At 68.6% G+C, this 104707-nt stretch carries 136 protein-coding genes and 1 tRNA gene (2 of these 137 running past the window's edge); 85 read left to right on the plus strand and 52 right to left on the minus strand.

Translation table 11 applies throughout. From position 1 onward, the window contains the following. From rpsA to galU, 7 genes are all read left to right on the plus strand, one after another. Positions 1–455: the 3' portion of a 30S ribosomal protein S1 gene (gene rpsA / locus JMO03_RS15580; protein ID WP_202844664.1), read on the plus strand. The gene continues 1234 nt to the left of window position 1, outside the view; the window shows 455 of its 1689 coding nt (coding positions 1235–1689); its start codon lies beyond the left edge, outside the window; it ends in the stop codon at positions 453–455. A gap of 114 nt (positions 456–569) precedes the next feature. Further along, positions 570–872 (plus strand): integration host factor subunit beta, encoded by a 303-nt coding sequence (locus tag JMO03_RS15585; RefSeq protein ID WP_202844665.1) that lies wholly within the window; start codon positions 570–572, stop codon positions 870–872. A gap of 30 nt (positions 873–902) precedes the next feature. Further along, the gene (locus tag JMO03_RS15590; protein ID WP_202844666.1) at positions 903–1172 is read left to right on the plus strand and encodes a lipopolysaccharide assembly protein LapA domain-containing protein; all 270 of its coding nucleotides are present in this window, start codon (positions 903–905) and stop codon (positions 1170–1172) included. Positions 1173–1176: 4 nt separating this feature from the next. Further along, the gene (gene lapB, locus JMO03_RS15595) at positions 1177–2355 is read left to right on the plus strand and encodes a lipopolysaccharide assembly protein LapB (RefSeq protein WP_202844667.1); all 1179 of its coding nucleotides are present in this window, start codon (positions 1177–1179) and stop codon (positions 2353–2355) included. After that, a complete protein-coding gene (locus JMO03_RS15600) occupies positions 2295–3374 on the plus strand; it encodes an MraY family glycosyltransferase (protein WP_238346232.1) in 1080 nt (359 codons plus the stop codon). Before lapB ends, JMO03_RS15600 begins: the two co-directional genes overlap by 61 nt. A gap of 2 nt (positions 3375–3376) precedes the next feature. Next, on the plus strand, positions 3377–5287 hold the full coding sequence (locus tag JMO03_RS15605) for a nucleoside-diphosphate sugar epimerase/dehydratase (protein ID WP_202844668.1): 1911 nt from the start codon (positions 3377–3379) through the stop codon (positions 5285–5287). Further along, complete coding sequence (gene galU / locus JMO03_RS15610; RefSeq protein WP_202844669.1) at positions 5284–6186, plus strand: UTP--glucose-1-phosphate uridylyltransferase GalU; 903 nt, start codon at positions 5284–5286, stop codon at positions 6184–6186. Before JMO03_RS15605 ends, galU begins: the two co-directional genes overlap by 4 nt. A 78-nt stretch (positions 6187–6264) precedes the next feature. On the opposite strand, the gene JMO03_RS15615 is transcribed toward galU, so the two are convergent. The 3 genes from JMO03_RS15615 to JMO03_RS15625 form a co-directional block, all read right to left on the minus strand. Further along, entirely contained in the window at positions 6265–7470 is a 1206-nt protein-coding gene (locus JMO03_RS15615) for an acetyl-CoA C-acyltransferase (RefSeq protein WP_202844670.1), read from the minus strand. 128 nt (positions 7471–7598) lie between these two features. Continuing rightward, a complete protein-coding gene (locus JMO03_RS15620; protein ID WP_202844671.1) occupies positions 7599–9971 on the minus strand; it encodes a 3-hydroxyacyl-CoA dehydrogenase/enoyl-CoA hydratase family protein in 2373 nt (790 codons plus the stop codon). 30 nt (positions 9972–10001) lie between these two features. After that, positions 10002–10622 carry a TetR/AcrR family transcriptional regulator gene (locus tag JMO03_RS15625; protein WP_202844672.1) on the minus strand — a complete coding sequence of 207 codons (621 nt, stop codon included), beginning with the start codon at positions 10620–10622 and terminating at the stop codon, positions 10002–10004. Between the two features lie 197 nt (positions 10623–10819). On the opposite strand from JMO03_RS15625, the gene ndk reads away from it, so the two are divergent. The 11 genes from ndk to JMO03_RS15680 all read left to right on the plus strand — a co-directional run bounded on the left by ndk (position 10820) and on the right by JMO03_RS15680 (position 21886). Further along, on the plus strand, positions 10820–11245 hold the full coding sequence (gene ndk / locus JMO03_RS15630) for a nucleoside-diphosphate kinase (RefSeq protein ID WP_202844673.1): 426 nt from the start codon (positions 10820–10822) through the stop codon (positions 11243–11245). A gap of 10 nt (positions 11246–11255) precedes the next feature. Then, positions 11256–12425, plus strand: coding sequence for a dual-specificity RNA methyltransferase RlmN (rlmN, locus tag JMO03_RS15635; protein WP_425491861.1), 1170 nt, complete (start codon positions 11256–11258; stop codon positions 12423–12425). Continuing rightward, positions 12412–13227 (plus strand): tetratricopeptide repeat protein, encoded by an 816-nt coding sequence (locus JMO03_RS15640; protein WP_238346234.1) that lies wholly within the window; start codon positions 12412–12414, stop codon positions 13225–13227. Before rlmN ends, JMO03_RS15640 begins: the two co-directional genes overlap by 14 nt. Then, entirely contained in the window at positions 13224–14054 is an 831-nt protein-coding gene (locus JMO03_RS15645; protein ID WP_202844675.1) for a helix-turn-helix domain-containing protein, read from the plus strand. The genes JMO03_RS15640 and JMO03_RS15645 overlap by 4 nt, the downstream gene beginning before the upstream one ends. Before the next feature lie 107 nt (positions 14055–14161). Continuing rightward, complete coding sequence (locus JMO03_RS15650) at positions 14162–14794, plus strand: YfgM family protein (RefSeq protein ID WP_202844676.1); 633 nt, start codon at positions 14162–14164, stop codon at positions 14792–14794. Next, positions 14794–16020: an outer membrane protein assembly factor BamB gene (bamB, locus tag JMO03_RS15655; protein ID WP_202844677.1), complete on the plus strand. Its 1227-nt coding sequence runs from the start codon at positions 14794–14796 to the stop codon at positions 16018–16020. The genes JMO03_RS15650 and bamB overlap by 1 nt, the downstream gene beginning before the upstream one ends. 260 nt (positions 16021–16280) lie before the next feature. Next, entirely contained in the window at positions 16281–17681 is a 1401-nt protein-coding gene (gene der, locus JMO03_RS15660; RefSeq protein ID WP_202844678.1) for a ribosome biogenesis GTPase Der, read from the plus strand. 13 nt (positions 17682–17694) lie between these two features. Further along, positions 17695–18288 (plus strand): molybdenum cofactor guanylyltransferase, encoded by a 594-nt coding sequence (mobA, locus tag JMO03_RS15665; RefSeq protein WP_202844679.1) that lies wholly within the window; start codon positions 17695–17697, stop codon positions 18286–18288. Between the two features lie 3 nt (positions 18289–18291). Then, positions 18292–19518: a molybdopterin molybdotransferase MoeA gene (locus tag JMO03_RS15670; RefSeq protein WP_202844680.1), complete on the plus strand. Its 1227-nt coding sequence runs from the start codon at positions 18292–18294 to the stop codon at positions 19516–19518. Positions 19519–19556: 38 nt separating this feature from the next. Then, a complete protein-coding gene (gene moeB, locus JMO03_RS15675; RefSeq protein WP_202844681.1) occupies positions 19557–20684 on the plus strand; it encodes a molybdopterin-synthase adenylyltransferase MoeB in 1128 nt (375 codons plus the stop codon). 152 nt (positions 20685–20836) lie between these two features. Beyond that, positions 20837–21886: a DUF2272 domain-containing protein gene (locus JMO03_RS15680; RefSeq protein WP_202844682.1), complete on the plus strand. Its 1050-nt coding sequence runs from the start codon at positions 20837–20839 to the stop codon at positions 21884–21886. Positions 21887–21977: 91 nt separating this feature from the next. Here the strand turns inward: JMO03_RS15680 and JMO03_RS15685 are convergent, their stop codons facing one another. Beyond that, positions 21978–22745, minus strand: a complete 768-nt coding sequence (locus tag JMO03_RS15685; RefSeq protein ID WP_202844683.1) for an alpha/beta hydrolase — start codon at positions 22743–22745, stop codon at positions 21978–21980. 6 nt (positions 22746–22751) lie between these two features. Next, on the minus strand, positions 22752–23057 hold the full coding sequence (locus tag JMO03_RS15690; protein WP_202844684.1) for a DUF1244 domain-containing protein: 306 nt from the start codon (positions 23055–23057) through the stop codon (positions 22752–22754). A 68-nt stretch (positions 23058–23125) separates the two neighbouring features. Here JMO03_RS15690 and folD point away from each other — a divergent pair, with 68 nt between their 5' ends. From folD to JMO03_RS15715, 5 genes are all read left to right on the plus strand, one after another. After that, the gene (folD, locus tag JMO03_RS15695) at positions 23126–23986 is read left to right on the plus strand and encodes a bifunctional methylenetetrahydrofolate dehydrogenase/methenyltetrahydrofolate cyclohydrolase FolD (RefSeq protein ID WP_202844685.1); all 861 of its coding nucleotides are present in this window, start codon (positions 23126–23128) and stop codon (positions 23984–23986) included. 71 nt (positions 23987–24057) lie between these two features. Then, positions 24058–24822 carry a cytochrome c oxidase subunit II gene (locus JMO03_RS15700; RefSeq protein ID WP_202844686.1) on the plus strand — a complete coding sequence of 255 codons (765 nt, stop codon included), beginning with the start codon at positions 24058–24060 and terminating at the stop codon, positions 24820–24822. Then, a complete protein-coding gene (ctaD, locus tag JMO03_RS15705; protein ID WP_337926432.1) occupies positions 24819–27353 on the plus strand; it encodes a cytochrome c oxidase subunit I in 2535 nt (844 codons plus the stop codon). Before JMO03_RS15700 ends, ctaD begins: the two co-directional genes overlap by 4 nt. Then, a complete protein-coding gene (locus tag JMO03_RS15710) occupies positions 27350–27694 on the plus strand; it encodes a hypothetical protein (RefSeq protein WP_202844687.1) in 345 nt (114 codons plus the stop codon). The genes ctaD and JMO03_RS15710 overlap by 4 nt, the downstream gene beginning before the upstream one ends. 3 nt (positions 27695–27697) lie before the next feature. Then, entirely contained in the window at positions 27698–28228 is a 531-nt protein-coding gene (locus JMO03_RS15715) for a DUF2231 domain-containing protein (protein ID WP_202844688.1), read from the plus strand. Here JMO03_RS15715 and JMO03_RS15720 read toward each other — a convergent pair. Then, positions 28168–28692 carry a CopD family protein gene (locus JMO03_RS15720; protein ID WP_337926433.1) on the minus strand — a complete coding sequence of 175 codons (525 nt, stop codon included), beginning with the start codon at positions 28690–28692 and terminating at the stop codon, positions 28168–28170. The genes JMO03_RS15715 and JMO03_RS15720 overlap by 61 nt on opposite strands. Before the next feature lie 27 nt (positions 28693–28719). On the opposite strand from JMO03_RS15720, the gene JMO03_RS15725 reads away from it, so the two are divergent. Then, positions 28720–29613 (plus strand): cytochrome c oxidase assembly protein, encoded by an 894-nt coding sequence (locus tag JMO03_RS15725; RefSeq protein ID WP_202844690.1) that lies wholly within the window; start codon positions 28720–28722, stop codon positions 29611–29613. A gap of 34 nt (positions 29614–29647) precedes the next feature. Here JMO03_RS15725 and JMO03_RS15730 read toward each other — a convergent pair whose 3' ends face one another. Continuing rightward, positions 29648–30184, minus strand: coding sequence for a hypothetical protein (locus JMO03_RS15730; RefSeq protein ID WP_202844691.1), 537 nt, complete (start codon positions 30182–30184; stop codon positions 29648–29650). A 214-nt stretch (positions 30185–30398) separates the two neighbouring features. Between JMO03_RS15730 and JMO03_RS15735 the strand changes: the two genes are divergently transcribed. The 8 genes from JMO03_RS15735 (at position 30399) to JMO03_RS15770 (ending at position 38666) form a co-directional block, all read left to right on the plus strand. After that, positions 30399–31481 carry a PQQ-dependent sugar dehydrogenase gene (locus JMO03_RS15735; RefSeq protein ID WP_202844692.1) on the plus strand — a complete coding sequence of 361 codons (1083 nt, stop codon included), beginning with the start codon at positions 30399–30401 and terminating at the stop codon, positions 31479–31481. Between the two features lie 68 nt (positions 31482–31549). Further along, complete coding sequence (gene guaB, locus JMO03_RS15740) at positions 31550–33007, plus strand: IMP dehydrogenase (RefSeq protein WP_202844693.1); 1458 nt, start codon at positions 31550–31552, stop codon at positions 33005–33007. Between the two features lie 130 nt (positions 33008–33137). Beyond that, complete coding sequence (locus JMO03_RS15745; protein WP_202844694.1) at positions 33138–33770, plus strand: LysE family translocator; 633 nt, start codon at positions 33138–33140, stop codon at positions 33768–33770. A gap of 37 nt (positions 33771–33807) precedes the next feature. Then, positions 33808–35373, plus strand: coding sequence for a glutamine-hydrolyzing GMP synthase (guaA, locus tag JMO03_RS15750; RefSeq protein WP_202844695.1), 1566 nt, complete (start codon positions 33808–33810; stop codon positions 35371–35373). A 58-nt stretch (positions 35374–35431) separates the two neighbouring features. Then, positions 35432–35932 (plus strand): hypothetical protein, encoded by a 501-nt coding sequence (locus JMO03_RS15755; protein WP_202844696.1) that lies wholly within the window; start codon positions 35432–35434, stop codon positions 35930–35932. Positions 35933–36320: 388 nt separating this feature from the next. After that, positions 36321–37307 (plus strand): aldo/keto reductase, encoded by a 987-nt coding sequence (locus JMO03_RS15760; protein WP_202844697.1) that lies wholly within the window; start codon positions 36321–36323, stop codon positions 37305–37307. Positions 37308–37321: 14 nt separating this feature from the next. Continuing rightward, positions 37322–37837, plus strand: a complete 516-nt coding sequence (tadA, locus tag JMO03_RS15765) for a tRNA adenosine(34) deaminase TadA (protein ID WP_202844698.1) — start codon at positions 37322–37324, stop codon at positions 37835–37837. 340 nt (positions 37838–38177) lie between these two features. Then, positions 38178–38666 (plus strand): NUDIX hydrolase, encoded by a 489-nt coding sequence (locus JMO03_RS15770; protein WP_202844699.1) that lies wholly within the window; start codon positions 38178–38180, stop codon positions 38664–38666. A gap of 17 nt (positions 38667–38683) precedes the next feature. Here the strand turns inward: JMO03_RS15770 and JMO03_RS15775 are convergent, their stop codons facing one another. The 7 genes from JMO03_RS15775 to JMO03_RS15805 form a co-directional block, all read right to left on the minus strand. After that, positions 38684–39781 carry an efflux RND transporter periplasmic adaptor subunit gene (locus tag JMO03_RS15775; protein ID WP_202844700.1) on the minus strand — a complete coding sequence of 366 codons (1098 nt, stop codon included), beginning with the start codon at positions 39779–39781 and terminating at the stop codon, positions 38684–38686. Positions 39782–39802: 21 nt separating this feature from the next. After that, positions 39803–42883: an efflux RND transporter permease subunit gene (locus JMO03_RS15780; protein WP_202844701.1), complete on the minus strand. Its 3081-nt coding sequence runs from the start codon at positions 42881–42883 to the stop codon at positions 39803–39805. 134 nt (positions 42884–43017) lie between these two features. Beyond that, positions 43018–43821: a LytR/AlgR family response regulator transcription factor gene (locus JMO03_RS15785; RefSeq protein ID WP_202844702.1), complete on the minus strand. Its 804-nt coding sequence runs from the start codon at positions 43819–43821 to the stop codon at positions 43018–43020. A 56-nt stretch (positions 43822–43877) separates the two neighbouring features. Then, the gene (locus JMO03_RS15790) at positions 43878–44963 is read right to left on the minus strand and encodes a sensor histidine kinase (RefSeq protein WP_202844703.1); all 1086 of its coding nucleotides are present in this window, start codon (positions 44961–44963) and stop codon (positions 43878–43880) included. A 148-nt stretch (positions 44964–45111) separates the two neighbouring features. Continuing rightward, a complete protein-coding gene (locus tag JMO03_RS15795) occupies positions 45112–45558 on the minus strand; it encodes an NIPSNAP family protein (protein ID WP_202844704.1) in 447 nt (148 codons plus the stop codon). Positions 45559–45705: 147 nt separating this feature from the next. Further along, the gene (locus JMO03_RS15800) at positions 45706–46371 is read right to left on the minus strand and encodes a response regulator (RefSeq protein WP_202844705.1); all 666 of its coding nucleotides are present in this window, start codon (positions 46369–46371) and stop codon (positions 45706–45708) included. Positions 46372–46380: 9 nt separating this feature from the next. Then, complete coding sequence (locus JMO03_RS15805; RefSeq protein WP_202844706.1) at positions 46381–46836, minus strand: GNAT family N-acetyltransferase; 456 nt, start codon at positions 46834–46836, stop codon at positions 46381–46383. Positions 46837–47201: 365 nt separating this feature from the next. Between JMO03_RS15805 and JMO03_RS15810 the strand changes: the two genes are divergently transcribed. The 8 genes from JMO03_RS15810 (at position 47202) to JMO03_RS15845 (ending at position 54461) form a co-directional block, all read left to right on the plus strand. Next, complete coding sequence (locus JMO03_RS15810) at positions 47202–49037, plus strand: 3-hydroxybutyrate oligomer hydrolase family protein (protein ID WP_202844707.1); 1836 nt, start codon at positions 47202–47204, stop codon at positions 49035–49037. Between the two features lie 281 nt (positions 49038–49318). Beyond that, the gene (locus JMO03_RS15815) at positions 49319–49939 is read left to right on the plus strand and encodes a CDP-alcohol phosphatidyltransferase family protein (protein WP_202844708.1); all 621 of its coding nucleotides are present in this window, start codon (positions 49319–49321) and stop codon (positions 49937–49939) included. A 97-nt stretch (positions 49940–50036) separates the two neighbouring features. Continuing rightward, positions 50037–51257, plus strand: a complete 1221-nt coding sequence (gene phaE, locus JMO03_RS15820) for a class III poly(R)-hydroxyalkanoic acid synthase subunit PhaE (RefSeq protein WP_202844709.1) — start codon at positions 50037–50039, stop codon at positions 51255–51257. A gap of 1 nt (position 51258) precedes the next feature. Then, a complete protein-coding gene (locus tag JMO03_RS15825; protein WP_202844710.1) occupies positions 51259–52329 on the plus strand; it encodes a class III poly(R)-hydroxyalkanoic acid synthase subunit PhaC in 1071 nt (356 codons plus the stop codon). Between the two features lie 23 nt (positions 52330–52352). Next, the gene (locus JMO03_RS15830) at positions 52353–52739 is read left to right on the plus strand and encodes a DUF5329 family protein (protein ID WP_337926434.1); all 387 of its coding nucleotides are present in this window, start codon (positions 52353–52355) and stop codon (positions 52737–52739) included. A gap of 29 nt (positions 52740–52768) precedes the next feature. Continuing rightward, a complete protein-coding gene (locus tag JMO03_RS15835; protein ID WP_202844711.1) occupies positions 52769–52981 on the plus strand; it encodes a PspC domain-containing protein in 213 nt (70 codons plus the stop codon). Positions 52982–53028: 47 nt separating this feature from the next. Continuing rightward, positions 53029–53454, plus strand: a complete 426-nt coding sequence (locus JMO03_RS15840) for a hypothetical protein (RefSeq protein WP_202844927.1) — start codon at positions 53029–53031, stop codon at positions 53452–53454. Positions 53455–54020: 566 nt separating this feature from the next. Continuing rightward, on the plus strand, positions 54021–54461 hold the full coding sequence (locus JMO03_RS15845) for a hypothetical protein (protein ID WP_238346235.1): 441 nt from the start codon (positions 54021–54023) through the stop codon (positions 54459–54461). Between the two features lie 12 nt (positions 54462–54473). Here the strand turns inward: JMO03_RS15845 and JMO03_RS15850 are convergent, their stop codons facing one another. The 4 genes from JMO03_RS15850 to xseA form a co-directional block, all read right to left on the minus strand. Beyond that, positions 54474–55277, minus strand: coding sequence for an NRDE family protein (locus JMO03_RS15850; protein ID WP_202844713.1), 804 nt, complete (start codon positions 55275–55277; stop codon positions 54474–54476). A gap of 4 nt (positions 55278–55281) precedes the next feature. Beyond that, positions 55282–56751 carry an aldehyde dehydrogenase family protein gene (locus JMO03_RS15855; protein ID WP_202844714.1) on the minus strand — a complete coding sequence of 490 codons (1470 nt, stop codon included), beginning with the start codon at positions 56749–56751 and terminating at the stop codon, positions 55282–55284. Between the two features lie 49 nt (positions 56752–56800). Further along, complete coding sequence (locus JMO03_RS15860; RefSeq protein WP_202844715.1) at positions 56801–58447, minus strand: acetolactate synthase large subunit; 1647 nt, start codon at positions 58445–58447, stop codon at positions 56801–56803. 154 nt (positions 58448–58601) lie between these two features. Continuing rightward, complete coding sequence (gene xseA, locus JMO03_RS15865) at positions 58602–59969, minus strand: exodeoxyribonuclease VII large subunit (protein WP_202844716.1); 1368 nt, start codon at positions 59967–59969, stop codon at positions 58602–58604. 273 nt (positions 59970–60242) lie between these two features. Between xseA and ispG the strand changes: the two genes are divergently transcribed. From ispG to JMO03_RS15880, 3 genes are all read left to right on the plus strand, one after another. Beyond that, positions 60243–61529 (plus strand): flavodoxin-dependent (E)-4-hydroxy-3-methylbut-2-enyl-diphosphate synthase, encoded by a 1287-nt coding sequence (ispG, locus tag JMO03_RS15870; protein ID WP_425491858.1) that lies wholly within the window; start codon positions 60243–60245, stop codon positions 61527–61529. Continuing rightward, a complete protein-coding gene (locus JMO03_RS15875) occupies positions 61522–62211 on the plus strand; it encodes a phosphatase PAP2 family protein (RefSeq protein WP_202844717.1) in 690 nt (229 codons plus the stop codon). The genes ispG and JMO03_RS15875 overlap by 8 nt, the downstream gene beginning before the upstream one ends. A gap of 282 nt (positions 62212–62493) precedes the next feature. Continuing rightward, positions 62494–65862, plus strand: a complete 3369-nt coding sequence (locus tag JMO03_RS15880) for a S8 family serine peptidase (protein WP_202844718.1) — start codon at positions 62494–62496, stop codon at positions 65860–65862. A gap of 101 nt (positions 65863–65963) precedes the next feature. Here JMO03_RS15880 and JMO03_RS15885 read toward each other — a convergent pair whose 3' ends face one another. Then, positions 65964–66860, minus strand: coding sequence for a GGDEF domain-containing protein (locus JMO03_RS15885; RefSeq protein ID WP_202844719.1), 897 nt, complete (start codon positions 66858–66860; stop codon positions 65964–65966). Between the two features lie 90 nt (positions 66861–66950). On the opposite strand from JMO03_RS15885, the gene JMO03_RS15890 reads away from it, so the two are divergent. Beyond that, on the plus strand, positions 66951–69425 hold the full coding sequence (locus JMO03_RS15890) for a serine/threonine-protein kinase (RefSeq protein WP_202844720.1): 2475 nt from the start codon (positions 66951–66953) through the stop codon (positions 69423–69425). 12 nt (positions 69426–69437) lie between these two features. Here JMO03_RS15890 and JMO03_RS15895 read toward each other — a convergent pair whose 3' ends face one another. From JMO03_RS15895 to JMO03_RS16045, 31 genes are all read right to left on the minus strand, one after another. Further along, complete coding sequence (locus tag JMO03_RS15895) at positions 69438–70304, minus strand: DMT family transporter (RefSeq protein WP_202844929.1); 867 nt, start codon at positions 70302–70304, stop codon at positions 69438–69440. 56 nt (positions 70305–70360) lie between these two features. After that, complete coding sequence (gene murB / locus JMO03_RS15900) at positions 70361–71395, minus strand: UDP-N-acetylmuramate dehydrogenase (RefSeq protein WP_202844721.1); 1035 nt, start codon at positions 71393–71395, stop codon at positions 70361–70363. A gap of 7 nt (positions 71396–71402) precedes the next feature. Beyond that, positions 71403–72458 carry a quinone-dependent dihydroorotate dehydrogenase gene (locus tag JMO03_RS15905; protein ID WP_202844722.1) on the minus strand — a complete coding sequence of 352 codons (1056 nt, stop codon included), beginning with the start codon at positions 72456–72458 and terminating at the stop codon, positions 71403–71405. A 1-nt stretch (position 72459) separates the two neighbouring features. Then, a complete protein-coding gene (locus tag JMO03_RS15910) occupies positions 72460–72741 on the minus strand; it encodes a DUF4190 domain-containing protein (RefSeq protein WP_202844723.1) in 282 nt (93 codons plus the stop codon). Positions 72742–72783: 42 nt separating this feature from the next. Continuing rightward, positions 72784–73521, minus strand: coding sequence for a metallophosphoesterase family protein (locus tag JMO03_RS15915; protein ID WP_202844724.1), 738 nt, complete (start codon positions 73519–73521; stop codon positions 72784–72786). Positions 73522–73540: 19 nt separating this feature from the next. Further along, positions 73541–75076, minus strand: coding sequence for an L-piperidine-6-carboxylate dehydrogenase (gene amaB, locus JMO03_RS15920; RefSeq protein WP_202844725.1), 1536 nt, complete (start codon positions 75074–75076; stop codon positions 73541–73543). A 62-nt stretch (positions 75077–75138) separates the two neighbouring features. After that, positions 75139–75215: transfer RNA gene (locus tag JMO03_RS15925), tRNA-Arg, on the minus strand. 567 nt (positions 75216–75782) lie between these two features. Continuing rightward, complete coding sequence (locus JMO03_RS21540) at positions 75783–76772, minus strand: tyrosine-type recombinase/integrase (RefSeq protein ID WP_337926435.1); 990 nt, start codon at positions 76770–76772, stop codon at positions 75783–75785. 153 nt (positions 76773–76925) lie between these two features. After that, complete coding sequence (locus tag JMO03_RS15935; protein WP_202844726.1) at positions 76926–77162, minus strand: hypothetical protein; 237 nt, start codon at positions 77160–77162, stop codon at positions 76926–76928. Then, on the minus strand, positions 77155–77412 hold the full coding sequence (locus tag JMO03_RS15940) for a hypothetical protein (protein WP_202844727.1): 258 nt from the start codon (positions 77410–77412) through the stop codon (positions 77155–77157). Before JMO03_RS15940 ends, JMO03_RS15935 begins: the two co-directional genes overlap by 8 nt. Continuing rightward, complete coding sequence (locus tag JMO03_RS15945; protein ID WP_202844728.1) at positions 77409–77900, minus strand: hypothetical protein; 492 nt, start codon at positions 77898–77900, stop codon at positions 77409–77411. Before JMO03_RS15945 ends, JMO03_RS15940 begins: the two co-directional genes overlap by 4 nt. Further along, complete coding sequence (locus JMO03_RS15950) at positions 77897–78205, minus strand: hypothetical protein (protein WP_202844729.1); 309 nt, start codon at positions 78203–78205, stop codon at positions 77897–77899. The genes JMO03_RS15945 and JMO03_RS15950 overlap by 4 nt, the downstream gene beginning before the upstream one ends. Beyond that, positions 78202–79371, minus strand: a complete 1170-nt coding sequence (locus JMO03_RS15955; protein ID WP_202844730.1) for a hypothetical protein — start codon at positions 79369–79371, stop codon at positions 78202–78204. The genes JMO03_RS15950 and JMO03_RS15955 overlap by 4 nt, the downstream gene beginning before the upstream one ends. Next, the gene (locus tag JMO03_RS15960; protein WP_202844731.1) at positions 79358–79654 is read right to left on the minus strand and encodes a hypothetical protein; all 297 of its coding nucleotides are present in this window, start codon (positions 79652–79654) and stop codon (positions 79358–79360) included. Before JMO03_RS15960 ends, JMO03_RS15955 begins: the two co-directional genes overlap by 14 nt. Next, positions 79647–80090: a hypothetical protein gene (locus tag JMO03_RS15965; RefSeq protein ID WP_202844732.1), complete on the minus strand. Its 444-nt coding sequence runs from the start codon at positions 80088–80090 to the stop codon at positions 79647–79649. The genes JMO03_RS15960 and JMO03_RS15965 overlap by 8 nt, the downstream gene beginning before the upstream one ends. After that, positions 80087–80815 carry a PD-(D/E)XK nuclease family protein gene (locus JMO03_RS15970; RefSeq protein WP_202844733.1) on the minus strand — a complete coding sequence of 243 codons (729 nt, stop codon included), beginning with the start codon at positions 80813–80815 and terminating at the stop codon, positions 80087–80089. Before JMO03_RS15970 ends, JMO03_RS15965 begins: the two co-directional genes overlap by 4 nt. Further along, on the minus strand, positions 80784–81404 hold the full coding sequence (locus JMO03_RS15975; RefSeq protein WP_202844734.1) for a phage replication initiation protein, NGO0469 family: 621 nt from the start codon (positions 81402–81404) through the stop codon (positions 80784–80786). The genes JMO03_RS15970 and JMO03_RS15975 overlap by 32 nt, the downstream gene beginning before the upstream one ends. A 54-nt stretch (positions 81405–81458) precedes the next feature. After that, the gene (locus JMO03_RS15980) at positions 81459–81776 is read right to left on the minus strand and encodes a hypothetical protein (protein ID WP_202844735.1); all 318 of its coding nucleotides are present in this window, start codon (positions 81774–81776) and stop codon (positions 81459–81461) included. Further along, the gene (locus tag JMO03_RS15985) at positions 81773–82009 is read right to left on the minus strand and encodes a hypothetical protein (protein ID WP_202844736.1); all 237 of its coding nucleotides are present in this window, start codon (positions 82007–82009) and stop codon (positions 81773–81775) included. Before JMO03_RS15985 ends, JMO03_RS15980 begins: the two co-directional genes overlap by 4 nt. Continuing rightward, entirely contained in the window at positions 81996–82181 is a 186-nt protein-coding gene (locus JMO03_RS15990; RefSeq protein ID WP_202844737.1) for a hypothetical protein, read from the minus strand. The genes JMO03_RS15985 and JMO03_RS15990 overlap by 14 nt, the downstream gene beginning before the upstream one ends. After that, positions 82178–82504 carry a hypothetical protein gene (locus JMO03_RS15995; protein WP_202844738.1) on the minus strand — a complete coding sequence of 109 codons (327 nt, stop codon included), beginning with the start codon at positions 82502–82504 and terminating at the stop codon, positions 82178–82180. The genes JMO03_RS15990 and JMO03_RS15995 overlap by 4 nt, the downstream gene beginning before the upstream one ends. Before the next feature lie 138 nt (positions 82505–82642). Next, positions 82643–83008, minus strand: a complete 366-nt coding sequence (locus tag JMO03_RS16000) for a hypothetical protein (RefSeq protein WP_202844739.1) — start codon at positions 83006–83008, stop codon at positions 82643–82645. Next, positions 83001–83276 carry a hypothetical protein gene (locus JMO03_RS16005; RefSeq protein WP_202844740.1) on the minus strand — a complete coding sequence of 92 codons (276 nt, stop codon included), beginning with the start codon at positions 83274–83276 and terminating at the stop codon, positions 83001–83003. The genes JMO03_RS16000 and JMO03_RS16005 overlap by 8 nt, the downstream gene beginning before the upstream one ends. Continuing rightward, the gene (locus JMO03_RS16010; protein WP_202844741.1) at positions 83273–83506 is read right to left on the minus strand and encodes a hypothetical protein; all 234 of its coding nucleotides are present in this window, start codon (positions 83504–83506) and stop codon (positions 83273–83275) included. The genes JMO03_RS16005 and JMO03_RS16010 overlap by 4 nt, the downstream gene beginning before the upstream one ends. Then, on the minus strand, positions 83503–83721 hold the full coding sequence (locus tag JMO03_RS16015; protein ID WP_202844742.1) for a hypothetical protein: 219 nt from the start codon (positions 83719–83721) through the stop codon (positions 83503–83505). The genes JMO03_RS16010 and JMO03_RS16015 overlap by 4 nt, the downstream gene beginning before the upstream one ends. Further along, positions 83718–83990, minus strand: coding sequence for a hypothetical protein (locus JMO03_RS16020; protein WP_202844743.1), 273 nt, complete (start codon positions 83988–83990; stop codon positions 83718–83720). The genes JMO03_RS16015 and JMO03_RS16020 overlap by 4 nt, the downstream gene beginning before the upstream one ends. Then, positions 83987–84139, minus strand: coding sequence for a hypothetical protein (locus tag JMO03_RS16025; protein ID WP_202844744.1), 153 nt, complete (start codon positions 84137–84139; stop codon positions 83987–83989). Before JMO03_RS16025 ends, JMO03_RS16020 begins: the two co-directional genes overlap by 4 nt. Further along, complete coding sequence (locus JMO03_RS16030) at positions 84136–84327, minus strand: hypothetical protein (protein WP_202844745.1); 192 nt, start codon at positions 84325–84327, stop codon at positions 84136–84138. The genes JMO03_RS16025 and JMO03_RS16030 overlap by 4 nt, the downstream gene beginning before the upstream one ends. A 1-nt stretch (position 84328) precedes the next feature. After that, a complete protein-coding gene (locus JMO03_RS16035; protein WP_202844746.1) occupies positions 84329–85051 on the minus strand; it encodes a pentapeptide repeat-containing protein in 723 nt (240 codons plus the stop codon). Positions 85052–85182: 131 nt separating this feature from the next. Continuing rightward, on the minus strand, positions 85183–85710 hold the full coding sequence (locus JMO03_RS16040) for a hypothetical protein (RefSeq protein WP_202844747.1): 528 nt from the start codon (positions 85708–85710) through the stop codon (positions 85183–85185). Beyond that, entirely contained in the window at positions 85686–86336 is a 651-nt protein-coding gene (locus JMO03_RS16045) for an XRE family transcriptional regulator (protein ID WP_202844748.1), read from the minus strand. Before JMO03_RS16045 ends, JMO03_RS16040 begins: the two co-directional genes overlap by 25 nt. Before the next feature lie 70 nt (positions 86337–86406). Between JMO03_RS16045 and JMO03_RS16050 the strand changes: the two genes are divergently transcribed. After that, a complete protein-coding gene (locus JMO03_RS16050; RefSeq protein ID WP_202844749.1) occupies positions 86407–86601 on the plus strand; it encodes a helix-turn-helix domain-containing protein in 195 nt (64 codons plus the stop codon). Here JMO03_RS16050 and JMO03_RS16055 read toward each other — a convergent pair. Next, entirely contained in the window at positions 86598–86861 is a 264-nt protein-coding gene (locus JMO03_RS16055; RefSeq protein WP_238346236.1) for a hypothetical protein, read from the minus strand. The two genes, JMO03_RS16050 and JMO03_RS16055, sit on opposite strands and share 4 nt — an antisense overlap. Before the next feature lie 242 nt (positions 86862–87103). On the opposite strand from JMO03_RS16055, the gene JMO03_RS16060 reads away from it, so the two are divergent. The 32 genes from JMO03_RS16060 to JMO03_RS16215 all read left to right on the plus strand — a co-directional run bounded on the left by JMO03_RS16060 (position 87104) and on the right by JMO03_RS16215 (position 99132). Continuing rightward, the gene (locus tag JMO03_RS16060; protein WP_202844751.1) at positions 87104–87460 is read left to right on the plus strand and encodes a hypothetical protein; all 357 of its coding nucleotides are present in this window, start codon (positions 87104–87106) and stop codon (positions 87458–87460) included. After that, positions 87457–87753, plus strand: coding sequence for a hypothetical protein (locus tag JMO03_RS16065; RefSeq protein ID WP_202844752.1), 297 nt, complete (start codon positions 87457–87459; stop codon positions 87751–87753). Before JMO03_RS16060 ends, JMO03_RS16065 begins: the two co-directional genes overlap by 4 nt. Next, positions 87750–87923: a hypothetical protein gene (locus JMO03_RS16070; RefSeq protein ID WP_202844753.1), complete on the plus strand. Its 174-nt coding sequence runs from the start codon at positions 87750–87752 to the stop codon at positions 87921–87923. The genes JMO03_RS16065 and JMO03_RS16070 overlap by 4 nt, the downstream gene beginning before the upstream one ends. Further along, positions 87920–88255: an HNH endonuclease gene (locus JMO03_RS16075; RefSeq protein ID WP_202844754.1), complete on the plus strand. Its 336-nt coding sequence runs from the start codon at positions 87920–87922 to the stop codon at positions 88253–88255. The genes JMO03_RS16070 and JMO03_RS16075 overlap by 4 nt, the downstream gene beginning before the upstream one ends. Continuing rightward, complete coding sequence (locus tag JMO03_RS16080; RefSeq protein WP_202844755.1) at positions 88245–89132, plus strand: hypothetical protein; 888 nt, start codon at positions 88245–88247, stop codon at positions 89130–89132. The genes JMO03_RS16075 and JMO03_RS16080 overlap by 11 nt, the downstream gene beginning before the upstream one ends. After that, a complete protein-coding gene (locus JMO03_RS16085) occupies positions 89125–89325 on the plus strand; it encodes a hypothetical protein (RefSeq protein ID WP_202844756.1) in 201 nt (66 codons plus the stop codon). The genes JMO03_RS16080 and JMO03_RS16085 overlap by 8 nt, the downstream gene beginning before the upstream one ends. Beyond that, on the plus strand, positions 89322–89501 hold the full coding sequence (locus tag JMO03_RS16090) for a hypothetical protein (RefSeq protein WP_202844757.1): 180 nt from the start codon (positions 89322–89324) through the stop codon (positions 89499–89501). Before JMO03_RS16085 ends, JMO03_RS16090 begins: the two co-directional genes overlap by 4 nt. Continuing rightward, complete coding sequence (locus tag JMO03_RS16095; protein WP_202844758.1) at positions 89488–89955, plus strand: recombination protein NinB; 468 nt, start codon at positions 89488–89490, stop codon at positions 89953–89955. The genes JMO03_RS16090 and JMO03_RS16095 overlap by 14 nt, the downstream gene beginning before the upstream one ends. Then, the gene (locus tag JMO03_RS16100; protein WP_202844759.1) at positions 89952–90308 is read left to right on the plus strand and encodes a Ref family recombination enhancement nuclease; all 357 of its coding nucleotides are present in this window, start codon (positions 89952–89954) and stop codon (positions 90306–90308) included. Before JMO03_RS16095 ends, JMO03_RS16100 begins: the two co-directional genes overlap by 4 nt. Before the next feature lie 8 nt (positions 90309–90316). Next, positions 90317–90466: an SANT/Myb-like DNA-binding domain-containing protein gene (locus tag JMO03_RS16105; RefSeq protein WP_202844760.1), complete on the plus strand. Its 150-nt coding sequence runs from the start codon at positions 90317–90319 to the stop codon at positions 90464–90466. Between the two features lie 138 nt (positions 90467–90604). Next, positions 90605–91006 carry a hypothetical protein gene (locus JMO03_RS16110; RefSeq protein ID WP_202844761.1) on the plus strand — a complete coding sequence of 134 codons (402 nt, stop codon included), beginning with the start codon at positions 90605–90607 and terminating at the stop codon, positions 91004–91006. A 40-nt stretch (positions 91007–91046) separates the two neighbouring features. Next, positions 91047–91241: a hypothetical protein gene (locus JMO03_RS16115; protein ID WP_202844762.1), complete on the plus strand. Its 195-nt coding sequence runs from the start codon at positions 91047–91049 to the stop codon at positions 91239–91241. Continuing rightward, entirely contained in the window at positions 91238–91714 is a 477-nt protein-coding gene (locus tag JMO03_RS16120; protein WP_202844763.1) for a RuvC family protein, read from the plus strand. The genes JMO03_RS16115 and JMO03_RS16120 overlap by 4 nt, the downstream gene beginning before the upstream one ends. Before the next feature lies 1 nt (position 91715). After that, positions 91716–91997 carry a hypothetical protein gene (locus tag JMO03_RS16125; RefSeq protein ID WP_202844764.1) on the plus strand — a complete coding sequence of 94 codons (282 nt, stop codon included), beginning with the start codon at positions 91716–91718 and terminating at the stop codon, positions 91995–91997. A 53-nt stretch (positions 91998–92050) separates the two neighbouring features. Further along, on the plus strand, positions 92051–92242 hold the full coding sequence (locus tag JMO03_RS16130; protein ID WP_202844765.1) for a hypothetical protein: 192 nt from the start codon (positions 92051–92053) through the stop codon (positions 92240–92242). Between the two features lies 1 nt (position 92243). Then, positions 92244–92804 carry a deoxynucleotide monophosphate kinase family protein gene (locus JMO03_RS16135; RefSeq protein WP_202844766.1) on the plus strand — a complete coding sequence of 187 codons (561 nt, stop codon included), beginning with the start codon at positions 92244–92246 and terminating at the stop codon, positions 92802–92804. Beyond that, positions 92801–93550, plus strand: coding sequence for a ribonuclease H-like domain-containing protein (locus tag JMO03_RS16140; protein WP_202844767.1), 750 nt, complete (start codon positions 92801–92803; stop codon positions 93548–93550). The genes JMO03_RS16135 and JMO03_RS16140 overlap by 4 nt, the downstream gene beginning before the upstream one ends. A 182-nt stretch (positions 93551–93732) precedes the next feature. Further along, a complete protein-coding gene (locus JMO03_RS21670; protein ID WP_202844768.1) occupies positions 93733–94023 on the plus strand; it encodes an endonuclease VII domain-containing protein in 291 nt (96 codons plus the stop codon). After that, entirely contained in the window at positions 94020–94595 is a 576-nt protein-coding gene (locus tag JMO03_RS16150) for a hypothetical protein (protein WP_202844769.1), read from the plus strand. Before JMO03_RS21670 ends, JMO03_RS16150 begins: the two co-directional genes overlap by 4 nt. Before the next feature lie 348 nt (positions 94596–94943). Then, a complete protein-coding gene (locus JMO03_RS16155) occupies positions 94944–95183 on the plus strand; it encodes a hypothetical protein (protein ID WP_202844770.1) in 240 nt (79 codons plus the stop codon). Between the two features lie 123 nt (positions 95184–95306). Then, the gene (locus JMO03_RS21400; RefSeq protein ID WP_273544278.1) at positions 95307–95684 is read left to right on the plus strand and encodes an HNH endonuclease signature motif containing protein; all 378 of its coding nucleotides are present in this window, start codon (positions 95307–95309) and stop codon (positions 95682–95684) included. Positions 95685–95710: 26 nt separating this feature from the next. Further along, a complete protein-coding gene (locus tag JMO03_RS16165) occupies positions 95711–95941 on the plus strand; it encodes a holin (RefSeq protein WP_202844772.1) in 231 nt (76 codons plus the stop codon). After that, complete coding sequence (locus JMO03_RS16170; protein WP_202844773.1) at positions 95938–96390, plus strand: glycoside hydrolase family protein; 453 nt, start codon at positions 95938–95940, stop codon at positions 96388–96390. The genes JMO03_RS16165 and JMO03_RS16170 overlap by 4 nt, the downstream gene beginning before the upstream one ends. A gap of 123 nt (positions 96391–96513) precedes the next feature. Next, entirely contained in the window at positions 96514–96660 is a 147-nt protein-coding gene (locus tag JMO03_RS16175; protein WP_202844774.1) for a hypothetical protein, read from the plus strand. A 171-nt stretch (positions 96661–96831) separates the two neighbouring features. Beyond that, the gene (locus JMO03_RS16180; protein ID WP_202844775.1) at positions 96832–96996 is read left to right on the plus strand and encodes a hypothetical protein; all 165 of its coding nucleotides are present in this window, start codon (positions 96832–96834) and stop codon (positions 96994–96996) included. A gap of 25 nt (positions 96997–97021) precedes the next feature. Beyond that, positions 97022–97174: a hypothetical protein gene (locus tag JMO03_RS16185; protein WP_202844776.1), complete on the plus strand. Its 153-nt coding sequence runs from the start codon at positions 97022–97024 to the stop codon at positions 97172–97174. Continuing rightward, entirely contained in the window at positions 97174–97332 is a 159-nt protein-coding gene (locus JMO03_RS16190; RefSeq protein ID WP_202844777.1) for a hypothetical protein, read from the plus strand. Before JMO03_RS16185 ends, JMO03_RS16190 begins: the two co-directional genes overlap by 1 nt. Before the next feature lie 97 nt (positions 97333–97429). After that, on the plus strand, positions 97430–97954 hold the full coding sequence (locus JMO03_RS16195) for a trypsin-like peptidase domain-containing protein (RefSeq protein WP_202844778.1): 525 nt from the start codon (positions 97430–97432) through the stop codon (positions 97952–97954). Next, positions 97951–98421 carry a DUF2514 family protein gene (locus JMO03_RS16200; RefSeq protein ID WP_202844779.1) on the plus strand — a complete coding sequence of 157 codons (471 nt, stop codon included), beginning with the start codon at positions 97951–97953 and terminating at the stop codon, positions 98419–98421. Before JMO03_RS16195 ends, JMO03_RS16200 begins: the two co-directional genes overlap by 4 nt. Then, positions 98418–98729: a hypothetical protein gene (locus tag JMO03_RS16205; protein WP_202844780.1), complete on the plus strand. Its 312-nt coding sequence runs from the start codon at positions 98418–98420 to the stop codon at positions 98727–98729. Before JMO03_RS16200 ends, JMO03_RS16205 begins: the two co-directional genes overlap by 4 nt. Next, the gene (locus JMO03_RS16210; protein ID WP_202844781.1) at positions 98726–98938 is read left to right on the plus strand and encodes a hypothetical protein; all 213 of its coding nucleotides are present in this window, start codon (positions 98726–98728) and stop codon (positions 98936–98938) included. The genes JMO03_RS16205 and JMO03_RS16210 overlap by 4 nt, the downstream gene beginning before the upstream one ends. An 11-nt stretch (positions 98939–98949) precedes the next feature. Next, a complete protein-coding gene (locus tag JMO03_RS16215) occupies positions 98950–99132 on the plus strand; it encodes a hypothetical protein (protein ID WP_202844782.1) in 183 nt (60 codons plus the stop codon). On the opposite strand, the gene JMO03_RS16220 is transcribed toward JMO03_RS16215, so the two are convergent. Next, positions 99129–99542, minus strand: coding sequence for a hypothetical protein (locus JMO03_RS16220; protein WP_202844783.1), 414 nt, complete (start codon positions 99540–99542; stop codon positions 99129–99131). The two genes, JMO03_RS16215 and JMO03_RS16220, sit on opposite strands and share 4 nt — an antisense overlap. A gap of 525 nt (positions 99543–100067) precedes the next feature. Between JMO03_RS16220 and JMO03_RS16225 the strand changes: the two genes are divergently transcribed. The 8 genes from JMO03_RS16225 to JMO03_RS16260 form a co-directional block, all read left to right on the plus strand. Beyond that, the gene (locus JMO03_RS16225) at positions 100068–100325 is read left to right on the plus strand and encodes a hypothetical protein (protein WP_202844784.1); all 258 of its coding nucleotides are present in this window, start codon (positions 100068–100070) and stop codon (positions 100323–100325) included. Further along, a complete protein-coding gene (locus JMO03_RS16230) occupies positions 100318–100485 on the plus strand; it encodes a hypothetical protein (protein ID WP_202844785.1) in 168 nt (55 codons plus the stop codon). The genes JMO03_RS16225 and JMO03_RS16230 overlap by 8 nt, the downstream gene beginning before the upstream one ends. Then, a complete protein-coding gene (locus JMO03_RS16235) occupies positions 100482–100673 on the plus strand; it encodes a hypothetical protein (protein ID WP_202844786.1) in 192 nt (63 codons plus the stop codon). Before JMO03_RS16230 ends, JMO03_RS16235 begins: the two co-directional genes overlap by 4 nt. A 40-nt stretch (positions 100674–100713) precedes the next feature. Next, the gene (locus tag JMO03_RS21675; protein ID WP_202844787.1) at positions 100714–101025 is read left to right on the plus strand and encodes an HNH endonuclease; all 312 of its coding nucleotides are present in this window, start codon (positions 100714–100716) and stop codon (positions 101023–101025) included. A gap of 668 nt (positions 101026–101693) precedes the next feature. Continuing rightward, the gene (locus JMO03_RS21220; protein ID WP_238346266.1) at positions 101694–101942 is read left to right on the plus strand and encodes an HNH endonuclease; all 249 of its coding nucleotides are present in this window, start codon (positions 101694–101696) and stop codon (positions 101940–101942) included. A 92-nt stretch (positions 101943–102034) separates the two neighbouring features. Next, a complete protein-coding gene (locus JMO03_RS16250; RefSeq protein WP_202844788.1) occupies positions 102035–102502 on the plus strand; it encodes a hypothetical protein in 468 nt (155 codons plus the stop codon). Further along, positions 102499–103998: a terminase large subunit gene (locus JMO03_RS16255; protein WP_202844789.1), complete on the plus strand. Its 1500-nt coding sequence runs from the start codon at positions 102499–102501 to the stop codon at positions 103996–103998. Before JMO03_RS16250 ends, JMO03_RS16255 begins: the two co-directional genes overlap by 4 nt. Before the next feature lie 134 nt (positions 103999–104132). Continuing rightward, positions 104133–104707, plus strand: partial view of an HK97 family phage prohead protease gene (locus tag JMO03_RS16260; protein ID WP_202844790.1) — the 5' portion only. 13 nt of this gene lie beyond the right edge of the window; only the first 575 of its 588 coding nucleotides appear in the window; it begins with the start codon at positions 104133–104135; the stop codon falls past the right edge of the window.

A 104707-nucleotide genomic window follows, 5' to 3' on the forward strand; every position in this document is an offset into this window, starting at 1 on the left:
AGGGCGACACGATGGAAGCGGTGGTGCTGGCGGTTGATCCCGAGCGCGAGCGCATCTCGCTGGGCGTCAAGCAGCTCGAGCAGGATCCCTACGGCCAGTTCCTGGCCAACCATCCGCGCGGCTCGAAGGTCACCGGTACGGTCAAGGAAGTGGACGCCAAGGGTGCGGTCATCGACCTGGGCGAGGGCGTGGAGGGTTACGTGGCCGCTCGCGACGTGGCCGACACCCGCGTCGACGACGCCAGCCAGCATCTCAAGGTGGGCGAGACGGTCGAGGCCAAGTACGTCGGCCAGGACCGCAAGAGCCGGACCCTGCAGCTCTCGATCCGCGCCAAGGACGAAGCCGAGGCCGCCGAGAGCCTGGCCGAGTACAACAAGAGCGCGGCGGAAGCCTCGAGCGGCACCACCAAGCTGGGTGCGCTGCTGCGCGAGCAGCTGGAAAACAAGTCCGAATAAGTGGACTCGCGGCGCAAGCCGCAGACGCCCGGCCTTCGCGGCCGGGCGGTTGCAAGACGGATGGCCCGGAGTGAATCCGGGCCGTCCTTCCGGACTTCCACGGGCGCGTCGACGATGACCAAATCGGAACTGATCGAGATCCTGACCCAGCGCCAGGCGCACCTCAAGGCCGACGACGTCGACCTGGCGGTGAAGTCGCTGCTGGAGATGATGGCCGGTTCGCTCGCGCACGGCGAGCGGATCGAGATCCGTGGTTTCGGCAGCTTCTCGTTGCATTTCCGTCCGCCGCGCACCGGGCGCAATCCCAAGACCGGCGATGCCGTGGCGCTGCCCGGCAAGCACGTCCCCCATTTCAAGCCCGGCAAGGAGTTGCGCGAGCGGGTCACCGCCGTCATTCCGCTGCCGTCCGAGGAGTAGGCCGCGCAACCGCGTCAGGCCCCCCGCGCGATGCGACTGCTTCGAATCCTTATCGCTCTCCTGTTCGCCCTGCTCGGCATCGCCGTCGGCGCGCTGAACCCGCAGCGCGTGACCCTGGACCTCGGCTTCGCCGGCCTCGACGCCGGCCTCGGGGTGATGCTGCTGGCGGCGCTGCTGGCGGGTGCGGTGTGCGGTGGACTGGCGCTGGCGTTGGGTGTGATCGTCCCGCTGCGGAGGCGGCTGCAGCGCGATCGCGCGGGCGAGGATCCGGCGCGCCCCCCCTACGACACGGGAGTCTGACCGCATGGCATTCGTCACCGAATGGTTCTGGTTCTTCCTGCTGCTGCCGATCGCCGCGCTCAGCGGCTGGGTCATCGGTCGCCGCGGGGGCGAGCGCCATAGCGACACCCAGGTCAGCCGCCTGTCGACCACCTACTTCCGCGGCCTGAACTACCTGCTCAACGAGCAGCCGGACAAGGCGATCGAGCTGTTCCTGCACATCGCCGAGCTGGACAAGGAAACCTTCGAGACCCAGCTCGCGCTCGGCCACCTGTTCCGCCGCCGCGGCGAGGTCGACCGCGCGATCCGGCTCCACCAGGGGCTGGCGCAACGCCCGGACCTCAGCGATCCGCAGAAGGTCCAGGCGCTGCTGGCGCTGGGCGAGGACTACATGAAGTCGGGCCTGCTCGACCGCGCCGAAGTGGTGTTCACCGACCTGGCCAGGATCGACCAGCGCGCGCCGCAGGCGCTGCGGCACCTGATCGGCATCTACGAGGCCGAGCGCGACTGGGCCAAGGCGATCGAGAACGCCACCCGCTTCGAGGCCGCCACCGGCGAGCCCATGGGCAAGCTGGTGGCGCAGTTCGAGTGCGAGCTCGCCGATCGCCTGCGCCTGGCCGGCGACGCCGACGGGGCGCGGGACGCGGTTGCGCGCGCGTATGCGGCCGATTCGAAATCGGTGCGCGCGGGCATCCTCGAGGGACGGCTGGAAACCGATGCCGGCAACGACGCCGCCGCGATCCGCGCCTACGAGCGCGCGGCGCGGCACGACACCGACTTCCTGCCCGAGGTGCTGCCGGCGCTGCTGGCGGCCTACGACCGGGTGGGCGACGCATCGGGCGCGCGCAAGTTCCTGGCCGAGATGAGCGAACACTACCGCGGCATCGCGCCGGTGCTGGCGCTCACGCGGCTGGTCGAGGTGCAGGACGGCGTCCACGCCGCGCGCGGCTATCTCGCGCAGCAGCTGAAGGATCGTCCCTCGGTGCGGGGCGAGGCCGCCCTGATCGACCTCACGCTGGCCGACAACACCGACCTCGCCGCAACCCTGCAGGACCTGCGACTCATCACCGAGCAGTTGCTGGTGCGCAACCCGAGCTATCGTTGCACCCGCTGCGGGTTTGGCGCCAGGAGCCATCACTGGCAATGCCCGAGCTGCAAGGACTGGGGCACGATCAAGCCATTGCTGAACTACGCCGTCGTCTGATGCCGGCATTCGCCACGGTCGGACTCTGGGTGCTCGGCGGCCTCGTCCTCGGCGCCGCGGCGACCGCGCTGGCGCGTACGTATGCGCTGCGGCGACAGCTGATCGACCACCCGGGCGAGCGCCGGAGCCATACCAGCGCCACGCCGAGGGGGGGCGGCGTCTCGATCGTCGTCGTGCTGCTGGCGGCCCTGGCCGTCAGCATGTCGGCGGTCCCGGGCCACGCCGGCGCCGCGGGTCTGGCGGGCGCCGGGCTGCTGCTGGTGGCGGGCATCGGCTGGGTCGACGATCATCGACCGCTGCCGGCGCTGCCGCGCCTGGGTACGCACGTGCTCGCGGCGGCGCTGCTGGCCTGGGCGCTCCTGATCGCAGGCGGCAGCGGGCTGGATGCCGCCACCGCCTTCTTCGCGGCCGTCGTCCTGACCAATGTCTGGAACTTCATGGACGGCATCGACGGCATCGCCGCCGCTCAGGCGACTGTCGTCGCCCTGGCCTACGCGCTGTTCGCCGGGCAGGGCCCGGTGTTCTGGCTCGGTCTGGCGCTCGTCGCCGCGAGCTGCGGCTTCCTGCCGTTCAATTTTCCCAGGGCCCGGATCTTCCTCGGCGACGTGGGTAGCGGCACGCTCGGATATGCGTTGGCGGGGCTGCTGGCGCTGGGATCGCTGCAGCAGGAGTGGGGAACCCGCATCCTGCTGCTGTTTCCGCTGCTGCCATTCCTTCTTGACACGACCTTGACGTTGCTTGCGCGCATCGTGCGTGGCGAGGCTTGGTGGTTGCCGCATATACAGCACGCCTACCAGGCATGGGCACGCGCGAGAGGCGGGCACGCAGGAGTCACGCTGGCCTATGCCGGCGCGGCGCTGGCCACCGTGCTGGCCATGTTTGCAATGCGTTCATGGAGTTCGACGGTTATCATGGCAACGTACTTGACGTTCCTGTTGGCGGGGGGGCTGGCATGGAAGCGGCTTCGCGGGTTCACCGCGGGGAAAGGACCTAACAGTCTCAGAGACAGGAAGCCCTGAACATGGTCAGTTGGAAGGATCGGGCCACCACCACGGTGCCGAGGATGGCAGTGGTCGCCCACGACCTGTTCATGGTCTGGCTGTGCTGGTCGGGCCTGCATCATTTCCGCTACGCCATGCTGCCGCTGTTGCCGGTACCGCCGCTGTCGTCGACCGAACTCCTGCTGGTCCTGGGCGCGCAGGGGGCGGTGTTCTGGCAGGTGGGCCTGTACCGCGGCGTGTGGCGGTTCGCGAGCCTGCCCGACCTGATCAACATCCTCAAGGCGGCCATGATCGGCCTGCTGGCGATCATGCTGGCGTTGTTCGTCTACAACCGGCTGGACCAGGTCCCGCGCTCGGTCCTGCTGCTCTATCCGTTGCTGCTCACGGCACTGCTCGGCATGCCGCGGCTGCTGTATCGCGCATGGAAGGATCACAGCATCGCGCGCACCGACAAGGCTGCGCTGCGGGTACTGATCCTGGGTGCCGGACAGGCGGGCGAGACCCTGGTGCGCGACCTGCGGCGCGCCGGTGCCTACGTGCCCGTCGGCTTCCTGGATGATGCAGCCAAGTTGCGCGGCAGCCGTCTGCAGGGCGTGCCGGTGCTGGGGCGAGTGGAAGACCTTGCCCGGATCGCCCCGGAGACCGCGGCGCATTTGCTGGTGATCGCGATGCCTTCGGTCGACGCGGCGACCATGCGGCGGATCGTCGCCGCCTGCGAGCGGACCGGCCTGCCGTTCCGGACGGTGCCGCGGCTCGACGACATGCTCGAGGGCCGGTCACTGCCGGGCGAGCTCAAGGAAGTCGCGATCGAGGATCTGCTTGGCCGCAAGCCGGTAACGCCCGACTGGAAGGCGATCCGCGGCTGGCTCGGCGGGCGCAGCGTGCTGATCACCGGCGCCGGCGGATCGATCGGTGGCGAACTCTGCCGCCAGTGCGCGCGTCATGGTGCCGGCAGGATCGCGCTGGTGGAGATCGACGAGCTCGCGCTGATCAAGGCCGAGTCCGAGTTGCGGCGCGATTTCCCGCAGATCCAGTGCATCCCGGTGCTGGGCGACTGCGGCGACCCGGCGGTGATGCGGCATGCGCTGGGCCTGTCCAGTCCCGATGCGGTGTTCCACGCGGCCGCGTACAAGCAGGTGCCCATGCTGGAGGGCCAGTTGCGCGAGGCGGTGCGCAACAACGTGCTCGCAACCGAGGTCGTGGCGCGGGCCGCGGCCGCGGCGAAGGTCGGCACCTTCGTACTGATCTCCACCGACAAGGCGGTCGATCCGGTCAACGTGCTCGGTGCGACCAAGCGGCTGGCGGAGATGGTCTGCCAGTCGCTGGCCGAGCCGGAAGGCACCCATTTCGTGACCGTGCGGTTCGGCAACGTGCTCGACTCGGCAGGCAGCGTGGTGCCGCTGTTCCGCGAGCAGATCCGCAACGGCGGCCCGGTGACCGTCACCGATCCGGAGGTCACGCGCTACTTCATGACGATCCCGGAGGCCTGCCAGCTGATCATGCAGTCCGTCGCGATCGGCTCGCGCCAGGCGATCTATACCCTCGACATGGGCGAGCCGATCCCGATCCGGTTGCTCGCCGAGCAGATGATCCGGCTCGCGGGCAAGCAGCCCGAGCGCGACATCGCGATCGTCTACACCGGCCTGCGCGCCGGCGAGAAGCTGCACGAAACGCTGTTCCACGCGGACGAACGCTACCGTCCGACCGTGCATCCGAAGATCCTGCAGGCCGAGGCGCGCTCCGTGTCCGGGGAGAAGATCCAGCAGGCGCTGGTGCGTCTGCGCGAGGCGGTAGTCGCATTCGACACCCAGGCCCTCGCACTGCTGCTTCGGGACACGCTGCCCGAGTTCCGGCCCGCCATCGGCTCGCCCAGCCGCGAGGGCGAAGGCACGGTCGTCGCATTTCCCGCAAGACAGGCACGCAAGACATGACCCGACGCATTCGCAAGGCCGTGTTCCCGGTCGCCGGCCTGGGGACGCGGTTCCTGCCTGCGACCAAGACCGTTCCCAAGGAGATGCTGCCGATCGTCGATCGGCCGTTGATCCAGTATGCCGTGGACGAGGCGATCGAGGCCGGCTGCGACACGCTGGTGTTCGTGACCAACCGCTACAAGCATGCGGTGGCCGATTACTTCGACAAGGCCTACGAGCTCGAACAGAAACTCGAGAAGGCGGGCAAGCTCGAACAACTCGAGCTGGTCCGCAACGTGCTGCCCAAGGGCGTGCAGGCGGTGTTCGTCACCCAGGCCGAGGCGCTGGGCCTGGGACACGCGGTGCTCTGTGCCAGGCCGGTGGTCGGCAACGAGCCCTTCGCGGTGCTGCTGCCCGACGACCTGATCTGGAACCGCAACGGCGACGGCGCGCTCAAGCAGATGGCCGACCACGCCGCCGCCCACGGCGTCGGCGCGATCGCGGTGCAGGACGTGCCGCGCGAGCAGACCGCCAGCTACGGGATCGTCGAGACCGGGGAATTCCGCGACCGCAGCGGTTCGATCCGGCGCATCGTCGAGAAGCCTTCCCCCGAGGAGGCCCCAAGTACGCTCGCGGTGGTCGGCCGGTACGTGCTACCCGGGGAGATATTCGACCATCTCGAACGCACCGGCCGAGGCGCCGGCGGCGAAATCCAGCTGACCGACGCGATCGCCAGCCTGATCGGCGACAAGCAGATCGACGCCTACCGCTTCCGCGGCACCCGCTTCGACTGCGGCACCCACATCGGCCTGGTCGAGGCCACCATCCGGTTCGCGCTCGATCACGAGAAGATCAGCGATGCAGCACGCGACAGCATGGCGCGCGCGCTGCAGGAGCTGGGGGTCATCGAAACCGCCTGAACCGTTGCGCGGCGGTGCAACGGGCAACGGCGCCGTGAGGCGCCGTTGCCGATCATGGCGGGGTTCGCGACCCGGTGGCTAGAGCGCTTCGAAGATCCCCGCCGCCCCCATGCCGGTGCCGATGCACATCGTCACCATGCCGTACTTCTGCTGGCGCCGGCGCAGGCCATGGACGATGGTCGCGGTGCGCACCGCGCCGGTCGCACCGAGCGGATGGCCCAGCGCGATCGCGCCGCCGAGCGGGTTGACCCTGGACGGATCGAGCTCCGAATCGCGGATCACCGCCAGCGCCTGCGCGGCGAAGGCCTCGTTGAGCTCGATCCAGTCGAGCTGGTCCTTCGACAGGCCCGCCTGCTTCAGCGCCTTCGGGATCGCGGCGATCGGGCCGATGCCCATCACTTCCGGGCGCACGCCCGCGACCGAGAAGCTGACGAAGCGGGCAAGCGGCGTGAGGCCGTAGTCCTTGATCGCCTGTTCCGAGGCCAGCAGCACCGCGCCGGCGCCGTCGCTCATCTGCGAGGAGTTGCCGGCGGTCACCGATCCGCCGAACTGGCCGTTGCGGAACACCGTGCGCAGCTTCGCCAGACCTTCGATCGAGGTATCGGCGCGCGGCCCTTCGTCCTGTTCGATCAGCAGCTTCCTCAGCCGGATCGTGTTGCCCGCCACGTCGGGCTGGTGCGAGACCACTTCGAACGGCGTGATCTCGTCCTTGAATTCGCCCGCCGCCTGCGCCGCCAGCGCTTTCCGGTGCGAGGCGAGGGCGAACGCATCCTGGTCCTCGCGCGAGACCTTCCACTCCTCGGCGACCTTCTCGGCGGTGATGCCCATGCCGTAGGCGATGGCGACATGGTCGTCCTTGAACACGGAGGGCGACAGCGCCACCTTGTTGCCCATCATCGGCACCATCGACATCGATTCGGTGCCGCCGGCCAGCATCAGCTCGGCGTTGCCGAGCCGGATCTGGTCGGCCGCCAGCGCCACCGCCTGCAGGCCGGACGAGCAGAAGCGGTTGATCGTCTGCGCGGCGATGGTGTCGGGCAGGCCGGCCAGCAGCACGCCGATGCGCGCCACGTTCATGCCTTGTTCGCCCTCGGGCATCGCGCAGCCGATGATCGCGTCGTCGATGCGGCCGAGGTCGATGCCCGGCGCCTGGGCGACGACGGCACGGAGCACGTGCGCCAGCATGTCGTCGGGCCGGGTATTGCGGAACACGCCCTTGGGCGCCTTGCCGACAGGGGTGCGGGTGGCGGCGACGATGTAGGCGTCCTGGATCTGTCTGGTCATCTTGCATTCTCCGAATGCGTCATTCGTGATTGGTGATTGGTGATTCGAAACGCGGGGGGTCTGGCAACGACAGTGTTGGCTTTTTCGCCTTTCCAATCACGAATCCCGAATCACGAACCACGGCTCTGTCAGTTGCGCAGAGGCTTGCCGGTCTTGAGCATGTGGCCGATGCGCGCCTGCGTCTTCTCCTGCTGCGCCAGTTCGACGAAGTGCTTGCGCTCCAGGCGAATCAGCCAGTCCTCGTCCACCAGCGCGCCGCGGTCGACCTCGCCGCCGCACAGCACGGTGGCGATGCGGGTGGCGACCTCGTCGTCGTAGGCGCTGATGAACCGGCCTTCGAGCATGTTCACCAGCAGCATGCGGAAGGTGGCGATGCCGACGTCGCCGGCGACGCGGATGTTTCGGGCGGGCAGGGGTGGGCGGTATCCGGTCTCCGCCAGGCCGCGCGCTTCGGCCCTGGCGATATGCAGCAGTTCATGGGCGTTGAAGACGACCTTGTCGCTGGTCCGCATCAGGCCCAGTTCGCGGGCCTCGACCGCCGAACTCGAGACCTTGGCCATGGCGACGGTTTCGAAGGTCTTCTTCAGCTCCGCGAACACGTCGCCGCCCGGACCTGCCGCCTGCGAGGCGCGTACCGCGATCTCCTTCAGCCCGCCCCCGGCCGGCAGCAGGCCGACGCCGGCCTCCACCAGTCCGATGTAGCTCTCGAGGTGCGCAACGGTGCGGGCGCTGTGCATCTGGAACTCGCAGCCTCCGCCGAGCGCCAGGCCACGCACCGCGGCGACCACCGGCACCAGCGAATACTTGATGCGCTGGCTGGTGGCCTGGAAGTTGGCCACCATCGCCTCGAACGCGTCGACCTTGCCGGCCTGCAGCAGGCCCAGCGCGCCGGCGAGGTCGGCGCCTGCCGAGAACGGCTCCTTCGGCTGCCAGATCACCAGGCCGGCGAATCTCCGCTCGGCGATGCCGATCGCCTCCTGCAGGCCGTCGAGCACCTGGTCGGAGACGGTATGCATCTTGGTCTTGAACGAGACCACGCCGATGTCGTCGCCGTCGGTCCACAGGCGCACGCCGTCGTTCTCGAACACCGTCTCGCCCTGCGGGAACGACTCGCCCAGCAGCGGATCGGGGAAGCGCTGGCGCTTGTAGACGGTCAGCGACGAGCGCGGCAGCTTGGCGTCCTGCTTCGGGCTGTAGCTGCCCTCGCCGGCATGCACGCCCTCGCGGCCGTCGAACACCCAGTCGGGCAGGGGGGCGCTGCTCATGGTCTTGCCGGCGACGATGTCGTCGGCGATCCACTGCGCCACCTGCTTCCATCCGGCCGCCTGCCAGGTCTCGAACGGGCCCAGCGACCAGCCGTAGCCCCAGCGGATGGCGAGATCGACATCGCGCGCGGTCTCGGCGATGTCCGCCAGGTGGTAGGCGCTGTAATGGAACAGATCGCGGAACACCGCCCACAGGAACTGCGCCTGCGGGTGCTCGCTTTCGCGCAGCTTCTGGAACTTCTCCGCGGGATTCTTCGTCTTGAGGATCTCGACCACCTCGTCGGCGGCCTTGCGGTCGGCCGGGCGATAGTCCTGCTTTTCCGTATCCAAGACCACGATGTCCTTGCCGACCTTGCGGAAGACGCCGGCACCGGTCTTCTGGCCCAGCGCGCCCTTGGCCACCAGCGCCTCGAGCCATTTCGGCGACCGGAAGTGGTCATGCCAAGGATCGTCCGGCAGGGTGTCGGCCATGGTCTTGATGACATGGGCCATGGTGTCGAGGCCGACCACGTCGGAGGTGCGATAGGTGGCCGACTTCGGCCGGCCGATCAGCGGCCCGGTCAGGGCATCGACCTCGTCGAAGCCCAGCCCGAATTCGGCGGTGTGGTGTGCGGTGGCGAGGATCGAGAACACGCCGATGCGGTTGCCGATGAAGTTCGGCGTGTCCCTGGCGTAGACCACGCCCTTGCCCAGGGTGGTGGTGAGGAACGCCTCGAGTCCTTCCAGCACGGCCTGGTCGGTGGTCCTCGCCGGGATCAGTTCGGCCAGGTGCATGTAGCGGGGCGGATTGAAGAAGTGCACGCCGCAGAACCGGTGGCGAAGTTCCTCGGGAAGAACATCCGCCAAGGCGTTGATTCCCAAGCCGGAGGTATTGCTGGCGAGGACCGCGTGGGCGGGCACGAATGGGACGATCCTGCGGTACAGGTCCTGCTTCCAGTCCATCCGCTCGGCGATCGCCTCGATGATGAGGTCGCAGTCGCGGAGCAGTTCCAGCCCGGTGTCGTAATTGGCCGGCACGATCGCCTCGGCCAGCGACTTGCCGGCGAGCGGGGCCGGGCTGAGCCTGGCCAGGCCGGCGAGCGCCTTGGTGACCACGCCGTTCGGATCGCCCTCCTTGGCGGGGAGGTCGAACAGGACCGTATCGACACCGGCATTGGTGAGATGCGCGGCGATCTGCGCCCCCATCACGCCAGCGCCCAGGACCGCGGCACGCCGTACAAGCAGTTTCTCAGACATGTTGTTCATCCACTTGTTCAAAAAAGAAAATCAAACCTGGAATCCCGCTGCGGCGAAGCGGATCAGCTCCTGTGCCGCGCGCGTCCGATGGGCGGCCTCGCTCGCACCCTGGGGCCGCTTGATCAGCCCGAAATCGGCCATGGCATAGGTCAGCGCGCCGCCCAGGAAGTCGAGTCGCCAGTACAGCTGTTCCTTGCCCAGGGCGGGCAGGCAGCCGGCGATCGCGCGCGCGAACTCGCGCTGCACATGGCCGTACTGGTCGGACAGGAACTTGCGCAGGCTGTCGTTCTTCTCGGCATAGGCACGCGCGATCACGCGGATGAAGGCGCCGCCGTGGCGATCCTGCGCCATGTCCAGCGCCGGTTCGACGAAGGCGGCGAGGATCGGCTCGAGTTCTCCCGGGCGCTCGGCCAGCGCTGCCTGCAGCCGCTCGAGCCGCTGCCCGCTCATCACGTCCATGCGCCGGCGGAAGACCTCGTTGACCAGGTTTTCCTTGCTGCCGAAGTGGTAGTTGACCGCGGCGATGTTGACGGCGGCGCGCGCGGTGACCTGCCGCAACGACGTCCCGGAGAACCCGTGCAGGGCGAACAGCTCCTCTGCGGCACCGAGGATCCGGTCCTTGGTCGAGAACTGCTGCGCGGTCACCGCCATCCTGCCTCCGGTCGCTCAATCAAACGCTTGTTTGATCTTAGGCGGAGTGGCGCGAGGGTGCAAATCCGGGCTGCTGCTTTGCCGCACAATCCGATAGAATTACCGCAGCCATATCGGCTAAACCCGCGTCCACACGCGGGTTTTTCCATGTTAATCTGGCCGTCTCCTGAGCGAGCGGCCCTGCCCGGAGAACGTCCATGGCGCTGGAGCGCACCCTTTCCATCATCAAGCCCGACGCGGTCGCGAAGAACGTGATCGGCGAGATCTATTCCCGTTTCGAGAAGGGCGGCCTGAAGGTCGTCGCCTCGAAGATGAAGCATCTCTCGCGCAAGGAAGCCGAAGGCTTCTACGCGGTGCACCGCGAACGTCCGTTCTTCAACGCGCTGGTCGAGTTCATGATCAGCGGCCCGGTGATGGTCCAGGTGCTCGAGGGCGAGGGCGCGGTGCTGAAGAACCGCGAACTGATGGGCGCGACCAATCCGAAGGAAGCGGCGGCCGGCACGATCCGCGCGGACTTCGCCGACAGCATCGATGCCAATGCTGTGCACGGGTCCGACTCGTCGGAGAACGCCGCGATCGAGATCGCGTACTTCTTCGCCAGTACCGAAGTGTTTCCCCGTTGAATCCCCGTTGATCCGACCCGTTGAAGTGACCGAAGTCGCAGCCAGCACGAAACGCAACCTGCTCGACCTCGATCGCGAGGGACTGGAGCGCTTCTTCGCCGACACCCTCGGCGAGAAGCGTTTCCGCGCCCACCAGGTGATGAAGTGGATCCATCACCGCCACGTCACCGGGTTCGAACAGATGACCGACCTGGGCAAGGCGCTGCGCGCCAAGCTCGAGGCGAACGCCGAGATCCGCGTGCCGCAGGTCCAGTTCGAGAAGCCCTCCGCCGACGGCACCCACAAGTGGCTGCTGGCGATGGACGGCAGCAATGCCATCGAAACCGTCTACATCCCCGACAAGGGGCGCGGAACGCTGTGCGTGTCCTCGCAGGTGGGATGCGCGCTCAACTGCCAGTTCTGCTCCACCGCCACCCAGGGCTTCAACCGCAACCTGTCCACCGCCGAGATCATCGGCCAGGTGTGGGTGGCGGCGCGCCACCTGGGCAATGTGCCGCACAAGCAGCGCAAGCTCACCAACGTGGTGATGATGGGCATGGGCGAGCCGCTCATGAACTTCGACAACGTCGTGCGCGCGATGAGCGTGATGCGTGACGACCTCGGCTACGGCCTGGCCAACAAGCGCGTGACGCTCTCGACCGCCGGCCTGGTGCCCATGATCGACAGGCTCGGCGAGGTGAGCGACGTGTCGCTGGCGGTGTCGCTGCACGCGCCCGACGACGAACTGCGCAGCGAGCTGGTGCCGCTCAACCGGAAGTACCCGATCGGCGAACTGATGGAATCGTGCGTGCGCTACGCGCAGCGCAAGCGCGGCGCATCGGTGACCTTCGAATACACGCTGATGAAGGACGTCAACGACCAGCCGCAGCATGCGCTGGGCTTGATCCGGCTGATGCGCGATTTCGACAACCGGCTGCAGATGAAGGACGCGGCCAAGGTCAACCTGATCCCGTTCAATCCGTTCCCGGGCACGCGTTTCGAGCGCCCGGACGATGCCGCGATCCGCCGCTTCCAGAAGCTGCTCAACGAGGCCGGGCGGATCGCGCCGGTGCGCCGGACCCGTGGCGACGACATCGACGCCGCCTGCGGCCAGCTCAAGGGCCAGGTGATGGACCGCACCCGGCGCCAAGCGGAATTCCGCAAGCGCCTGCAGGCCGGAGGCGTGGATGCGGCCGCTTGAACTGCTGCTGCTGGCGGCGGGCCTCGCCCTGCTGGCGACGGGCTGCTCGCGGCTGACGTTCGTCAAGCCGAGTGCGGAACGCAAGGGCATGGACCAGGTGGCGCCCGAGTACACCTTCCAGGAATCCGCCAGCGGGAAGGCCCGCATGCAGGCGCGTCGGCGGATCTCGGCCGCGGACCAGAAGCTCCGTGCGGGCGACCTGGACGGAGCTGCCGCCGAGGCCCGGGCGGCGCTCAAGGCCGATCCCTCCCTGCCGGAAGCGCACACCATGATGGCGCTGGTGGCCGGCCGCCAGGGCCGGCATGAGCTGGCCGGCCAGCATCACGCGGAGGCTGCGCGCGTGGCGCCCTCCGGGGCCACCTACAACAACTACGGCGCATGGCTGTGCGGCAACGGCCGGCCTGGCGAGGCCCTGCAGTGGTTCGACAATGCCCTGGGCGACCCGCGCTATGGCGACCGCGCCGGCGCGATGGCCAATGCCGGCGCCTGTGCGGCGAAGGCGGGGCAGTTCGATCGGGTCGAGCGCGACCTGCGCGCGGCGCTCGAAGTCGAGCCCACCAACGCGGTGGCGCTGGGCGCGATGGCAGAGGATGCCTTCCGTCGCGGACGCTTCCTCGAAGCCCGCGCGTTTTCCGAGCGCCGGCTCGCGGCGGCACAGGCGACGCCCGCCGCACTCGAATTGGCGTCACGAATCGAGGATAAACTCGGCGACAGCGTCGCCGCGGCCCGTTATGTTCGCCGCCTGAGGATGGAGTTTCCGCAGGCGGGGAACGCGCTTCCAGGGGAAAGCACCACACCATGACGTCTTCCGACCAGATGGCTGGCCTGAACGGCCGTGGCGACGGCGAACGCCTGCGCCTGGCGCGCGAGGCCGCGGGCCTCGAGATCGCGGAGGTGGCACGACGCCTGAAGATGCCGGTCAGGGTGATCGAATCGCTCGAGGCCGATGCCTGGGACCGGCTCGATGCCCCCGTGTTCGTCCGCGGCCAGTTGCGCAGCTATGCGCGCCTGCTGGGCGTGCGGATCGAGCAGGATCTGCCCATTGCGTCGGCGTCGGTGCCGATCGAGCCGGCGCGTCTCGAGCCGCGGACCTATACGCCGCCACTGCGCCGCGTCGCCGACAGGATGATGGGGCGCATGGTCTACATCGTGATCACCGCGCTGATCGCGGTGCCCGTGTGGATGGCCACGCGCTCGCACCTGGATTCGCAGATCAGGGTCGATGCCTCGCTCGACCTGCCCTCCAGTCCGGAGGCGAACGCGCAGCAGGCTCAGCCGGCCCCGGCTGTCGACCGCGGCCCGCGTCCGCTGGTGGCCTCGATGGCTTCGCTGCCGCAGCGGGCGGCGAAGCAGGGCGAACCCGTGCCGGCGCTGTCGTTGCGGTTTTCGGGCGACAGCTGGGTCGAGATCTTCGACGCCGACGGCGACGTGCTCGAACGCGGCCTGCTCAAGGCAGGCGAACGCCGCGATTTCGGCAGGGGCGAAGTCGGTCGCGTGGTGATCGGCAACGCCGATGCGGTGGAGGTGCGGGGCAACGACAGCGTTCAGGATCTGTCTGCCTTCCAGCGAGCGAACGTCGCGCGCTTTACGGTATCCTCTGACGGCTCCATCGCACCGGCCGGCCAGTAGCGCCGCGACCACCCGATGGAATGCGCGCCCGGCCCCGATGCCGGGCGTTCCCGATCGCTCCGCTTGTCCCGCCATCGGCCGCGGGCAGGACACACTGGCACTAGACGATGGCGTTGGATGAACTGCTCGACGAGCACGAACAAGGCGAGAAGGTCCGCGACTGGCTGAAGCAGAACAGCCTCGGCCTGGTGGGTGGGCTCGCGCTGGGACTGGCCCTGATCGGCGGCGGCAAGTGGTGGATGCAGCAGGCGCACCGGGAGCGGGTCGCGACCGGCGAAGCCTACGACGCGGTGCAGAGAACCCTGGAAGCGGGTGAGGTCGAGAAGGCCAGGGCCGACGCAGCATCGCTGGCGGGAACCGCCTATGCCGGGCTGGTCGCGCTCGACCTGGCCAAGGCCCAGCTCGACGCCGGCGATCGCGACGGGGCGATCGCTACGCTTCGCGCCGCCGGCAGCGAGGACCCGGGCCTGGCGGCGGTGATCCGGCAGCGCCTCGCGCGCCTGCTGGTGGACGCTGGGCAGGGCGAGCAAGCGTTGACGCTCCTCGCGGGGGTCGACGATGCCGCTTCGATCGAAACGCGCGGTGACGCGCGCTTCGCGCTCGGACGGTCCGACGAAGCCCGCAAGGATTACGAGGAAGCGCTGCGAAAGCTCGATGTCGCCGCGCCGCAGCGCCGGTTGCTCGAACTGAAACTGGCCCAAACCGGCGGCACGCCGGAAACGACGGGAACCGAATCCTGATGAAGCTCGACAGCATCGCGCCGGGCGCAGCACAACCCGGCAGGCGGATCCGCGCCGGCCGCACCCTCGTCGTGCTCGCCTGCGTGTTCGCGCTGGCCGGCTGCAGCACCGTCCGGGGCTGGTTCGGTGGCGACGGCGAGAAGGCCGCGGCGAAGAAGGCGTCCGAACCTGCCGAACTGGTCGAATTCGCGCCTTCGGCGACCGTGTCCCGACTGTGGTCGGCCAAGGCCGGCAAGGGCGAGAATCGCCTGGGCGTGCGCCAGTCGCCGGCGATCGCCGATGGTCGCGTCTACGCGGCGGCCGTGGACGGCGGGGTGCGTGCGTTCGACCTGCAGTCGGGTGCCACGGTGTGGCAGTACGCGTCCGACCTGAGGCTCAGTGGCGGCCCTGGCGTCGGCGATGGCCTGGTGGTGGTCGGCAGCCTGCAGGGCGAAGTGGTCGCGCTCGACGCGGCCACCGGCGCCGAACGCTGGCAGGCGAAGGTTCCCAACGAGGTCATCTCCGCGCCTGCGATCGGGCAGGGCCTGGTGTTCGTGCGCTCCAACGACGGACGCGTGACTGCGTTCGACGCCACCAGCGGCGAGCGGCGATGGTTCTGGACCAAGGAATTGCCGACGCTGACCGTGCGTGGAAACGACAGTCCCGTGCTTGGCCCGGGCTTCGTGTTCGTCGGCAATGACGACGGCACCCTGGCCGCGTTGGCGATCGCCGATGGTCGCCAGTTGTGGGACGTGCCGGTGGCACAGCCGGACGGGCGTACCGAACTCGACCGGATGGCCGACGTCGATGGCACGCCGGTGCTCGATGGCACGGTGCTGTATGCGAGCAGCTACAAGCAGGCGACCCTGGCCATCGATGCGCCCAGCGGCCGCCCGATCTGGGGCAGCGACCGCGGCGGCTCCTCCCGTCCGGGCCTGGCGATCGACAAGCTGGTGGTGTCCGACCGCAATGGCTCGGTGTGGGGACTGGACCGCAGTTCGGGCAGTGCCAGCTGGGAGCAGCCGGCACTGGCGCGCCGCGGCCTGGGCGGCGTGGCGATCCATGGCGATTACGCGGTGGTCGGCGACTTCGAGGGCTATCTGCACTGGCTGCGCCTGGACAACGGCGAGTTCGCCGCGCGCGAACGCGCCGGCCGTGACGCGATCAAGGGCGCGCCGGTGGTGGCCGATGGCGTGCTAGTCGTGCAGAACGTGGACGGCGACCTGACGGCCTGGCGGGTGCAGTAACCGCTGGCGGCAGCCGGAGGCGGTCCATCCGGCGCCGGTGTCGGCGCCGTTCAGGGCGCTGCCGCACCGAACGGTCCGGCGGCGAGCATGCGCCTGATGCGGTTGTGGACGGCTGCGGCCCTTACGTTGCGGACGCAGCGGTGGCGGCGTAGCTTGCCTGTGAGCCAATCTCCCGGCCTCGCGCCCGCGCGTGCGCCGTTTCCGCGAACGACGCGCCCGCACGCGTTACGCTTCCTTTCCCGAGTCCGTACCCGGTCGCCATGCTTCCTTCCGTCGCCCTCGTGGGCCGTCCCAACGTCGGCAAGTCGACGCTGTTCAACGCGTTGACCCGCACCCGCGACGCGCTGGTGCACGACGAGCCGGGGGTCACCCGCGACCGCCATTACGGCGTCTGCCGCCTCGAGGGGCAGCGGCCGTTCGTGGTCGTGGACACCGGCGGCATCGCCGGCGACGAGGAGGGGCTGGCCGGGGCCACCGCGCGGCAGTCGCGCGCCGCCGCGGAAGAGTCCGACCTGGTCCTGTTCGTGGTCGACGGCCGCGAAGGCGCCTCCTCGCTCGACGACGAGATCCTGCGCTGGCTGCGCAAGGCGGGGCGACCGGTCCTGCTGGTGGTCAACAAGACCGACGGCCTCGACGCGCGCGCCGCGCTCGCCGAGTTCGCGCGCTACGGGTTCGCCGACACCCTGGCGGTGTCGTCCGCGCACCGCCAGGGCATCGACGAGCTGTTCGACACGATCCTCGAGCGCCTGCCCGCCGACAGCGACGCCGATGTGCCGGAAGTCGATCCCGAGCGCGTGCGCATCGCCTTCGTCGGCCGCCCGAACGTGGGCAAGTCGACCCTGGTCAACCGCATCCTCGGCGAGGAACGGATGATCGCCTCCGACGTGCCGGGCACCACCCGCGACTCGATCGCGGTCGACCTCGAGCGCGACGGTCGCAAGTACACCCTGATCGATACCGCAGGCCTGCGCCGCAAGGGCAAGGTCGAGGCGGCGGTGGAGAAGTTCTCGATCATCAAGACCCTGCAGGCGATCGAGCACTGCCAGGTCGCGGTGATCATGATCGACGCCACCGAGGGCGTGACCGAGCAGGACGCGAGTGTGCTCGGGGCGGTGCTCGACGCCGGCCGCGCGCTGGTGGTGGCGATCAACAAGTGGGACGGCCTGAGCAGCTACCAGCGCGAGCAGACCGAGGCGCTGCTGTCGCGCAAACTCGCCTTCGTGCAGTGGGCCGAGGCGGTGCGGATCAGCGCCGCGCACGGCTCGGGGCTGCGCGAGCTGTTCAAGGCGATCCACCGCGCGCATGCGTCGGCGACGCGGCAGTTCAGCACCGCCGAGGTCACCCGCGCGCTCGAGATCGCCTACGAGGCCAGTCCGCCGCCGGTGGTGCGCGGGCACGTGGCCAAGCTGCGCTTCGCCCATCCGGGCGGCGAGAACCCGCCGACCTTCGTCGTCCACGGTACGCGCCTGCGCACGCTGTCGGCGACCTACACGCGCTACCTCGAGAATTTCTTCCGCAAGCGCTTCAAGCTGGTCGGCACGCCGGTGAAGTTCGTGTTCAAGGAAGGCGAGAATCCTTACAAGGACAAGAAGAACGTGCTGACCGAGCGCCAGGTGGCGAAGAAGAAGCGGCTGATCCGCCACGTCAAGCGCGGCCGCTAGGATCGGGGACTCGATGGACAGTTCCGCCGCTATCGCGCGCAGCGGGATCACCCTGGGCATCCTCGCCGGCGGGAGTGCGCTGCGCCTGGGAGGTCGCGACAAGGCATGGCTGATGCGCGACGGGGAGCCACAGGTGCTGCGTATCGCGAAACGGTTCGAGGATGGAACGGCGGCGGTTCTGGTCAGCGCGAACGCGGGGCTGGATCGTTACGCGGATGCGGGCCTGGCTGCCGTGCGCGACCGCAGCGCCGGTGCCGGGCCGCTCTCCGGCCTCGACGCGCTCGCCGCGGCCTGTCGCACGCCGTGGCTGCTCACGCTCCCGGTCGACCTCGTCGATGCCGGCGATAACCTGCCGCGGACGCTCGCGGCGGGGCGCCATGCGGACGGCGCCCGCGCCCGGGACGACGACGGTCCGCAGCCATTGGTGGCGCTATGGCGCGTCGCCGCGTTGCGCGAGGCCGCGATCGCCGCGCTTGCGGCGGGGGAGTTCGCCGTGCATGCGCTGCAGGCGCGGCTCGACCTCGCCGAGGTCCCCCTGGCGGGGGTCCGCTTCGGCAACCTCAACACGCCCGACGACCTGCGTGCAGCCGGCATCGGGAACCACTGAGGCATGGCCAGCGACGCCTTCCCGACCAGGATCGCCTACGCCGAGGCGCTCGCGATCGTGTCGCGCGTCGCGCGCGAGCGACGGCTCGCCGTCGAACACATCGCGCTCGCGCGGGCGCATGGCCGGGTGCTGGCCACCGATGCGAGCGCGCGGATCGCGATGCCGGCCTTCGACAATTCGGCGATGGACGGCTTCGCGCTGCGCCATGCCGACCTGCTGCCCGGCGAAACGCTCCTGGCGCTGCGCGGCGAACAGTTCGCGGGCGGTCCTGCCGCACCGGTGGTGGGTGCCGGCGAATGCGTGCGCATCACCACCGGCGCGCCACTGCCCGCAGGCAGCGACACGGTGGTGATCAAGGAACACACCCGCATCGAAGGCGGGAACGTACGCGTGCTGCAGGCGCCCGCCGCTGGCAGCCACGTCCGCCATCGCGGCGAGGACGTGCGCCAGGGCGACCTGCTGGCGGCGGCCGGCGAGGCGCTGGCCTCGGCGCGGGTCGCGCTGCTCGCAGGGCAGGGCATCTCCGGAATCGACGTGGCGCGGCGCCCCACGGTGGCGGTGTTCTCCACCGGTGACGAACTGGTCGAGCCGGGCCTGCCGCTGGCGCATGGCCAGGTCTACGACTCCAACCGCGAACTGTTGATGGGCCTGCTCCGCGCCGAGGGGCTGGAACCGGTGGCCTGGCCGACGCTGCCCGACGATCCCGCCACGATCGAGTCGGCGCTGCGTCACGCGGGCGAGGCCTTCGACCTGGTGCTGACCTGCGGCGGCGTGTCGGCCGGAGAGAAGGATCACCTGCCGGCGCTGCTGCAGCGGCGCGGCCGCGTGCATTTCTGGAAGGTGCGGATGCGCCCGGGAATGCCGGTGCTGTTCGCCGACGGCGGCACGCTCGGGCCGGCGTTGTTCCTCGCACTGCCGGGCAACCCGGTGTCGGTGCTCGCCACCTGGTTCGCGCTGGCACGGCCGCTGCTGGACGGGTTGCAGGGGCGGGCGCCGCGCAAGGCCTGGCGCGCGCGCCTGGCGGCGCCATGGCGCAAGCGCCATGAGCGGCTCGAATTCCTGCGCGGCCGGCTCGCCAGCGCCGATGACGGCACGCTCGAGGTCGAGCCCGATCCCGCCGACGGTTCCCACCGGATGCGCTCGGCCGCCGACGCCGACGCCCTGATCGTGCTCGAAGAGGGCGAGCGCGACTACCCGCGGGGCAGCGTGGTCGACGTGTTGCCGTACTGAGTTCCCCAGCGGCGGCCGGCGGCGCCATAATCGGCGGCATGGGCAAGGAGATCACGCCGCGGGAAGCGAACTACCGGATCGCGCAGGGCGCGCTGCTGGTGGACGTGCGCGAGGACCACGAGCGCGAACTGGGCATGGCGCAGGGCGCGGTCGGCGTCGCACGCAGCGAACTCGAGCAGGCGCCGCACCGGTTCATCACGCGCCCGGACCTCGAGGTGCTGCTGATCTGCCAGAGCGGCGGCCGTTCGATGCTGGCGGCCGAGCAGTTGCAGCGGCTGGGCTACCAGCGCGTCACCTCGGTGCGCGGCGGCACCCTGATGTGGCAGGCCGAGGGCTTTCCGATGACCCGGCCGGAGGAGCTGGTCGACGAGGATTTCCACGAGCGCTACTCGCGCCACCTGCGCCTGTCCGAGATCGGGGCGCGCGGCCAGCGCCGGCTGGAGGCGGCCAGCGTGGTGGTCGTGGGCGCCGGCGGCCTGGGGTCGCCGACGGCGTTCTACCTGGCCGCGGCCGGGGTCGGGCACCTGCGGCTGGTGGACGACGACGTGGTCGACCGCAGCAACCTGCAGCGCCAGATCCTGCACGTCGACGCCGACACCGGCGTGTCCAAGGTGGAATCGGCGCACACGCGGCTGTCGGCGCTCAATCCGCGGGTGGCCATCGACCCCGTCGCCGAGCGCCTGGATTCGGCCAATGTCGAGCGGCTGATCGCCGATGCGGACGTGGTGATCGATGGCGGCGACAACTTCCCGGTGCGCTACCTGCTCAACGACGCCTGCGTACACCTGGGCAAGCCGCTGGTCTACGGCGCGGTACATCGGTTCGAAGGGCAGGTCGGCGTGTTCGACGCCGGGCGCCAGCGCGGCCGTGCGCCGTGCTATCGCTGCCTGTTCCCGGCGCCGCCGCCGCCCGAGGCCGCGCCCAACTGCAGCGAGGTCGGCGTGCTCGGCGTGCTGCCGGGCGTGATCGGCACGCTGCAGGCGACCGAGGCGCTCAAGCTGCTGCTGCACATCGGCGAACCGCTGGCCGGGCGCCTGCTGCATTTCGATGCGCTGGCGATGCGCTTCCGCGAGACGCGGCTGGCGCCGGATCCGGACTGTCCGCTGTGCGCACCAGGGATCCCGTTCCCGGGGTACATCGACTACGCCGCGTTCTGCGCCGGATGACGCTCGCCCGCGTGCGAACGGCCGGGCGCCGCACGACGAGGCCAGGCGCCGGTGCGCCGCATCCCGCGCGTTTCACGCCGGTTGCTGCACGATGCGTGTCGTCGTCTCGCCGTCGCCTGACCGGTTGCCTTATGCCCGCGCGGTTTCCCTGCTTGCCCATCGTCGTGTTGCTGCTGTGCGCGTGGATGTTGCCGGTCCCGGCCGCGGCCGCCGACCCCTGCCTGAACCTGCCTGCGCAGGCGATCCAGGGCATCGAGGTTTCTGCGCGCATCGCGGCGGCGGCCTGCGAGGAACACAGGCAGTGGTACCGCCCCCTGATCGACATCGATGGCCGGATCGGGTCGATGAAGGTCCGTGAGGCCGAGCGCGCGCGGCTGGCGGGTGGCGAGCCGGCCTGGCAGCGCGTGATCGAGTACTGGCGCGGCAGCGGCCTGCTCTGGCAGGCGGGGGCGGGCGACTGCGCCTACGGCGACATGCCGACGCCGTCGTGTCGCGCGTTCGTGGTCGACACCCCATGGTCGGCGGCATTCGTCTCCTGGGTGATGCGGCGGGCCACGGTGCCCGGTTTCGACGGCTCGGCCAGCCACCTGAACTATGTCCGCCGCGCCTATCGCGAACCGTTCCTCAGTCCCTACCGGGTGGCCAACCCGCTCGCCGCCCAGGTGCGGACGGGCGACATGCTCTGCTACGTGCGCGGCACCGCGCGCACCTACGGCTTCGGCGAGCTGGCGACCCTGCTCAGCGGTAACGAACCGGGCCTGGCCATGCATTGCGACGTGGTGGTAGGCATCGGCGTCGGCGCCGACCATGCGCGCAGCGCGTACCTGGTCGGCGGGAATGTCTACGACGCCGTGGCCATGCGCCGGCTGCGGCTGACCCCGGGCGACCGCTTCGACCGGTTGCCGATGCGGCTGGCGAGCGATCCGGAATGCTCTCCCGAGAGCGCCTACGCCTGCGACCTCAACCGGCAGGACTGGTCTGTCCTGCTGCAGCTGCGCCCGGCGGAGGAACTGACGGCGCTGCCTGCGGCGCCGTCGATGCCGGTGCCCTCGACGTTCCGCGCGCCGCTGTCGCGGACGGCCGTGCCGGCCGCGGGACGGGCGCTGCCCTCCGTGGACGCCGCGCCGCAACCCAGGTGCTGCAATCATTGCGACCCGGAAGTCGGGCTGCCGCGCTGCCCGGTGGCTCCCGTCCGCCCCTGAGGCTCCGGCGGGAATCCGTGTTCACGGCGCCAGGGCGCTGCTTCGCGAGCATCGGTGCTGGCGTTGGCAGCGGGGCGGGCATCGTCAACGCTCAGCGGATGAACGCCACCAGGGCCTCGCCATACGCCGGGAACGTCTGCAGGTCGTTGTGCCCGGCCGCCTCGATCGACACCACGCGGGCTTGGGGCAGCACGTGCAGCAGCGCATCCGTGTTCGCCGCCGGGATCACCTCGTCGCGGCCGGCGCGCACCACCAGCGCCGGCCGCCGGTAGCCCCGCAGCTCGTCGCCGGCCGGGTAGCGCTCGCGCATGAGCCAGCGCACCGGCAGCCAAGGGTAGTGCGCCTGCGCGACCCGGGCGAGGCTGTCGAAGGGCGTGACCAGCACCAGCCGGTCGACCGGGCGGCGCGCGGCGACATGGGCGGCGATGCCGCTGCCGAGGCTGCGGCCGATCGCGGAAACCGGCCGCCCCGGATGACGCGCCTGCACGTCGTCGAAGAAGGCGAGCGCATCGTCCAGCAGCTCGGAAGCCGCGGGCGTACCGTCGCTGGCGCCATAACCCCGGTAGGCGAGCAGGTACACACTGTGGCCCGGGAACCAGCGCGCGAAATCCCCGGCGTTGGCCTGCACCGCCTCGGCGTTGCCGCCGAAATAGACGATGGCCGCCGGTTGGCCCGGATTGACGATCCAGCCGCGCAGGGTGACGTCGTCGCGGTCGAGCGCGTAATCGGTGCCGGCGCGCGGAGCGTGCGTGTCATCCGGCAGGTAGACCAGCTTGCGCTGCGCAAGGAACAGCATCGCGCACAGCGCGACGTAGGCCAGCACCGGCACCAGCAGCAGGGTCACCAGCATCCGGCGCATGGATCCTCAGCCGTGGCGCTGGCGCGCGGCCTCGAACGCGGCGAGCTGCCCGGGCGTCGCCTCGCGCTGGTGCCTGGCCTTCCAGTCGGCGAACGGTTCGCCGTAGACCGCCTCGCGCGCCTCGTCGCGGGTCATGGCGATGCCGTGCGCCTGCGCGGCGTCGCGGTACCAGTCGGCCAGGCAGTTGCGGCAGAAACCGGCGAGTATCATCAGGTCGATGTTCTGCACGTCCGGCCGCGCCTCCAGCAGGTGCCGGCGCAAGCGGCGGAACACGGCGGCCTCGATGTGCACGGTGTCGGCATCGGTGTCCATGGCTCGCTCCTTGGCTGCGACGGGGTCCGTGAGACAATACGCGCTCCCGATTCCGCCTTCCACGCCGCATGACCGCACGCATCCTCGACGGCAAGCGCATCGCCGATTCCCTGCTCGACGAGCTGCGCCTGCGGGTCGACGCACGGGTCGCGGCGGGGCGGGCGCGACCGGGCCTGGCGGTGGTGCTGGTGGGCAGCGATCCGGCCTCGCAGTCGTACGTGCGCAACAAGCGCCGCGCGGCCGAGAAGGTCGGCATCCAGGCGTTCGATTTCGACCTGCCGGCCGGCACCGGCGAGGCCGAGCTGCTCGACCTGATCGACCGGCTCAATGCCGATCCGGCGGTGCACGGCATCCTGGTGCAGTTGCCGCTGCCGGGCGTCGCCGATGCGACCCGGCTGATCCACCGCATCGATCCGCACAAGGACGTCGACGGCTTCCACCCCGAGAACGTCGGCCACCTGGCGCTGCGCCAGTTCGGCCTGCGGCCGTGCACGCCGCGCGGAATCACCACATTGCTGGCCTACACCGACCGCCCGGTGCGGGGTTGCAGTGCGACCATCGTAGGGGTCAGCAACCATGTCGGGCGGCCGATGGCGCTGGAGCTGCTGATCGCCGGTTGCACGGTCACCAGCTGCCACAAGTTCACCCCGCACGACGTGCTGCGTCGGCACGTGGGCGAGGCCGACATCCTGGTGGTTGCGGTCGGCCGGCCGGGCCTGGTCCCGGGCGAGTGGGTGAAGCCGGGCGCGGTGGTGATCGACGTGGGCATCAATCGCCTCGACGACGGCCGCCTGACCGGCGACGTCGGATTCGCCGCCGCGGCCGGACGCGCCAGCTGGATCACGCCGGTGCCGGGCGGGGTGGGGCCGATGACGGTGGCGACGCTGATGCAGAACACGCTCGAGGCTGCCGAGGCCGCCGAAGGCTGATGTCGGCGCCGACGCGTCGGCAGGCTCGCAGGGATTTCACGACGGCCGCGCCAGACTGGCGCTTCCTGCGCATGTCCGCAGCCACGCCGCTACCCCGGAGGACAGGAATCATCGTCGCTCACTGGCGCGCAATCCGCTGGCCGGCCTGCGCGGCACCCGCCGCACCCCTGGCGACCGCCTGCCGCGGGCCGCAGTCCGCGCTCGACCCGGCCGGACCCGCGGCGGACGCCATCGCCACCAGCTGGTGGTTGATGTTCGGCGCCGGGAGCGCCGCCTGGGCCATGGTGGTGGTGCTGGCGCTGCTGGCGATGCGACCCGGACGCGCGTTGACACCGCGCGCGGGCACGCAGCTGATCGTCGGCGGCGGCGTGGTGCTGCCGACCGTGCTGCTGGCGGCATTGCTGGTGTACGGCACGCTGGCGAGCGACCGGGTGACCGGGCGTGGCGAGGATGCCGCCCACGTGGTGCGCGTCACCGCGCGCCAGTGGCATTGGGAATTCGAGTACCTCGACCGCGACGGCATCGCGCGCGCGGCGTCGGTCGACCGGCTGGCCTTGCCGCTGGGCGAGATGGTCGAGTTCCACATCGAGAGCATAGACGTGATCCACAGCTTCTGGATCCCGCGCCTGGGCGGCAAGGTCGATGCGATCCCCGGCCGCACCAACCTGCTGCGCCTGCGCGCGGACCGCGCCGTCCCGATGCGCGGGCAGTGCGCCGAATTCTGCGGGCTGGAGCACGCGCGGATGGCGTTCCGCGTCGACGTGCTGGACGCGCGCGCATACCGGGCCTGGCTGCGTGAGAACGCGGTCGCAGCCGATGGCGGGGCGGCGCGGTGAGCCGCAAGCCGAGCGACGCGCGGCCGATCGACGCCGGAGAGAATGCGCGGCGCCTCGATGCGCTGGCGCGCATCTGGGCCAACGGTCCCGGGCTCGCCGGCCAGCTGACCGCGGTCAACCACGGCACGATCGCGGTGCGCTTCATCGTCACCGGCTTCGCCTTCCTGCTGGTGGGCGGCCTGCTGTCGATGTTCATCCGCCTGCAGCTGGCCTGGTTCGATGCGGAGGTGCTCGACCCGGCGCGCTACGCCCAGTTCGTGACCCTGCACGGCACGACCATGATGTTCCTGTTCGCGGTGCCGATCATGGAAGGCTTCGCGATGTACCTGCTGCCGAAGATGATCGGCGCGCGCGACCTGCCGTTCCCGCGGCTGAGCGCGTTCGGCTGGTGGTGCTATCTGTTCGGTGGGCTGTTCCTGTATTCGAGCCTGCTGTTCGACGCGGCGCCCGATGGCGGCTGGTTCATGTACGTGCCGTTGACCGACGCCACGTTCTCGCCCGGCAAGGGCCCCGATTTCTGGCTGATCGGCGTGACCTTCGCCGAGATCGCGGCGGTGACGGCGGCGGTGGAACTGATCGTGGCGGTGCTGGTCACTCGGGCGCCAGGCATGGACATCCGGAAGATGCCGCTGTTCGCCTGGGCGATCCTGGTGACGGCCTTCATGATCGCGCTCGGGTTCCCGCCGCTGATCATGGCCAGCATCCTGCTCGAACTGCAGCGGGCGTTCGGCTTCGTGTTCTTCGACCCCGCGCTCGGTGGCGACCCGTTGCTGTGGCAGCACCTGTTCTGGCTGTTCGGGCATCCCGAGGTGTACATCATCTTCCTGCCGGCGGCGGGCATGGTGTCGATGGTGGTCCCGACCTTCGCGCGGCGCCCGGTGGTGGGCTATTCGTGGATCGTGCTGGCGCTGGTGGCCACCGGCTTCCTCAGCTTCGGGTTGTGGGTGCACCACATGTTCGCGGTCGGCATCCCGCTGCTGGCGCTGGGGTTCTTCAGCGCGGCGAGCATGGCGGTGGCGATCCCCACCGCGATCCAGGTATTCGCCTGGATCGCGACGCTGTGGTCGGGGCGGCCCTGGCTGCGGCTGCCGATGCTGCACATCTTCGGCTTCTTCGTGGTGTTCGTGCTCGGCGGGCTGACCGGGGTGATGCTGGCCTTCGTGCCGTTCGACTGGCAGGCGCACGACACCCACTTCGTGGTCGCGCACCTGCACTACGTGCTGATCGGCGGGATGATGTTCCCGCTGTTCGCGGGCCTGTACTACTGGCTGCCGCTGGCGAGCGGGCGGATGCCGTCGGAGAGCACCAGCCGCATGGCGTTCTGGCTGGTGTTCATCGGCTTCAACCTGACCTTCCTGCCGATGCACCTGACCGGGCTGCTGGGGATGCCGCGGCGCGTCTACACCTACTCGCCGGAGCTGGGCGTGGAGTGGCTCAACCTGCTGTCGACGGCGGCGGGGTTCGTGCTGGCGGTGGGCATCGTGGCGATCCTGGTGGATGCCGCGCTGTGCTTCGTGCACGGACGTCGCGGCCGCGCCAACCCCTGGCGCGCCGGCACGCTCGAATGGGCCTTGCCGGTGCCGGTGCCGAACTACAACTTCGCATCGATCCCGGTGGTGACGGACCTGTATCCGCTCTGGGGCGACCGCGGGCTTGCGGCGCGCTGCGCGCGTACCGACGGCTGGCTGGGCAACCCCGCGAGCGGGCGCCGCGAGCTGCTCGGCACGGGGCTGGTGTCGGCGCGTCCGGAGCAGGTGGTATTCCTGTCGGGGTCGTCATGGCTGCCGCTGGCCTGCGCGCTGGTGATCACGCTGCTGCTGGCGTTGTTCATTTCGGGACACTACCTGCTCTCTGCCGCCTGCCTGCCACCGCTGCTGGCGCTGTTCGTCGCATGGGCATGGACCACGGGCCATCGCCACGCACCGGCGCGCGCGGACGCGGGGCAGGGCACCCGGCTGGCCTCGCAGTACGCCAGCCGCAACGCGCCGGGCTGGTGGGCGGTGGTGGCGACGCTGCTGATCGTCGGTTCGCTGTTCGCGTCGCTGGTGTTCGCCTACTTCTACCTGTGGCTCGGGTCGGAAACCTGGCCGCCGCCCGGGCAGGGGTCGGCCGTTCTGGGCGTTGCGCAGGCCTGGCCGCTGGCGCTGCTGGCCGTGGCAGGGCTGGCGGGATGGCGCGCGACGCGCGCCGTGCACGCGGGTCGCGTGCGACACGCCGTCGTGGCCATGGGCCTGGCCGCGACGGCGGCGGCTGCGTTCGCGTGCCTGCACCCGGCCGCGCTGGCCGGCGTGGTGGGCGCGCCGCAGTCTCATGCGTACGCGGCGGTGGCGTGGACGCTGGCAGGTTACTGCGCCGCGCACATGGCGGTCGCGTCGCTGCTGTGCGGGCACGTCGCCGCGCGGGTGGCGCGGGGCCATGTGGACGTCGAGCGCGACCTCGAATGGCGGGTCGCGCATGCATTCCTGCGCTACGCGCTGGCGCAGGCGGCGATCGGATGGGGCGTGGTCCACCTGTTCCCGGTGCTGCAATGACTCCGACGACCCCGCGGCCGCGTCGTTTCAGCTGGATCGCCGCGCCGATGGCGGCATGGGCGCTGCATTTCGCAGCGGTCTACATCCTCCAGGGCCTGGGCTGCGCACGCGGCTGGGCGGACGGCTCGACCCGGATCGCCATGGGCGCGTCGACCGCGCTGGCGTTCGCCGCCGTGGCTTGGATCGGCACGCACGCCTGGCGGCGGCTGCGCGCGGCGGGCGATGCCGGCGAGACGCGCTTCGTGGCCCGGCTGGTGGCGATCCTGTCGCTGCTGGCGGCGCTGGCGATCGCATTCACCTCGCTTCCGATGTTCCTCCTGCTTCCCTGCGACCGGGGCTGATCCATGCGCAAGACGCTCCAACAACCGGTGCCCGAGCAACGCAGTCCGACGGTGGCCAGCCGCATGGCGATCAAGCGCCATCCGCTGCATCCGATCCTCGTCGTGTACCCGGTGACCTGCCTGAGCCTGATCCTGCCCGCGGACGTGGCATACCTGTGGAGCGACGACGGGTTCTGGGCGCAGGCGGCCTGGTGGCTCAACGTCGTCGGGCTCGGCATGGGCCTGCTGGCGGCCGCGGTGGGCATCTGCGACATGTTCCTGATCCGCGTGGCGCGGCGGCACGTCTCGGTCTGGAACCACTTCGTCGCGGGGGTCATGCTGCTGGCGCTCGCGGCGCTGGGCGTGTGGCTGCGTGCCGCGGATCCGGCCGCGGTCTGGCCCTGGGCGCTGTTGCAGTCGGCGTTGACGCTGCTGATGGTGGTGGTGGTGGGCTGGCTCGGCGGCACGTTGACCTTCGGCCACGGCATCGGCGTCTACGGCCACCGCCCGCGCTCGGATCCGTCGGACGCCGACGACGAGGCGCTCGAGGAATGAGGCTCGCCGGTAGCGGTCGCCGTGCCCGGCGGCGGCAGGTCGCCGACGCTGCGCGGCTTGGCCCCGGTGAGCGCGGCGATCGCGAGCAGCAGCACCAGCGGTGCCCAGCCCAGCAACCGGGGCAGCAGGAAGGCGCCGCGTGCGCGGCGGCCGCGCCCCAGTGCGTAAAGGTGCACGCCCAGCCACAGGTGCAGCAGTACCAGCCCGGTCACCAGCCCGAGCTTGGCCACCAGCCATCCGCTGGGCTCGATCCACGGGATCAGGCCCATGCCGAACGCGATCGTGAGCACGCCCGCCGGCGTGGCGATCCGGAAAAAGAGGCGATTGGCCACGGGATTGAAGAAGTCCGCGCGCCCGTCGCGCGTGCCGCGCACGCGCGCCGAGAACAGGCGTGCGAGCAGGAACAGCCCGGTGAACCAGACCGCCATCGCGGCGATGTGGGCGACCTTCAGCCAGAACAGCACGCGACCGCCTCCATGCCGGGTACGCGAATGCCCGCACGCACGCGCGTCGCCGCGATCGTCGCGTCCGCCTCGCTGGCGCCGGCGTCGGCGGCCGCGCACAGCGTGACGGACGGACCACCGGAGTGGCATTCCGCCTGGACGCTGTCGCCGTGGGGCCTGGTGCCGCTGCTGGTCTTCGCCACTGCGTACGCGACTGGCGTCTGGCGGCTGTGGCGGGGTGGCCACGCAGGACGGGGGATAAGCCGGGTGGAAGTCGGCGCGTCCCTTGCCGGGCTGCTTGCACTGCTGCTGGCGACGGTCTGGCCCTTCGATGCGCTCGGGGAATGGTCGCTGGCGGCGCACATGGCCCAGCACATGCTGCTGCTGGCGGTGGCGCCGCCACTGCTGCTGGCCGCACGACCGTGGGCCGCCCTGGCCGCCGCGCTGCCGCCGCGGTGGTCGCGCGCGTTGCATCGGCTGTCGATGGCCGGGCGGACTCGCGTCGTACAGTCGCTGGCGGCGGCCACGGCCGCGAACGTCGCGGTCATGGCGGGCTGGCACGTGCCGGCGGCGCTCTCGCTCGCGCTGCGCAGCGAGGCCGTGCACTGGATGATGCATGCCAGCTTCCTGCTCGCCGGCCTCTGGCTCTGGACGCTGCTGTGGCAGCGCCTGCGCGACGATGCGCGTGGCGCGCTGGCGGGTACCGTGGCGGTCGTGGTGGTCATGATGCAGATGGGCTTCGTCGGCGCTCTGTTGACCTTCTCGGGCCGGGTCCTGTATCCGTTCTACGCCGAACGTGCGCCGCAGGTGGGCATCGACGCGCTGGTCGACCAACAGCTCGCCGGACTCGTGATGTGGGTGCCGGCGAGCCTGCCGTACCTGGCGGGCGCGCTATGGCTGCTTGCGCGGGAACTGCGCAGGCCCGGCAGGCGGGTGCGCTGAGCGCAGGCCGCCTCGAGGCCGGACCGGGCGCGCGTCAACCGCCTGCAACCCGGCCCGCCCGCACGTCCTTCTCCCGAAGGGGTGCATGGGGATCGATGCGCGATCCGGCAGGTGACGCGAGGTTGCGGGTCATCAGCGCGAACAGCAGTCCGGCGAGCGCGCCGCCCCCCGCCATCCAGAAGTTGGCGCTGGCATCCCGGCTCGCGCCGACCAGCAAGGCCACCGGCGAGAGGTGGTTGACCAGCGGAATCGCGGCGAGGATCGCCAGATACCCGCCCACGACGAACAGCGCCAGCCGCGCGGCAGGGACGCTGCGCGCAACGAACCACGCCACCGCGAAGGCCACCAGCAGTGCGGGCGCCGCGATGTAACCGCCATAGGTCGGGGTGAAACCGCTGAAGACGTCGCGCGCCATGGTGGACGCACGCACCTGGTTCACATCGACGCCGAGCGACGCCAGCGCCTGCAGGTTGTAGTGCGACTGCACCAGCGACGCCCACACCGTCGCGGAGATGATCGCGACCACGAAAGCCGGCAGTGCGCGAAGCCACTGGTTGCCGTTGTTCTTCACGGTGGCGTCTCCGGCATTGTGAGGAAATTGCGGAGTCGAAGCGAGTTCGCACGCAACGTATCCCGCTCGACCATTCTCCCGCGGACACGGTGGAGGTCCGGTGATGACAAACCCGATTGCAGTACGCACGAATGCGAGTGAATCCGCGAAGATCCCTGGCGCCGCGGAGGGAGGAAACTTCGCGAGGCAATGGCTCTTGTTTCCGTTGTGCGCAGTGCTGGCCCTCGCAATCCTTTTCCCGGCACCCGCGATGGCGCAGGACTACCGCGTCGAAACCGTCGCCACCGGCCTGGAGAAGCCGTGGTCGATCGCGTTCCTGCCCGATGGTCGGATGCTGGTGACGGAACATCCCGGACGCCTGCGCGTGATCGAGAACGGCAGGCTCGTCGACGAACCTGTCGCCGGCGTGCCGCCGGTGTTCAACTCGGGGCAGGCCGGCCTGTTCGAAGTGCTGCCGGCGCAGGATTTCGCCGACAGCGGCGTGCTCTACCTGTCGTTCGCGCACGGCACCGACGACGCCAACCACACCCGGATCGTGCGCGCCGTGTTCGATGGACGCAGCCTGAGCGAGGTCGAGCCGGTCTTCACCACCACGCCGGCGAAATCGGGCGACGCGCATGCCGGCGGGCGGATGCTGTGGATGCCGGACGGGACCCTGCTGCTCAGCCTGGGCGACGGGTTCTTCTTCCGCGAGGAGCCGCAGAAGCTCGACAGCCACATGGGCAGCATCGTGCGCATCAATGCCGACGGCAGCGTGCCGCAGGACAACCCGTTCGTCGGCCGCGACGGCGCGCTTCCCGAGATCTACAGCTATGGGCATCGCCACGTGCAGGGACTTGTGCTGGTCGACGGCCAGCTCTACGCGCACGAGCACGGCCCGCGCGGCGGAGACGAGATCAACCTGATCCGGCCCGGCCGCAACTACGGCTGGCCGGTGATCACCTACGGCCGCGACTACAGCCGCGCCCTGATCTCGCCGTTCACCGAGCGCGAGGGCATGGAACAGCCGCTGTGGCAGTGGACGCCGTCGATCGCGCCCGCCGGGCTCGCGTTCTACGACGCCGGGCTGTTCCCGCAGTGGCGCGGCAGCCTGCTGGTGGCCGCGCTGGCGGAGGAGAGCCTGCGCCGGGTGGAGCTGGTCGACGGCGTTCCGGGGCGGCAGGAGGTGCTGCTCGCGGAACTGGGCCAGCGCATGCGCGACGTGCGCGTGGGGCCCGACGGTGCGGTGTACCTGGTCACCGACGAGGATGCCGGCCGCCTGCTGCGGCTGGTGCCGGCCGGGGCGGGAGAGGGCTGATCCGGGCATCCGGTTGCCGTGGCGGCGCGGTATAATGCCGCGCTTCCCCACCGATCCCGGGACTGCCGATGCTCCGCATCCAGGCTGAAGCACTGACGTACGACGACGTTTCCCTCGTCCCCGCGCATTCCACCGTCCTGCCCAAGGACGTCTCGCTCGCCACCCGGCTCACGAAATCCCTGCGCCTGAACCTGCCGATCGTCTCGGCGGCGATGGACACCGTGACCGAAGCCCGGCTGGCCATCGCCATGGCCCAGCTCGGCGGCATCGGCATCGTCCACAAGAACCTGTCCGCCGAACGCCAGGCCGCCGAGGTGCAGCAGGTCAAGAACTTCGAGGCCGGGGTGATCCGCGAGCCGTTCACGGTCAGCCCCGAGACCACCATCGGCGAGGTGCTCAAGCTCACCCGTGCGCGCCGCATCTCCGGCGTGCCGGTGGTCGACGAAGGCCGCCTGGTCGGCATCGTCACCGGCCGCGACATGCGCTTCGAGAAGAAGCTCGACGATCCGGTCCGCAACATCATGACCAAGAAGGACCGCCTGGTCACGGTGCGCGAAGGCGCCAGCGACGACGAGGTCATCGGCCTGCTGCACAGGCACCGCATCGAGAAGGTGCTGGTGGTCAACGATGCCTTCGAGCTGCGTGGACTGATCACGGTCAAGGACATCCAGAAGAAGTCCGACAACCCCAACGCCGCCTACGACGCCGACGAGCAACTGCTGGTCGGCGCCGCGGTCGGCGTGGGCGGCGACACCGAACACCGCATCGAGCTGCTGGTCGCCGCCGGGGTGGACGTGGTGGTCGTGGACACGGCGCACGGCCATTCGCAGGGCGTGCTCGACCGCGTGGCCTGGGTCAAGAAGACGTTCCCGGATCTGCAGGTGGTCGCCGGCAACATCGTCAGCGGCGATGCCGCGCTGGCGTTGATGGATGCCGGTGCCGACGCGGTGAAGGTCGGCGTGGGACCGGGTTCGATCTGCACCACGCGCATGGTCGCCGGCGTCGGTGTGCCGCAGGTGACCGCGGTGTCGATGGTGGCCGAGGCGCTGCAGGACCGCATCCCGCTGATCGCCGACGGCGGCATCCGCTATTCCGGCGACCTGGGCAAGGCGTTGGCGGCCGGCGCATCCACGATCATGATCGGCGGCCTGTTCGCCGGCACCGAGGAATCGCCGGGCGAGACCGAGCTGTTCCAGGGCCGCAGCTACAAGAGCTACCGCGGCATGGGCTCGCTGGGGGCGATGGAGAAGGGCAGCAAGGACCGCTATTTCCAGGATGCCAGCGAGGCCGACAAGCTGGTGCCCGAAGGCATCGAGGGCCGGGTGCCGTACCGCGGGCCGCTCAGCGGCGTGGTGCACCAGCTCGCCGGCGGCCTGCGTGCGACGATGGGCTACGTCGGCTGCGCGAGCATCGAGGAGATGCGCAGGAAGCCGCAATTCGTGAAGGTCTCCGGCGCCGGGCAGCGCGAAAGCCACGTCCATGATGTGCAGATCACCAAGGAGCCGCCGAACTACCGGATGAGCTAGGCGCTCGCTCGCGCGCACCGCCCGGCCTGCGAAGACCGGCCCATCCGGCAGCATCACGCAGCAGCATCACGTCGTCGCCATCGATCACTGCCCGTCGACGCGGGCAGATCCATACCGGGAAGGGGACTCCATGCCAGAGCTGTCGAGCCTGATCGCGTTCTCCCTGATCGCGTTGGGCATGGTGCTGACGCCCGGTCCGAACATGGTCTACCTGGTCTCGCGATCGATCTGCCAGGGGCGCAACGCCGGCCTGGTGTCGCTCGCTGGCGTCGCGCTCGGGTTCGTGTTCTACATGCTGTGCGCCGCGGTCGGCATCACCGCGCTGGTCATGGCGGTTCCGTATGCCTACGACACGTTGAGGCTGGCGGGTGCGCTCTACCTGCTGTGGCTGGCCTGGCAGGCGATCCGCCCGGGCGGGCGTTCGCCGTTCGAGGTCAGGGCGCTGCGGGCCGACAGCCCGCGCAGGCTGTTCGCCATGGGCTTTCTCACCAACCTGCTCAATCCGAAGATCGCGGTGATGTACCTGTCGCTGCTGCCGCAGTTCATCGATCCCGCGCAGGGCGACGTGTTCGGCCAGACGCTGGCGCTGGGTACGGCGCAGATCGCCATCAGCGTCGCCGTGAACGCCGCCATCGTGTGCTGCGCCGGTGCGGTCGCGGCGCTGCTGGCGGGCCATCCGACGTGGGCCCGCATGCAGCGCTGGCTGATGGCCACCGTGCTGGCGGGCCTGGCGGTCAGGATGGCGACCGAGGCAAGACGTTGATCCCCACTTCTCCCGCGATTCCATCCGAACCCGCCGCATGACCGACATCCACAGCGACAAGATCCTGATCCTCGACTTCGGCGCGCAGTACACGCAACTGATCGCGCGCCGCATCCGCGAACTCGGGGTCTACTGCGAGATTTGGGCCTGGGACCATGATCCGGCGGAGATCGCGACGTTCGCGCCGAAGGGCATCATCCTCTCCGGCGGCCCGGAATCGACCACGCTGCCGGGCGCGCCCGCCGCGCCCCGGGAAGTGTTCGACTGCGGCCTGCCGCTGCTCGGCATCTGCTACGGCATGCAGACGATGGCGGCGCAGCTGGGCGGCGCCACCGAGGCCGCGGACCAGCGCGAGTTCGGCCATGCCGAAGTCGAGATCGTCTCGCCGGACGCGCTGTTCTCGGGGTTGACCGACCATCCGGGCAAGGCGCGGCTCAACGTCTGGATGAGCCATGGCGACCACGTCTCGCAGGTGCCGCCCGGATTCACCATCACCGCCGCCACCGATCGCATCCCGGTCGCCGCGATGGCGAACGAGGACCGGCGCTGGTACGGCGTGCAGTTCCATCCCGAAGTCACGCACACCCTGCAGGGGCAGACGCTGCTGCGGCGTTTCGCGGTGGACGTGTGCGGCTGCGCCACGCTGTGGACCGCGGCCCACATCATCGACGACCAGATCGCGCGCGTCCGCGAGCAGGTCGGTTCGGACGAGGTGGTGCTGGGCCTGTCCGGCGGCGTGGACTCGTCCGTGGTGGCCGCGCTGTTGCACAAGGCGATCGGCGACCAGCTGACCTGCGTGTTCGTCGACACCGGCCTGCTGCGCTGGCAGGAAGGCGACCAGGTGATGGCGATGTTCGCCGAGCACATGGGCGTCAGGGTGGTGCGCGTGGACGCCGCCGACCGTTACTTCGAAGCGCTCGCGGGCGTGGCCGATCCGGAGGCCAAGCGCAAGATCATCGGCAACCTGTTCGTCGAGATCTTCGAGGAGGAATCGGCGAAGCTGGCCAACGCGAAATGGCTGGCGCAGGGCACGATCTACCCCGATGTGATCGAATCGGCCGGCAGCCGCACCGGCAAGGCCCACGTGATCAAGAGCCACCACAACGTCGGCGGCCTGCCCGCGCACATGAAGCTCGGCCTGGTGGAGCCGCTGCGCGAGCTGTTCAAGGACGAGGTGCGTCGGTTGGGGGTCGAACTCGGCCTGCCGCGCACCATGGTCTACCGCCATCCGTTCCCGGGCCCTGGCCTGGGCGTGCGTATCCTCGGCGAGGTGCGGCGCGAGTACGCCGAGCTGCTGGCGAAGGCCGACGCGATCTTCATCGAGGAACTGCGCAAGGCCGACCTGTACGACAGGACCAGCCAGGCCTTCGCGGTGTTCCTGCCGGTGAAGTCCGTCGGCGTGGTCGGCGACGCACGCGCCTACGAGTGGGTGATCGCGCTGCGTGCGGTGGAGACCATCGACTTCATGACCGCGCACTGGGCGCATCTGCCTTACGACTTCCTCGGCACCGTGTCCAACCGCATCATCAACGAATTGCGCGGCATCTCGCGCGTGGTCTACGACATCTCGGGCAAGCCGCCCGCGACGATCGAGTGGGAGTAGGATCGCCTCGCGCCCGGGGGTGGGCGAAGCGGAATCGGGTGCAAGGGGAGGAGTGCGGATGGTAGGGAAACTGTTGGTCGTGGTCGTGGTGGCGATCGCTGCGCTGGTGGCTCACGAGAATGGGCGGACGATCGAGGAGGCCCATGTCCGGGAGTATTACCGGAGCCAGCTCGAGGCTTTGCGTGCTTTCGACGAGGAGGCCGTCTGCGCGGGCATCGCCGACGATTACAACCTCGAGGTGGTCGACCGCTCCGAAGGACAGCCGGGGAAAGCGACGCTGGACGGGCATGCGTCCTGTGAACTGAGCCGGAAGATGCTGAGGTTCATGGAGCAGATGTCCGGACAGACCGGGGGCCTGGTCACCATCGATATCAGCTACGACATCAGGTCGATCGTGATCGCCGCCGACGGCCGCAGTGCGACCGTGGAGGCGACGAGCACGGCCAAGCTCGGCGACATGCTGATCGGTCGTACCCGCGGCCGCGAGCAGCTCTCGCGTTCGTTCTGGCGCGTCAGGAGCCATGGCGGAGAAGCGCAGGTCTGGTCCTACGGTCGCTGACCCGGCTGCGGTTGCGGTGAAGTTCGACGAAACGCGATGACGCGATCTCGCACCACGGCCCGCGGCCCGCGGCGCGCTGCGAAGCGGCCGCGACACCGGGAGCGACCTGCATGCTGCCGATCAGGGTGCGGCAGCATGGGGCAGAGCGCCGGGCTTCCTAGCCTGTAGCGTGCCATCCCCAAGACGACGAGTCCTCTCGTGTCCGCAATCGCATGGAACGAAGTGCTGGCAGCCGATCGCGATTCATTTCGGGCTTGCGCAGGTCCGGATTGCGCCGCAGACGATAGAATCCATGGGAATGGACCCGAACCGATCCCCCGATGGCCGATCACGGACTGAGCGGGACATGTCTGGCAGCACGTCAGCGACAGCACCGGAGAACAACAGCATGCGCTCCAGACCTTTCGGCCGCACCGACCGCCACGTCGGCGAGATCGGCTTCGGCGCCTGGGCCATCGGCGCGGCCTGGGGCAAGGTGGACGATGCCGAGTCGGTTGCCGCGCTGCACGCGGCGCTCGACGCCGGGCTCGACTTCATCGATACCGCCGACGTCTACGGCGACGGCCATTCCGAGCGCCTGATCGCGCGGGTGCTGAAGGAGCGCGGTGGCGAACGCCCGTTCATCGCCACCAAGGTGGGGCGGCGGCTGCCGACCCAGGCCGTGGAGGGATACAGCGCGGCGAACCTCGAAGCGTGGGTCGACCGCAACCTGCAGAACCTCGGCACCGACTGCCTCGACCTGGTCCAGTTGCACTGCCCGCCGACCGACGCCTACTACCATCCGGAGATCTTCGAGCGCATGGACCGGCTGGTCGAGCGCGGCAAGCTGCGCCACTACGGCGTGAGCGTCGAGCGCGTGGAAGAGGCGCTGAAGGCGATCGAATATCCGGGCGTGCAGAGCGTGCAGATCATCTACAACATGTTCCGTCAGCGGCCCGCCGACCTGTTCTTCCGCGAAGCGAAGCGCCGCGGCGTGGCGGTGGTCGTGCGCGTGCCGCTGGCCAGCGGCCTGCTCAGCGGCAAGTTCGACGCGCAGACGCAGTTCGAGGCCGACGACCATCGCCGCTTCAACCGCCACGGCGAAGCCTTCGACGTCGGCGAGACTTTCGCCGGCGTGCCGTACGAGATCGGTCTGGCCGCGGTAGAGAAGCTGCGGCCGCTGGTGCCGGAAGGCGCCACCATGGCGCAGCTCGCGCTGCGCTGGATCCTGATGGACGAAGCGGTGACCGTGGTCATCCCCGGCGCGCGCAATCCCCGGCAGGCCCTGGGCAATCTGGCCGCCGCGGAGCTCCCGGCGCTGGCCGATGCGACGATGAAGGAGATCGCGCGCATCTACGATGAGGACATCCGGCCCCACGTCCACCAGCGCTGGTGACGGGCACGCCTACCATGAACGGATCGCCTGACGGTCCTTCCGCTCCGGACGATGCCGGGGCCAGCCTCGACGAGCGCTGGATGCGCCATGCGTTCGCGCTGGCCGAGCGCGCCGAGCGCGAGTTCGACGAGATTCCCGTCGGCGCTGTGCTCGTGGGTGCGGACGGCCGCCTGCTCGGCGAGGGCTGGAACCGCAATCTCGCCGACCATGATCCGACGGCGCACGCGGAGATCGTCGCGATGCGCGCGGCAGGAATCGCACTGGGCAATCACCGGCTGGTGGGAAGTACGCTGTACGTGAGCCTCGAACCCTGCGCGATGTGCGCGATGGCGCTGGTGCACGCGCGGGTCGCGCGCCTGGTCTATGGTGCCGCCGATCCCAAGACCGGCGCCTGCGGCAGCGTGTTCGACCTCATCGCGGACCCGCGCCACAACCATCGCATCGCCGTTCGGGGCGGGGTGTTGGGCGACGAGGCCGGGCGCCGACTGAGCAACTACTTCCGCGCCAAGCGCGGCAGGCCACCCTTGTAGGAGCGGCTTCAGCCGCGACGGAAGTTGCCGGGCCGTGTCTTTCACAACGTGCCGTTTCCGGGTGCGCCGAGTTTCCCGGTCGTGCCTGAAGACGCTGCTGCAGGGGCCGGCTCGTATGGGAGTACGTGCGGGTGCGATATCTTCCTTCTGATCGGGCGAACTCCCGGAGCGTCGCCCCGGATGACGCGTCCGTGGGACGGTGGGATCGGGACGACGCGTGAAACGCGACCTGCCCCCCCGTGGTTCGTAGACGCGTTGAATATGGAGTCCGCGGTCCCGTTCGCCGCGCAGGCCCCGCGCCGTTACCATGCGCGGTTCGTGCTCCGCAGGATCGTCGCGCATGCCCTATACCCCGATCGTCGCCACCCTGGGATACGTGCTCTCGGCGGATCGCCGCAAGGTGCTGATGGTCCATCGCAACGCGCGCCCGGACGACCACCAGCTCGGCAAGTACAACGGCCTGGGCGGCAAGCTCGAAGCCGACGAGGACGTGGTCGCGGGCATGCGCCGGGAGATCTGCGAGGAAGCGGGAATCGACTGCGAGGCGATGTCGCTGCGCGGCACGATCAGCTGGCCGGGTTTCGGCAGGCATGGCGAGGACTGGCTGGGCTTCGTGTTCGTGATCACGGGCTACCGCGGCGAGCCGTTCGCGTCGAACCCGGAAGGCACACTGGAATGGGTGGAGGTGGCGCGGATCCTGGAGCTGCCGCTGTGGGAGGGCGACCGCCACTTCCTGCCACTGGTGTTCGACGACGATCCGCGCGCCTTCCACGGGGTGATGCCGTACCGCGACGGCAGGATGGTGTCGTGGCAGGTGTCCAGGATCTGAGTCATCCACGCTCGGCGTCAGCGCAGCGCGACGGCGTCCGCCAGCGGCTGGATGCTCAACGCCTGGCCAGGCTCGATCCGTTCCGCGCCGCGGACCACCAGGCGGTCGCCGGGCGCGATGTCCCCGCTGACCTCGATCATGCCGTCGATTTCGTCGCCGGCCAGCACCGGCAGGCGTTCGGCTCTGTTGGCCGCGTTGGCGCGCACCACGAAGTCGCCTTCGCGCCGCAGCACGAGCGCATCGCGCGGCACCGCCACCACGCTGCGCGGTTGTGCGCTCGGCAGGCCCACGGTCAACGCGCTGCCCACGGGCAATACATCCGCGTCGATCGCGATCCGCAGCTCCACCTGGCGCGAAGCCTCGTCGCCGACCGGCACCAGCGCGCTGACGCGCGCCTCGCGTTCCGCGTCTCCATCGCGCAGGCGTACCGCCGCGCCCGGTGCGAGGTGGCGAACCAGCGCCACGGGCGCGTGGGTCCGCACTTCCAGTGCCCCGGTGTCGACCACGCGCGCGACCGGCGCGCCCGGCTGCAGGTATTCGCCCGGCTGCGCCAGGCGTTGCGCGACCACGCCGTCGAACGGCGCGCGCACCTGCATCCGCGAGCGCTGGTGGCGGATGCGCTCCAGCTGGGCCCGTGCGCGCGCCAGGTCCTGCACCAGCACGTCGCGATCGGCGCGCTGCTGCTCGTATTGCGCTTGCGCCACGCTGCGTAGTCCAGCCAGCGTGGCGAAACGCCGTTCCTGTGCCTGCGCCAGATCCAGCTGCGCCTGTACGCGGGCGACCAATGATGCGCTTTCGCGCTCCTCCAGCCGCAGCGCGGCATCGTCGAGCGCGGCGAGCGACTGCCCGGCGCGTACGCGCGCGCCCACTTCGACACTGCTCAGTACGCGACCGGCCACGTCCGCCGCCACCCGCGCATCGTTGCGGCTGACCACGCTGCCCGGGGTCCAGTGGTACGGACGGAACTCGGCGCGCACCGCGGGCGCGACGCTGACGACGGCGGGCGGCGTTTTGCGCGTGGGCGTCGGCTCGTCGTCGGCGAAGCCCTGACGCAGGGAGAGGAGGAGTGTGCCGGCGAGGAGGCTGGCGAGCAGGGCGGCATGCACGGGACGCATGGGAATCTCCGGGGAAAGTGCTCAGGCGGGTGCCTGGACGAGGGCGGCATCGGCGGCGGAACGGCGTGGCGCGCGCGCCGCGGCCAGGCGCATCAGGGCGGGCACCAGCACCACCGTGAACAGCAGGCTCAAGGCCACGCCGCCGACGGACACTGCGGCCAGGCCGCGGTAGATCACCGCGCCGGGTCCGGGGTTGACGGCCATCGGCAGTGCGCCGAGTACGCCGGTGAGTGCGGCGATCAGGATCGGACGCAGGCGCTGGTCGAGCGCCTGGCGCAGGGCGTCTTCGAGCGACGCGCCGGTGGCCTGCGCCTCGCGTGCCTGCGCCACCAGCAGGATGGCGTTGTTGATCACCATGCCCAGCAGCAGGATGAAACCGATCATCGACAGCAGGTCGAGCGTCTGCCCTGCCGCCAGGTCCAGCATCCGCAGGCCGGCGACGCCGCCGAGCAGCGCCAGCGGCAGGGTCGCCATCACCACCGCGCTGTCGCGCAGCGAGCGGAACATCGCCGTCATCAGCATGAACAGCACCAGCAGGGCGATGGCGAAATTGGTCGCCATGTTGCCGACCACCTGGTCCAGACGATCGGCGCTGCCCGACACGCGCACGGTGGCGTCCGCGGGCAGCGCTCCGCGCAGCGCCGGCACGATCTCGTCGTCGACGATGCGCAGCGCCTGTTCCAGCGACATCGCCTGCGGCGGATCGACGGTGAGGGTGACGGTGCGGCGACGGTCGATGCGGCGCAATTGGTTGGGTGCGATCACCGTGTCCACGCGCGCCAGTTCGCCCAGCGCGAGTACTCCACCGAGAGGCGTGGCCAGCGGTGCGGCATCGAAACGGCCGGCATCTGCCTGCTCGCCGCGCAGGATGATCGCCAGGCGCCGCTCGCCGTCGAAGTGCTCGCCCAGCCACTGGCCCTCGCCGAGCGCGCGGACGATCGTGGCCAGTTCGCTGCGCTGCCATCCGGATTCGGCCAGGCGCCGGTCGTCCGGGCTGATCCGCAGCTCCGGCGTGCCCGCGTCCACGTTGGGGAAGGACTGGACGTTGGCGCCAGGGAAGCGGTCGCCCAGCGCGCGCCGGCACGCTTCCGCGGCACGGGCCAGGGCTTCGCCATCGCCGTGCTGCAGGTGGATCGCGATGGCCCGCGCCGAGCCGCCGAAGCCACCGAACAGTTCGCCCTCGCTGGCGAAGGCGCGGGTGTCGGGAAAGCCGGTGACGATCTCGTCGCGGACGATGCGCTCGAGTTCGCCGATGTCCGCGGGATCGACCACCCGCGCGCCCAGCGTGCCGCCGCCGGGCCACAGGTTCAGGTACCAGTTGCTGAGCTGCGGACTTCGCTCGCCGTCCAGATAGGGGCGCATGCGCTGCAGCAGCACCGGCGCGATTTCCCGGTCGACGCGTGCCGGACTCATACCGGGCGGGAAGGTGAAGAAGGCATCGACCGCGGCGCGCTTGACCGGCGGCAGGTAGTCGATCTGGGGCATCAGCAATACCGCCAGCAGCAACGGCGCCGGCACCAGCGCCATCACCCACGCCCATTGCCGGCGGCGGGTGGCGGTGGTGCGCAGCGCCCAGTCGCCGATCCGGCTCCAGCCCTGGCGTTGCCGGTCGCGCGGGCGCGTGCGCAGCCAGGTCCCGGCCGCTGCCGGCAGCACCGTCACCGCGACCAGCAGCGAGAGACCCACCGCGATCGAGATCGTCAGCGCCAGGTCCGCGAACAGCTGCCCTTCCACGTCCTGCATGAAGATCACCGGCAGGAACACCGCCACCGTGGTCAGCGTGGAAGCGACCAGCGCGCCGCCGACCTGGTGCGTCCCCTCGAGCGCCGCGCGCGGCGCCGGCACGCCCTGCTCGCGCAGGCGCACGATGTTCTCGGCGACCACCACCGCGGCATCCATCACCATGCCCACTGCGAACGCGAGGCCGGCGAGCGAGATCACGTTGAGGCTGCGCCCGGTGAGCTGCAGCACGATGAAGGTCGCCAGCAGGCAAATCGGGATCGCACAGGCGATCAGCCCGGTGGCACGCGCGTCGCGCAGGAACCACCACAGGCAACCGACCGCCAGCAGCATGCCGGCCAGCAGGCTGCCCGAGAGCAGGCCGATGGCGCGGTGGATGAACACCGAGGCGTCGAAACTCTGCGCGATGTCCAGGCCCAGCGGCAGCAGCTCGTCCTCGCGCAGCCCGGCGACCACGCGCTTGACCTCGTCCAGCGTCGCCAGCACGTTGGCGTCGTGGGTGCGCAGGATGCGCAGTCCGATCGCCGGATTGCCGTTCTGATAGGCGAAGAAGCGCTGTTCGGGACGCTTCACCTCGACCGTCGCGACATCGGCCAGGCGCACCGGGCGTCCGTCTCGCCAGGCCAGGATCAGTTCGCCCATCGCGTCCGGCGAATAGCGGCCGGCGAAGCGCAGCACGTATTCGCGGCGCCCGGCCTCGACCACGCCGCCCGAGACATCGGTGGCGCGCGCCGCGACCGCGGCCACGTCCGGCACCCGGATGTCCATCGCGGCCGCGCGCGCCAGGTCGAGGGTGATGGTGAGCTCCTCCGGCGCGCCGCCGTTGATCGCCACCCCGGCCACGCCCTCCACCGAGGTCAGGCGCGGGACGATGCGGTCCTCGATCATCTGCCGGTAGTCGCGGATGTCGCCCGGCGTGCCCGGCAGCTTCTGCACGAAGAAGTAGGTGAGCGAATCGTTGGCGTTGTCGGCCCCGGCCTGGACCACCGGCGGGGTCGCGTCGCGCGGCAGCGGCGGTAGCCGGTTCATGCGTGCCAGCACGTCCACCAGCATCGCGTCCATGTCGCTGCCGATCGCGAAGGTCAGGTTGATCGCGCTGAAACCGGTGCCGACGTTGGAGGCGATCTCCTCCAGGCCGGGGAGTCCCTGCAGCACGGTTTCGATGGGTTCGACGATCTCGGACTCCATCTCCTGCGGCGACGCCGCGCGCCAGAGCGTCTGGATCGACATCTGCGGCCGCTCGATGTCCGGGAACAGCTGCAGCGGCAGCTTGCCGAGGCTGAGCAGGCCGAAGGCGCAGACCAGCGCCACGACCACCGCGACGGCGGCCGGGTTGCGCAGCGAGGCTTCGGTGAGTTTCATCGGCGCTCCACGCGAGGATCGGCGGAGCGCAAGATGCGCCCGCATCGGCCGCCGGCGATGGCCCGGAAGTCATGCGGCCGCCGGTTCTGCGACGAGGCGTTGCGATCCCGCGACGAGGCGCGGCGATCGGGCGATCAGAGCAGGATCGAGAGCTTGTCGCGATGGCTGCGCGAGAGCTTGAGTTCCTGGCCGCAGTCGAGCCGCAGGAAGCTCTCGCCGTTGCTGTGCGGGCGCAACTCGACGACGCGGCTGGCGTTGACGATGGTCGAGCGGTGGATGCGCGGGAAGCGCTGCGAATCGAGCTGGCGTTCCAGCTCGCGCATCGTCGCGCGCAGCACCAGGGTTTCGCCGGCGCCGTCCTTGCCGTCGACGTGCAGGCACATGTAGTCGCCCGCGGCATCGATCCAGCGGATGCCGCGCAGGTCCACCCGGACGGTACGGTGACCATCGCGCACGGCCAGCCTTTCCTCGCGCCGCAGGCGATCGATCGCGTCGGGCAGCAGCGCCTGCTCGAGCCGTAGCGGCGCCCGCCCGCTCAGCTCGCCCAGCAGTTCCAGCAACTGGCCGCAATGGGCGCCGGCCTCGCGCTGGGCGCGGACCTCGCGTACGCGCGCGAGCGCCTGCGCCAGGCGGCTGTCCTCGACCGGCTTGAGCAGGTAGTCGGCCGCGGAAGCCTCGAAGGCGCGGATCGCATAGTGGTCGAACGCGGTCACGAACACGACCAGCGGCATCTCGCTGGCGGGGATGCGGCGCAGCGTCTCGAAGCCGTCCACGCCCGGCATCTGCACGTCCAGGAACACCAGGTCCGGCTGATCTTCGCGCAGGGCGGCCAGGGCCGATGCGCCATCGCCGTACTGGCCGACGATGTCGACGTCCGCATGCGCCTGCAGGCGGATCTCGAGCCCGCGCCGCGCCAGCGGTTCATCGTCGACGATCATCGTGCGCAGGCGCTGCGACGCGGGGATGGGGTTCGACGGCGCGCAATCCACTGCCTTCAGTCCCTGATGGTCTGCGAGGTTTCGAACGGCAGGCGCAACGTGACCTCGATGCCGGGATCGAGGTTGCGGATCGAGAACGATCCGGCGTCGCCGTACAGCACCGAAAGCCGCTCGCGCGTGTTGCGCAGGCCGACGCCCTTGCCGGGCGGCACCTGGCCGCCCTCCAGGCTGGAGCAGCCGGGACCGTCGTCGGCCACCCTCAGCACCAGTTGCGCGCCTTCGCGGTGCGCGCCGATGCGCAGCACGCCGCCCGCGACCTGGCGGGCGACGGCGTACTTGATCGCGTTCTCCACCAGCGGCTGCAGCAGCAGGCTGGGCAGCAGTGCGCGCCAGCAGTCTTCGTCGATGTCGGTTTCCACCCGCAGGCGCTCGGCGAAGCGGATCTTCTCGATGTCGAGATAGAGCGTCAGCGCATCGAGTTCCTGGCGCAGGGTGACGCGCTGCATCGGGTCGTTGTCCAGCGAGTGCCGCAGGAACGCCGACAGGCCCTGGACCATGCGGTTGGCGGTGCCGTTGTCGCGGTCGAGGATCAGGGTGGAGATCGCGTTGAGGGTGTTGAACAGGAAGTGCGGGTTGAGCTGGTAGCGCAGCATCTTCAGCTGCGCCTGGTGGGCGATGCTGCGCGCGGCCAGCGTGCGCTCGGTCTCGTTCTGCAACTGGCGGTAATAGCGGATGCCCAGGTACAGGCCGACCCAGGCCAGCAGCACGTAGATGTACCCGAGCGAGTAGGCGACGAAGGCGATGCGGTTGGCCGGCTTGCAGGTCTCGCAGAACTCCACCAGCACCGCGCGCGTGGTGGTGTCCATCAGCGCCGAGGTGGCGAGCACCGGCAGCACCATCGCCAGCGCCAGTCGCCTGGGCGGCAGATGCCAGAACAGTCGCAGCAGGACCCGCAGGCCCAGGGTGGCGATCGCGCCGGTCGTGGCCGCCGTCAGCGGCACCACCCAGTAGCCCGGCGGCTTGTCGTGGGCGATGGCCGCGAGGTAGCCCAGGGCGAAGTACGCCGACCAGCCGCCGAGGTGCAGCAGCCAGAACAACTGCTGGCGCGGAAGCTCCAGCGGACGGGACAGGGCGATGGACATCGGCGGGCTTCCGGGCGCAACGTCGGCATCCTACCGCCGTCGCGGGCCGGCAGGGCTCGCCCCGGCGCGGATGGGACACGGTTCGTCGCGCGCCGCCGCTCGGGGCGCATGGAAACGGCCGCGGCGATCGTGCGACCGGCGTACCCGCTCACTCCCCGCTGAACGACGCCCGCGGCGAGTAGTCCGTCGGCCGCAGCACGTGTTCCTCGATGTCGCCGACGAAGCGGCCGTGCTCGCTGGCAGTCTCGCGCTTGATCCGCGCCCATTCCTCGTCGGCCATGAACGCGGCCCAGCGTTCGCGCATCGTCGTCTCGTCCGGCCACTGCAGCAGGTAGACGAAGCGCGGCGGCCTGCCGTCCTCGCCGCGGCTCTCCCACGTCGAGACGATGTGGAAGCCGTGGCGGGCCATGATCCGTGCGGCGTGGTCGCGGAAGCGGTCGTGGAAGGCCGCGCGGGTCTCGTCGAAGATCGCGTAGACCCGCAGCTGGTGGATCGGGCCAGCGGGTTCGCGGGCGGGCAGGGGGGCGGCATGCAGCAGGCCGAGCAGCAGGCTCGCGGCCAGCCAGAGCGGCAGTGGGGAACGTCGCGGCGTCATCGGCGGCTCCGGTGCGGGTCCACTGCCATGGGAGCGTGCGGCGTGCGACAAGTTCCCCGGTCGAACCGGCGTTTCCCCGCAAGGCGGGTGGCCATCATCGACGCGATGGAACACTCCGTCACCGGGACGGGCGCTGTCCGGCGGGAATCAGCCCGCGGCCTGCCGGCTCGGATCGCCGATTTCCAGTTCGCGCAGGATCACGCTGGCCTGGGTCCGGTTGCGCGCGCCGAGTTTCTCGAAGATCACCGACAGGTGCGCCTTGACGGTGCGCTCCTGGATGTCGAGTCGGTCGGCGATCTGCTTGTTGAGCAGGCCCTGCGCCACCAGGGTGAGCACGCGGAACTGCTGCGGCGTGAGGCTGGCCAGGCGTGCGGCGAGGTCGGCATCCGCCGGGGAGGAGCGGGTGCGGGTGACCGCGCCGCGCAGCGCCGGCGGCAGCCACTGTTCGCAGTCCAGTACGGTGCGGATGGCCTCGCGCAGTTCGTCGAGCCCGGCGCTCTTGGGGATGTAGCCGGCGGCGCCGTGGTCGAGCGCGCGGCGCACGGTCTGCGGATCCTCGTTGGCCGAAACCAGCACCACCGCGACCGCGGGGTACTGTGCGCGGATCGCGGCCAGCCCGGCCAGGCCGTGGTTGCCGGGCATGTGCAGGTCGAGCAGGACCAGGTCGATGTCGCCGCGCGACTCGAGCAGCCCCAGCACGCCATCGAGGGATTCGGCCTCGCAGGTCGTGACGTCGCTGGCGGCTTCAGCGGCAGCGCCGCGCAGCGCCGCGCGGAACAGCGGGTGGTCGTCGGCGATCAGCAGGGTGGGCATGCGCGAAGCCTACAGCGCGCGGGTCATGTAGGTGCTGTTGGGATCGTCGATGTAGTCGCCGAAGGGCCCGCACTCGACGAAACCGGCCGCCGCGTACATCCGCCGCGCCGGCGCGAAGTAGGCCATCGAGCCGGTTTCCAGGCTCACTCGCGCGTAGCCGGAGCGGCGCGCCTCGGCCAGCAGGTGGTCGAGCATCGTCCTGGCGACGCCGCGGCGAAGCCAGGCGCGCGCGGTACGCATCGCCTTGATCTCGGCGTGCCCGGGGGCGAGGTGTTGCAGCGCACCGCAGCCGATCAGGCTCCCGCCGTCGTGGACCGTCCAGACCCGCACCGTCGTCCGGCGCAGGCCGGATAGGTCGAGCGCGTGCTGGCTCTCCGGCGGCGCGGTGGCCTGCATGGCCGCGCGATGTTCCTCCATGAGTGCGGCGAAGGCGGGGTCGTCGAGGTCGGCGGGTCGGATCTGCATGCCTGGAACGTCCGTATGCGCTTCCCGCGCGAAAAGAAGACGAGTGGCGGATGGATGTGACGACGCGCGCGTGCCGCCATGCTCCGCTATGCCCCCGCACGCAGCCACGCATGAGGTCTTGGCGGGCATTGTGCCGTGCCTCCGTCGTCGATGCGCATCGCGCATCGATGGTGTCGCGCTTCGTGCCGGCAGGCGCCCAGGGCCGGTGAGCGATCGGCGACGTGCCCCCGCCCGGTGGTGCAGGGCGGGCCGGCCGTTCGTGCCCGGCGGGGAGGCATGCGGCGGCCACGCTATCAGGGGCATGCGCCTTTGGCGTGGTACCAAAGTACGATGGAGGCGCATCGCGCGGGTGCTACCGTGCCGGCATGACGACCACATCGATCATCGGGACGCTGTGCACGGCCGCGCTCGCGGTGGGGCTCGTGGCCTGCGCCGGCGCGCCGCGCAACGCATCACCGGAGGCAGCCGTGTTCACCGCGCAGCGCAGCAGCGAACATCGTGGCCAGGACGACCTGCTCACCGCCGGCCTAGGCCTCGACGGCCTGCGCGCGATGACGCCACCCGCGTTCGCCGATCCGGCGCAGCCGACCGCGGCCGAACTGCGGCGACGCGCGGTCTGGAGCAACTGGCGCGGCATCGCCGACCTCGCGCCGGGCGGTGGCTACGGCGAACTGTTCGGCAGCCTCGCGGCGGTACCCGGTCGGGAGTTCCACGGCTATGCCCGGCTGCCCGGCGCGTCGCAGCCGCACCGGGTGATGCTGCAGTTGCCCGACGCTTTCGATGCGGGCAGGCGCTGCGTGGTGGTGACCGCGTCTTCCGGTTCGCGCGGCATCTATGGCGCGATCGCGGTCGCCGGCGCCTGGGGGCTGCCGAAGGGCTGCGCGGTGGCGTATACCGACAAGGGCGCCGGCACCGACTACTTCGATCTCGACGACCACACGGGCGTCCACGCCGACGGAACCCGCGGCGCGCTCGCCGCCGGCGAGCTGGCCTTCATTCCGGATGCACCGGTCGGCGCGTCCGGTATCGCGGTCAAGCACGCGCACTCGAAGGACAACCCGGAAGCGGACTGGGGCCGGCACGTGCGGCAGGCGGCCGAGTTCGCGCTGCGGACCCTGGACCAGGCACTGCCGGCCGCCGCGCCCTTCACGTTCGACAACACGCGCGTCATCGCGGTCGGCCTGTCCAACGGCGGCGGCGCGGTGCTGCGCGCGGCGGAACTCGAGGGCGACTGGCTCGACGCGGTGGTCGCGGGCGAACCCAACGTGTTCGTCGAGGGCCATGGCGGGCGCTCGCTGTACGACTACACCACCGAGGCGGCGCTGCTGATGCCGTGCGCGCAACTGCATCTCGACGGTCTGCCGCAACCGCCGCTGCGTGCCCAGGCCGGCGCGTCGTGGCTGCTGCGCTGCGGATCGCTGCAGGCCGCCGGGCTGGTCGAAGGCGCCGATCCGGCCGCGCAGTCCAGGTCGGCGTACGAGCGCATGATCGCGGGCGGCTGGAGCGAAGGCGCGATCCGCGCCGGCGTGCTCTCCACCGGCTTCGACCTGTGGCGCGCGGTGGCGGCCACCTATGCCTCGGCCTACGGCCGCTACGGCGTCGGCGAACACCCCTGCGGCTTCGCGTTCTCCGCGCAGAACCCGGATGTCTCCGTGCGCGCGGCGACACCCGCCGAACAGGCCGCGTGGTGGAGCGATGCCAGCGGTATCCCGCCGGGCGCCGGCGTGGGCCTGACGGAGATGCCGGTCGCCTTGCCGGACGCCACGCTGCCGGGCCTGCGCTGCCTGCGTGCGCTGCACGACGGCGACGACGCGAACGCCGGACGCGTGCGAGCGGGCATCGGCGCCACCCGCGCCGCGCCGCCGCGCGTCGGCCTGCCGGTGGTGGTGGTGCACGGTAGCGACGACGGGCTGGTGCCGATGGCCTTCAGCAGTACGCCGTACGTCGCCGCGTCGCGCGCGGCCGGCCGCGACGTGCGCTACTGGCAGGTGCGCAACGCCCAGCATTTCGACGGCTTCCTCGGCCTGCCGGACTATGCCGCGCGTTACCTGCCGCTGCTGCCTTACGTGTACGCCGCACTGGACCGGGTTGAAGCGCACCTGGACGGCCACGGCCAGCTGCCGTCGGACGCCGTGATCCAGACCCGTCCTCGCGGCCCGGGTACGCCCCTGGCGGCCGACCACCTCGCGATGCCGGACTAGCGCCGCGCCCGTAGCCCGGATAAGCGCAGCGCATCCGGGGCTTCGCGCCCCCATCCGTTTCCCCGGCAGACGAAAATGGGACCGTCGATCGGAAACGCGACGCCGCATTGAGGGTCCACGGACTCGGATGCGCTGCGCTTATCCGGGCTACGTGACTGCCCGCCGGGGCAGCAGGCGCGCAGGCGCGGGATCCATGAGCCGGGCCGGTGCATCGCCGCCGCTTGCCCCATCCTCACGCCGGGTTTGGCACTCTGGAATGCCGCCGTTTCCGCAGGCCCGCCATGTCCAGACCCCGCCACTTCTCGATGCTGCGCGACTTCCAGCTGGCCGACTGGTTCACCCTGGCCAATGCCTTCTGCGGCACTGGTGCGGTGTTCGCGGCGATGCGGTTCCTGCAGGACGGCATCGTGCGCGACCTGATGGTCGGCATGGCCCTGATCCCGCTGGCGTTCGTATTCGACGCGCTCGATGGCCGCGTGGCGCGCTGGCGCAAGGTTGCCTCCACCCTGGGGCGCGAGCTGGACTCGCTGGCCGACGTGATCTCCTTCGGCCTGGCGCCGGCGGCGCTGGCCTACGCCTGCGGGATGCAGGGCGGCTGGGACTGGGTCGTGCTGAGCTATTTCGTCGCCTGCGGCGTCAGCCGCCTGGCGCGCTACAACGTCACCGCCGAGACACTCGCCGACGGCGGCGACAAGGTGAAGTATTTCGAGGGCACGCCGATCCCGAGCAGCGTGCTGATCGTGGCCCTGCTCGCGGTGGCGGCCTGGCAGGGCGCCATCGGCGATGCGATCTGGTTCGGCCAATGGCAGCTCGGCCCCTGGCAGCTGCACCCGCTGGTGCTGGTGTTCGCACTGTCGGGCTCGCTGATGATCAGCAAGACGATCCGCATCCCGAAGATGTGAACGGACGATACCGGCCGGCCTGCAGCGGTTCGAGGCGGAGGCCGCGCGCGGATTCGCGCCTGCCGTTGCTATGATCGGGGCGGCACAGGAGGACGGCATGGCGAACGGCGGTTTCGGCTTTGGCGCGGGTCCCGCTTCGACGGATGAGTTCGAGCGGCTCGCCCGCCAGTACTGGGGGGCGTGGGGCGATGCCCTGCGCAGCGCAGCGCCCGGCAGCGGCCAGTCGGGCGCGCATGCCTGGCAGGACGCGATCGACTGGTGGACGCGCTATGCGCACGGCGGCCGCAGCGGGATGAACGACGCGCTCGAGCGCTTCAACGTCCAGGCGCGCGACTGGTACGGACGGATGCAGCAGGTGGCGGCGCAGTTCGCGGGACGCGACTCGAGCGCGCGCGACGTCGCCGCGGCATGGAAACAGGCGCTCGGGGCGTCGGGGATGAACCCGTTTCCGGAAATGTTCCGCTCCATGCGCGGCCAGGGCATGCGCGGGCTGGACCAGTGGGTCGAGGACGCTTCGCCGTGGCTCGATGCGATGCGCGGCGAAGGCATGTTCTGGCTGCGGCTGCCGGCGTTCGGGGCCGGGCGCGAACAGCAGGAACGGTTGCAACAGCTGGCGCAGGCGCTGGCGGAGTACGACGAAAGCAACAGCGCCTACGGCGCGCTGATGCTCAAGGCCTCGCAACTGGCGTTCGAGCGATTCGAGGACAGGCTGGTGGAGCACGAGGAACCGGGCCGCCAGATCGAGTCGCCGCGCGCCCTGTTCGACCTGTGGATCGACTCTGCCGAGGAGGCCTACGCGGAGATCGCGCTGTCCCCGGAATTCCGCGAGGTGTACGCCAGGCTGGTCGATGCGCAGATGCGCGTGCGCGGCGGCGTGCAGCGGCAGGTGGAGCAGGCCAGCGCGATGCTCGGGATGCCCACGCGCACCGAGATCGATGCCGCGCATCGCAAGATCGTGGACCTGGAACGCACGCTGCGGCGCTTGCGCGACGCGATCGAGGGATCCTCGGCGACGAGGCCCGGTGACGACGGCCGGCCCGCCGCCGCGGCACAGACCGCCAGGCCGGCGAAGACCGCCACCAAGGGACGGAAGGCGGGGGCCGGTGCAAGGCCTGCAGCGCAGTCCGCTGCCCCCCAGGGCGCGAGCCGGGCGTCCGCCACCAAGGCCGGTCGCAAGCGGGTCGCGCGCAAGCTCGCGCCGCGCCCGACGGTGACGGCCCGCCGGGCACCGACCAACGGTTTCTCCAGCGCTATCCCGATGCCGGTCGCGCCCGAGCCGCTGGATCGCGGGCCGGCGTCGAAGCGGGGAGGGCGCTGACATGCACGGACCCCTGAACTTCAGCCCGGACCGGCTGGCCGAAGAGGCGCTGCGCTTCCAGCAAAAGCTCGGTGCCGGCCTGCAGACGCTGCGCGAGGTCGGCGACTACGACTATGGTGCGAGCGCGAAGGAGGAGGTCTGGCGCGACGGCAAGGTGGTGCTGTACCGCTTCCTCGGTCCGAAGGCGCCGACCGCGAAGGTGCCGATCGTCATCTGCTACGCGCTGGTCAACCGGCCCTACATGGTCGACCTGCAGTCGGACCGCTCGCTGGTCAAGGGGCTGCTCGAGCGCGGCGAGGACGTCTACATCATCGACTGGGGCTATCCCGACCGTTCCGATCGTTACCTGACCCTCGAGGACTACATCGAGCGATTCCTCGGCGGCGCGGTCGATCACCTGCGTGCCGCGCAGGGCCTGGATTCGATCAACCTGCTGGGCATCTGCCAGGGCGGCGCGTTCTCCCTGTGCTACGCGGCACTGCACCCGGACAAGGTGAAGAACCTGGTCACCATGGTCACGCCGGTGGATTTCCACACCGACGACAACATGCTCTCGAACTGGACCCGCGACATGGACGTGGACCTGTTCGTGGACACGCTGGGCAACGTGCCTGCGGACATGATGAATTTCTGCTACCTCACCCTCAAGCCCTGGCGGCTGTTCGTGCAGAAGTACGTCGGCCTGGTCGACATCCTCGACGACCGCAAGGCGCTCGAGGACTTCCTGCGCATGGAGAAGTGGATCTTCGATTCGCCTGACCAGGCAGGCGAGGCGTTCCGCCAGTTCATCAAGCAGTTCTACCAGGGCAACGGGTTCGTCAACGGCGGGATCAGCATCGGCGGGCGCGATGTCGAACTCGGCTTCGTCGACATGCCGGTGCTGAACATCTACGCCGAGCAGGACCACCTGGTGCCGCCCGACGCGTCGCGGGCGCTGAAGGGCCTGGTCGGCACGACCGATTATTCCGAGCTGTCCTTCCGGGGTGGCCATATCGGCATCTACGTGTCCGGCCGCGCGCAGAAGGAAGTGCCGACCGCGATCCACGACTGGCTGGCGAAGCGGGCGCGCTGAGGTCACGTGTGGCCGGCGTGGGCGTGGCAGCCCGGGTACTGGCATTCGTGCTGTCGCTGGCGGCCGTCCCGGGGCCGGCGGCCGAAGCCGGCGACGAGGCGGTTGCGCTGCGCGAGATCGCGGACCTAGTGGCGGCGATCGGCACCTCGGGTTGCGAATTCCAGCGCAATGGCCGCTGGCATGGCGCGGACGCGGCCCAGGCGCACCTGCAGCGCAAGTTGGAATGGGCCCGCGATCGCGGCTTCGCCGGCACGGCCGAGGACTTCATCGGGCGCATGGCCAGCCGCAGCAGCGTGGGCGGGCGGCCGTACCGGGTGCGCTGCGATGGCGTCGAGCTGCTCGCCGCGGACTGGTTCGCGGCCGAACTCGAGCGCCTGCGCGCAGCGAATTCTTCACGAACCGGGCGCTAGACTTCGTCGGCACCTTGGGGAGCGCCGCCATGAACCAGACCACCACCAAGTCCGCCGGGTTGACGCGCTCGATCCACGACCGCGTGCTGGCAGGCGTCGTCGGCGGCATCGCGCACCGCTATGGCTGGAGCCCGACGCTGCTGCGGATCCTGTACGTCGTCGGATCGGTATTGTCGGCGGCGTTTCCCGGCATCCTCGTCTACCTGGTGCTGTGGCTGCTGATCCCGGAAGGCAACGATTGATCGACCCGTCGGCGGCGCGCGGGAAACGCCGGCGACGCGTGCCGGCGATGGCGCTGATGACCATCGGGATCGCCTGGACCCTGCCCAATACGGTGCTCGGGCTGCTCGCCGGCGCGGCGGGCCTGGCGTTCGGGGCGCACGCGCGGTTCGAGCGTCGTGACCGTGCGCTCGTGTTCCATCGCTGGCCCTGGGGGCCGGGCGGCGCGATGACCCTGGGCAACGTGATCCTGCACACCGGCGACTCGCTCGATTCGCCCTGCATGACCTACGCGCATCGCGCCGGACTGGTCGAAGAGCCGAGTGTCGCGCTCGGCGACCACGAGCGCGCGCACGTCTACCAGTACATGGTGCTGGGCCCGCTGTTCCTGCCGTTGTACCTGCTGTGCGGCGGCATCAGCGTGCGCAACCGGTTCGAACGAGCGGCGGACCGGTATGCGCACACCGGTCGTGGATGGTGGCCTTGGCCGGCGTGATCGCGATTCGATGGACATCGCTGAGGTTGCGCATCGGCTCTCGTCGTTCCCATCGCGCCGACGAACGGTCGAGGTTTTTTACGTCGCCATAACGGGGGTTGCGATAGCCTGCGAACGTCGAAGAAAAAGCGGAAGGCGAAAGCCGGAAGCAATCGCTTCGACAAGGAAGGCTCAGCCGACCGGGTCAAACCGGAAGACTGGGCCTTCTGCTTTTCGTGCACCGCAATCTGCGGTGTGCCGTATGGCGCAGCAATCGGATATCGTCCGCACTGCATGTGGTTCGCGCAGGCCGGTCCGTAACCCATTGAGATGGAGCCTGCTCGTGGCGGCGCAGCTTCGTTGGGTATCCACCAGCGTCCGTGGCGTGCACCAGGCAGCAGACCGTTGCGCCAGGCAGCCGTTGCCTTGCCGGCGATCTGCGGCGCCGTCATGGCGTACTCTCTGCCGGTCGGGGCGGCGCGTCGGCGACCCTCGGCGCAAGGCAATTCGCGATCCGGACCCAGGGAGGAACCATGCGCGAGAGCGGAATCCGTGACGACGCGGCCCCCTGGTCGTTCTTCCTCCCGGTGACGCTGGCGGTGATCGTCGGGGTGGTGGCGGCCGGGCTGATCCAGCGCGGCATCGACGTCGTGTTCGACAATGACGAAGCCGCCGTGGCGTCGCCGTCGGCCGTTCCGGCCCAGGCCACCGGCCCGGCATCGCCGGTGCCTTCGTCCGGCACGACGGACGAAGGACAAGCCCCCCGATCCGGCGCAGCGCCCGCAGTTCCGCGCGCGGCCGAAGCCCCGGCCGCCGTGCCGCCCGAGGTGCCTGCCCCGATGCAGGCGCGCGAGCCAGACGCGGACACCGCTGTCCCGGAACTCCCCGGCGCGATCGTCGCCCGTCGCGATGGCGCACCGGAAGCCTGCATCAACGGCACCATCGCGCTGCGCGACGAGAACGGCTGGCAGCAGCGGATCGAGAACGATGCGCCGGTGCCGTGCACCGAGCAGTCGACCGTCCCCTAGCGCCGGCACGATTCAGGCCGCGGCGCCCGGCTGCGGCAGGTGCGTGCAGGACGTGCCCTGTGCGTTGCCCGCGGCATCGAACCGGCGCTCGGCGAACCAGAGGTTGCCGGCACCGGCGAGCACCACGCTGCTGCAGCGGGTGCCGTAGCGTGCGTCGAGCACGAACGGTGGCGACAGTGCCCGTTCCAGGGTCACCCCGACGCCGGTGTCGGGCAGGTCGGCGTCGACCGCGCGCGTGGTGTCGCGCAGGGCGGCGAACAGCGGTTCGACCGCGGCCGGCAGGGCCTCGTCCGCGGCCCCGGCCAGCGGCGATTGCAGCCAGGCGGCAAGCGCCCGCGTCGCGAACGTGCTTTTCGGCCAGGCGGCATCGAAGGCACCGTTCGACATCGCGTGCAGTCCGGGCGCGACCGCGTACGCCGCGTGCGCCGGGTGGTTGCTCGCGAACGCGAGCGCATCGCCATCCCACGCCAGCAGGTTGAAGCGTCCGTAGTCGCCTGCAGTCCGCGACAGGGCGTCGGTGAAGCCGGTCGCAGCGGCATCGCCGCGCACGAAATCCCGCACCAGCCAGCCGCGCGAGCGCGGCGCGGCGTCCGCCGCCAATCCCGTGCGGACGTTCGTCACCGCAGCGATCCTGCCGCGGGTCGAGGCCTGCAACCAGCCGCCACCCTGGACCAGGTCGCGTCCGCCGTACACATGCGGGGCGTCCGGATCGAGCGCCGCGGCGGCGCTGGGCCGGTCATGCAGCTCGTCGCGATTGGCGATCAACGCCAGCGGCCAGCGTGGATGCGTGCGCCACGCCACGGCGACCAGGCACATGCGCTCAGGCCGGCCGGTCGCGGATCACGAGCAGGCGCGGCTCGGTCATGTCCTCGATCGCGTACTTCACGCCCTCGCGGCCCAGGCCCGACTGCTTGACCCCGCCGTAGGGCATGTTGTCGACCCGGAAGCTGGGCACGTCGCCGACGATCACGCCGCCGACCTCGAGCCGGTCCCAGGCGCGCATCGCATGCGCCAGGTTGCCGGTGAACACGCCTGCCTGCAGGCCGAACTCGCTGGCGTTGACCGTGTCCAGTGCCGATTCGAAATCGTCGAACGGCTGCAGGCAGGCGACCGGCCCGAAGACTTCCTGACGGTAGAGGTCGCTCTCGCGCGGCACCTTCTCCATCAGCGTCGCGGGCAGCATGTTGCCCTTGCGTTCGCCGCCGGCCAGGCGCCTGGCGCCCGCCTTGCGTGCGGACTCGACCCAGGATTCGATCCGCTTCGCCGCGGCCTCGTCGATCACCGGACCGATGAAGGTCTTCTCGTCGCGCGGATCGCCCATCGCCAGCGCGCCCACGCGTGCGCGCAGTTTCTTGCGCAGTCTTTCGTACAGGTCGCGGTGGACGAGGATGTGCTGGACGCTGATGCAGCTCTGGCCCGACTGGTAATAGGCGCCGAACACCAGCCGGTCGACGACGTGGTCGAGCGGGGCGCCTGGATCGGCGTCGACGATGCAGGCGGCGTTGCCACCGAGTTCGAGGGTGACCTTCTTGCGACCGGCGCGGGCCTTGAGCTCCCAGCCGACCAGGCCACCGGTGAAGCTGAGCAGGGCGATGCGCTCGTCCTCGGTCAGAGCGGCGGCGTCCTCGTTGCTGCAGGCCAGGATCGAGAACGCGCCTTTGGGCAGGTCGGTCTCGGCGAGGATCTCGCCGATGATCAGCGCGCCGACCGGGGTCTTCGCCGCCGGCTTGAGCACGAACGGGCAGCCGGCCGCGATTGCGGGCGCGACCTTGTGCGCCACCAGGTTGAGCGGGAAGTTGAACGGGGTGATGAAGCTGCACACGCCGATCGGCACGCGCTTGACGAGGCCGCGGTAGCCGCGCGTGCGTTCGGAGAGCTGCAGTTCGATCGTTTCGCCCTCGATGCGCGTGGCTTCCGCGGCGGCGATGCGGAAGGTGTCGATCAGCCGCTCGACCTCGCCGCGCGCGTCCCGGATCGGCTTGCCGGCTTCGATGCACAGCGCCAGCGCCAGTTCCTCGGATCGCTCGCCGAAACGGCGCACGCAGTGTTCCAGCACGTCGCGACGCCGGTCGGGCGTGAACTCCGCCATCGGCCCACGCGCCTTGTGCGCGGCGACGATCGCCTTGCGCACCATGCCCGGCCCGACGAACGCGGTACGGGTGGCGACCTTGCCGGTGTACTTGTCGAGCACCTCGAGGTCGGCGTTCGGCTGCACCGCGACGTTGGCGAGGTAGCAGGGATAGCGCCTGGCAAGACCCGCCTTGTTGCGGGATTTGCTGCTGCGTGCCATGTGGACTCCTGTCGAAACGAAGGAAGGACCGGGATCCGGATCGCGGGCCTCAGCGCACGGCGGCCGCGTGTTCCGGGATCCTGCGATTGAGCAGGTCGTCGTCGCGGCCGTAGTCGACCGGGACCTCGATCAGGTCCACGCCCGGCGCGGCGAGCGCCTCGCGCAGCAGCGCGGAAAATTCGGCGATCGACCCTGCGCGGTGGCCGCGTGCGCCGTAGCTCTGCGCATAGCGCACGAAGTCGGGATTGCCGTAGTCCATGCCGAACGACGCGTAGCCGTCGTGCGCCTGCTTCCACTTGATCATGCCGTAGGCATCGTCGCGCAGCACCAGGACCACGAGGTCGAGCCGCAGGCGGATCGCGGTCTCGAGTTCCTGGGAATTCATCATGAAGCCGCCGTCGCCGCAAACCGCGACCACCTTGCGGTCGGGATGCACCATCGCCGCGGCCATCGCCGACGGCAGGCCGGCGCCCATCGTCGCCAGCGCGTTGTCCAGCAGCAGGGTATTGGGCAGGCGGCAGCGGGCATGGCGGGCGAACCACAATTTGAACAGGCCGTTGTCGAGGCAGGTGATGCCGTCCGGATTCAACAACAGGCCGAGTTCCGAAACCAGCCGCGGCGCCGACATCGGGAAGCGCCCGTCGGTGGCGAGTTCGGCGATGTCGGCGCACAGCGCGTCGCGCACGCGGTCGAAGAACGCGAAATCCCAGTGCGGCTGCGGCGCCAGGCGCTCGGCCAGCTGCCAGACCGAGTTGGCGATGTCGCCGACCACCTCGACCTGGGGGAAATACACTTCGTCGGCCACCGCGGGCGAGTAGTTGACGTGGATCACCGTGCGCCGGCCGCGCTTCATCCAGAACGGCGGCTTCTCGATCACGTCGTGGCCGACGTTGACTATGCAGTCGGCGAGGTCGATCGCGCGGTGCACGAAATCGCCCTCCGACAGCGCCGCGGTGCCGAGCCACAAGGGCCCGGTCTCGTCGAGCACGCCCTTGCCCATCTGGGTGCTGAAGAATGGGATGCCGAGTTTCTCGACGAAGGCGCGCAGCATCTTCGCCGTGGTCTTGCGGTTGGCGCCGGCGCCGATCATCAGCAGCGGATGGCGTGCGTTGCGGATCGCGTCGGCGGCGACGTCCAGCGCCTTGTCCTCGGCGATCGGGCGGCGGCTGTGGACCGGCGGCAGGACGATGGCGTCGGTGTCCTCGCTGGCGACGTCCTGGGGCAGTTCGAGATGGGTCGCGCCGGGGCGCTCCTCCTGCGAGCGGCGCACGGCCTCGCGCACCTGCGCGGGAATGCCGCCGGCCGAGACCAGCTGTCGCGTGTACTTGGTCAGCGGCCGCATCATGTCGACCACGTCGACGATCTGGAAGTGGCCCTGCTTGCCGCTGCGGATCGGCTTCTGGCCGGTGATCATCAGCATCGGCATCGCCCCGAGCTGGGCGTACGCCGCGGCGGTGACGAGATTGGTCGCGCCGGGCCCGAGGGTGGCCAGGCACACGCCGGTGCTGCCGGTGAGCCGGCCCCAGGTCGCGGCCATGAAGCCGGCGGCCTGCTCGTGCCGGGTCAGCACCAGACGGATGCCCGAGGTGCGCAGGGATTCGAGCAGGGCCAGGGTTTCCTCGCCGGGGATGCCGAACACGTGGTCGACACCTTCGGCTTCGAGCGCCTGGACGAAAAGATCGGAAGCCTTGGTCATCGCGTCGCAGTCTCGCACGGCGCGCGTGACAGGCATGTACATCGCGCGGAACGCTGCATTCCCCGTCGCGCCACGCGCAGGGTCGCGAGCGACCGGGCGGGATTGCTTCGAGCGCAGGGAAGGCGCGAACCCGGGGCGACGATCGCCACCGGATTCACTCGTCCGTCTTCGGCCCCGTCGCAGGCGCGACCGCTTCGACGCGCAACCGCAACCGTCCGTCGACGAGGCGCGCGGAGAGCGGGTCGCCGGTGGCCACGTCGCGCGTGACGCGCACGACGCGGCCGTCGTCCTGCTGCAGGATGCTGTAGCCGCGGGCGATGGTCGCCAGCGGGCTCACCACCTCCAGCGAACGCGCGAGCCCGCGCAGGTGCAGGGCATCGCGCTGCAGCCGTCGCGCGATCGCCGCCTGCGGGCGCGCGCTCAGGCCGGCGAGGCGATCGTGCAACGCCTGCAGGCGTCGCTGCGGGCGCGTGGCCTGCAGCACCGCGCGCGCGTGGCGCAGGGTGGAGGCGTGCCGTTGCAGGCGCTGCAGCCACGCCGCCCGCAGGCGGCGCAGCGCCTCGTCGCGGCGCTGCATGCCGGCCTGCAGGCGCGCCTGCGGACGCAGCGCATTGAGGCGCAGCGCGGCGCGGTCGCTGCGCTGGGCGAGCTGGCGCAGGTGGTTGCCCTGCAGGGCCGCGATGCGCCGCCGCAGGCCATCCAGGCGCAGGCCGAGGCCGGCTCGGTCGGGCACCAGCAGTTCGGCCGCGGCCGAGGGCGTGGGCGCGCGCAGGTCGGCGGCGAAGTCGGAGAGGCTGAAGTCGGTCTCGTGGCCGATGGCCGAGACCACCGGCACCGGCGATGCGGCGATCGCGCGCGCCAGCGCTTCGTCGTTGAACGCCCACAGGTCCTCCAGCGAGCCGCCGCCGCGCGCCAGCAGGACCACGTCGTGGCGGCCGGCGGCAGCTGCGCGTCGCAGCACCGTCGCGATCTGCGCGGCCGCGCCTTCGCCCTGCACGGGCACCGGCAGGATCTCCACCTCGATCAGCGGGAAGCGCCGTGCCAGCACGCTGAGCACGTCGCGAACCGCCGCGCCCGACGGCGACGTGATCACCGCGAGGCGGCGCACGTAAGTCGGCAGCGGGCGCTTGCGCGCGGCATCGAACAGGCCTTCGGCCTGCAGCTTCGCCTTCAGTTGCTCGAAGGCGCGGCGCAACGCGCCTTCGCCGGCTTCCTCCAGCGAGTCCAGGATCAGCTGGTAGTCGCCGCGCGCCTCGTACAGCGTCAGCCGGCCGCGGGCGAGCACCTTCATGCCCTCGCGCGGCTGGAAGCCCAGCCACTGGCTCTTGGGCTTGAACAGGGCGCAGCGCACCTGCGCGCGCGCATCCTTGAGGGTGAAGTACAGGTGTCCGGAGGCAGGCCGCGACACATTGCCGAGCTCGCCCTCGACGAACACCAGCGGGAACGCGTCTTCCAGCAGACTGCGCGCCAGCGTGTTGAGCTGGCTGGGACTGAGGATTTCACCGGTGACCGCGTCGTTCATGCGGGCAGGATAGCCGCGCGGGCCGCGCAGGCCCATCCCGCGGTGTGACCCAGGGTGGCTGGTGGCGACGGCTGCCGTCCTCATGCGCAACGCGGCCGCCGGTTCCCTGTGCACGTGGCGAGCGGCCCTGGGCGGGTAGGCGCGTGCCCGGGACCGGCGTTGGCCCGCCGGGCCTTACGCGGGCGACCGGCATCGGTCGGCGGTCGGGCCGTCCCAGCCAGCGGATGCAGGACATGCAGGCGGGCGTCATGCCTTCGCGGCTAAAATGGCCGCATGTCCGCGCTGCCGCAACCGTTGCCGCCCTGCCACGTCGATCCGGCGGCTCCCGCGTTCGGCCCGATGCCGCGCCGGGCCGCGCGCCAGGTGGTGGTCGGCGGCGTGGCCGTCGGTGGCGACGCGCCGGTGGTGGTGCAGTCGATGACCAATACCGACACCGCCGACGTGGCGTCGACCGCGAAGCAGGTGGCCGAACTCTGGCGCGCCGGTTCGGAGCTGGTGCGGATCACGGTCAACAATCCGGAATCCGCGGCCGCGGTGCCGCGCATCGTCGAGCGGCTGGCGATGCAGGGGATCGAGGTGCCGGTCATCGGCGACTTCCACTACAACGGCCACCAGCTGCTCCAGCGCGAGCCGGCCTGCGCGCAGGCCCTGGCCAAGTACCGGATCAATCCGGGCAACGTCGGCTTCGGCAGGAAGAAGGACCTGCAGTTCGCGCAACTGATCGAGTTCGCGATCCGTTACGACAAGCCGGTGCGCATCGGCGTCAACTGGGGATCGCTCGACCAGGCGCTGGCCGCCGCGCTGATGGACGAGAACGCGCAGCGCGCCGAGCCCTGGGATGCCGGGCGCGTGCTGCGCGAGGCCCTGATCCGCTCGGCGATCGATTCGGCCGAGCGCGCGGTGGAACTCGGCCTGGGCCGCGACCGGATCGTGCTCAGCGCCAAGGTCAGCGGGGTGCAGGAGCTGGTGGCGGTGTATCGCGACCTGGCCCGCCGCTGCGACTTCGCCCTGCACCTGGGGCTGACCGAGGCCGGCATCGGCAGCAAGGGCATCGTCGCCTCAAGCGCGGCGCTGGCGGTGCTGCTGCAGGAAGGCATCGGCGACACCATCCGCATCTCGCTCACGCCCGAGCCCGGCGCCTCGCGCACGCAGGAAGTGGTGGTGGCGCAGGAACTGCTACAGACCATGGGCCTGCGTGCATTCACGCCGATGGTCACCGCCTGCCCGGGTTGCGGCCGCACCACCTCCGAGTTCTTCCAGGAGCTGGCGCAGGTGGTGCAGGAGCACGTGCGCGCGAAGATGCCCGAGTGGAAGATCAGCCATCCTGGCGCGGAGAACATGACCCTGGCGGTGATGGGATGCGTGGTCAACGGGCCGGGCGAGTCGCGCCACGCCAATATCGGCATCTCGCTGCCCGGGACCGGCGAGGCGCCCTCCGCGCCGGTGTTCATCGACGGCGAGAAGGCGGTGACCCTGCGTGGCGACAACATCGCCCGCGAGTTCGTGGGTCTGGTCGACGACTACGTGCACCGCACCTACGGCCGCGTCGTGGATGCCTGAGCCGAGCTGGCGGCGCGAAGCCGCCGATGTCGTCGCCGCGCTCGCGCGCCGCTACGGCTGGAAGCTGGTGCTGCTGTTCGTCGGCGTGCTGCTGCCGATGTGGGCGTTCATGGAACTGGCCGACGAGGTCCACGAGGCCGAGGCGATCCCGTTCGACGAACCGGTGCTGCTGTTCGCGCGCGAGATGGCCAGCGACGGCTTCGATGGCGTGTTCCTGTTCTTTTCCCGCATCGGCTACGGCAGCGGGGTGGTGCCGGTCGACATCGGCCTGGTGCTGGTGCTGCTCGCGCTGCGGCGCTGGCGGCACGCGGTGTTCGCGGCGGTGGCGACCGGCGGCTCGGCGCTGCTCAACATCGCCACCAAGCAGTTGTTCGCACGCGACCGGCCGAGCCTGTGGGAATCGATCGCGCCGGAGACGAGCTACAGCTTCCCCAGCGGCCATGCGATGGGCTCGATGACGCTGGCGCTGGTGCTGGTGCTGCTGGCCTGGCATACGCGGGCACGCTGGTGGGCGGTGGCGGCGATGGCCGTGTTCGTGCCGATGGTGGGCCTGTCGCGCGTGTACCTGGGGGTGCATTACCCCTCCGACATCCTCGCCGGGTGGTCTGCCGCCGCACTCTGGACGGTCGGCACCTATCTGCTGGTCGATCGACGCCCGCGCGCCACCCGCGCGAGCGACTGACCGGCTCGCATCCCGCTGGCGAGGCCGGTGAGGCCGTTTCCCGCGGATCGCTGTGCCCCGCCGCCGGCACCGTTGCAACGCGCGGCGACAGGCGTAGAGTGCGGATTGCTGGACACAGGGATGCGCAATCGGACAGGGGCGGTTGTGCGGCGGGAACCCGGACTCCGGGTGCTCCGCCCCGCACGCTCCCCTGCGTCTTCGCAACAGCTTCGGCGAACGGTCCTGGTGGGTCGGGCGGACCGGTCGTCGATTTCCGCGGGAATCGATGTTTCCGGAGGCGGCATGGACGGGAAGACGCGCTGGGGTGTGGCGATCGGGCTGTTGCTGGCCGGCGCAGCGGCATTGGCCGCGGTCGCGGTATCGAACGGGAGCGGCACGGGTCGCGCGCTGGCGGCGGCGGTGCAGTCCCAGGGGGCAGCGTCTGCGGGCGGCAACACGCTTGCGTCGTCGGCGGCGGCCAGCGCGGCGACGGCCTCGCGATCCGGGAGCGACCAGGCTCCCGGCCGCGGCACCTATATCGTCATGTTCCGCGAGCCGGCCGCGGCCGCCTACCGCGGCGGCATCGCGGGGCTGGCGGCGCCCGCCAGCCGCAAGGGCGCCACCGGCGCCGCGCGGCCCGACATGCGCAGCGCGCAGGCGCGCGCCTATGTGCGCTACCTGCAGGATCGCCAGGCGCAGATCGAACGCGACATGGGACGCGCGATCGGCCGGCAGCCGCAGGTGAGCCAGCGCTTCCAGCACGCGATCAACGGCGTCGTGGTCGAGCTCGGCGAGGCCGAGGCCGACCGCATCCGCAGGCTGGCCGACGTGGCGCTGGTGGACGAGTATCGCGAGTACCCGCTCGATACCGATACCGGGCCGGCGCTGATCGGTGCGCCCGCGGTGTGGGACGGGGCCGCGACCGGCGGCAGTACCGGGCACCAGGGCGAGGGCATGGTGTTCGGCATCCTCGATTCCGGCATCAACTTCGGCAGTCCGTCGTTCGACGCGGTCGATCCGGTCGACGGCTACGTGCACGTCAATCCGCTCGGCACCGGAAACCATCTGGGCACCTGCGCGGCCGGCGGCATCGACGAGGGTCGCTGCAACGACAAGCTGATCGGCGGCTACGATTTCGTCTGCGGCGTCCCGGGCAACACCTGCGGCGCGGCCAACATCCGCGAGGAGCCCGGCTTCGGCGACAGCAACGGGCACGGCAGCCACGTCGCCTCGACCGCGGCCGGCAATCGCCGCGACGTGGACATGCTGGGCAACGTCCGCCGCATTTCCGGCGTTGCGCCGCGGGCCAACATCGTGGCCTTCGACATCTGCTACACCAACACCGCGACCGGACAGGGCCTGTGCCCGAACGTGTCGGCGGTGGCGGCGGTGAACCAGGCGATCGCCGACGGCGTCGTCGACGTGATCAACTATTCGATCGGCGGCGGTTCGTCGCCGTGGAGCGAAGCGGTCTCGCAGGCCTTCCTCGGCGCGGTCGATGCCGGCATCTACATCGCCGCCTCGGCGGGCAACAGCGGTCCGGCGCCGAACACGCTGGGCCATGTCGAACCATGGGTGTCCTCGACCGCGTCGGCCCAGCACGGACGCGGCGATTTCGTCGTGGTCCTGGAAGTCACCGGCCCGCAGCCGGTGCCCGAGGCGCTGGCCGCGATCGAGATGAATCCCGGCGGCAGCGGGGTGCAGCAGACCGCTGCGATCCCAGGCACTACGCCGCTGGTGGTCAGCCCCGGCATCGATACGGTCGACGACGGTTGCGCCGCATTCCCGGTCGACACCTTCGCCGGCGCGATCGCGCTCGTGCGCCGCGGCACGTGCTCGTTCTCGATCAAGGTCGACAATGCCGCCGCGGCCGGGGCGGTGGCGACGGTCGTCGCCAACAATGCCGCGGGCGGGATCATTCCCTCGGTGCCCGGGACGACGATCCCGGCCTTCGGCATCCTGCAGGCCGATGGCGATGCGCTGCGCGATTTCGCCGCCGCCAATCCGGCCGTGACCGCAGGCATTCCGTATCCGGCGATCATCCTCGCCAACCAGCCCGACGTGCTGGCGACCTCGAGTTCGCGCGGTCCGGCCGGCACGTTGGACCTGCTCAAGCCCGACGTGACCGCGCCGGGCGTGCGGATCCTGGCCGCGGTGGCCGGGACCACCATCACCGGGTTCGAGAACGACGTGGGCCTGTACAACGGCACTTCGATGGCGTCGCCGCACCAGGCCGGTTCGGCGGGGCTGATCCGGCAGGCACGACCCGCGTGGACGCCGCCTGAGATCAAGTCGGCCCTGGCGATGACCGCCGACCGCACGGTGCTGCTGGAGGACGGTGTCACGCCCGCGGATCCGCATGCCGGCGGCTCCGGCCGCATCCGCGTCGATCGCGCGGTCGCGGCGGGGCTGGTGCTGCACGAGTCGGCGGCGAACTACCTGGCGGCCAATCCGGCCACCGGCGGCGATCCGGCCACGCTCAACCAGCCCAACATGATCCGGCGCAACTGCACGCCGCAGTGCGTGTTCGTGCGTACCTTCCGCAACACGCTGGGCAAGGCGCAGGGCTACCGCGCGCAGGTCGAAGGCCTGCCGGCGCGGGTGACCCCGGCCAACCTCAAGGTGCCGGCGGGTGGCACGGTGTCGGTGCGGGTGGTGGTCGACGGCAGCGCGCTGCCGGCCGATGGCAGCTGGAACTTCGGCCAGCTGGTGTTGTCGCCGGTCGCCGGCAATGCGCAGTCCGCGCCGCCCGCGCTGCACCTGCCGATCGCGGTGATCGTGCCGCCGCCGGTGATCCAGTTGCCCGACCTGGTGTCCCTGGCGCTGCAGTCGGGGCGTTCTGGGCGGGCCACGACCACGGTGACCAATGCCGGCGGTTCGCCGCTGAGCTACGGCTTCGACAATAGCGGCACGGGCATGGCCGTGCTCGCCGATGCGCTGGGACAGAACTCGACCTCTGGTTTTCGCGGTACGCGCTATGCCGATCCCGCGGTCGCCGGGTTCGCGGCCCAGTTCAACGCCGACGACTTCAGCCTGACGGCACCGACGCGGATCCTGTCGCTGCGCGCGGAAGGCTTCGTGGTGAGCGGTTCGGCGCTGGCGGCGGTCTCGCCGACCCTCACCTGGGCGATCTACCCGGATGCGGGCGGGCTGCCGTCGGGCGATCCGCTGCGCTCGCCCGGCGCGGCGGCCTGGACCTACACGGCGGCGACGAATGCACCGGGCGTGGATACCACCGGCGCGGCGATCACGCTCGACCTCGCCGCCGCTGGCCAGTCCGTCGATCTCGCCCCGGGACGCTACTGGCTGCTGGTGCACACCAACTCGACGTTCGCCAACCGCTGGGCCTGGTACGCGTCCGCGTCGCTGGGCAGCGGCGGTTTCGCCGGGCTCAACGTGAGCACCGCAGGCGTCGGCAGCTGGGCGGCGAACACCGCGTTCCCGGGCCTGTCGATGCGGATCGTAGGCGAAGTGGCCTGCGGCGCGCCGTGGATCGGCGCGGTGAATCCGCCGATGGGCACGCTGGCGGCGGGCGCTGCGCGCGCGTCGAGCATGGCGGTGGCCAGCGCGGGCCTGCCGGTGGGCGCGCATGATGCGTTCTACTGCGTCGGCAGCAACGATCCGGTCAAGCCGAAAGTGGCCGGTGCGATCCGGTTGACGGTGACGCCGTGATGCCCGGCAGCACGGTCTGAAACGCATCGCGAGGGGCCGGGCAACCGGCTCTTCGCGCTTCCGCCGGTCGCACAGCGCGCAGGGCCATCCGGCGCAGCCGCTCAGTCGGTGATGCAGACCCGGTTGCGGCCTTCGTGCTTGGCGCGGTACAGCGCCGCGTCCGCGGCCGCCAGCAGCAGCGAGCGGGTGCCGCCCGGGAGCGCCAGGGAGGCGACCCCGACGCTGACCGTGATCCGCTGCGGCACCCCGCCCGCCGAGAATGTCGCCTCCGCGACCGCGGCCCGCAACCGCTCGGCCAGCGCCTGCGCGGCGGCGGACCCGCCCTCGGGCAGGAGCACCGCGAACTCCTCGCCCCCGATGCGCGCGGCGATGTCCTCGCCACGCACGTGCTGCCGCACGATCGCGGCGATGTGGCGCAGCACCTCGTCGCCGGCGATGTGGCCGTAGGTGTCGTTCACCGGCTTGAACAGGTCGACATCGACGATGCACAGCGCCAGCGCGCGGTCGTGGCGCAGCGCGCGGGCGATCTCCTTGTCGAGGATCTCCATGAAGTGGCGACGGTTGCACAGGTCGGTCAGCGCGTCGTGGGTGGCGAGCTGGTAGATCTCTTCGTGGTAGCGCGCCTCGACGTTGCTCTGGCCGATGAACTTGAGCAGGCTCTCGCCGATCACGATGTGGTCGCCGTCGACCAGCGTCGCCTCTTCGACAGGCAGATCGTTGACCCGGGTCTTGTTGGTCGCGCCGAGGTCGCGGATGCGATACGCCCCGCCGTCGAACCAGATCCGGCAGTGCTCGCGCGAAACGCTCTTGTGGCTGATGACGAGGTCGGCTTCCTGCGAGCGGCCCACCAGCAGCGGCGCGTCGCCCAGGTCGATGCGCCGGCCCAGGCCTTCGCCGAGGATCACCACGATGCACGCCGTACGCGGTCCCGGCCGGTGCGGACCGCCGCTGAGCAACGTGCGCTGCGTGGTGTTGGCCGGATCGTCGGAGGCGGACATGGCGGCGACAGCAGGTGGCCTGCCAGTGTACCGGAGCCGCCAGCCCTTTCCGCTACCATGGGCGATGCCACGGGGCCGACAGGGGGCGCCATGACGATCGACGAGCGGGATCCGGACCGGACCGAACTGCTGGAAACGCGTGCGCCGGCCGGCGCGGTCGCCAGCGGCGACAGCCTCGCGCGCGGCACCCGCCTGGGCCGTTACCGCGTCGACGTGCTGCTCGGCCGCGGCGGCATGGGCGAGGTCTATCGCGCCGAGCAGCTCGAGCCGGTGCGCCGGACGGTGGCGCTGAAGCTGCTGCGCGGGCGCACGCTCGATGCGCGGCGCAAGGCGCATTTCGAGATCGAACGTCAGGTGCTGGCGCAGATGCGGCATCCGGCGATCGCGCAGATCTACGACGCCGACACCACCGCCGACGGACATCCGTTCTTCGCGATGGAGTTCATCGACGGGCAGCCGATCGTCGCCTACTGCGAGGCGAGGGCACTGCCGCTGGCGCGCAGGCTGGAACTGTTCATCGAAGTCTGCGAAGGCGTGCAGCACGCGCACCAGAAGGGCGTGATCCATCGCGACCTCAAGCCGGGCAACCTGCTGGTCGACGAGGTGGACGGCCGCGCGCATCCGAAGATCATCGATTTCGGCATCGCCACCGCGTCCAGCCTGGCAGGTACGCACGAGGTCGCGGGCACCCCGGACTACATGAGTCCGGAGCAGGCCGCCGGCGATCCCGCGTTGCTCGACACCCGCAGCGACGTCTATTCGCTGGGCGTGGTGCTGTGCGAACTGCTCACCGGCCAACGCCCCACCGTGGCGGGGGAGACGGTGACAGACCGCAGCCGCACGCTGCGCCTGCCTTCCGCGCAGCTCGCGACACTGCGGCCTTCGGATGCCGCGCGCATCGCGCAGGCGCGCGGGCAGCGGCTCGGGACGATGCGTCGCCTGCTGCGCGGCGAGCTCGACTGGGTGGTCGCCAAGGCGATGCAGCACGATCGCGGCGATCGCTATGCCTCCGCCGCGGCACTGGCCGACGACCTGCGCCGCTTCCTGTCGGGGCGGCCGGTGCAGGCGGTGCCGGCCTCGCGCCTGTATGCGTGGCGCAAGTTCGCGCGACGCCACCGCCCCGGCATCGCCGCCGCGGTGGTCGCGCTGGCCGCGCTGCTGGGCGGACTGGCCCTGTCGCTGCACGGACTGATGCAGGCGCGGGCGCAACGGGCCATCGCCGAACAGCGCAGCGCGGAGCTGGAGAAGGTGGTCGCGTTCCAGCAGGCGACGCTGGAGGGGATCGACATCGAGGCGATGGGACGCGGCATGGACGAGGCGCTGCGCGCGCAGGTCGCGCGTGCGAACCCCGGCGATGCGCAGGCGTTCACCCGTGAGCTGGATCGCGCCAGCACCACCGACATCGCCCGCCAGTTGCTGGATGGCAACGTGCTCGCCGGAGCCGAGCGCGCGATCGAACGCGACTTCGGCGCGGAACCCGGGCTGGCGGCGGACCTGCGCGAGTCGGTGGCCAGGGTGCGCCTGGCGTTGGGCATGTACGAGGGCGCGGCGGCCGGGTTCGCGCAGGTGGCCGGACATCGCGGCCGCGCGCTCGGCCCGGGGCACCGCCGCACGCTGCAGGCGGTCGAGGGCCAGGCCCTGGCGCTGCTGCGGGCCGGGCAGGCGCAGCAGGCGCAGGACCTGCTGCGCCCCGTGCTGCCGCTGCCTGCCGACTGGTCCGGGACCGACGAGCTGGGCGTACAGCTGGAACTGGCGGAGAGCGAGGCGATCGCCGCGCTGGGTGACCGGGAGCGTGCGCTGACCTTGCAGCGACCGCTGCTCGATCGCCTGGAAGGGAGCCTCGGCCCGGGCCATCCGCTCACCCTGCGGGTGGCCACCAACGTCGCGATCAACGAAGGCGCGACCGGGAATCCGGAGCGTGCGGTGGCGCAATTCCAGCGGATCCTGGCGCTGCAGCTCGAAAGGCACGGCGAGGACCACGACGAGACCCGGCGGGCGATGGGCAACCTCGCCGCGTTCCACGCCGATGCCGGCGATTTCCAGGCCGCGAGCGAACTCAACCGGCGGCTGGTGGGGATCAACACCCGCCTGCTCGGCGCCAACCATCCGACCACGCTCAGCAACCGCTCCAACCTCGCCACCGACCTCTCCGACCTCGGCCGCCTCGACGAGGCCTGGCCGGAGCTCAACGCGGTGGTGGACGCGCGCGCGCGGGTGCTGGGGCCCGACCATCCGCAGACCCTGCGTTCGCAACTGGCCCGTGCCTCGCTGCTGGCGAAGATGGGGCGCAGCGCGGAAGCCGAGCGGGCATTCCGCGACCTCATCGACGCGCGCACGCGCGTGCTCGGCGCGGACCATCCCGACACGCTGGCGGCCCGTATCCGGCTCGCCGACCTGTTCGCCGCGACCGCACGCACCGGGCAGGCGCTGGCGCTGCTGGAGGCGCTGCAGCGGCAGGCGCGCGCCGCGGGCGGTCCGGCGCTGCGTTTCGCGGACCAGGCCGCGAGCCTCGCGGCGGAACTCCGCGGCACCGCGCAGGCGGACGCGCCGGCGGCACTGCGTTAGTCCGCTTCGGCGTCACTCGCCGGGTTTCGCCGCCTCCACCGGGGCCTGCGTCGCCGAACGGCGCAGCAGCATCGTCTCGCGGTGGGCGATATAGCCGTTGGCGCCGAGCACGATCGCCGCGCCGGCCAAGGTCCAGGCATCGATCGTCTCGCCGAACAGCCACCAGCCGAACACCACCAGCACCGGCAACTGCACGAAGCTGATCGGCTGCAGCGCCGAGACCTCGCCCAGCGCGATCGCGCGCGTCCACAGCAGTTGCCCGAACGTGCCCATCACGCCGGTCGCCCCCAGCCACAACCAGGCCGTCGGCCCGGGCCACACCCACTGGAACAGCGCGGGCACCAGCGACATCGGCACCCAGAACACGTAGGTGTAGAACACCACCGTGTCCGGCGCGTCGAAGCGCGAAAGCTGCTTGATCTGCAGCGCGACGATGCCGCTGAAGAACGCGCCGAGCAGCGCGACGATCATGCCCGGCGTGAAGCCGGTGCCCGGCCGCAGGATCACCATCACCCCGAGGAAGCCGGCCGCCACCGCCAGCCAGCGGCGGATGCGGACGTTCTCGTTCAACCACAACGCGGCGCCGATGGTGACGAACAGCGGCGTCGCGTACGACAGCGACACCGCCTGCGCCAGCGGCAGGTGCCCCACCGCCCAGAAGCCGCACAGCATCGCCGCCAGCCCGATGCTGGTGCGCACCAGATAGCGTCCGACGTGGCGGGTGCGGGGCAGCGCGCGGCCGCGCCGCAGGATCAGCGGCATCAGCGCAGCGAGGCCGAACAGGTTGCGGAAGAACGCGATCTCGGTGGTCGGCACCGTCGCCGTGGCGTAACGGATCGCCAGCGCCATCATCGCGAACGACAGCGTGCTGCCCAGCATCAGCAGCGCGGCGCGGCCGTACACCGAGGACGGCCACCAGCGGGAGAGCACGCCGTTCACCAGTGGTCGCCGACGATGCGCGGCTCGGGCTCGAGCGCCACGCCGAAGCGTTCCGACACCGAGGCCGCGATCCACCGCGCCAGTGCGAGCAGCTGCGCGCCGGTGGCCGCGCCATGGTTGACCAGCACCAGCGCGTGCTGCGTGGACACGCCGGCGTCGCCGTCGCGATGGCCTTTCCAGCCGCAGGCGTCGATCAGCCACGCGGCCGACAGCTTGCGGCTGCGCTCGTCGACACCCGGGAACACCGGCAGCCGGGGATGCGCGTCGGCGAGCGCCTGCGCTTGCGCCAGCGGCACGATCGGGTTCTTGAAGAAGCTGCCCGCATTGCCGATCGCGGCAGGATCGGGCAACTTGCTCCGGCGCAGGGCGCAGACCGCGTCGAACACTCGTGCAGGGGTGGGCGCGGCGAGGCCGTCCGCGGCCAGTGCCTCGCGCACGCCGGCGTAGTCGATGCGCACCGCCGGCGTGCGCGACAGCCTGAACTCAACGGCGGTGACGATGAAGCGGTCGCGCTCGCGCTTGAACAGGCTGTCGCGGTAGCCGAGCGCGCATTCGTCGCGGGACAGGCGCCGGCTGCGTCCTGTGGCGGGTTCGAGGGCCTCGACCGCGTGCACGAATTCGCGCACCTCGACGCCGTAGGCGCCGATGTTCTGGATCGGCGCCGCGCCGACGGTGCCCGGGATCAGCGCGAGGTTCTCCATGCCGTACAGGCCATGGTCGAGGGTCCAGCGCACGAATCCGTGCCAGTCCGCGCCGGCGTCGGCGCGGACGATCGCGTACGCGCCATCCTCGGCGAGGATGCGCAGGCTGGCGGCGCGCAGCGACAGCACCGCGCCTTCGGGATCGCCGGCGAACAGCAGGTTGCTGCCGCCGCCGAGCACCAGCAGGGGACCGGCGGGCAGGGCGGCGAGCGCATCGGCGAGCCGGGCCGCTTCGTCGAGCTCCAGCAGCAGCGGCGCGCGCGCGGAAACGCCGAAGGTGTTGCGCGCGCGCAGGTCGGCGCCACGGGTCACGCGCCAGGCGTCGCTCATCGCCGGCTCACAGGTTCGGCAGGTTGCCGCGGCTCGGGGCTTCCTTGCGCCGGCGGATGGCCTCCACGCATTCCCCGATCAGTCCGGATCCGCGGTAGACCAGCCCGGTGTACACCTGCACCAGCGATGCGCCCGCGGCCATCTTCTTGACCGCGTCCGCGCCGGAGAGGATGCCGCCGACGCCCACCAGCGGGATCGCCTCGGGCATGCGCGTGCGCAGCATGCGCAGGACCGCGGTGGACTTGTTCATCAGCGGCTCGCCGGACAGGCCGCCGGTCTCGCGCGATTGCGGATCGTCCTGCACCGAGATGCGCGACACGGTGGTGTTGGTGGCGATCACGCCGTCGACCTGCAGGTCGGCCAGTACCCGCGCGGCCGCGTGCACGTCGTCGTCGGACATGTCCGGCGCGATCTTGACCAGCATCGGCACCCGCTTGCCGTGCTTCGCGCCGAGCCGTTCCTGCGCCTCGCGCAGGGTGCCGACCAGGCGCCGCAGCGCCTGTTCCTCCTGCAGCTCGCGCAGGCCGGCGGTGTTGGGCGAGGAGATGTTGACGGTCACGTAGTCCGCCAGCGGGTACACCCGCTCCAGGCAGTGCAGGTAGTCGCGGTCGGCCGACTCGTTGGGCGTGTCCTTGTTCTTGCCGATGTTGATGCCGAGCGGACCGCCGCGCACGCGCACGCGCTCGACGTTGCGCACCAGCGCATCGACGCCGTCGTTGTTGAAGCCGAGCCGGTTGATCAGGGCGCGGTAGCGCGGCAGCCGGAACAGGCGCGGCTGCGGGTTGCCCGGCTGCGGGCGCGGCGTGACCGTGCCGATCTCGACGAAGCCGAAGCCGAGCGCGAACAGCGCGTCGACGTGCGCGCCGTTCTTGTCGAGTCCGGCGGCGAGACCGACCGGATTGGGAAAAGTCAGTCCGAATGCGTTCGTCGGGAACGGGCGCGGCCGCGGGCCGAGCAGGCGCGACAGGCCGAGGCCATGCAGCGTGTCCAGCGAGCGCAGCCCGAACGCGTGCGCGCGCTCGGCTTCCAGCCCGAACAGCAGCGGTCGCACCAGGCCGTACATCTCAGGTGTTGAACCCCAGCCAGACCAGGCCGCCGAAGAACACGAGCAGCACGAAGATGCCGATCACGCTGAAGGCGAGCATCGCGTAGCCCAGGACCAGGCCGGCGATCGCGAGGCCGTCGCCTTCCATCCGCTCGGGCTCGCGTCGGATCTCGCCGCGTGCCAGGTGGCCGGTGACGATCGCGACGATGCTGCCGATCCACGGCACCAGGGTCCAGCCGAGGATGCCGGAGATCAGGCTGGTGATGGCGAGGGCGCTGGTCTGGCGGGCGGTGGTATTCATGGGGCGGTACTCCCGGCGCATGGCCGAACCGGTGGGGGGAAGTCAGGGCGACAGGCAGCCGCAGCGCAGCGCTTCCACCCACTCGTCGCAGCCACGCGCCCGCGCCAGGCCGGCGGCCGGGGCAGGATCGTAGTCGACGGCGAGCAGTTCCGCGCGCCAGCTGCCGCTGTCGCGCTGCAGCATCGCATATCGCGCCGCGGGAGTCCCGCTCTGCATCACGTGCGGCCATGGCTGGCGGCCGCGGAACGCCTGCAGGCCGACGCTGCCGGGATTGACACACAGGCGGCCGTCGTCCAGCCGGAGCGCACGCGGCACGTGGGTATGCCCGCACAGGACCACGGACGCGTCGATATCGCCGAGCGCGGCGGCGACTTCATCCGGGCGCGCGGCGCGTGCGCCGTCGGGGTCGACCCGTTCCAGCAGATAGCCCAGGTCGCTCTCCGGCGTGCCGTGCAGCAGGTACACCCCGTCCAGCCGCGCCTGCGCGGGCAGGGCGGCGATCCATGCCAGCTGTTCCGGCGCCAGCGCCGCGCGTGCCAGGCGGTCGGATTCGCCCATCGCGGCGACGTCATCGCCCAGCAGCTGGCGCTCGTGGTTGCCGCCGATGGTCAGCGCCGGCGTGGCCATCAGCAGGGCCACCGTCTCCGCCGGCCACAGCGGGCCGGAAGCGAGGTCGCCGAGGTTGACGATCGCGTCGCAACCGCGTCGGCGGATGTCGGCCAGCACGGCCTGCAGCGCGTGCAGGTTGCCGTGGACGTCCGAGATCGCGGCGATGCGCATGGTGCGTGCGCCTGCGGGGTCAGAGGTCGAACTTGATGCCCTGGGCGAGCGGCAGCGCGTCGGAGTAGTTGATGGTGTTGGTCTGGCGCCGCATGTAGGCCTTCCATGCGTCCGAACCCGACTCGCGGCCGCCGCCGGTCTCCTTCTCGCCGCCGAAGGCGCCGCCGATCTCCGCGCCCGAGGTGCCGATGTTGACGTTGGCGATGCCGCAATCCGAGCCCGAGGCGGCGAGAAAGGCCTCGGTGCGCTTGAGGTTGGTGGTGAAGATCGCCGACGACAGGCCCTGCGGCACCGCGTTCTGCATGTCGATGGCGTCGTCGAGCTCGCGGTACTTCATCACGTACAGGATCGGGGCGAAGGTTTCGTGCTGGACGATGTCGGCGTCGTTCGACAGGCCGGTGACCAGGGTCGGCAGCACGAAGTAGCCCTTGCGGTCGGTCAGCGCGGCGCCGCCGGTCTCGATGGTGCCGCCGGCCGCCCTGGCCTTCTCCACGGCGTCGAGGTAGGCCTCGACCGCATCGCTGCTGTTGAGCGGACCCATCAGGTTGGCCGGATCGGTCGGGTCGCCGATCTTCTTGCCGACCTGTTCGTAGGCGGCGACCAGCCTGGCCAGCACGTCGTCGTAGATGGACTCGTGGACGAACAGGCGGCGCGTGCTGGTGCAGCGCTGGCCGGCGGTGCCGACCGCGCCGAACACGATGGCCGGGATCGCGAGCTTCAGGTCGGCGGTCTCGTCGACGATGATCGCGTTGTTGCCGCCCAGTTCCAGCAGGCTGCGGCCCATGCGGCGCGCGACGCGCTCGCCGACCTGGCGGCCGACCTTCGTGGAACCGGTGAAGCTGACCAGCGCGATGCGCCTGTCGTCGACGAACTGCCGCGCGAGCTCGGTGCCGCCGTCGTTGAACAGGAAGAAGATGTCCGGGAAGCCGCCCTTGCGCAGCGCCTCGTTGCAGATCTTCATCGACGCGATCGCCGACAGCGGCGTCTTCGGCGACGGCTTCCAGATGCAGATGTCGCCGCACACGCCGGCGACGAACGCATTCCACGCCCACACCGCGACCGGGAAGTTGAACGCGCTGATGATCCCGACCAGGCCGATCGGGTGCCACTGCTCGTACATGCGGTGGCCGGGGCGCTCGCTGTGCATGGTCAGGCCGTAGAGCTGGCGCGACAGGCCGACGGCGAACTCGCCGATGTCGATCATCTCCTGCACCTCGCCGTCGCCCTCGGGCTTGGACTTGCCCATCTCCAGCGCGACCAGCGAACCGAGCGCGTCCTTGTGTGCGCGCAACGCATCCGCGCACAGGCGGATCGCCTCGCCGCGGCGCGGTGCCGGGGTGGTGCGCCAGACCTTGAACGCGGCCTGCGCGCGTTCGACGATCAGCGCGTAGTCGGCTTGCGACGAGGCCCGCACCCGGCCCAGCACCTCGCCGGTGGTGGGGTTGACCGGCTCGAGCACGCCGGCGTCGGCGGTCTTCGACCACTCGCCGTTGCCGAGGTAGGTGCCGGATTCGTCGGCGCCGAGGCCGAGCGCGGTGAGGACGGGGTGGGTCATGGCGATGGGAACTCCTGTGCGCCGCGGGGCCGCGGGGCGGCACGGTCGGCTCGTGTGAAGGGTGGCGCCCCCGGCGCGATTCGAACGCACGACCTTCCCCTTAGGAGGGGGACGCTCTATCCAGCTGAGCTACGGGGGCTTGTTTAAAATCAACCTGTTACGTTTGGCTGTGCTTTTTTACTGTGCTATCGTTTAGCAATGGGCCTATACCTTCAGCACCTTTCAGAGCCGGACGACGGCATGAGGCTGATCGCCTCAGCAAAGAGCTACACGATGTACCAGCGCGCCAACGGCACATGGTACGTAAACTTTCGCGCGGGCGGGAGGCAGGTCAGGCTATCGACAGGGCGAAACGCATACGAGGAAGCTCGCGCACTTGTGGAGACTTTCCGCGCCGCCCCCGTTAAAGATGCGCGACCGGTTGACGACAAGCACCTTTACCGGATGATCGAACGCGCTAGATACAAGCATCGGAATAAGGCAACTCCGTTCGGTTTGACCATTGGCCTGCTTCGCGAGATTGCCGGAAGATGCAAGGGCCACTGCGAGGTAACCGGCCATGCGCTGGAGGATTCTGGCCCATTCCGCCCGTCCCTAGACCGAATAGTCCCCGAGCTTGGGTACGTCCCCGGGAACGTTCGGATCGTGTGTCTCATCACCAATACCGGCATGCTTCATTACGGTGAGGCGGCTTTCGCCGAGCTTGCTATTGCCTACTGCCGGAACCGCGGGCTTTTGCCGCCCGCCCCCAGCCAGCCATCGAATTGACCGCAGCCCGTCCGTAGTCCGGGGCGTGGTGGGCGTATTGCTCCGTGACCGTGATGGACGAATGCCCGGCCAGCCGCTTGATTTCGTGCAGGCTGACCCCCGACTGCGCCAGTGACGTACAGAAGGTGTGCCGGAGCCAGTGCAGGGAGCCGCCCACGCCCACGTAATCGGCGTCTGCACGGAACCAGTCGCCCAACGTGTCCTTGTGACACTCGACCAGTAGGTCGCCGCCTAGCGCCCGCAGAGCGCGCTTGGCGTAGGGGTTAAGCGGGATCGCCCGCCACTTGCCCGACTTCGTACGGCCCTCGGCCGACGACTCCACCAGCAGGACGCCATCGCGGCAGTCCTCGCGTCTAGCTTTCACCATCTCCCCCCGTCTGACCCCCGTTGCCGCCATGAACACCCAGGCCGCGCCGTGGCGCGTGCCCGCCAGCTTGCGTAGTTGTTCGGGCCGAAAGTAGGGCGGCGCTCGACTCGTGAGGCTCTTGGGGATGTTAACCCCCTCCATTGGGCTCAGGGCCAGCGTGCGCTGCTTCACGGCACGCCGGAACGCGGCGCGTGCCAGCTTGAGGGCTTTCTCGGCTTGGCCCTTGGCGGTCTGTCTGTGCGCCCACGCCTCGATCATGGCGGCGGGCAGCCCCTCGGCGGGGAGTCGGTCGAACTGTGCACGGAAGGGCTTGAGGGCGCTCAGGGCGCGCCTGTACGTCGTGGGGCGGGCGTCCCTGTACCAGTCGAGGTAGCCGTCCAGCACGACCCCCACGGCGACGCCACGGGTGGGTGTGATTAGCCCGTGGAGCTGGGCCTCTTTCTCGGCACGAAGGGCCTCCGCCTGCCGTCTCTCAATTTGTCCGAGAGAGACCCGGTGCTGCCGGCCGTCAGACCGCCAATTGAGATAGTAGGCGTCGCCGCGCTTGTAGAGGGTTGCCACGGTCGGGAGAGTAGGGCCGCGTCGATGGTGGGGCGATGATAGACCTTCCGGCCGCCGGAGTTGCTGGCCGGCAGCCCCATCTTGCGGAACGCCCACAGGCTGCATTTGGCGTACTCGGCCGCCTCGGGCTCCGTCAGCCAGTCCGAAAACCTCTCACCCACCGCCCGCCTCCCCCGTCAGGGCCTGGCGGGCTTCCCGGCCGTACTTGTCGTGCAGCCACCGCACAGAGCGGCCGACTGCGCCTTGGTAATCGCCCGTCAGCATCCACGGCTGTTGCCAGTGCATGACCACCTGTTCGAGCGCTGCCATCAGCTCCGGTTCGGTCATGTTGCCAATGACCACTCGCATCTCGGCCGGCGTGCACGGGCCGGCGCCAGGGACGTTATCCACGCGACCTCCCCTCCGCGCTGCCGGCGGCATCCAGCGGGACGAGGGCCTGGGTCATGTCCGCGATGTCGGCCGCATCGTTCAACGCTTTGGCGAGCGCTCTCGCATTAGCTGGGGAGATGTACCCGATGCTTACCGAAAGGTCGCCGCCTGCAGACAAGTGAATCGAATCACTCGCGTAGAACGGAACGGTCACGGTTGCGCCTACGTCGGAGGTCAGATCGACGCTGCTGGAATACGGGTCTTCTGTCACGTCGTCTCTCCCGGTTGCGCGGCGTTGGTGGATAGGAGTTCGTCGATCTGCTCAGCGCGCCGCTGGCAATGTCGCGGCCACGTATCGTTTGGCTGCGGACCGTGCGCCCCAGTTCGGCACCACTCCCGATATGCATCCTCGGACAAGCCGAGCGCATGTTCGTAATCGCTACGGCACTCCCGCAACGCCTCCGCCAGCCGCTCGTTGCGTTGCAGTAGTTCCGACTGCTGTTCGCGCCCGGAATCCACCACGCCTCGAAGGAACGCCACATCCGCCCGCAACTCATCCTCCCGTGCCTGCGCGGATGCGAGGGCGGCGGTGACGTTGGCGCGGGCGTATTCCTTGATGCGCTCGAACACAAGCTGCCAACGATGCAGGCGGACAGGTTCGGAAACTCCGTCCAACCGAGCGCACCCGTACTCCCCGAGCGCGTCGATCAATTCCTGCGGCAACGGCAGCAGCGCGACATCCTGCGGGCGGGCGGTCATGGCCGCATTACCTTCACGTCCCAGCCGAAACATTCCCGCACGTCCTGCTGCGCCTGTTCGGTCGTTTGTCCGTTGACGGGCTTGAATGTGATCCCGTCGCCTTCGGGGAAGCACGAGGCCCAATAGCCCCTCTGCCGGAAGGCGTCCATCGCCTCGGAATTTCCGTATTGGCCGGACTTGAAATGAACCCCGCCGCCAACTGGATGGGCGGCTGGGAACTTGCCACCGTTCATGGGGAACGCACCTTCCCATGCCAGGTTGCCCATGCCCTTTCCTTCCATGTAGCCAAAATACTTGATCTTCATGGCTTGCCTCCCGCCGCATCGTCGCCGGGCGGGGTGGCTGCGTGGATCATGCTCTGATAAATGATCGCAACCTTGTTCGGTGAGTTGCCAAACATGATTCCGGCTTCAATCATTTCCCGCGTCGGCTCAACCGGCACCAGCTTCAACCCATCCCCCGGTGCAGATAGGGCGTTGAACAACGCTGCGTGTGCGGCCTGCTTTCCGATGCGGATGTCGAACTCGCCGCCAAGATAGTCGTCTAAACGACGGGCCATCGCTTCTGTCACTCTAGGAAACCCATCCCCCGGCGCGGCTTGGGCGGGCTGCTGGGTGAGGCTGAGCCGCAGGCGATTGAGGTATTCCCCGATGGCCCAATACACGGCCTCAACGGCATCCTCAGCATCAGAATTGTGTGTAGGCCAATCACGATAGCGTGCACGCAGTCTTGCTTCCAATGCCTCCACCCCCACCGGCGCGCTCGGGGGTGCGGCACACGGGCATTTGCCAGAGTCGCGTAGGCCGCGTTCGTAGCCCTTGATTTCCTCGCGCTCCAACGCCAGGCGATGCTGCGTCTCCATGCCTCGCATCGCGCGGTGGCACGCGGCATCTTCTTCCGCGTAGTCCGCTTCCTTTGCCTCCATGCGGCGGTACTCTGCCGGGTCGATCTGGCACGCTGGCAGGTGATGCAACTTCGTGCCGAAGTGACCCGCTGCGGCTTCCTGGTCGGTGAATGCCTCGTCGCAGTGGAAGCAGCGCCACACCTCCCCGCCACCCTCCTGCACGGGCTGCTGCACGCCACCGTTACTTACACCGCCCACGCCCGGCTGAGTAACGGGAGGCTGCGCGGCGGTGAGGGCGAAGACGAATTGCTCCGCTGCACCTGTTGGCGCCCATCTGCCGCGTCCTGTCTTTTCCAGCAGGCCAAGCGTGGTCATGGCATCGAGCATCGGACGCCCTACACCGCAGTCCACCCCCTCGTCTGCGGCTGATAGGCAATGCTCGGTCGCGTGCAACAGCCGGCGCACGGCTTCCGGAATCACATCCACCACGCCCCGCGCCTCGGGCTGCTCGCGCAGGGCTGCGACGATCTCGTCGTAAAGGTCTGCCGGAAGCGATACATCATGGTCCGATAGCATCTCGTCCAGCCGCAGTTTTGCAATGTAGGTCTTGCGATCAACGCTGCCCATGGTCTGATCCTTCCTTGCCGGGAGTAAGTCCGGCTATGTCGATGCTGACCCATCGATCCACGATGTCTTGGAGCAGTTCCGGATGGGTTCCCGCGTCGCGCAGACTTCTGGCATATCCGATGATCGCCGCGCGAGCGTGCGGATCGTGCGTCACGTCCAGCACGAAGTACTCGCAGCCTTCGTGCTTGCCACCGGGCTGGTCGCTGCCGTCCGTTCGGATCACGTCAAACTTGCGATACAGGCCCTGCTCGGTGTTCGGCTTGTCCGGATCACGGTCATTCATGGTCGGCTCCTTTCGGGATCAGAGCGGCGAGTTCGTCGGCCCATCGCTTGGCGTCTCGCGCGCAACCCAGCTGCGCGTCGCTGTCCCAATCTGCTGCCGCACCCTCCATTTCCTCCACCAACCGTTCCAGCGCATCGGCGGGCACGGCGGCGGGTGGGCGGGTGTAGAGTTGATGCCTGCCTGCACAGAGCCGGAAGCGACCCGTCTCGGTTAATCGCAGCGGCGCGTCAGGCCACTCCATCCCTTCGCTTGCTTCGGTCAAGGTCAGCTCCGCAACAACCTCCCCCGCGCTGGCTGCGGTGTGGGCGGCGATGGCGGCGCGCCATGCGTCTTTCGCAAGCTGCTCGGGGTCTTTGGGGCCTCCGCAGCCGTCATATACCGCGTACCACTCGGAAAACGCAGCCTCCGCCGCTGCCGCTTCGTTGTCTGTGGTCATGCTGCTCTCCGCTTGATTCCGTAGTCGAATCCGTAGGCCGCCCGCAGGTGCTTGAACATCTCCCAAGCGTCGTCTAGTTCGGCGTAATGGTGGTGGGCAAAGTCCCCGTGATCCTTGCTGAACCGGCACAGGTGGAAGCCGCCGACCAACACCTGATCCGGGTGGTTCACTTCCCACAGGTGGCGGTAGGCCGCCAGTTGCAGCAGGTAGTCGGAATACACCGCGTTGCTGGTCTTCCAGTCCACCAGACACAGTTGGCCGTCAACGATCCCGATGGCGTCCGGAGTTCCCGCGAACCTGTATTCCTCGCTGATCAGCGGGAGTTCCTGGTGCAGGATTTCCAGCTTGGACATGCGCGCCCAGCGCTGATAGTTGTCGAACGATGATCGAGCCTTCGCCCGCTGGTCGTCGGGGAGTTCGAGGTATGACGCCACCATTTCCGGCTTCCCGCCGTTAATGCTGACCTCGACCATGGCGTGCGCTGCTGTGCCGATATCTGCGGCCTTGGAGGTTTCGGCGTAGAGGCTGGCCGGGGCTTCCTGCCCCAGCGCCTCCATCCGTCCGTGTTCGCGCCCCTGCGAATAGGCCCACTTCATCAGCGCCCCCGAATCCTTGAACCGGGAGAGGATGGTGGTGACGGACGGGATGCGAACCCCGTCCGCCGCGCGGTAGCCTTGCCGTGGCGTAGGCATGTCAGAACGGAATATCGTCGTCGCGGAAGTCATCGCTTCCGGCGTGGGATTCGCTGCCGCCCGGCTTGCTCGGTCGCAACTGTCCCTCGATCTTCTCGCGCAGCCACTTGGGCAACGCTTCCAGTTCCTTCGATCCGCAACTGTCATCGAAGTACAACAGCGGGTTCTCAGCTTCCGGCGGGTCCATGCCCTTGGGCATCTTGCCGATGCCGGCGATGTTGCTGTACGTCTTGCCGCCGCTCTCGGACTCGATGACGGACAGCATGGCCGCCTTGCCCAGCAGGGCCGACACGTCGAACGCCGCAGCCTCATCGTCGGTGAACGCCTTGCCGCGCCAGCCTTCCAGGTGCTTGCGCAGCGTCGCTTTCTCGTTCATGGATGCCGTATAAAAGCTACCGATGGTCAGCGGCCCCTCGACTTGCTTGCCGTCCTTTTCGTACTCGACTCGCTCGGCGGGAATCTCGAAGCGCACGTAAATCTTCCGCTTCGGCGCCGGGAATGCCTGGGAGCCGGGTTGCAGGCCGCAGTCGGCCACAAGGTTGCACACGGCGATATGGGAGCCTGCCGGTGCGCGCTTGAAGTCGCCGCCACCGGAGCCGCCAACAGGGAGTGTCAAAGCCATTTCATCACCTTCATTCAGAGATATGCCCGGAACCTGCCGGGACAGGTCGCAGCCTTAGCGGGCCGCTGCGACTCGGCCGTCTTGCATCTCGTCGCGCTCATACTCGGCACCGTCCCTGTAGAGCGGGATCGGCGTGTCCGTGTAAGCGTCGAACGGGTCATAAGAAACCCCATCCGCCAGCGCGCTACGGGATGCGGCTGCTTCTGACTGGCGGCGGGGGTTGAAACGGGCGCGCACTTCGTCTGCTGTCGGCACTCGGCCGTTCACGGTTAGGCGGGACTGCGCGATGTAGAACTCGCGGTTGCAGGACAGCAGCTTGTGGGCGCTGTCTGCGTACTCTGCGAACCCGTTGGTCGCGGCGAACAGGCTCACGGAATCCGCCCAAGGAAGGCTTGGTTGCGCGTGACCTTGCCGCTTGCCTTCGCGTTGCGCTTGATCTTGCGAAGCTCTGCCTGAGCGTGCTCCAGCGTGATCTCGCCAGAATGCACGCGCTGCATTAGCGTCTTGCGCACATCCATGCTGTCGGCCACTTGCCCAGCCGCTTCGGCCTCCTTCAACGAAGCCTTGCGTTCCTGTGCCGTCCAGAATGCGTCACCCTTCGCCATTGTGTTTCTCCTGTTCCATCGGCACCGGAGCATCCGGAACCGGCTTGTAGTCATCGGGGAATTGCGCGGCATAGCCCGGATTGCAGTATTGGCAGCCGTCGCCGACCATGAACTGGCGGAACGTGCATTCGCATTTGTCGGGCCTACGCCGCGTGGAGCTTTCGATTCTCACGCCCGCTTCCTCCCATGCCAGCCCCGCATTTCGTCGTCGGCTTGCTCCGCCTTCCGGATCGCGTCCTCGCACCGCTGCGCCAGCTCCACCATTTCCCGTTGCAGCTTGTTGCGGGCGTAGATGTCCTGATAGCCGGTGATGTAGTCGCCGAGGATCTCGGCCGCGCTGGATAGGAGTTCCTCGGCCATGTTCTCGGCCAGCCATGTGCCGGTTTCGTTCCGGCACTCCAGCACTGAGCCGGTGGACTCGGGTTCGTTCTGCGGATCGCCTGGGCCGGTCAAATCCCCCGGACCCTTCGTCGTGTACTTCGGCTGAGCGTTCATTGGTCTCCGTCCTCCGTCTTTGACCCAGCGATGAATGCGATTGCGATACCGGCGGCAACTGCTGCAGGCCAACCCACGACGACGGAGCCAAGGAAGCCGAGGAAAACGGCAGTAACGAAGATCGCGAAACCCTTGGAGTCACTGTCCATCCCCGCCCTCCGGGTGTTGGGTGGTGAGTGCCTCTCGCGCAAGCTGGGCGTCCTCGTCAGCGGCACAGCAGCCGCCGTTGTAGTCGTCGCTGCTCTCTGTCCAAGTCGAACCGCAGTGCTGGCAAACCGGCTCCTGATCGAACTCGACCGACGTATGACTCACGTTGTCCACATGCCTGCGCACCTGTTCGGCAATCTCCCGGCAGCGGTCGTCGTACTCTTGCGCGATCCTCTCGTCCGCCAACGGCCCCCGATAGAAGAACGAGTCACTAACGCTGATCGACCCGAAGTTTCCGAGCCGGCGCGGCTCAATCACGACGCGGAAGTTCGTGCGCGGACCCAATGCCTTACCCATTCCCGCCGCCCTCCGAATCCTGGCCGGGGGTGAAGGCTTTCAGCGCAGCAGACAGGCGCGAGCGGGTCGGCGTCGATGCGACGTAGAAGCCCGTTTCGAGACTGTCCCTTGCGGCCTCCACCAGCGCCTCGACCTGCGCGATGGCTTCGAGTTCGCGGAGATACTCCCCGTCATGGTGAGCGGCAAGCACCGGGAGTCCATTACGGAAATGGCAGGAATTGACCTGCATCTGGCGCAGCACCGCCAGCGGATCGCGTGTCGTGGTCATGTCACTCTCCCAGCCTCGTGCGCGCATACGGTCCATTCGCCTTTGTTGAAGGCGATAGCGCCACGCTTGCGCAACGCTTGCAGGCGGCGGTCAACTAGGCGGTAGCCGTCTCTCGGCCTGTCGTAGTACGCCCGCTTTGACACTTCGTCGCTGAAGATGTCGTTGAACTTCGTGCGCCCGGACTTGATCGCATCAACTATCAGTCCGTCCAGAATCGCAAAGGTGCTCATTCCACGTCTCCCAATCTTGTCCGCGCATACGGGCTGCGCGGCGCTACCTGTCTCAGCATTGCCTGCGCCTGCGCGTTCATCGCGTCCAGCATCACCAGCGTCTCGGCGAGGCTCGGCGGATCAGGCTGCACGGACTCGGCTGCGTGCTTCATGTCGCGGCGGAAGCGGCGCACGATCGCGCGCAGGACGCTGCCGGCCTGGGTTTGGCGGGTCATGGCGTGCTCCCGGTGACGCGGGCGAGGGCGGCGTCAAGTCGACGGATTTCTGCGAGACGGCGCGAACGGTAGGCGTCCGACGACTCGACTTCCGGGTCGTGATACTGGCCCTTGCGGTAAATACTCGCCGCCTCGATCAGCTCGGCCACGGCGGCGCGGGTTTCGCGCAGTTCGCGGGCCATCGGGCTGTTCGTGTTCGCTGGCGACATATCCACGATCAAGGCGGCTCCGCGCTCGATCACCGCCAGCACATCTACCGGCCCGCTCACGACAGCGCCCCCACAGCCAGCGCCGCACGCTCGGCCAGCAAGTCAGCCAGCCCGTACACCGCCAGCGCGACCACCACGATCACGCACGCCACCACGGCCTGCACATCGCGACGGTGCGCGTTGCTCTCGTATCCCTTGCGACGGTTCATTGCATTTCCCTCCGGACAAGTTCGTCTGCCACGGCCTGCGCGGCGTCCAGACGGTTGAGTCGATTGACGTGGGCCTTGATCGCGCAGTACGCCTTGGCGGCGTCGGTGCGCTCCTGCGGCGTCAGCACGAACTCCAGCGCGTCGCTAGGCTCGTCCTGCTGCACGACCGGCTGCCAGCGGGTGTGCATGTCAATACGCCTCAGCTTCCAGGCGCGTGATAAAGAAATGCACCCCGTTGCTGCACTCGTCCTGCCAGTTGTCATCGAACGAATCGGGCGTGACGCGCTGGCCTACGCGGTATTCGGTCTTGCCGTCGTGTCTGCTGATTCCGACCTCGGCGCCGAACACTTCCAGCACGTCGGCGAACTCGGCGCGACACTTGCGGCCGAATGCGTGCGAGCGATTGGCGTCGGCGGGAATGCGCAGCTTGACGATCACGCTGTCCTGACACTTCTTCCAGCCGATCAGGTCGCCTTCGGGAAGGATGCGGGTTCGGGCGATGGCAAGGTCGGCACCCTTGGCGCCGCGCAGGTTGGCGCCGCGCAGGTTGGCGTCGATCAGGTTGGCGTTGCTCAGGTTGGCGCCGCGCAGGTTGGCGTCGCTCAGGTTGGCGTTGCTCAGGTTGGCGCCGCGCAGGTTGGCGTCGCTCAGGTTGGCGCCGCGCAGGTTGGCGTCGCTCAGGTTGGCGTTGCTCAGGTTGGCGTCGCTCAGGTTGGCGTTGCTCAGGTTGGCGCCGCGCAGGTTGGCGTCGCTCAGGTTGGCGTTGCTCAGGTTGGCGCCAGCCTTCACTGCCTCCCGCACCGCGCGCCCCAGCTTCTCGCTGACGGTCAAGCCGGTAACGTCGGAATCGGCTTCCCAGGTGAACAGCACGGCGGCCGTGTAGCGTTGCCGGATTTCGATCTTCTCGCCCATCTCGGTCTCCCGCCCCGTCCTCGGATGAGGGTGTCGTGGGGCATGGGAGTAGTAAATCATCGTTGACTATCAATGTCAACAAGTATTTACTTTTCAGGCGTGAGAATTTATTGTGCGCTGCAGCGTAAGAGTCAGTTCGGCAGGCTTGGCCGGTAATTCATTTCGGGCGCAGGCTCTTGATCAGCCCTTTGTGGTTCGCCGTAGCTTGGCAGGGGAGGGATCGGCCGCCTTTTGACCCCGATGTACGCGATCCAGGTTTTGGAGCGCTCGTGGTATCCGTATACCTCAACGATGAATCCCGAGCGAAAGATCAGCTTGTAGGGAGAAAACCCGGTGTATCCGCCATAACTGTTCTTCCCGTTCACGGAGACGCTCAGGATCCATCCAGGCGTTCCGAAGCGTTCAAGCCCACCCCGAAAAACTCCCTGTTCAATGCCGCCCCATTCGTAGCGCGCCGACTCGGCGTCTTTCAGGATGAGTCGAAAATATTCGAGCGCGGCGGCTTGTGCGTACTCCATGCTGGGGCGCGGCCCTTCAGCCGGGAGCGACTGCAGGTACTCCTCATACTTCTTCTTCGTAGTCCAAGCTTCCGCGTCGGCTGGCACGCCAAAGCTCGCCAATGCCACGCAGAGCATCAATCCTCCCAGCTTCCTATCCATCTCACTCTCCCTAGTACTTCGAAGTCGTCGGAATCCTTCACAAGCACGGGCTTTCTCCACTGAGGATCGTCCTTGTTGTCGCTGAGAATCAGTGTCAAATCCCCGTGTTTCTGCAGTCTTTTGACGAAGTAGTGGTGCTCGTGTCGAATGAAGTAGATACGGTCGTCCACGATGCGGGTGTCGGTTTTGTCAACCAACACGGCATCGCCATCCTTGATGCGCGGTTCCATTGAATCGCCACGGCCATAGTAGACCTCAAGCGAGGGCGGGCGCAGCCCTTTTCGCTGCAGGCTAGAGGCGCGAAATTTCAGGTGATGGGTCTCCGCGTAGTCGTCTGGCGACATGCCGGCCCCCATGGATGCGCCTTGAATTGTGGCCCTGATATCCCGCCAGTCCTCGTTGCTTGAAGTCTGGTCCTCCAGCTTGGGACCTTTCCCTTTGGTCAGCCATTGCATCCGGACACCGAAGTGCCGGGCCCAGCTCTCAAGAAAGTCGCCGTTAGGGGTTTTATTGACCCCACTTTCGAGCTGAGAAACGTACTGCTTGGTCGTTCCCGCGATAGCGCCAAACGCCTCCTGATTGAGGCCGGCACCTTTCCTGAGTTCCTTGAGGCGAGTTCCGATCATGTCAAGTATAGTTGACTCCCCTGTGTAAATAGTGGTTGACCCCGCCGGTAAACGATGATTTACTGGGGGTATGAGCATCACCAAACGCCAGATCAAAGACGGCCTTGGGCTAAAAACCGACGTTGACGTGGCCTATTTTTTCGGGACCACCAAGCAGGCGGTTGGCCAGTGGGGTGAGGACAACGCGATCCCGCCGGGCCGTCAGTGGCAAGCCCGTGCTCTACGGCCTGACATCTTCGGCACCCCGGAGGCCCGGGATGCCTAGCGCCCCCTCATACGCCTCCTGTGCGCACTCAGGTAGTGCAGCGCTTCCACAGTCTTGGCGACTGCGATGCCGACCGCCACAAAGCGGGCGAGCGCCCATATCCCAGGCCGAACCGTTGGCGGGCGGTCGATGAAGAACAGCACCGCCACTGCGACGATCACCGAGAGCGCCGCGAACAGGGCCTTGGTCTCCAGCGAACTCGTCCTTTGGGCTGCGCTGTTGGGCTCCATCCTGCCGCTTCCCGAGTGGGCCTTGCTCACCATGATCGGGGCAATGGCGCTGTCTGCAGTCGCCCACAGTCTAGCGCTCCGTCAGTGGGATCGCACGCCGCACCAACCGGTATCGCAGCTTCCCCTCTCGCCAGCAAAAGGCGAACACACCGCTCGGCAGCCGAACGATCACGTAGACGTTCGGCGGGGCGTTTCGGACTGAATCAAGTAGCGCTTGTGCGTTCTGCATAGGCGCTTTTTTTCGCTCAAAACCCATTGGCAAGGATAGGCAAGTGAAGGCAAGTAATGGCACGCAACAGGAACTGAGGCTCGCGTTCGGCGTCCACCGCGCACCCGTTGACGCTCCCGCCAAGGTGCTGCGGCAGATCGAGTCTGAGGCAATGGCGCTGGCTGTTTCGATGAAGGCCGGCGGTCACAAGCTGGCAAGCGTCGCGGCGGCCATCGGCAAGTCCGAGGGATACGTCTCGCGTATGCGCAAGGGGCTACGGCCCATCCCACACCGCCTGGTCGGCCCGCTGTGCGGCGCCACCGGATCGAACCTACTGCGCCAGTACATCGACCTACAGCGAGCGCTGGAAGGCGCCTGCGAGGTCACGCGGCTGGCCGAACAACTGAGGGCTGCGGCATGACTACGTTCTACGTGGGGCAGCGGGTAAAGAAAGTTCGAGGGGAAGCGAATATTGGCCTTACCGGAGTAGTGGTTAGCGCTTGGGTCGAGCATCCGATTGATCCCCTCGCAACCCTGAGAGTGAAATTAGATCAGGCGGGTTTGGGCACGCATGGGGATTACGCGGCGGGGGAGGTGGCCGCAACCCACCCTGATGACTGGGAACCCATCCTCGACCAGAAGCACGAAGCCTGCGACGAGGACTTCAAGCGCTCGATGGACGAGCTGCTGGAGCGGGAGGGCGTTTCCGCATGAACTCGAAACCCGCGCAATCCATCCCCCACCCATACCGTGCCACGGGTGACGTGAGCGGGACGCGTGCGACTGAGCGCGCCATTCAGCTGGTCATCGCGCAGTGGATCGTCGCCGGGATCGACCGGGACACGGACGCGGAAGTGATGGCAGTGGCAGGGGGTGGCAAATGACTAAGCGACGCAGCATTCCGTCATCGCTCAGGTTCGAGATATGGCGGATGCCGTGCGCCATTTGCGGTGACAAGGACGACATCGAGATTGACCACATCGTGCCTATCGCCAAAGGGGGAACGAACGACCGCGAGAACCTGCAGCCGCTTTGCTTCCAGTGCCACAGACGCAAGGGAAACAAGCTCGGCCGGTCGAATCATGAGCTGTCAGCCCTGTACGAGGCGGACAAGGAAATGCACCACCTGAGAAATGGATATCGCCTAGCCACTCGCTACATGAACCCTTACGACGGTCCGTCGTTCCACGAGTGGAGGGCAAAGAATGCCAAATAGGCTTGTTCGTGAAGGCTTCCTCGACTCTGAGGCGATCCACGCCCTGAGCGACGCTGCCGAGTGCTTCTTTCACCGTCTGATGCTAGCCGCTGACGATGCCGGACGTATGGATGGCCGCGTAGAGATTCTGCGCGCCCGCCTGTTCCCGCTCGATCTCAGCCGCCGAGCCAGTGACGTTGAAAAGACACTTTCGGAATGCGTCTCCCGCGGCTTGGTTACCCCGTACGAATGGCGGGGGCAGCGGTTCCTGCAAATCACGAAATGGCAGCGGTGTTCGCCTTGCGTGACTTCCAAGTTCCCCTGGCGGGATGGGTCGTTTCGTTTTGCCTACGTCAAGAGGGAGACGAGGGACGGAGAGAAAGACTTCGTTGCCTCATCCGTAGGCATGTCTATCCCATCCGTAAGGGATGCCGATCCCATAGCACCCATTACCCCGCCAATGTGCGGAGACGTAGACGGAGACGTAGACGTTGAAGAGCAGGGCGCCTCGCCTGCGGCTCCGCCCCCCGCTGAACCTGCGGAGAAACAGCCAACGGCGGCACGGCTGCCGGGCGACTGGACGCTCCCTGACGACTGGCGGGCATGGGCTGCTGCCAAGCGCCCGGACCTGGACCTGACAGAGCAGGGCGAGAAGTTCGCCGATTTCTGGCGGTCGCAGCCCGGGGTGAAGGGGCGCAAGACCGACTGGCTCGCCACATGGCGCAACTGGATTCGCAACGAGAAGCGGGCTGCGGGCTTCTCGCCCCCGGCTGCGGTGAGCCCGCGTCAGCCGCCAGCGGCCGAGGTGATGGCGCGACACCGCCCGGCGACGGTCGCCGATCCCGCTCGCGTGAAGGACTTGCTCGCTGACTTGGGGAAGGAGTTTGGCCGTGAATGATTTCGACTGGGACGCAACCTGCGACCGCCCGCTGACCCGCGAATGCGTGTGGACGCTGATGCAGGCCGGGTGCAACGCGCACGAGATCGCTGCGGCCGGCGGGGTTTCGCTGGTGGTGGCGCTGGGGCTGATGCACGAGGCCGTACCGCGCCCGGAAGCCAAGCCGGTGCTGCGGATGCGGGAGGCGGCGTGAAGTGGCTACGCAAATCCAAGTACCACGAAGAAAGCGACCCGCCGAGGTACTACCTCGCGGCGGTGAAGGGGCCTGACGGCTGGAAGTTCAGCCTGACGGATGTCAACAAGCTGGTGGGCTGGTACGCCACTGGCGCAGAGGCGAAGGCGGAGGCGGAGAGACGTGAGCAGAACTGACTATCAGACGCGGAAAATCCTTCTGCGGACGGAAATCCAGCGCGACATGGCGGCGGCTGCCGTGCGCAATGCGCCGCTTGATGATTCGCGCCCGCTTGAATTCGTGCTGCGCGAGGAAGTCAAGGCCCGCAAGCCTGACCAGAACGCGCTGATGTGGGTGGGTCCGCTCGCGGACATCGCAGAACAGGGCTACGTCGCCGGACGCACATTCACCGCCGAGGTGTGGCACGAGCACTTCAAGCGCGAATACCTGCCGGAGGAATTCGACCCGGAGCTGTGCAAGGAGGGTTACCGGAAGTGGGACTACACGCCTGCCGGCGAGCGTGTCCTGGTGGGGTCGACCACGAAGCTGACCATCCGGGGGTTCGCCCTGTACCTGAAACAGGTGGAGGCATACGCGCAGACCGAGCTAGGCGTGCAGTTCCACGCCAACCCCAAAGGGCTCGCCGCATGAAACCCGACCTGCGCGACTACGCGATCCGCGACTTGGGCTGCACAGCATGTTCGTTGTTCGGGCAAAGCCGCGTGCCGTGCGAGAAGCACCATCTAAACGAAGGCGACCAGCCGGGACGCAAGCGCCGCGGCGAGGCGTACACGGTCGGCCTGTGCCAGTGGCACCACGTTGGCCGATGTCATTGCACTGGGGCGATCAAGAACTGCCCGCGCTGCTACGTGACGTATGGCCCGAGCTGGCGGCACCACAAGCGCGAGTTCATCCAGACATTCGGCGACGGCGACGCGTTGCTGGCCTTCCAAAACGAGAGGATCGAGAAATGGCACAGGGGAACAAAGCCGTGGGCGGCATGATCGCGAACATGGCAGGACCGAAGTGGACGGACGCGGAGGATGCGGTGGTCCGCGACCTGTACCCGATGGGCGGCTGGCGTGCTGTGCAGGCGCTGTATCCCGACCGCACCACGGCCGCGATACAAGCCCGCGCATCGCGTCTAGGCGTGCGTGCCTAGCGCGAAGAAGCCGCCGACCGTGGAGCCGCCGGGGTGGCCTGTGCCGTCGCCTGCGGACGACGAAATTCTGCAACTGCAAGCACACGTCAAGCGCGCATATGGCGCGACGCCCGGAAACCTGACAGCGAGGATTGCGTGATGAAGATTGAGCCGGTTGCGCTGCGCGAGTTGGCGGAAAGTGACATGTTCAGCATGACGGAGGTTTTCGTGGCGCTGAACAGCGCGGCCGACACCATCGACACCCTGCGGGCTGAGATTGCGCAGGTCCGCGAGGCATATCTGGATCGAACCGTGGATTGCTACTCGCCGGGCGAGGCGCACGACGTAATGCAAGTACGAGTAGAGCGCGCCGAAGCCGAGGCCGATGCGCTGCGGAAGGTGGTCAGCTTTCACAAGAATGTAGCGGCATCGGTAAGGGACATCCTGGCCGAATGCCGGTCTTATGTGGAGGCGTCGCCCTCGACGATTGGCCGGGCAGAACTGCTTGGCAGAATCGATTCGGATGCCAACCCGAGCGTGCGCGACTGGAGTGGCGGCTAATGGGCGTTGCAATCGACGCCGCCACAAAGGAGCAGGGCTGATGGACAAGCCGAACATCATCCGTGGCGTCGTGTTCCGCGAACGCGACAGCGTCGGCCTTGACCGGTTCGAGGTCTGCGTTTCTGAGGACGTGATCACGATGAACGCGGACCAGCTTCCCGACGACATGACGGAATGGCAGGCGCGGTGCGTGGCGGAAATGCTGCTGGCTGCGGCTGTGGAGTTGGGCGAGTGAGCGGCGTCCGCTTCGCCATCGGTATCGACCCCGGCCTTTCCGGCGCCATTGCCCTGATCCGTGACGGCGAGTTCGCCGAGGTCCGCGACATGCCCACGATGGCGCGCGGGACGGGCAATAAGCAGCAGGTCAACGCCGCCGAGATCGGCAAGCTGCTGCGCGAGTGGCCGCCGTGCCCGAGCTTCATCGAGCAAGTGGGCGCGATGCCGGGGCAGGGCGTGTCGTCAATGTTCAACTTCGGCAAGGCGACGGGGGCGTGTCTCGGCGCGCTGGCGGCCCTGCAGTTTCCGGTGACTCACGTCACGCCGGTCAAGTGGAAGCGGTATTTCAATCTGATCGGCAAGGACAAGGACATGGCCAGGACGGTAGCGCAGGAGCTGATGCCTACCGCGCCACTGGCACGAAAGATGGATTGCGGTCGGGCCGATGCTCTGCTGATCGGGCTTTGGGGTTACAGGCAGCTAGGGGGCTGACATGTCATTCGACGCGGTGAGGGACTTGATACGCGACGCCGAGCGGGCAGCGGCGCTTGCCGGGATTCCGGCGGCCAAGGCGGCGGAGGTGCTGATCCGCGCCGAGGAAGAACTGATGCAGGCGCTACTTGCCAGCCAGCGGGCAGAGCGACAACTGCTGCTGGAGCTGCGCGATCGTGGCGCGACGGAGCTTGCGAAACAGCGCGGGGTAAGTCGCGCGCAGGTGTACGTCCTGCGGGATCGTGCGCTTAACAAACTGTCCAGAATCGCTGTTCAAGGCTAGACACTCGGGCTTGAAGATGGCAGTCATCGAAGGTCCGCAAAGGAGCGGCAACGATGGCACAGCAGACAAGCAGCGGCGGGATCGGGTTCGTCGGGCTGCTCACAATCGTTTTCATCACGCTCAAGCTGACGGGCGTCATTTCGTGGTCGTGGCTTTGGGTGCTTTCGCCTCTGTGGATCGGCTTCGCGTTCTGGCTGGCTATCGTGGCGCTGATCATCGGCATCGCCGCCCTAGCTGGCCGCTGACATGGCCGCCCTGATCGGAATCGCGGGGCACAAGCAGGCAGGCAAGACGATGCTTGCCGAGATGCTGGCCCGCCGGCTCAACCTGACGCACGACAGCTTCGCCGCGCCGATCCGTGAGGCGGTGGCGCGCATTCTCGGGATCTCCGTGGACGCGCTGGAGGTCCGCAAGGAAACCCCGGTGCCGTGGCTGGGCGGCAAGACGCCGCGCTACCTGATGCAGACCTTCGGGACCGAGTGGGGACGGGAGATGATCGACCCCGACATTTGGGTCAAGGCGCTGATCCAGCGTGTGGCGGGTGAGGGCGCGGTGGTGTCCGACGTGCGCTTCGCCAACGAAGCCGAGGCGATCCGCAACAGCGGCGGCCGGGTGATCCGGCTGGTGCGCCCGGGATTCCTGTCGCACGACCGACACGTCAGCGAAACGCCGATCCCGGCGGAGCTGGTAGACGCCGAACTGGTCAACGACGGCCCCGCGTTCGAGCTGGTGCAGAAGGCGCTGGAAGTGCTGGGCGGGCAGGACAGCGACCGAATCCCTGTGTACCCGTCGGGAGACGAGGAATGAAGCTCCTGACGATAGACATCGAGACGCGGCCGCTTGTCGCCCGGACCTGGGGCCTGTGGGGCCAGAACATCGGAATCAATCAGATCGTGGACTCCGGCGGCCTGCTGTGCTTCGCGGCCAAGTTCCACGGCGAACGGAAGATGCACTTTCACTCCGCATGGGAGGACGGTGAGAAGGGCATGGCCCGCCGCCTGCACAAGCTGCTGGACGAGGCGGATGCGGTGGCCGGCTGGAACTCGGACAAGTTTGACGTTCGGTGGATTCAGGCCCAATTTCTGCAGCACGGCATGACGAAGCCTTCGTCGTTCGTGAAGGTGGACCTGATGAAGTCCGTCAAGCGACAGGTCTACCTGCCGAGCTACAAGCTGGACTTCGTGGCCCGGTGGCTGGGTATCGGCAAGAAGGTCCGCACGGGCGGTTTCGACCTGTGGACCGACGTGCTGGCCGGCGACCCCAAGGCTCAGGCCCTTATGCGCCGGTACAACATCGGCGACGTGAAGCTGACGGAACAGGTGTTCGACCGGCTCAACGCACGCGGGTGGGTGCTGGGACTGCCCAATGCGGCGGTCGAGGGCGGCACGTGCTGCAGCAACCCGACTTGCGGCAGCGACCGCCTGCAGCGGCGCGGCTACTCGGTGACCAAGACGCGCCGGTACGCCCGCTTTCAGTGTCGAGACTGCGGATCGTGGTCCCAAGCCACGCACTCAGAGCCCGGTAGCGCCAAAGTGAAACCGGTGGCGGCATGAACGAGAAGCGATGCCCCCAATGCGACTGCATCAAGCCCCTCGACGCGTTTGGTATGACCACAAGGCAACTAGCGCAGGGGCGCGTCCAACGCCGACAGTCCTACTGCAAGCCGTGTCGCGTTCGGATTCAGACGGAGCGTGACAAGCGGCTGCCCGACAGGCTGAAGGAGAATCGTAGGCGCATGAAGCTGCGAAAGAACTATGGCATCACTCCTGAGCAGCACAAGCGGCAGATTGCCGGCCAAGGCGGCAAGTGCGCCATCTGTCAGTGCGGGCTTGCTGACCTGTCTCCCCAGTCTGTGCACGTAGATCACTGCCACGCAAGCGGGACACTTCGCGGGGTCCTCTGTGGATCGTGCAATGTGGGCCTAGGCAGCTTCCGGGACAGCGAGCAATTCCTCCTGCGGGCGATTACCTACCTGCGCGCTGGCGGCGTGTGGATCCACGCGGAAACGTTTCGGGAGGCCGCATGACCATCCTGACCCCCAAGGTGCGCGGCCACGAGGAACCGGACGTTCACGACGAGGTGGCGAAGCGCGTTGCGTCGTGGTGGTGGGGCGGTGGCGACGAGGACATCGCCAGCCACCTGTCTGCGGCCAGGATCATTGCCCGCGACCCGATCCACGAGGCGATTTACCTCGCCCGCGTGGCGGACGACACGAGCAAGTACCGCCAGCTCAAGGATTGGGCCTATGGCGTGGCCGTGGAGTACGCCGGGGCCAAGGGTAGCGCGCAGCGTCGGCGCAGCCTTGTGGAGTCGTACAGGACCGACTGGGGGCATCAGGCGGCCCGTGATGGGCTGGCCCGCGCGCTTTGGCCTTCGGAGGTCGAGTACATGCCGGGCGTGAACAAGCAGGCGGCCCGGTTCGGCGTGGGCAATCAAGCCTACCAGCGCGTTCGCGACGAGGTGCAGAGCCGGGCGCTCGATGGGTTCGTGGAGTACATGTTCGACCTTGGCTGCTTGGCGCAGGGCCGATGGACGCAGCACATGATCCTGCGGTGGGAAGCGGCGACCGGTGCGGATTTCCGGCACGCGCTTATCTAGGATGGGTTATCGGGCATTTATGCCATGGTAGAGGCTTGGGGTCATTGCACCCGCCCGGCCACGGCAACACTCACGCTGCGCGCTGACGAGCAGCCGCGACCGCCGTTGTAGCAGCGCAAGCTCGCCGGGAACCTATTGCAGCAAGCGTCAGTTGGGCCGGCAAGAACCGGTCGCTGTCTCGTGGCAGTCACCCGCGAGGACGTGGGCTAAGGCCATAGCCCTGCTGCACAACCGGTCGTCCAAGCGACCCCGGATCGCGTAACCGGGCACCTACAACTCGCCACCCCTGACGAATAGCCGGGGGTTTTGGCGGCTACTCGCCATCCGTGGCGACTCCACGAGGACCGCATGACCGAGCCCGAGGAAATCGAGGACGACGCCGAATTCGACTACGGCCCGACTGTCCCGGTGATCCTCGGGGCTGAGGACGTGGCGATCCCTGACCCCGACCTGCTTTGCCGGGAATCTGGCGCGGAGGGCGTGCTGGCGATCCGGATCACGCATGACTTGGACGTTGAGTATCTGGACGGTGCGTCGAGGGTGTGGCTGTCGGCATCGGTTCCGGCGGGGCCGCGCAGGCAGAACTAGCTATACCACGACGCCGGTAAAACCGGGGCCAACAGGGTGGTGACATTGAGACAGGGCGAACTGCGATCCTTGGCGGACTGGTTGTCTGACAGGTCGATTCTCGTTATCCCACGCCGGCCCGGAATGGAGAGCGCTTGCCTCGAATGGCAGGGCGCTACATCGATTGGCGGGTACGGGAAAGGGAAGTGGTACGGCAGAACGGTTGCCGCGCATCGTGCGGCATGGGAAGACGCGAACGGGCCGATCCCTGCCGGCAAATGGGTGTTGCACCGTTGCGACAACCCGTTGTGTTGCCGGGTGAGCCACCTTTTCATCGGCACGCCGCAAGAAAACTCTGCCGACATGGTGGCGAAGGGGCGTGCCCGCAACGGGTCTCTCTCGGGCGAGACCCGCCACCGTATTGCTGTGGACGAGAGGCCGCATCGCGAGATCGCCGACGAGTACGGCATTACGCAGACCACGGTTTACAGGATTAAGCAGGCTGCGCGTCGGGCTGCGTGACGTGGGTTAACAGGGGGCGGCATGTGATGAGGGACCAGATCGACGCCACGGGCGTCGTAGTCGGCAAGCTGAGCGCCTACGGCGGCGGCGCGAGCGCGATTTTCTTCGGGCTGTCCGCCAGCGAGTTCGCCGCGATAGTCGGCGCCGTGGTGGCCGTGATCGGCTTGGCGGTGCAGTGGGTGTTCAACCGCCGCCGTGATCGCCGGGAGCAGGCGGAACACGCCGCCCGGATGCGGACGTACGGGATCGGCAAGTGAAAGCGAAGGTCGTGGGAGGGGGTGCCGCTGCGGTGCTGCTGGCCGCAATCGCGCTGATCGCCCCGTGGGAGGGGCTGCGGACCGATCCGTATCAGGACATTGTGGGCGTCTGGACGGTCTGCTACGGCGAGACGAACGTCGAGATGCGCCGCTACACGCCCGCCGAGTGCGAGGCGATGCTGGGCGAGAGCGTCGGGCGCTACGTGGAAGGCGTGGCGAAGTGCATCAATCGGCCGCTGACCGTGAATCAGTGGGCGGCCATCGGTTCGTGGACCTACAACGTGGGCGCCAAGGCGGCCTGCAACTCCACCCTGGTCCGCCAGATCAACGCCGGCCAGCCTGCATCGACATGGTGCCGGCAGCTGCTGCGGTGGAATCGCGCGGGCGGTCGAGAGGTCCGGGGCCTGACGAACAGGCGGAAGGCTGAATTCGAGGTGTGTCTGCGATGACTGAATCGGAAGCGAATTTTTGGGACTACGTTTTCTCGCTGGTGTTCGAGCGGACGGCGAATACCGAGAAAGCCGGGGCGGCCGCGGACGCGGCGTTGGCCGCGAGGCGGAAGGCTGGGGCCGGTGCTTGACCTAACCAACCCCAAGGTCCGCAAGGCGCTGGCATGGGGCCTGGGCGCCATCGTCCTGCTGTCCGTCGCTGGTGTGCTGGCACCGCCGGAGACCGTTCAACTGCTGTCCGCGCTGTTCGGCGCGGCGTTTGGAGGCTGAGATGGGTGTGAGTGCATTGGAGGCCGCCGAGTCTAGGCGTGAGTTCCTGCGCGTGACGGAGTTGGCGCAGTACCTGGGCGCTACGCATGCCGGAGTGAGCAGCCGCGCCCACGACCGCGACGACGGCTGCATTACCGGGCCCGAGGAAATCGACACGGACGGCGGCCTGTAATGGCCGTTGCCATGTTCTTGCCGGATGCGCTTCTGTTCCTGTCGCTGCTGGGCTTTCTCGGCTTGGTGCTCTACGCGGCCTTCGGGCGGCTAGAGGTTGACCGGATGCAGGGCAGTTCCCGAGCCGCCGCCTTCCGCGCACTCAACAAGGGGGATTCGCCGTGATCGAAACTGGCTACGGAGACGGCTGATGATCGAATTCGCACTGGGCGCCATCGGTGCCGCCGCGCTGTACACCTTCTTCCCCACGCTGGCGGTCGTGCCCTCGGGCTGGCTGCGCGCGGCGTGGGCGTGGTTCCAGAGTCGCGGCAAGCCGGACGACACGGACGAGGCGGGCGCGTGATGGCCGTTGCCATGTTCGCGCTTGACGTGCTGCTGTTCCTGTCGCTGCTGGGCCTCACCGGGCTGGTGCTCTACGGGGCCTTCGGGCGCCTAGAGGTTGACCGGATGCAAGGGAGTTGCCGCGCGGCTGCCTTCCGGGCACGCAACGAGAAAAAGTAACCGTGATCCCCGCCCTGATCGCCGCCCACTGGCTAGTGGCGCTGGCGATTGTGGGCTTGCTGGTCGCGATCGTGCGGCCGCATTGGAGGCGTTCCCCGTGAAACACACCCTCGCCGCCCTGCTGGTGCTGCTGGCGGGGTGTGGCGGCTGCGCGTCCATTCCCACGCACACGGACCTGCGGAGCGTGAATCACCGGCTGACGACGGCAAGCGGCATCTGCAGCGGAACGGCCGTCGGGCCTGACCTGCTGGTGACGGCGCTGCACTGCGGCAAGGTGGTGCAGGTCAGCGGCGTGCCGGTCGAGGTCGAGACGGTCGAGACGGGTAAGCGCGACTTCGTGCTGCTCCGGGTCAAGGGCCTGGAGTTCAAGCGCTGGGCCAGGCGCGGCGATCTGCCGAGGCAGGGTGACCGGCTGCGGTGGTGGGGTAATCCGGTCGGCGAAACCGACGTGTACCGCGAGGGCTACGTGGCCCGCGTGGACGAGAACGCCATCGTGATCGCTGCCCAAATCTGCAAGGGCGACTCGGGCGCCGGCCTGTTCAATGAGCGGGGTGAGGTGGTGGGGGTCGTGTCTGCCATGACGGCGGACCAGCACTGCCAGTTCGCGCTGAGCTTCCCGTGACCATTCTCCTGCGCTACTGGCCGCACTTCCTGGCCGCCGCCCTCATCGCCTACGTGGCCTTCGCCATGGGGCAGGCAAGTGGCGACCGTAGGGCAGCTAGGGCCGAGCTTGCCCTGAGCCACGTACAGCGGGACGCAGCACAGCGGGAAGTCATCGCCGCCGAGAAGGCTCGAGGCGAGGAACGGGCAAGGGTCGAGGCAGTCGCCCAAGCCGCCAAGCAAGCCGAACAGAGGGCACAAGATGCGGAAGCTAGGGCTGATCGTGCTGTCTCTGCTGGCAACGAGCTGCGTAAGCACTGGGCAGGTTGCGCCACCGACCTCGTGTCCCGCGACGCCGCCACTGCCGCCGAACTTGAGCGACAGGACGGACTACGTCGAGCCGATCTGCGAGAGGTTCTTCGACTCGTCGGACGGCTGCAGGCCCAGCGGGACGGACTGATCGAGGCATACGAGGCACTGAGGCCGTGAAGATGGTCAGGGGCGGCGATGGCGTGTGGCGGGAACTGCCGGGCTACCAAGCGCTGTGGGGTTGGTTCGGCCTGTCCCGGGCGTCGTGGCTGACGCTGCCCCGCGTCCTGATGCACGAGATGCCGGACGACTGGCAGGCGAGCATGGCCGAGCTTCTCCACGAATACGACCAAACGTATCGAAACCTTCCGGGCCACTCGGTTGTCGTGCAGGTAAAGAAAGACGGCAAGTTCACGGCAATGCCGGACTGGGTGGCGTACCGCTATCCAGACATGGAAGCAATCGAGTCATTCAAGGCCAAGCAATGACCCACTGCGCCAAGTGCGGCGCCACTGGGAAGCTGTGGGAGTGGACAACCGCCCCATGCGCGCTGGACAGGCAGGAGCACACCTTCTGGCTGTGCGACGAGCACGACATCGAGCGCAACCGGGAAGCCCTGCAGCTGCTGGGAGTGCCGGACGTGGACGCCAGGATCGAGGCATACGCCGAGAAGGTACGCAGTACGGAGGTCTCGTGACCCTAGATGACATGGGCATCGCCTTCGCCCAAGCGTGCCAAGAGGACGGGCAGATCGGCTTTGCGCTTCGTCTGCTGGATTCAGGCGACTTGCGGCTGATCGGGTTATCCCTGCCGCGCAAGACAGTTGCCGACATGCTGAGGACTGCGGCCGACGCCTACGAGGCAAACGTCGAGCCCGAAACCCTGAACTAGGGCGCCTGACAGGACCGGATAAGCTCGGGTAGGTTGCAGATCGGGGCGTCGCCCTCGAACGTCTTGGGGTAATCGGTGTACACGGTCCGGATTCGCTGGCCGGTCATGATCTGGCTCAGTGCGGTCACGGCGGGTTCGGCATCCCCGGAGAAGTAGGCGCCGGTAGAGCGGTGCCGGCCGAACACGATGGACTCGTTGTCGTCCACACGGATGCGCAGCGTGCCGTTGCGATAGACCGATGGCGTCCCGAACGTCACATGGTCAGGGGTGACGAACAGTGAGATGCCAGCGGCGCCGGAGGAAATCTGGCAGCTGCGGGTGTCATCCATCGGGTCCACGGACTCGGTGAGCTTCCAGTCGCAGGCATAGGCCTGGCTGGCGATCAGAAGCAGGGCGAGGGCGGCCTTCATGGCCGCGTTATATCACACACCACGGCGAGGTGGCGGATGAGCGCAAGATTTGCGGGGTATGCGGTGATTCTGGCCCTTTTTGCGGCCGTGGTCATCCTTGCCGCCAGCATCAAAGGGGTGGCCGCTGTGCTTTTGCTGGTTACCGGGACGTTGGCAGTTTCTGCGACTGTCGTATGGGCCATCGGGGCCATCATCTTTGAGGACTGGTGGCCTTTCAGGCACATGTGATGCGCGGATGCGAAGGGTGCCGTCGTCGCAGGGAGGCAATGAGACGCAAGGCCCGCAAGGCATGGGACGCCACGAACAAGCTATTGGGTAGGGATCGGCCCTATCCGAAATGGATGCAGGAACCTACGGCGAGGTAGGACATGAAGGTCAAGACGAAACAGGACCTGGTTGATTTCATTCAAGGCTTGCCGGGTGATTGGGTTCCCAGCAAGTGCATTTCGTGGCGGTGCCCTGAGCCGATTTCTATTGGGATTGGCTACACGGACAGCGTTTCTCTACTGCGCTGGAGAGCTAGACATGATTGACGTTGGGATCAGGGCAGGCTTCAGCGCAAGGGATGAGTCGATTCAGCTGATCGCCCGCGTGTTGCGGGATAAGGATCACAACGAAGGCTTCCGGCTGTCACGCCATGGCCAGAACAGGTACAGGGTCAACGTTGAGTTCCAGTCTGAGGGGCAGTACCTGGCCGATGCCGAGCGCATCCTAGATTCTGAAATAGTCCGGATGGCCGAAGAAAGGATCATGGCCCGCATCCGCGGAGAATCTCATGACTGACGACGAATTCAAGGCCGCGCTGATAGGCGTACTAGGCCACATCGGCGACGGCCTGCACCGGATCGCGGACGCCAAGCACACAGAGAATGAGTTGCTGGCAGAGGACACGGGCGCTGAGGTAGAGCGTCAGGTGGACATGGCTGGGAGGCCGATACGATGAGCGCCAAGATCGCGGGCTATGAGGTGTTCGTGTTGTTTTGGGCAGCCCTGTTTGCGGCGACTGGGGTAAGCCTCGGTTGGCTTGCCGCTGTGGCCGTGTGGGCCACCGCACTATCCGGCTCCTTCGTCGCTATATGGGCCACTGGCGCCATCATCTACGAGGACTGGTGGCCTTTCAGGCACCTGTGAACTGGCCAGCCCACATGCCCAGCAAGTGGGGTAAGGGCATATGACGCACAGTTGGCGCACGGACAGGCGCAAGACAAGCGAGAGGGGATACGGGTGGAAGTGGCAGCAGGCTAGGGCGGCGTTCCTGTCGCGCCCTGAGAACGTCCTGTGCCGCTACTGCGAGAGGCAGGGCCGGATCACCCCCGCTAACGTGGTGGACCACATACAGCCGCACAAGGGCGACCAGAGGCTGTTCTGGCAACGGTCAAATTGGCAACCCCTGTGCAAGGCGTGTCATGACAGCGCCAAGCAGGCTGAGGAAAAGTCTGGAGTTTGCGCCATCGGTGTTGACGGATGGCCGGTTAACAGCTAGGGCTGCTAAGATAGGCGGGCCGTACAGGTGCTACCAACACCTGCCGGCCCTAACCACGCAACCTAGTTGGAGGCTGTATGGCTGAGGCGGATTCTATCCGTTGCTGCGCCCACTGTGGAGAGAGGATTGCCCCTAGGATCAACAAGGGGAGCGGCCTGCCGAGTCGGATGCCCAGGCGCTACTGTAGCCGCACCTGTCTGGTGCAGGCCTCCCGCCAGAGGGAGAAGCAGAAGCCTCGCGCCCGGAAGAGGAAAGACGAGAGATGCGGCAGCACGGGTAGAGGCCCAGTGCTGACCGCCGTGTGTGAGGGTTGCGGCGGGAGCTTCTCCCGGCAAAGGTCTTCCAGTGTGGACCGGATGCTGTACTGCACCCAGCAGTGCGCCCACGATGTTCGCAAGAGGGTCGGCTTAGAGCGCGCGGCCAAGGCGGCCATTGTTCGGGCAGAGGCAGCCGCCCTGAGAAGGATGGCGAAGTACGTCGAAAGGAAGAGGCCAGAGCCTCGCCTGTGCGCTAGGTGTAATGGGCGTATGGGCGATTGCCATGGGCGCGCCCGCCTGTGCGCTGAGTGCCGGCAGGAAAGAATACGGGAATGGCGTAAGGCGTCCCCGTCCAGGCGGAAGGGAAAGCGGGTATACAAGTCCAAGCGTAGGGCGCTAGAGCGCGGCGCGATGGCAGACAGCATAGACCCATTACTTGTGTTCGAGCGGGACAAGTGGGCCTGCCACCTGTGCGGGAGAAAGACGCCTGCGAGGCTCAGGGGCTCGTGTGACCCGAGGGCCCCAGAGATTGACCACGTTCTACCGCTGGCGGCAGGCGGAACCCATACGTGGGGAAACGTGAAGTGTGCTTGCCGCGAGTGCAATGGCAGGAAGTCGGACAGGCCGCTAGGGCAGCTGGGGCTGGAGCTGGCAGCGTAGGCCGGCGGGGGGAGGTATCCGAGAAACCCCCGTTCGGCTCCTGACCGCCGCCCGAATCGCTCTTTTACCGCTAAGTCCAAAGAATCCCAATTATGGAACGAGACAAGAAAAACAGGAACCGTCGTTCCGATAGCGCAGCGGCCGCCGTGCAGGCTGCGCAGAACGCATCGCTGGGGCCACATAGTCCGCCGGAACACATGGAGTTCCCCGAGGCCGCGAGGCCGTATTGGGACTGGATCATGACGGCGCGGGCGCGGGATCGGTGGCTTCCGATTGACCTGGCGAACGCGGCTGAGTTGGCCACCCTTTACGCGGACATTGCCCGCATGAGGGCACGGGTTGCCTTGGACGGCGACTTGGGTCAGGACAGGAAGGCACACCCGTTGTTCAAGGTCATCTCCGACGCAAGCCGCCGCGTGATCGCGTTGTCGCGCCTGCTGCATATCCACCCGGAGGCGACCGAGGGCCGGAGCCGGGACGCGGGCAACGCGCTGAAGGTGGAGCGTGCTTCTGCTGCGGCTGCCGACAACGTGCATCCGCTGATCCGCCGGGTGTCATGAGCCGGGCCGGAGACGTTATCCGGTTCATTGAGGATTTGTGCCCGGTTCCAGAGGGTGATTCTGTCGGGAAGCCGATCCGGCTGGCTGAGTTCCAGAAGGAGTTCATCAAGGCGGTATACGACAACCCGGCCGGCACGCGGCGGGCCTACCTCTCCATTGCGCGCAAGAACGGAAAGTCCGGGCTGATCGCCGGCCTGCTGCTGGCGCACCTTGTCGGCCCGGAGGCCCGGCTGAACAGCCAGATCGTTTCTGGCGCGATGAGCCGGGATCAGGCGGCGCTGGTGTTCAACCTTGCGTCGAAGATGGTGCAGCTATCGCCGGCACTGTCGGAGGTCGTCCGGATCGTGCCAAGCGGCAAGCGGCTGATCGGGCTGCCGATGAATGTTGAGTACCGGGCTCTGGCGGCTGAGGGCAAGACGGCGCACGGGCTTTCCCCGGTCCTGGCGATTCTGGACGAAGTGGGGCAGGTGCGGGGTCCGCAGTCCGACTTCATCGACGCGATTACAACGTCTCAGGGCGCGCACTCAGACCCGCTGCTGGTGGCAATCTCCACGCAGGCCGCCAACGACGGCGACCTGCTATCGATCTGGCTTGACGACGCTCAGGAGTCCCGCGACCCGCGCATCGTGTGTCACTTGTACGCCGCGCCGGAAGGCTGCGACCTGCTGGACGAGTCGGCCTGGCGGGCGTCGAACCCGGCGCTTGGCCTGTTCCGGTCGGAAGACGATTTGCGCGAGCAGATGGTGCAGGCGCAGCGGATGCCCAGCGTCGAGAACGGGCACCGGAACCTGCTGCTGAATCAGCGGGTGACCACGGTGTCGCCCTTCATCTCCCGCGATGTATGGGATTCGTGCGGCGCTGAGCCTTGTCCGTTCGACGGTCCGGTGTATGGCGGGCTTGACCTGTCCATGCGAACCGACCTGACGGCGCTTGTGCTGGTCGGCCGCGTCAAGGGCGTGTGGCAGGTTCGTCCGTATTTCTGGACGCCGGGCGATGGTGTGATCGATCGGTCGAAGCGTGACCGCGCACCGTATGACGTTTGGGTGAATCAGGGATACATCCGCACGACGCCGGGCGCCACGGTGGACTATGAGGATGTCGCCAAGGACATTGCGGAAATCTGCCGAGGGCTGAACGTTGTTGAGGTCGCGTATGACCGCTGGCGGGTTTCGATCCTCCAGAAAGAGTTCGACCGCATCGGCTTGCGGCTACCTCTGAAGGAGTGGGGGCAGGGCTTCAAGGACATGAGTCCCGCCGTTGACGCGCTGGAAGCGGAGTTGTTGAACGGCCGCGTGGCCCACGGAAAACACCCGGTCCTGACCATGTGCGCCAGTAACTCCGTCGTCGTCCGCGACCCGGCCGGCGGTCGGAAGCTGGACAAGAGCAAGTCCACCGGCCGCATGGACGGAATGCAGGCGCTGGCAATGGCGATGGGGACGGCAACGATGCACGTTCAAGAAGAAAAGAAGCCCCTCCAGATGTTCATGGTGGGCTGAATGGCTTGTGCGCGATGCCTTGCCGCGCGGAAGCGTGCGGTGAAATTGTTTTGCAGGAAGCCAGATAGCGCGCTGTGCCGGAAGGCCCGCGAGGCGCTGGCCAAGTTGACGGCGAAAATCGAGGGTGAGTCGAGATGAAGAAGGCCTGGAGCCTGCTGGAAGTGAAGTCCGTCGAGGATGACCAGCGCATCGTGCGCGGCATGGCGACGACCCCGACCGTTGACCGTGTGGGCGACGTGGTGGAGCCTGAAGGGGTTGTGTTTCGCGGCCCAGTAAAACTTCACCTGTACCACAAGCACGATCTGCCCGTTGGCCAAGTCAAGTTCGGGCGCCCGACGAAGGCCGGCATTCCGTTCGAGGCGCACATCCCCGACGTGAAGGAAGCCGGCACCGTCCGCGAGCGCGTGAACGAGGCGTGGCATTCGGTCAAGTACAAGTTGCTGGATGCGGTGTCGATTGGCTTCGGCGTGCTGGAGGATGGCGTCGAGCTGATGAGGTCGGGCGGCTACCGCTTCACGAAGTGGGAGATGCTGGAATTGTCTTTGGTCGGAGTCCCGGCCAACCCTGACGCGGTGGTCACGGCGTTCAAGTCCGCCGACTCCCGTGTGATCCGTTCGGCGCTGGGCATTGAGCGTGCCGAGCCGGAACATGTCGAGTCAGTCGTGAAGCTGCTTTCAGCCCGCGACATGCACATCAAGAACGGGGCGGT

Source organism: Luteimonas saliphila (assembly GCF_016774335.1).
Classification (GTDB): Bacteria; Pseudomonadota; Gammaproteobacteria; order Xanthomonadales; family Xanthomonadaceae; genus Luteimonas; species Luteimonas saliphila.

Bases quoted from the DNA above. Each gene is read 5' to 3' on its own strand.
- JMO03_RS15955 (WP_202844730.1), bottom strand. From the start codon at position 79,371: ATGGGCAGCGTTGATCGCAAGACCTACATTGCAAAACTGCGGCTGGAC.
- JMO03_RS16215 (WP_202844782.1), top strand. From the start codon at position 98,950: ATGGGCATCGCCTTCGCCCAAGCGTGCCAAGAGGACGGGCAGATCGGC.
- JMO03_RS15690 (WP_202844684.1), bottom strand. From the start codon at position 23,057: ATGGACACCGATGCCGACACCGTGCACATCGAGGCCGCCGTGTTCCGC.
- JMO03_RS15880 (WP_202844718.1), top strand. From the start codon at position 62,494: ATGGACGGGAAGACGCGCTGGGGTGTGGCGATCGGGCTGTTGCTGGCC.
- mobA (WP_202844679.1), top strand. From the start codon at position 17,695: ATGGACAGTTCCGCCGCTATCGCGCGCAGCGGGATCACCCTGGGCATC.
- JMO03_RS15605 (WP_202844668.1), top strand. From the start codon at position 3,377: ATGGTCAGTTGGAAGGATCGGGCCACCACCACGGTGCCGAGGATGGCA.
- phaE (WP_202844709.1), top strand. From the start codon at position 50,037: ATGGCGAACGGCGGTTTCGGCTTTGGCGCGGGTCCCGCTTCGACGGAT.
- JMO03_RS15710 (WP_202844687.1), top strand. From the start codon at position 27,350: ATGACTCCGACGACCCCGCGGCCGCGTCGTTTCAGCTGGATCGCCGCG.
- guaB (WP_202844693.1), top strand. From the start codon at position 31,550: ATGCTCCGCATCCAGGCTGAAGCACTGACGTACGACGACGTTTCCCTC.
- JMO03_RS16190 (WP_202844777.1), top strand. From the start codon at position 97,174: ATGGCCGTTGCCATGTTCGCGCTTGACGTGCTGCTGTTCCTGTCGCTG.
- JMO03_RS15910 (WP_202844723.1), bottom strand. From the start codon at position 72,741: ATGAATACCACCGCCCGCCAGACCAGCGCCCTCGCCATCACCAGCCTG.
- JMO03_RS15795 (WP_202844704.1), bottom strand. From the start codon at position 45,558: ATGACGCCGCGACGTTCCCCACTGCCGCTCTGGCTGGCCGCGAGCCTG.
- JMO03_RS16080 (WP_202844755.1), top strand. From the start codon at position 88,245: ATGCCAAATAGGCTTGTTCGTGAAGGCTTCCTCGACTCTGAGGCGATC.
- tadA (WP_202844698.1), top strand. From the start codon at position 37,322: ATGAACGGATCGCCTGACGGTCCTTCCGCTCCGGACGATGCCGGGGCC.
- JMO03_RS16210 (WP_202844781.1), top strand. From the start codon at position 98,726: ATGACCCACTGCGCCAAGTGCGGCGCCACTGGGAAGCTGTGGGAGTGG.
- JMO03_RS16225 (WP_202844784.1), top strand. From the start codon at position 100,068: ATGATTGACGTTGGGATCAGGGCAGGCTTCAGCGCAAGGGATGAGTCG.
- JMO03_RS15905 (WP_202844722.1), bottom strand. From the start codon at position 72,458: ATGTACGGCCTGGTGCGACCGCTGCTGTTCGGGCTGGAAGCCGAGCGC.
- JMO03_RS21675 (WP_202844787.1), top strand. From the start codon at position 100,714: ATGACGCACAGTTGGCGCACGGACAGGCGCAAGACAAGCGAGAGGGGA.
- folD (WP_202844685.1), top strand. From the start codon at position 23,126: ATGACCGCACGCATCCTCGACGGCAAGCGCATCGCCGATTCCCTGCTC.
- JMO03_RS15855 (WP_202844714.1), bottom strand. From the start codon at position 56,751: ATGGCACGCAGCAGCAAATCCCGCAACAAGGCGGGTCTTGCCAGGCGC.
- JMO03_RS15780 (WP_202844701.1), bottom strand. From the start codon at position 42,883: ATGAAACTCACCGAAGCCTCGCTGCGCAACCCGGCCGCCGTCGCGGTG.
- JMO03_RS15890 (WP_202844720.1), top strand. From the start codon at position 66,951: ATGACGATCGACGAGCGGGATCCGGACCGGACCGAACTGCTGGAAACG.
- JMO03_RS16040 (WP_202844747.1), bottom strand. From the start codon at position 85,710: ATGGATAGGAAGCTGGGAGGATTGATGCTCTGCGTGGCATTGGCGAGC.
- JMO03_RS15790 (WP_202844703.1), bottom strand. From the start codon at position 44,963: ATGTCCATCGCCCTGTCCCGTCCGCTGGAGCTTCCGCGCCAGCAGTTG.
- JMO03_RS15960 (WP_202844731.1), bottom strand. From the start codon at position 79,654: ATGAATGACCGTGATCCGGACAAGCCGAACACCGAGCAGGGCCTGTAT.
- JMO03_RS15915 (WP_202844724.1), bottom strand. From the start codon at position 73,521: ATGCGCATCGCCGCGATCTCGGACGTCCACGGCAACCTGCACGCGCTG.
- JMO03_RS15725 (WP_202844690.1), top strand. From the start codon at position 28,720: ATGCCCGCACGCACGCGCGTCGCCGCGATCGTCGCGTCCGCCTCGCTG.
- JMO03_RS16050 (WP_202844749.1), top strand. From the start codon at position 86,407: ATGAGCATCACCAAACGCCAGATCAAAGACGGCCTTGGGCTAAAAACC.
- JMO03_RS15840 (WP_202844927.1), top strand. From the start codon at position 53,029: ATGGCGCTGATGACCATCGGGATCGCCTGGACCCTGCCCAATACGGTG.
- JMO03_RS15995 (WP_202844738.1), bottom strand. From the start codon at position 82,504: ATGAACGCTCAGCCGAAGTACACGACGAAGGGTCCGGGGGATTTGACC.
- JMO03_RS16000 (WP_202844739.1), bottom strand. From the start codon at position 83,008: ATGGGTAAGGCATTGGGTCCGCGCACGAACTTCCGCGTCGTGATTGAG.
- JMO03_RS16115 (WP_202844762.1), top strand. From the start codon at position 91,047: ATGGACAAGCCGAACATCATCCGTGGCGTCGTGTTCCGCGAACGCGAC.
- JMO03_RS16030 (WP_202844745.1), bottom strand. From the start codon at position 84,327: ATGCACACCCGCTGGCAGCCGGTCGTGCAGCAGGACGAGCCTAGCGAC.
- galU (WP_202844669.1), top strand. From the start codon at position 5,284: ATGACCCGACGCATTCGCAAGGCCGTGTTCCCGGTCGCCGGCCTGGGG.
- JMO03_RS15885 (WP_202844719.1), bottom strand. From the start codon at position 66,860: ATGTCCGCCTCCGACGATCCGGCCAACACCACGCAGCGCACGTTGCTC.
- JMO03_RS16110 (WP_202844761.1), top strand. From the start codon at position 90,605: ATGAAGATTGAGCCGGTTGCGCTGCGCGAGTTGGCGGAAAGTGACATG.
- ispG (WP_425491858.1), top strand. From the start codon at position 60,243: ATGTCCGCGCTGCCGCAACCGTTGCCGCCCTGCCACGTCGATCCGGCG.
- JMO03_RS15760 (WP_202844697.1), top strand. From the start codon at position 36,321: ATGCGCTCCAGACCTTTCGGCCGCACCGACCGCCACGTCGGCGAGATC.
- JMO03_RS15715 (WP_202844688.1), top strand. From the start codon at position 27,698: ATGCGCAAGACGCTCCAACAACCGGTGCCCGAGCAACGCAGTCCGACG.
- JMO03_RS16165 (WP_202844772.1), top strand. From the start codon at position 95,711: ATGAGGGACCAGATCGACGCCACGGGCGTCGTAGTCGGCAAGCTGAGC.
- JMO03_RS15755 (WP_202844696.1), top strand. From the start codon at position 35,432: ATGGTAGGGAAACTGTTGGTCGTGGTCGTGGTGGCGATCGCTGCGCTG.
- guaA (WP_202844695.1), top strand. From the start codon at position 33,808: ATGACCGACATCCACAGCGACAAGATCCTGATCCTCGACTTCGGCGCG.
- JMO03_RS16150 (WP_202844769.1), top strand. From the start codon at position 94,020: ATGACCATCCTGACCCCCAAGGTGCGCGGCCACGAGGAACCGGACGTT.
- JMO03_RS15650 (WP_202844676.1), top strand. From the start codon at position 14,162: ATGGCGTTGGATGAACTGCTCGACGAGCACGAACAAGGCGAGAAGGTC.
- amaB (WP_202844725.1), bottom strand. From the start codon at position 75,076: ATGACCCACCCCGTCCTCACCGCGCTCGGCCTCGGCGCCGACGAATCC.
- murB (WP_202844721.1), bottom strand. From the start codon at position 71,395: ATGAGCGACGCCTGGCGCGTGACCCGTGGCGCCGACCTGCGCGCGCGC.
- JMO03_RS16045 (WP_202844748.1), bottom strand. From the start codon at position 86,336: ATGATCGGAACTCGCCTCAAGGAACTCAGGAAAGGTGCCGGCCTCAAT.
- JMO03_RS15970 (WP_202844733.1), bottom strand. From the start codon at position 80,815: ATGACTTCCGCGACGACGATATTCCGTTCTGACATGCCTACGCCACGG.
- JMO03_RS15815 (WP_202844708.1), top strand. From the start codon at position 49,319: ATGTCCAGACCCCGCCACTTCTCGATGCTGCGCGACTTCCAGCTGGCC.
- JMO03_RS16250 (WP_202844788.1), top strand. From the start codon at position 102,035: ATGGAACGAGACAAGAAAAACAGGAACCGTCGTTCCGATAGCGCAGCG.
- JMO03_RS15620 (WP_202844671.1), bottom strand. From the start codon at position 9,971: ATGTCTGAGAAACTGCTTGTACGGCGTGCCGCGGTCCTGGGCGCTGGC.
- ndk (WP_202844673.1), top strand. From the start codon at position 10,820: ATGGCGCTGGAGCGCACCCTTTCCATCATCAAGCCCGACGCGGTCGCG.
- JMO03_RS15950 (WP_202844729.1), bottom strand. From the start codon at position 78,205: ATGAAGATCAAGTATTTTGGCTACATGGAAGGAAAGGGCATGGGCAAC.
- JMO03_RS16220 (WP_202844783.1), bottom strand. From the start codon at position 99,542: ATGAAGGCCGCCCTCGCCCTGCTTCTGATCGCCAGCCAGGCCTATGCC.
- JMO03_RS15800 (WP_202844705.1), bottom strand. From the start codon at position 46,371: ATGCCCACCCTGCTGATCGCCGACGACCACCCGCTGTTCCGCGCGGCG.
- JMO03_RS16125 (WP_202844764.1), top strand. From the start codon at position 91,716: ATGTCATTCGACGCGGTGAGGGACTTGATACGCGACGCCGAGCGGGCA.
- JMO03_RS21670 (WP_202844768.1), top strand. From the start codon at position 93,733: ATGAAGCTGCGAAAGAACTATGGCATCACTCCTGAGCAGCACAAGCGG.
- bamB (WP_202844677.1), top strand. From the start codon at position 14,794: ATGAAGCTCGACAGCATCGCGCCGGGCGCAGCACAACCCGGCAGGCGG.
- JMO03_RS16180 (WP_202844775.1), top strand. From the start codon at position 96,832: ATGGCCGTTGCCATGTTCTTGCCGGATGCGCTTCTGTTCCTGTCGCTG.
- JMO03_RS16135 (WP_202844766.1), top strand. From the start codon at position 92,244: ATGGCCGCCCTGATCGGAATCGCGGGGCACAAGCAGGCAGGCAAGACG.
- JMO03_RS16070 (WP_202844753.1), top strand. From the start codon at position 87,750: ATGAACTCGAAACCCGCGCAATCCATCCCCCACCCATACCGTGCCACG.
- JMO03_RS15805 (WP_202844706.1), bottom strand. From the start codon at position 46,836: ATGCAGATCCGACCCGCCGACCTCGACGACCCCGCCTTCGCCGCACTC.
- JMO03_RS16075 (WP_202844754.1), top strand. From the start codon at position 87,920: ATGACTAAGCGACGCAGCATTCCGTCATCGCTCAGGTTCGAGATATGG.
- JMO03_RS15615 (WP_202844670.1), bottom strand. From the start codon at position 7,470: ATGACCAGACAGATCCAGGACGCCTACATCGTCGCCGCCACCCGCACC.
- JMO03_RS15875 (WP_202844717.1), top strand. From the start codon at position 61,522: ATGCCTGAGCCGAGCTGGCGGCGCGAAGCCGCCGATGTCGTCGCCGCG.
- JMO03_RS15850 (WP_202844713.1), bottom strand. From the start codon at position 55,277: ATGTGCCTGGTCGCCGTGGCGTGGCGCACGCATCCACGCTGGCCGCTG.
- JMO03_RS15965 (WP_202844732.1), bottom strand. From the start codon at position 80,090: ATGACCACAGACAACGAAGCGGCAGCGGCGGAGGCTGCGTTTTCCGAG.
- JMO03_RS15600 (WP_238346232.1), top strand. From the start codon at position 2,295: ATGCCCGAGCTGCAAGGACTGGGGCACGATCAAGCCATTGCTGAACTA.
- lapB (WP_202844667.1), top strand. From the start codon at position 1,177: ATGGCATTCGTCACCGAATGGTTCTGGTTCTTCCTGCTGCTGCCGATC.
- JMO03_RS15810 (WP_202844707.1), top strand. From the start codon at position 47,202: ATGACGACCACATCGATCATCGGGACGCTGTGCACGGCCGCGCTCGCG.
- JMO03_RS16005 (WP_202844740.1), bottom strand. From the start codon at position 83,276: ATGACCACGACACGCGATCCGCTGGCGGTGCTGCGCCAGATGCAGGTC.
- JMO03_RS16255 (WP_202844789.1), top strand. From the start codon at position 102,499: ATGAGCCGGGCCGGAGACGTTATCCGGTTCATTGAGGATTTGTGCCCG.
- JMO03_RS15860 (WP_202844715.1), bottom strand. From the start codon at position 58,447: ATGACCAAGGCTTCCGATCTTTTCGTCCAGGCGCTCGAAGCCGAAGGT.
- JMO03_RS15825 (WP_202844710.1), top strand. From the start codon at position 51,259: ATGCACGGACCCCTGAACTTCAGCCCGGACCGGCTGGCCGAAGAGGCG.
- xseA (WP_202844716.1), bottom strand. From the start codon at position 59,969: ATGAACGACGCGGTCACCGGTGAAATCCTCAGTCCCAGCCAGCTCAAC.
- JMO03_RS16105 (WP_202844760.1), top strand. From the start codon at position 90,317: ATGGCAGGACCGAAGTGGACGGACGCGGAGGATGCGGTGGTCCGCGAC.
- JMO03_RS21400 (WP_273544278.1), top strand. From the start codon at position 95,307: ATGGAGAGCGCTTGCCTCGAATGGCAGGGCGCTACATCGATTGGCGGG.
- JMO03_RS15670 (WP_202844680.1), top strand. From the start codon at position 18,292: ATGGCCAGCGACGCCTTCCCGACCAGGATCGCCTACGCCGAGGCGCTC.
- JMO03_RS16155 (WP_202844770.1), top strand. From the start codon at position 94,944: ATGACCGAGCCCGAGGAAATCGAGGACGACGCCGAATTCGACTACGGC.
- JMO03_RS16140 (WP_202844767.1), top strand. From the start codon at position 92,801: ATGAAGCTCCTGACGATAGACATCGAGACGCGGCCGCTTGTCGCCCGG.
- JMO03_RS15745 (WP_202844694.1), top strand. From the start codon at position 33,138: ATGCCAGAGCTGTCGAGCCTGATCGCGTTCTCCCTGATCGCGTTGGGC.
- JMO03_RS16025 (WP_202844744.1), bottom strand. From the start codon at position 84,139: ATGAACCGTCGCAAGGGATACGAGAGCAACGCGCACCGTCGCGATGTG.
- JMO03_RS15945 (WP_202844728.1), bottom strand. From the start codon at position 77,900: ATGACCGCCCGCCCGCAGGATGTCGCGCTGCTGCCGTTGCCGCAGGAA.
- JMO03_RS15985 (WP_202844736.1), bottom strand. From the start codon at position 82,009: ATGGCGAAGGGTGACGCATTCTGGACGGCACAGGAACGCAAGGCTTCG.
- JMO03_RS15835 (WP_202844711.1), top strand. From the start codon at position 52,769: ATGAACCAGACCACCACCAAGTCCGCCGGGTTGACGCGCTCGATCCAC.
- JMO03_RS16100 (WP_202844759.1), top strand. From the start codon at position 89,952: ATGAAACCCGACCTGCGCGACTACGCGATCCGCGACTTGGGCTGCACA.
- JMO03_RS15770 (WP_202844699.1), top strand. From the start codon at position 38,178: ATGCCCTATACCCCGATCGTCGCCACCCTGGGATACGTGCTCTCGGCG.
- JMO03_RS15590 (WP_202844666.1), top strand. From the start codon at position 903: ATGCGACTGCTTCGAATCCTTATCGCTCTCCTGTTCGCCCTGCTCGGC.
- JMO03_RS15785 (WP_202844702.1), bottom strand. From the start codon at position 43,821: ATGATCGTCGACGATGAACCGCTGGCGCGGCGCGGGCTCGAGATCCGC.
- JMO03_RS15975 (WP_202844734.1), bottom strand. From the start codon at position 81,404: ATGGCTTTGACACTCCCTGTTGGCGGCTCCGGTGGCGGCGACTTCAAG.
- JMO03_RS21220 (WP_238346266.1), top strand. From the start codon at position 101,694: ATGGCAGACAGCATAGACCCATTACTTGTGTTCGAGCGGGACAAGTGG.
- JMO03_RS16235 (WP_202844786.1), top strand. From the start codon at position 100,482: ATGAGCGCCAAGATCGCGGGCTATGAGGTGTTCGTGTTGTTTTGGGCA.
- JMO03_RS16035 (WP_202844746.1), bottom strand. From the start codon at position 85,051: ATGGGCGAGAAGATCGAAATCCGGCAACGCTACACGGCCGCCGTGCTG.
- JMO03_RS15640 (WP_238346234.1), top strand. From the start codon at position 12,412: ATGCGGCCGCTTGAACTGCTGCTGCTGGCGGCGGGCCTCGCCCTGCTG.
- moeB (WP_202844681.1), top strand. From the start codon at position 19,557: ATGGGCAAGGAGATCACGCCGCGGGAAGCGAACTACCGGATCGCGCAG.
- der (WP_202844678.1), top strand. From the start codon at position 16,281: ATGCTTCCTTCCGTCGCCCTCGTGGGCCGTCCCAACGTCGGCAAGTCG.
- JMO03_RS15645 (WP_202844675.1), top strand. From the start codon at position 13,224: ATGACGTCTTCCGACCAGATGGCTGGCCTGAACGGCCGTGGCGACGGC.
- JMO03_RS16010 (WP_202844741.1), bottom strand. From the start codon at position 83,506: ATGAGCACCTTTGCGATTCTGGACGGACTGATAGTTGATGCGATCAAG.
- JMO03_RS15585 (WP_202844665.1), top strand. From the start codon at position 570: ATGACCAAATCGGAACTGATCGAGATCCTGACCCAGCGCCAGGCGCAC.
- JMO03_RS16065 (WP_202844752.1), top strand. From the start codon at position 87,457: ATGACTACGTTCTACGTGGGGCAGCGGGTAAAGAAAGTTCGAGGGGAA.
- JMO03_RS15700 (WP_202844686.1), top strand. From the start codon at position 24,058: ATGTCCGCAGCCACGCCGCTACCCCGGAGGACAGGAATCATCGTCGCT.
- JMO03_RS15625 (WP_202844672.1), bottom strand. From the start codon at position 10,622: ATGGCGGTGACCGCGCAGCAGTTCTCGACCAAGGACCGGATCCTCGGT.
- JMO03_RS15895 (WP_202844929.1), bottom strand. From the start codon at position 70,304: ATGCTGGGCAGCACGCTGTCGTTCGCGATGATGGCGCTGGCGATCCGT.
- JMO03_RS15775 (WP_202844700.1), bottom strand. From the start codon at position 39,781: ATGCGTCCCGTGCATGCCGCCCTGCTCGCCAGCCTCCTCGCCGGCACA.
- JMO03_RS16230 (WP_202844785.1), top strand. From the start codon at position 100,318: ATGACTGACGACGAATTCAAGGCCGCGCTGATAGGCGTACTAGGCCAC.
- JMO03_RS15685 (WP_202844683.1), bottom strand. From the start codon at position 22,745: ATGCGCCGGATGCTGGTGACCCTGCTGCTGGTGCCGGTGCTGGCCTAC.
- JMO03_RS16015 (WP_202844742.1), bottom strand. From the start codon at position 83,721: ATGACCCGCCAAACCCAGGCCGGCAGCGTCCTGCGCGCGATCGTGCGC.
- JMO03_RS16185 (WP_202844776.1), top strand. From the start codon at position 97,022: ATGATCGAATTCGCACTGGGCGCCATCGGTGCCGCCGCGCTGTACACC.
- JMO03_RS16130 (WP_202844765.1), top strand. From the start codon at position 92,051: ATGGCACAGCAGACAAGCAGCGGCGGGATCGGGTTCGTCGGGCTGCTC.